This window comes from Streptomyces broussonetiae (genome assembly GCF_009796285.1).
In the GTDB taxonomy this organism is placed as follows: Bacteria; Actinomycetota; Actinomycetes; order Streptomycetales; family Streptomycetaceae; genus Streptomyces; species Streptomyces broussonetiae.
This window is the reverse complement of record NZ_CP047020.1, coordinates 56,902-171,564: the sequence shown is the minus strand read 5'-3', so window position 1 is coordinate 171,564 and position 114,663 is coordinate 56,902. Positions and strand designations below refer to the sequence as shown.

Below are 114,663 nucleotides of genomic sequence, written 5' to 3'. Positions count from 1 at the left end.
AGTATGGGTACTCATCCTGCACGCCAACTGAGACGACAGGTGTTTTTGACCCTGAGCCCAGAAGAGAGCCTGACGAGGGACGCCGCCGAGTTTTGGTTCAGCGATCTTGTGCAGCCTGAGGGGCTGCCAGCAGGACGGGCGTGGCAGAACTCAGCGGAAGGCAGGCAGTGGTGGCTGTTCATTGGGTGAAACTCGAACTTGACGTTGCCGGGTTCGATCAGGACCGCTTCGAGCAGTATGTGACGAAGTGCCAGTCCCAGGGCTTGCGATTCACGACTCTCGCTGATCTGGGAGACACGCCGGAGCATCGTAGGGCGCTGTATGAGCTCAACAAGGAGTGTGCTGCCGACATACCGGAAAGGGGAGAGTTCTACTCCTTTGATGAGTATGTGGAGCGGCGCTTTGAGGTGGCGTCTTACGACCCGCGTGGGGTCGTGATCGCCTTGGATGGCGAGGCCTGGGTGGGTATGGCGGCGACATCGGAGCATGAGGATTTCATGTTCAACGAGATGACTGGCGTGAGAGCTGGGTATCGAGGCCAGGGCATCTCGATCGCCATGAAGACGTTCGGGATGACGTTTGCCGAGGAGTGTGGAGCGAGCAGGGTCCGCACCTTTCATCATCCGGCCAACGCGAGCGCGATTGCCATGAACCGGAAGATGGGCTTCGTCGACGCGGTCGACTGAGCGATGCCCCTTGAGCTTCGGTCACCCAGACTTCGTCCACCTTGAGCGCGGGCAGGCCCGTCTCGGCGAACCGGCCGCGCCAGCGGCACACGGTGTCCAGGTGCAGCCCCGTCTCCCGGGCGATGCGCGCGTTGAAGCATGCGCGCGCGGCGTGCAGCACCACCTGCGCACGCACCCTCCCCGTGACCAGGGAATCCGGCAAGAGCCGTCGCGTCAGCCACCGCCGAATCAATGCAGTGGGAAGGGGCCCCGACCGCTTACGCCAGTCCCCACGCCCGTTCGACCCGTGCGACGGTGCAGCGTGGTACTTCATCGGCACGAGCTCCACAGAGCCGTCACCGGAGAGGGTGGCGCCCGTCCTTGCGTTCGGGGCGGGGCGATCACGCCTCCTCAACTGCTGGTACTCCGCCACCGACAGGCCGTGCACACGCAGCGGAGCGAGGCCGTCACGTCTGCGCACTTCCCTGTACAGCTCCGTTGCGACACCGACCGCTGCAGAGCCCACACAAGGGCTTGGCGAACGGCGCCGATCGGGGGCTCCGGCACTGGAACCGCCCCCGGCTGCAGGGGCAGCGTGCTGGCCTCGGCGAACCACTCCAGCACCGCCAGACGCCGATCACGCCCCTGCCGAAGATGCCGCGCCAGCGCTGCCGCGCTCTCCACTACCACCGGGTCGGCCGTGTCCACCGCCGACCCCCGGCCACGCCCGAGACCCCGCCGCCGATGCCGCGGCAACAACCCCGGCCGCCGCCAGCTCTCCAACTGGCTGGCCGTCACTACCGCGTCGCGAGCAGCGAGTTCACGGATCGTCTGCAGATCAGCCGGACTTGGGGATCCTCGTGCCATGCCCACCATTACAACCCCGAGAAGTGTTATTTCCAGCGGAATTCTGCATCTGGCTCACTGATCTCCAGCACCACCCAGCAGCCGCCAACTCCAAGGAACGAGCCCGGCCGTGATCCCAGGCCACCGAACCCGAACCCGGATGGCCACCGCCCTCACCACCGTGCCCCTCACCGTCACCATCGCAGGCGCCCTCCACCACCCCGGCCACCTGGAGGGGATCCTGATCGCCGTCACCGCCGCGCTCGGCGCCATCACCGTGACCCTCGCCCTCGCCTCAGCCTTCGCCCCCACCACCGCCACCCGCACAGCAGCCCGCCACACCCTCGACCTCCTCCTGCGCCTGGTGCCCTGGTACACACCATGGGACTGACGGACTCTGAGTTCCCTCTTCTGGTCCGCTCGATGATCCGAATCGAAGTCACTGGCCGCTCCGCCGCCCCTGAGGACGATTGCGGCGGGATCACGGTTCAGTCCATTGGGACGACCGCGCCTTCACCGCGGGTCCCGCCGTGTGATCGGATCGGCCCGTACCAGCAGGCAGCGGCTCGGGGAGGGGCCGCGGAGGAGGGGGAACCGTGATGCCCGATATCGCCAGAGAGACGACACAGCCGTGCCCGGAATGCGGCACGCAGATCCGCAGCGACAGCCGGTTCACCCTCTGGTGCGCCGCCTGCGACTGGAACGTGGACCCTGAGGAGCCGCGGCCGGACACAGGACGGCTGGACCGCGCCGAGCGCGCCCTGGCCCGACGACATGGCGAGCAGCTGCTCGCCGAGATGCTTAGCGGGCGGGAACCGCGCCCGCGGCGCGACGCCTCGGCGGTGACCGCCACCGCGCTCGCCCTAACCGTGCACGGCGTCACCCTCGCGCTCGCCGTCGGCGGTGTCTGGTGCATGGTGGCGGGCTGGGGTGGCGTCGGCATGGTGGCGGGTCTGGTGCTTGTGGTGCTGGCCTGGGCGCTCGCTCCAAGGGTTCGCCGCCTGCCCGACGATCGGCCCGTGCTGTTCCGGGCCGACGCGCCCGAACTCTTCGCCCTGGTGGACGAGGTGGCGCAGGCGGTCGGCACCCGCAGCGTGCACGCGATCGCCGTGGACGGGAGCATCAACGCCGGCGTCATGACGTACGGTGTGCGCGGCCGGCGGCTGCTGGTGCTGGGCATGCCGCTGTGGGAGGTCCTGACGCCCGAGGAGCGGATTGCGCTGCTCGGCCACGAGCTGGCCCACTACGCTAACGGCGACACGCGCAATGGCCTGGTGGTGGGCACGGCGGTGCGGACCCTGTCCCTGTGGCACCACACCCTGCGGCCGCTTGCGCACCCGTCCGCGATCGAGATGGTCGTCAATGCCCTCTACGTGGTGCCACGCCTGCTGGTCCGGGGAACGCTGGTGCTGCTCGTCCGGCTGACGTCGCGGGCCGGGATGCGGGCCGAGTACCTCGCCGACCGGCTGGCCGCCCGCACCGCTTCCACGCAGGCGGCGGTGGGCCTCATGGACCGGTTGCTCATCACCGGTTCGCTCGGCGTCCTGCTGCGCAGCGAGGCCAACCGTGCCGCCCTCGGCGGGTCGAGGTCCGCCCGGCAGGCCACGGCCCGGGCCGACGAGCTGTGGGGGCTTCTCACCGCGTACGCGGCGTCCGTTCCGGAGCACGAGTACGAACGGCAGCGGCGCGCCGGAGCCCTGCGCGGGCACCAGGTCGACGCCACCCACCCGCCGACCCATCTGCGCCGCGCCTGCCTGCTCGGCGGAAAACCCGTGGCGGCAGCGGTGGTGCCGCAGGCCCGCCGGACCGAGCGGATCGCCACGGAACTCGCCGCGGCCCGCGCCGAGGTGGCCCGGCGCCTGCTGCGCGACGGCCTCGGGAACTGAGCCCTCGCGGGCCGGCCACTGGGCCGGGTGCGGTGGCGGGGCGGGGTACGGGGCCGGTAGTGCTCCTCGGCGAGGTGGTCCAGCGCGATGCTGTCCGAGCCGCTCTGCTGGCACTGGCCGTGGAGTGCCCTTCGTGCTGGAGACGAGCTCGACGTGGCAGGGCTGGTGACAGATTGTTGCAGTTAGAAGCTGTGTCACAACCTCTTTCCCCAGGTCACCAGGGGTGACGTGGGGGTGATGCCGGGGGGCCCGTTCGGTTTGGCGTCGATGGACGGTGAAGCAAACGGCGGCTGTTGACGGCTTCCTCAAAGAGCTGGTGCTTGGCTAGGCCTCGCGTCGGAACAGGGCCGTCCAGAGGAAGGGTCCGCCGAAGTAGACGGACTCGATCGGTTCGTCGCGCATGAGCCGAAGTTCGACCTCTGTGAGGTTGGAGAAGATCCGGCGCAGGGACTGTGGGGTGTAGGCGAGTCCGCCGTGGAGGCGGGCGTCACGGTAGAAGGCCGCGTCGGGGAGGTCGGATCCTCCGCTTTCTCCGTCGGTGAAGCAGGTGAGTGCGAAGTGGCCGCCGGGTGCGAGAAGTTGGTCGAGCAGGGCGAGGTAGCTGATGCGGCGGTGGGGCGGCAGGTGGTGGAAGCAGCCCGAGTCGTAGATCAGGTCATAGCGTCCGCTCAGCTCGGTGCCGGCGAGGGCGAAGGCGTCTCCTCTGTGGAACCGGATGTGGGCTCCGGTCTCACGGGCGCGCTCCTCGGCCCAGCCGACGGCTGCCGGGGAGAGGTCGACGGCGTCCACCTGGAAACCGAGGGAGTCCAGATAAAGGGCGTTGCGTCCGGGGCCGCAGCCCAGGTCCAGCGCCCGGCCCGGGGTGATGAGCCGGCGGTCGACGTATGAGGCGAGATTCTCGTCCGGCTTGGCCTCGAAGAACGGCACAGGTTTGGAGCGGTCGGCATAGAAGGTGTCCCACCAGGCGGCTGCGTCGCTCGTCCAGCGGTCGGCGTCCGGCGTGAACAGGTCGTCAAGGAGTTTCAGCACGTCCTCGACGGTGCGGATGTTCCGGTCCATACGGCCCCCTTTCGCGGTGGGGAGACAGTACGGCTAGAGAGCACAAAAACCCAGCTCAGCGTGTATGCCGCGACGGCGTGCAAGGCCGGTAGTGAGGATCGGAGCGGGGACCGCGAGCTGCGCTCAAGGCCCGGCAGGCGCGGCCGCCCCTTCCCCTGCTGAAAGGCGTCACGGCGGCTTCCAGGGCGACGCTCAAGCCAGTTTCTAAAGTCGCTCTTCAGACGGCTGCCGCGAGGGTAGATGTGACCTCTCGGGGCGGTGGTGGTGTCGGGACAGGCGGCGGGACATGAGGGTGATGAACGCCCACTGGATATGGGCTTCGGCGTGGGCCATGAGGCGTTCGTAGTCCCTCGCGTTGCGCCGGGCCCTCATCGTCCACGAGTTGCTTCGTTCCACCACCCACCTCTTGGGCAGCAGAACGAAGCCCTTGGCATCTTTTGGGCGGGGAACGACTTTGATCGTGATGCCCAGGGTGTCCTGGGCCCAGGTGCTGAACTCCTCGCCGCCGTAGCCGTTGTCCGCCCAGACCAGGACGATTTCGGGGTGTTCGGCGTGAAGACGAGTCAGCAGGATGCGGGCGGCGTCGCGGTCCTGGACATCGGCGGAGGTGACGAGCAGGTCGACGAGCAAGCCGTCCTGGTCAACGATGAGATGCCGCTTCCGCCCATTTATATGTTTGTTCGCGTCGTACCCTCGCGTCGCGTTCGACACGGTCTCCGCACCTTTGACGGACTGGGAGTCCACGATCACCCGGACCGGCCAGGGACAGCGCCGACGGCGCAGCCGCAGCCGTCGGCGGAGCTGGTCAAGGATCCGCCCCAGCACGCCGGCCTTCGCCCAGCGGGCGAAGTACCCGAACACGGTGCGCCAGGGGATACCGAAGTCGGCGGGCAGCGCCCTCCACTTCGCCCCATTGTCGGTGATGTAGCGGATAGCGTCGACCACGCAGCGGCGGGGCCACTTCTCCGGGGCGCCGCCCTTGGAGGTCTGGCATGCAGGAACGGGGAGAAGGGGCTCCAGCAGCAACCATTCCACGTCACTGGTGTCGGAGGGGTAGCGGTAGCGCGGCAGCATCACGAGACCCGGGCCGCGATCTGGGGGTCAGGAGCCAACTGCGGTGTGATCGCGGCCCGTTGCCTGCCTTCCTGCTCTGCTTCACTCCAAGTTGGCCAGCAGCTGAAGGGTGGACTCGATTGCGCCCATCTGGGCCATGACGGTGCGGATATAGGGGTCGTTGGGGGTCTTCTTCTGGTGCGGGAAGAGGATCCCGGCGACGAAGTTGGCGACTCGGTGGTGCACGGTGTCGAAGAAGGCCCGCTCGTAGCCGATCCACACCTCCGGCGCGTCGTCCAGCAGCCGGTATCCCCACTTTCTGTCCCAGGTCACGGGCGGAAGGCCGCGCGCGGCTGCGACCTGGCGCAGGTGCCACTCCTTCAACTGGGAACGGGGTTCCACGAACGGCGGCTGCAAGTGGATCGTCTCCAATCATGGGACCGCCAAGCTCCCGGCGCTCTCGCCCTACATCGCCCACTCGTGAGTTGAGGACGATCTGATGAAGCCTTCCCTGCTGGCCGTCGGCCTGTCCGCCTTGGTGCTCGTGTCCGCCTGTTCCGGTGGCGCGACCGCCACCCACGCGACGACGCCTCCGGCGAAAGCGATGACGGGGACCGGCACGATCCCCTCTCCGGTGCAGACCCCGACGAAACCGGACCGCCTACCCAATCCGGTCCAGTCTCCGCTTCCTGTCGGGTCGAAGACGCTATACACGGGATCGGGTCACGGTGCGCGCGGTTTTACGCTTCCCGCATCAGCGGGGAAGGCCTCATCCATCACGGTGATGTGGACATGTGCCGGCCCTTCCAAGTTCAACATCACCGCCGCCGGACATACCCTTGCCGGATCTCAGTGCGGTGACGGGACCGGTGTATTTGGCGCCAAGATCCCGCACGCCAATATCCACGAACTCGTGTGGAAGTTCTCAGCTGACAATTCGGTGGTTTGGCGGATCGTCGTGACCCAACCACCTGAGAACTGACCTCGGTGTTGCGATGGTCCGTCAGCTGCTGACGGACCCGTGACCTGCTGGGGTCTCCGGCGACCACGCTTGGCAGCGGCGTGGTTCACCGCGTACCTGTCGGACTGCGTGCGGCGCATAGGGGGCTGTTCGTCCTCTTCCTGCGGGACGGATCGATGTGGCAGGGCTACCCCCGCTGCTCGTCCCTACGCGGTTATGTCCATCGCATGCCGATGGTGGACAGTTGCTCGATCCGCTCCGGGGACAGGTTCGCGGCTCTGCTGCGTTGGTTGCTGATCCATGCTCCGAGCCGGATCTGCCGCTCTTCCTGGTCCTCGCCGTCGACGCCGGCCACGATCGTCTCGATGTGTTTGCGCGGCACCTGGAGGTGGCCTTCGCGTTCGTAGTACTGCTTGGTGGCGGCGTAGCTGAGGGCCCATTTGTCGGCCTGGCTACGGCGCGGCTTCGGTTTCTCGTCCTCGGCCGCGGGCTCGATCCCGAGGACGTGCTCCAGCATCCACTGCTGCACGCTGGTGAGCTTGTCCCAGCCCAGGCGCTGGGTGCGTACCCACCGGCCGAGGTCCTCGCCCTGGTGCATGACGGTGCCCGGCTCCATCGGGAGCTTGCCGCCGGCTTCGAGGTGGAGCCGGGTGAGGCGGAAGGCGCGTTGCCATTCCACTGGCCAGGCCGGGCACCATGAGGGGTCGATGTCCTCCCGCTGCTCGCGCCGTTCCTCCGTCAGCGCGCCGGTCGCCGATCCCACCGGCAGGCCTTCGGCGCGCCGCTGCTCGATCTCCTGCGCTTTGCGGGCGGCGGCCCGCTGGATTCTTCAGCCAGATGCCCACCTTGTATCCCTGGTAGGTGGCGTCCAGGGTCGCCAGGAGGTGTCCGTTCTCTTTGGCCCAACCGCGGGCGGCGGCCAGGCCTTCTTCCCATGCGACGTCGTAGTGCGACCAGATCATGCCCAGCTTCTCCAGCTGCTGGACGCGGTCCTCGTCCATGTCGCCGCGGGCGTAGAAGCGGCGAGCGTCGGCGATCCACTGCCCCAGCGGGAACGCGGCCAGCGAGGCCGGCCATCCCTCGGCCTCCACCGCCTGGTCGTCGCCGCCTGGCACGCGGTACGTGAACGGCACCGTGAGATCGCCCTGTTCGCGGGCGTAGATGACGGCGGCCTCTGTGAGTGTTCGGACGGACGGAACGGGTTGTTCATCATCGGCTCGTTGGGCACAGTGTTCACGAGCGTGTGCGGCATAGCGATCCGGTGTGGGACGGACAACCCGTCCCAGGCGTGGTCCGGCGCAGGAACTCCTGCTGACGTCAGCGTCGCGGTGTCAGCGCCGGCGGGTAGGGGGGCGTGGTGACGGGGATCGAGATCGTGGTCGGGTACCTCTGTGCATGGGGTGTCCGCAAGGCCCGGCGAGTGGGCGATCGCGCGGATGAGGAGGTCGACCGGGCGCTGGACGCGGGAATGGACCGTCTACACGACCTGGTCAGCCAGAAGCTCGGGGAAGACACCGCGTTGCAGCGGCTCACGGAGGAAGCTGCCAGCGGGCAAAGCGCCCCTAGCGACCGCACGCGGCAGCGGGTCCAGCTCGCTTTGGAGGACGCCGCCGAACACGATCCCGCGTTCGCAGCCGACCTGGAGTACGCGGTCCAGCACTTGCGGGCCATGGACCGGACGGCCGCAGACCATATTGAGTTCCAGCACAACACCTTCCACGGCCCGGTCCAGGTCAAGGGCGTACAGCACAACCACCCGGGCGCCACGCGGTGAATGGAGGCGACGAGCCGCAAGGACCCGGTGACCGGATCGACTTCCGGAAGAACACCTTCCACGGGCCATTTCAAACGGAAGGTGTCCAGCACATTCACTACCACGCGGTGTCCGAGGACGCAGAGCCTATGCAGCGGTGGCGCGGACGGAAGTTGGTGATAGCCACGGCCTTGATGCTGCTATTCGCTGCGGGCGGGGCTTACGCGGTGTATGGGGCGGGGCTGGCCGATTCAGCCCACGCCGGTACTTCACCTCCCGTCACAGGGGAAGTTTCTGGGCCCTCGCCGGGAGGGACGCCCAGCGGGCTGCCCGTGACGCGGCCGCTGCATCCCGGCTCTGCCGCGCTTCCGCCGAACGTGCAGATCCAAGCGGATTACAGCAGCGACGGCTGCACCGGCGTGACCTACTATGCAGAGACAGCGGACGAGTACCGGCACGGGCAGCGGAAGACGGCGAAACGGCTGGGTCCTGGAGTCATCGACATCACCACGCAGACGTCTTCCAGCGAAGCGGTGCTGCTGATGGGGATGCGGGTGCTGGTCCTGCAACGAAAGGCGCCCCCGAGCACTGGCATCGTCGTCCAGGATGGACAGTGCGGAGGAGCGGAAAGTGTCAGGCCCTTCTGGACCGACCTGGACAAGCCCAATTCACCGATCATCGCTGAGGCGGATCCAGGAGGGCCTGGGGACCCAGGACACCCTCCAGTGACCTTCCCGTTCAAGGTCTTGCGGAATGATCCCGAGGTGTTCGAGCTCACCTCAAAGGACACCACCTGCTTCTGCACCTACGCGGTAGAGATCGACTGGGTCGTGGCAGGCAAGGCAGGTAAGACGATCCTGAACAACGGCGGGTCAGGGTTCTGGGTCGGAGCCGCCCCGCAGCTCCCGGCCTACAAGAACCCACTACAGTCTGCAAATCCGAATGCACTGATACGTGCGAAGTACCAGCAGCTGTTCCCGTAGAAGGCCTTCGACCGGGATCGGTGACAAACCCAGGTCATCAGGACCCCCGCTGTGGGCGGATCCGCCCGAACCGAGAACTGAGCGCCGGGCGGGGGTCGTCCCGCCCAGCGCCCGGAGCGTACGGTCGGCCCCGGCGGCGCCCCACCGGGGAAGGGCGTCGCCGCTGGGGCTGGGGCCGGGTATCGGAACGCGGCGATCGGCGCATTCGCGGCGTCGGACGGATGGACGTCGAGTCTGAGGGCGATCGTGCCGCCACGCTCTCCGAAGGGCACCGGGACCGCGCTCCCGCCTCCCCCCCCCCCCCCCGAGCGGCTGCTGATGCAGTACGCCGGCCAGGACCACCTGGGGTTGGATGAGACACGGGGACTTGGTTCGTCGGGGTTCTCCCACACGCGACGGTAACGGTCGACGATCTCCTCACGCGTCTCGGCGGGTGCAGTGGGCACGGCCGGACCGATGCAGGCCGTCCAGCACGGTTACGAGAAGAACCCCTGGACGTTTCGTCCGGCCGGGCAGCGGCTGTGAGACGCGGATCTGGTGCCCTGGATCTCGGATGCGGTACAACGAGGCGCGTTGACAGACGTGTTCACGCGGGAGGGCAAATGCCAGGAGTCTTACGTCGTCGCGTGGCGAAAATCGTCGGTGCGGGCCTGATCGCGTCGGTTGGGATGACCGTACCGAGTCCGGCGGCGGACGCGGCACCGCCTCGGGCCGCTGAGGCGACCACCATGGTCAAGGTCGATCCCAAACGCGCCTACCAGAACATCGAGGGCTGGGGATCGTCGCTGGCGTGGTGGGCGGAGAGCACCGGCGGGTGGTCCAACAGCAAGGACAAGAACAAGCTCGCCGACAAGCTGTTCTCGCTCAAGGACGGCCTAGGCCTCAACGTCGTCCGCTACGACATCGGCGGGTCCTCGGTCTCCGACCTGTGTCGTCGTGCTCAGCGCACAGGTGCGGCCGTACCCACCTTCGAGCCGCTGCCTGGTGTGTACAACTGGGATGCCGACCCGAACCAGGTCGGGATGCTCAAGGCGGCCAAGGCGCGAGGCGCCAACCGCTTCGAGGCGGTCGCCTACTCGGCGCCCGCCTGGATGACCTTGGACCAGTGCACGTCGGGTGGAGTTCTGGCGGGGGACAATCTGAATCCGCTGTTCTACGGGGCCTACACGCATTACCTGGCCACGGTGGTCAAGCACTTCCACGACACACAGGGCATCACTTTCCACACCCTTGACCCGTTCAACGAGCCCGTGGTCACCCCGTGGAAGTTCATGGGCAACCAGGAGGGCATGAACGTCAGCTGGCCTGCGCAGAATGCCGTACTGGCCAGACTGAAGCGGAGTCTTCAGCAGACAGGCGCGTCCGCGTACACGGCGATCAGCGCCTCCGACGAGCAGTCGGTCAACGGCGCGGTCAAGGACTACCAGCACTACAACGCGGCGAGCCGCGCGACCGTGGCCCAGCTCAACACCCATGACTACCAGGACGGTCAAAACGGAGCCGCTCTCTACGACATCGGGCAGCGGACCGGCAAACCAGTGTGGATGTCGGAGTGGGGCAGCAACGGCTCGCTAGACGGCGACGCCATGAACAACGCCCTGGTGCTCTCCTCGCGGATCAACACCAACGAGCAGCAGATGCACCCGACCGCGTGGTCGATCTGGCAAGCGGTGGACGGCGGCCCGAAGCAGCCGGACGACGGCACATGCAACGACTTGTGGGGCCTGGTGTGCACGAACATCGAACCCTCGGGCCCGGGAACGGCAGGCATCACGCTCCCCAAGCGGTACTACGTCATGGGCAACTACTCCAAGTTCGTCCGGCCCGGCTACCGCATGATCGCCAGAAGTGATCCGGACACGTTCAGCGCGTATGACGCCAAAAGCCACACGCTGGTGATCGTCGCAGCCAACCACGGACGCAGCGGGAAACCGGTCTCCTACGACCTCTCCGGCTTCGCCGCGGACGGCGGCGTGGCCATCGGGCACCGCACCGACGTGAACGAAAACCTCGCGGTCCAGCCCACGATCCCGGTCGCATCGGGACGGTTCGCCGACTCGCTGCCGCCTCGCTCGGTCACCACCTACGTGGTGAAGGCCACCGGTTCCAGGCCGCCGTCGTCAATCGGCAAGCTTGCCCCGCTGCAGATGGGTCAGGACATGTATGTGTTCGGTCGCGCCGCGAACGGCCACGCGCATGCCGACCACTGGGCGCAGGGGGTTGGTTGGTCGGGCTGGCAGGACCTGGGGGGCAACCTTTCCAGCGATGTGTCAGCGGTGCAGTTCGGCCAGCAGGCCCAGGTGTTCGGAGTGGGCGTGAACGGCCACGCGTACGGCGATGTGTGGGACCCCGGCAGAGGCTGGTCGGGTTGGCGGGACCTCGGCGGTGATCTGGTCGGAAACCTCTCGGCAGCCCGCTTTGGGCAGCAGTTGCAGGTGTTCGGCGTGGGGATCGATGGCCACGCCTACGGCGATGTCTGGGATCCAGGCAGCGGCTGGTCCGGCTGGCGAAGCCTGGGCGGCCAGCTTTCCAGCGACGTCGCGGCAGTCCAATTCGGCGCACAGATGCAGGTGTTCGGGGTCGGCGCGAACGGCCATGCCTATGGCGATGTGTGGGATCCGGGCAGCGGCTGGTCCGGCTGGCGGGACATGGGCGGCTGGCTGAGCGGCGACCTGTCGGCGGTGCAGTTCGGGCAGCAGATGCAGCTCTTCGGCCGTGCTGCCAACGGCCACGCGTACGGCGATGTGTGGGACCCTGGCAGCGGCTGGTCGGGTTGGCGGGACCTCGGCGGTGATCTGGTCGGAAACCTCTCGGCAGCCCGCTTTGGGCAGCAGTTGCAGGTGTTCGGCGTGGGGATCGATGGCCACGCCTACGGCGATGTCTGGGATCCAGGCAGCGGCTGGTCCGGCTGGCGAAGCCTGGGCGGCCAGCTTTCCAGCGACGTCGCGGCAGTCCAATTCGGCGCACAGATGCAGGTGTTCGGGGTCGGCGCGAACGGCCATGCCTACGGCGATGTGTGGGATCCGGACAGCGGCTGGTCCGGCTGGCGGGACATGGGCGGCCAGTTCGGCTGACCGTAAGCCGGCGTAGCGGCGGTTTCTTGTCTACTGCGTCGGCGCCGCCGGGCCCGGCTCAACGCAGCGGCGCACGACTCGGTTCGTTGAGAAAGCGACTCGATTCGGTGAGACGGGACACCTGGACTGCCGCCATGTGCCTGGTACTGGCCGCTATCGGGGCGACCCCTCACATGTGGCGCCCGATAGGGGGTCGAGGCCCGTCGGCGGATGCGGTGCAGCGGTGCCGGGCATTCCCCCGGCACCACGCGAAGGGCGCTTGTGCCCCGGCCGCAGCTCAGCCGGATGATCCAGCCACTCCATCGGGCCGCCAGGCAGACATGTTCGTGTAGTGCTGGACCAGCGTTGCTCGGGTCCACGCGCCGTTGGCGTAACGCATGGTGTGGAAGAGCGTGCCGCGGTCATCGCCGGAGGCGAAAACGAGCTGGAGGTTTCCTGCCACGTTGACGGCGGTGACCCCATTCAGCACGGTGCCGTTGAAACCAGCGTGGTTGAAGTCCACCCGCGCGTTGATGTCGTCCCAGGTGCTCCAGTGCCCGTTCGGGCTGCGGACGGTGTGGTACTGCGCGATTTGGCCGTTGGTCAGCACGACCATCTGCAGGCTGCTGCCGAATCCGGCCATGGCCACCTGGATCGGCATGCCCCAGTGGCGGGGAGTGCCGGTCCAGGACAGCACGTTGCTCCACTGCGTCCACCTGCCGTTCGCGCCGAGCGCGGTGTGCAGTACGGTGCGGTGGATCTGGTCCACCGCGGCCACCTGCAGCCCTCCGCCGACCGAGGCGGCCGACAGGCTTTGGAACCAGTCGTTGCGGTAGGCGCCGCCCGGCGCCACCTGGTCGGGAGCGGTCCAGGTGCCGTTGGACTGCTCCATGGTGTGCATTAGGCGGCCGTTGGTGTCGATGTACACCAGGTGCACGTGGGTTCCTACGACGGCTGCCGCGAGGTAGTTCCGCGTCGGCTTGGAGGTCACCGGCACCGGTGCCAGGCCGTGCATCGGGGTGGGGGCGGGCCAGCTGCCGTCCGGTTTCTGGGTGGTCTCCTCCAAGGTGACGTCCCGGCCGCTGGGCTGCTCGATGAACAGACGCAGCCGGCCGTTTTGCACCACGTCGGTGAAGTCGTAGAAGGACCAGCTCTTGAACAGCTGCTTGGTCGGGGCCCACTTGCCGTTGGCGTATCGGGCTGTCTGCAGGACCTCCCAGCTGGCGCCCTGCACAAGCAGATCGAGCCCGCCCTTGCCGGCCATGGCCGCCGGGCGGGCCGGGGCGGCGGCCGCCGTCTGTGAAGCAGCAGGTGCTGCCTGGGGAGTGAGGCTGATCGCGGCGGCGAGGCACAGCTGCGCTATCCGCCGAAGGCATGGCTTCAAGGAACCCTCTGATGCGTAGGAGACAGACGAGGATCCTAGGGGATGCTGTGAAGATCCGAACAGCCGTGCGCCCGGCGGATGATGGACGCCGAACCGAACGGCAGCTGATGGGATCGTCAGGCGCCTGCGGCAAAGGGGGCGAGGATTATCTAGGGGTGCAGACTCATTCCCGCAGTTCAGGGCAGTGGTCCACTTGCCGGCAAGTGAGGCACGTTATCGGAAGTGGTTCGGCCGAACCGCTTCCAGGACTCTCGTTCGGCTGTGACAGCCGTTGGAAGTATCGGCGCGGGTGCGTAGTGGTTGGGGGTTGTTCAGGGTGCTGACCGGCGGCGGGTCAGTCATCGTTTGATGCGTCCGCGAATGGCGAGGGCGCCGAGGGCGAGGAGCGTGGGTTCGAGGAGGCGGGAAGTCATCTCGATGTAGGTGCCGGCGGTGGTGAGGTTCTGGCCGGAGGAGCGGAAGACCACCGAGTTGATGGCGACGCGGGTGGCTTTCTCCGCGCGGGCCGCAGTGAAGCGTTCGCTCCAGCCTCCCCTCAGGGTGGGGTCGGGGTGCTGGTGTGGAGACTGACCTTGCTGCCGTGGAGGGTTCCGGTGGTGGCGGGGTCAGGGTCGTGAGTGGGCAGGCCGAGACCCATGAGCAGCAGTACGGTCAGGGACATGGCGGCGATCAGCCAGCCGAACGCGCGAGACGCGCGCAGGCCGTAGCCGGACAGCAGCCAGTACCCCCACAGGAGGCGGCGTTCCCCTGGCGGGGTGCCGGTCAGGTCGTGGCGGCGCATTTCACACTCGCCGTAGTAGAAGTCCGCGGCGCCGGGTTCGTTCTTGCCGTCCTCGAACGCCTTGCGGAGCTGCCGATAGAGCGCGGCGACGTCCTCGGGGTCGGGAGTGCGGGCTGGCCGGCGCTCTGGGCGCGCCAGTGGTGTTCCTCGGCGAGGGTGCGTCGGCGGGTCCAGCGCGCCGGCCACAGGTGGTGGCGATTCCATCCGGTGGGCGTGGGGGCGAAAGTGGTGCGGCCTTCCAGGCGAATCTGGTCGAGGTGGAAGGCCCCGGAGAACAGGCAGTCGGATAGTAGGACTCCGTTAGGTCTGCCTAGCGGTCCTGTTTGGGGGCACGTTAGGGGTGTGGATGCACATGAAGTGAATCGTGCTCGGGCCGAGTTGGCGTTATTCGTGGCGGATGTGTTCGCGTCGGTGCCGCGCAAGGATCAGCGGGCGAAGGGCGACTGCTATCTGCGCGGACTGATGCTGGACGGGCGGCGTAAGTCGATCCAGCCGATGGCGGAGCGGCTGCCGGACGGCAATGAGCAGAACCTGCAGCAGTTCGTGAACCAGTCGACCTGGGATCCGGTCCCGGTGCGGCGGCGGATCGCCCAGCGGATGGTGCCGCTGATCGAGCCGGATGCCTGGGCGGTCGATGATGTGTCGTTCCCGAAGGACGGGAAGATGTCGGTGGCTGTCGCGCGCCAGTACTGCGGGGCGCTGGGCAAGCGGGCCAACTGCCAGGTCGCGGTGAGCGTGCACGCGGTCTCCGATACCGCGTCCTGTCCGCTGCAGTGGCGCATGTTCGTGCCCCAGGAGTGGGCGGACGATCCGGAACGGCGGCACAAGACCGGGATACCGCAGGAGGTCGGGCACCGGGAGAAGTGGCGCCTGGCCCTGGACAGTATCGATGAGCTGGCCGGGTGGGGGCTGGTGCCGCCGGTGGTAGTGGCCGACGCGGGCTACGGGCAGAACGCCGACTTCCGCGACGGCCTGGACGGCCGGGGCATCGGCTATGTCGTCGCGGTCCGCTCGGATGTGACCGTCCACCCGCACGACGCCGAGCCGGTCGCTCCGCCCTGGTCCGGCAACGGTCCCAAGCCGCAGCCGCGCTACCGGGACAAGCCGTTCCCGGTGGCCGCGCTGGCGGCCGGCCACGGACGGCAGGCGTTCACCGAGGTCACCTGGCGGGAAGGCTCCGGCGGACCGATGCGCTCGCACTTCCTGGCGCTGCGGGTGCGGCCGGCCGGCGTCCGGGCCTGTCGTCTGGCCCGGGCCGCCGCCACCGCCGAGCACGGCCGCTGGGACGGTGTCCTGCCCGAAGTGACGCTGCTGGTCGAATGGCCCGAAGGCGCCGAAGCGCCCACCGACTACTGGCTGTCCAACCTGCCCGCCGATATCACGCCGGCCGAACTGGTCCGCCTGGCCAAGATCCGCTGGCGCATCGAGCACGACTACCGCGAACTCAAGCACGGCCTCGGCCTGGACCACTTCGAGGGCCGCTCCTGGAACGGGTGGCATCACCACGTCACCCTCGTCACCGCCGCCCACGCGTTCCTCACCGAACAGCGGCTGGCCCCAAAAGCCGATACAGCGGACTCACCCTCTACCAGATCCTCGACACCCTCCAGGACCTGCTGAACTGCTGGTCCGGCACCTGCACCACCTGCCACCGCCCCCCTGCCCAGAACAGCCACCACCAGCCCCAACCCAAGAGCCAGAGCAACCTAACGGAGTCCTACTAGGGCCTGTCTGGAGGACCATGGGTCTGTGGCGCTGCCGTAGTCTCCAGGGCCATGTTCGAGTGGTGCCAGTAGATATGCACAACCAGGTTGTTCTGACCTGGAATGTTTCCAAAGAGTAGCGACATGGGTGCGTAGGGCGAGCGGCTGGGCGGGGACGTGGACGCCTGGTTTGGGGTCGGTTGGCCGCCTCGCATCACCAACGGGCTTCCCCTGAGGGCAAGGTCCACCCGAGCGCCGCGGGAGGCGCCAATCGCCGTGTGCTCGGGCGGTGTTCAACGACGTTGGTGGCGGTTGCGCACCAGGCGGACGACGTAGATGGGGGCGCCGATGATGGCGGCGATGACGAGGGCCCAGAACACGAAGTAGGCGGGGCCGGGGTGGAAGCCGGTGATGTTGGCGACGGCCAGGACGGCGGCGAGCGGGTGGTGGTGCATCTTCTGCTCCTGGGGTGTCGGTGGGGCGAGAGTCAGACGACGCGCAGGTCGGGGCCGGGCTGCTGGGTCCGCTCCGGGGCGGTGTCGTGCATCAGGGCGATGTAGCCGTCCTCGACGGTGGCACTGACGCTCTCCGCGTCCGGGGCCGGGGCGCCGGAGCTGATGACCCGGTAGGTGGTGCCGGTGATGCTCGGGGCGACGTTGACCGTGGGCAGCGTCGGCGCCGGGGCGGTGGCCGGCTGGGTGAGGTGCCACACCATGTCCTCGGCGCGGGTGGCGAGGTCGCCGATGGCGCCCTGGAAGGCGACGTGCCCGCGCTCGATCACCACGACGTTCGGGCAGGTCTGCACGATGTCGTCGACGATGTGGGTGGAGAGCAGCACCGTCCGGTCGCCGGCCAGCCTGGCGAGCAGGCTGCGGAACCGCAGCCGCTCCTCGGGGTCCAGTCCCACGGTGGGTTCGTCGACGATCAGCAGCCGGGGGTCGTTCAGGATGGCCTGGGCGATGCCCACGCGGCGCTTCATGCCGCCCGAGTAGCCCTTCACCTTCCGGTTGGCGACATCGCTGAGCGAGACCAGTTCGAGGACCTCCTTGACACGGGCGCGGCGGGCGCGCCGGTCGGTGATGCCCTTGAGCAGCGCCATGTAGTCGAGGAACTGGCTGGCCGTCAGGTCCGCGTACAGGCCGAGCTCCTGGGGGAGGTAGCCGGTGGTGGCTTTGACCTCTCGGCGCTGGCTGCGCGACGTGAGCTCGGTGCCGTCCACCGCGACCGTGCCCGAGGTCGGCAGCAGCACCCCGGTCAGGACCCGCATGAAGGTGGTCTTGCCGGCTCCGTTGGGGCCGAGCAGACCGACCATGCCAACGGGCAGGCGGAGATTGATGCCGTCGAGGGCGCGGACCTCGCCGCGCCGGAAGGTGACGGTCAGATCGGTGATGGTCACGTTGGGCGCGGTCATGACGGGCTCCTCTTGGTGAGCACGAGCTGGGTAATCACGAGGGCGGCGAGCGCCATGAGCAGCAGGAAGGCGATGCTGAGGACGGCCTCGCCGCCGGTCGGGGTGATTCCACGCTGCCTGGCGTCGAGCAGGAAGCCGTGGAACCAGGCACCGGACGGGTATTCGCCGATGGCTTCGAAGGGTGTGCCGGCGGGGGTGGGGATCCCGTAGCGCGGGCCGACCATGTTTCCCCAGATCCAGTAGCCGAACAGACCGATCCGGTACAGCACGGGCCCGGTCAGGTACGGGATGGTGACCGAGCAGGCCGAGATGAAGACCAGCCCGGGAAGGATGATGGCGGCGAACGCCGCGAGGCCGACCGGGATCACCCCGGCCCCGCGCTGGGCGGTCAGGTAGCCGAGCAGGCCCACCCAGGCGACGGCGACCGGTGTGATGGTCGCCGCGCCGGCGCCGATGGCCTTGCCCCACAGGCGCGGGCCGATGCCGGTGGGCGTCGAGGTCAGGAGGTCGTCCAGCTCCAGCCGGGACTCCCGCCGGACGCGGTCGGCGAGGACGGCGCCGACGCCGATCGGGCACAGCTGGCTGAAGTTGTTCGCCCAGTCCGCGACCAGCGTGGCGTGGTCCGTCGTGCTGGTGAAGCCGGGCGGGAAGAGCGTTGCGCAGCGCAGCCCGATCAGCCCGATCACGACCACCCAGACCGCCGGGCGGCGCACCTGCATCAGGTACTCGTAGCGGGCGGCCGCGACGGTCTTCGCCCACCAGCCGCGAGCTGCCGTCGGCGGGGCGGTTCGCTGAAGGACGGTGGTCATGCGGTGTCGCTCCCCACAAATCGTTCGGGATGCCCCAGTAGCAGGCCGGCCGCGATCACGGCGACGACGCCGACGGCGGGCAGGGCGATTCGGTTGACGGTCCATTCGTGCGCCGGGACCTTGGCGGCGACGCCCATGAACATGTACTGCGTCCGCAGCACCGTGTTGTCCCGGATGGCGGGCCCCATCAGCTCCTGGGCTAGCCAGAGGCCCCCGATCAGGCCGCTTGCGGCGCCCGAGCTGCGCAGGCCGATCGCGGTGAGCATCGCCAGTGTGACCAGCCAGAGCATCGGCGGGGCCCACACCAGGACGTAACCGTCCGTGCCCTGCCCCTCGGGCCAGGCGTTCAAGGCGCGGAACACGACGGCGTCCACCAGCGTGACCAGGGCCGCTGGGACCACCACCAGGCCGACACGCAGGAACAACACCCGGCGGTAGACTGTGGTGGTCATGACCAGCTCGGCGCCGGAATCACGCCCCACGATCGAGGAGGCCGCGACGGCGGTGCCGAGCGGGGCGAAGCCCGCCAGGACCGCGCCGGCGGCGATGTTGAGGTGCTCCGCGCTGGCCCCGGTGGCGTGCATGACGATCACCAGGATCGCGCCGCCCAGCGTTGCCGCCAGTGCCGTCACCGGCGGGGCGATGCCGATGACCCGCAGCTCCAATCGGAGGCGGGCCCAGGTGGTCCGGTTCACGTCCACCTGCCGGCTCGTTCGGGCCCGGCGTCGCCGCGAGGTGTGTCGAGGTCTCGTTGCATGCCGTCAAGCCTGCTCACGCCGACCGTGTCCCGTACCGGCCAAAAGTACTGATCGGGCGGATCGGAGCGGTCCTTTTGGCCGGTACAGCGGCCGTGACCGGTTCCGTAGTCTGAGCGCCGTGAGTGTGACGGAACGGCTGGCCGCACTGGGTGCACTGGCCGCCAGACGAACCAACGTCCTGCTGGGGCTCGCCTTCGCGGCGGTGTTGGCCGCGACGGCATACCAGCGTGCCGACGCGGGCCGTCGGGACTGGTTGCTCGACTGCGGTACCGGTGCGGTGGTGTGCGCCGTTGCGCTGCTGCGGGAGCGCGACCGGTTGGTCGCCGTGGCCGTTGGCCTGGTTGTCGCGGCTGCCGACGTCCTCGCCTCCAGCAGGGGGTACCTGACCGGCCAGCCCGGCGTTGCCGCGTCCTTGGCGTTGGCCGTCCTCGCCGGCTCGGCCGTCCGGGTGCTGCCGCTCGGGCGAGCCGTGGTGGTTGCCGCCGCCGGACTCGCGGTCACGACACTCGGCCGGCTCGCGACCACCTCAACTGCCGTCGGCTCGTTCCACATTGGCGTCCAGGGCTGGTTGGTCGGCCTCGGTACGGGGCTCGTCCTGCGCTTCCTGGAGCATCGCCGCCAGGCCACCGTCGAGGCGGTGCGGCGAGACGAACGCCTGGCCCTGGCACGGGAGTTGCACGATGTCGTCGCCCACCACGTCTCCGGCATCGTGATGCACACCCACGCCGCCCAGATCATGCTCCGCAAGCAGCCCGACCACCTCGGCGCCGCCCTGGCGGACATCGAGCGCTCGGGCACCGACGCCATGGACGCCATGCGACGGGTAGTCGCCCTGCTCCGCGACGCGGAGGACGGCGCCGCCGTCACCGCGGGACCGGAGCAACTCATCGACCTGGTCCGCCGTTTCGAAGAGCACGGACCGGCCGTCGATCTCCGACTGCCTCCTGGGGCGCCGACCTGGCCGCCCGTGGTCACCACCACCGTGTACCGGGTCGTCCAGGAATCCCTGACCAACATCGCCCGCCATGCCCGCGGCGCCCGCGCGGCCACCGTCACCATCTCCCAGGACAGCACGGACATCACCGTCGAGATCGGCAACGATGCTCCGCCGCACCCCCCGATCCGCGCTTCCCCGCGTGGCGGCTACGGCCTGGTCGGCATGCGCGAGCGCATCGAGGCACTGGGCGGTACGCTCAACGCCGGTCCGCGGCCCGGCACCGGCTGGTCGGTACGGGCCACCCTGCCCCTGCGCGCCGGAGACCGCCGATGAGCATCAGCGTGCTGGTCGCCGACGACCAGGCCATGATCCGCACCAGCCTGCGCCTCATCCTGGAGGACGAACCCGACATCACCGTCGTCGCGGAAGCACGCGACGGTGCCGAGGCCGTCGCCCTGGCCCGCCGACTGCGGCCCGACGTCTGCCTCATCGACATCCGGATGCCCCGCCTGGACGGCATCGACGTCACCCGCGGACTCGCCGGCCCGGGCATCGCCGACCCACTCCGGGTCGTCATCGTCACCACCTTCGGACTCGACGAATACGTCTACGGCGCCCTCCAGGCCGGAGCCCTCGGATTCGTCCTCAAGGACGGCGACCCCACCCTGTTCGCCGCCGCCGTGCGGGCTGCCAACGCCGGGGACGCCCTGATCTCCCCGTCGATCACCCTGCGCCTGCTTCGCAACCTCACCCCCATCAAGACCCCCCCCGCCCTCCAGCCCGAACCCCCGCTCACCGACCGGGAAACCGACGTCATCCGCGCCGTCGCCCGGGGCCGCACCAACCAGGAGATCGCCGCCGCCCTCTTCATCTCCGTCAGCACCGTGAAGGGCCACCTCGCCGCGATCCAGAACAAACTCGGAGCCCGCAACCGCAGCGAGATCACCGCCTGGGCCTGGGAATCCCACCTCATGCCGGGCGACGCAGAACAATGGAACGACACCTGATAGCACCAGCGCAGGGTTCGGCATGGGTCCCGACGAGACATCGCAGGCACTGAGTGGTGTCACCAGGGAAGCCCAACGGCACAGACTTCGTTGCGCGCTAGCGGCGAATACGGCAAAACGGGTCGAAATGCCCATCGCGAACCAGTGTTAAACGCCCACTTACGACGGGGCCCGCTCTGGTGGAATCCGTGGGCGTGGTGGCCCCGGAACCTGGAGAAACGCCTCTCGGCGACCGAGCCTGGAGCTGCGCCCCGGACGACCCTGCCCCTGGGTGACTCGGACGACGACATGCGGATCACGGAGACGGTCGCCGCCCTCACCCTGCGCACCGCCGCCGAACAGGTGTCCTGCGTCCGTGCACCCCGCCCCGCTCTCCACCTCGCATCTACCGCGCCGGGACTCGCGCTGCCATCCGCCGACTGAATCCGGCAGCGGGGGATATCCGTAGAAGCAGGTCATCCCACGCGGGAGGAAGCATGACATTGGTGAAGGCGGGCGTCGTGGTCCTTGACTGCGCTGAGCCTGAGCGACTCTCCGTGTTCTACAAGGAGTTCCTGGAGGGCGAGCAGACGGATGCCTCGGCCAACCTTGTGGAGATCCGTGGCGCTGGCGGTATCCGGCTGGCCTTCCGCCGCGATGTGAACGCTACCTTGCCCAGCTGGCCCCGCCCGGAGAACTCCCTCCAGGCCCACTTGGTCTTCCTCGTCGAGCACATGGACGAGGCCGAGCGGCGGGTGGTGGGTCTCGGAGGCCGACCAATCGAGACCAAAGACCCAGCGGGGCCGTACGAGGAACGCAGATACGCCGACCCAGCAGGCCACCCTTTCACCTTGCGTTTGGTGCCCATCACTGCGCCCAAGCAGGGCTGAATTACCGCGCATCCGCGACCTCGGCCGATCGACTCCAGCACCCGAAGACCGGCACGGCCTGATGCAGCCGCACCGGCTACCGTTGCGGGGCAGGGCGTCGGGGAGGACTTGGGTTGGAGGGCATGTCCTGCGCACCCGGATTGCCGATGAGGCCACGCAAGCACGCGAACTGACGAGTAATGGACCGCTGCCGGCCGCCCACAAGGCGGCTGGACGGCCAGGAAAAGGTGTGTGGAGATGGCCGAGAGATCGACCGCGGCGGGAAAGCAACGGCTCTGCGAGGTAGACCCCAGCGACGTGCGGACTCCACCGTTGCTGCCCGGCGGCTACGATCCGGCCGACTACGCCGCCTTCGTAGCCCGCAGCGCCGGGGAGGCGAGCGTGTCGCCTCTGCTGGTCATGACCGTGCTCCACAACGAGGCGTACAAGCCGCACCATCCGTTCCTCGAGCGGCTGTGGCAGTGGTGGAAGCCCGGGGCGTCTTTCGGCGTGGCCAACATGCACCGGGCGGCGTTCGAGCGGGTGCGACGGATGCACGGCTTGTCCGGGAGGTGGCAGGACCTTCGCGACGATCCCGCCTTCGCCATCCGCGCCGCCGTCTTGTACCTGAAGGATCTCGACCGGAGCCTTCCGCAGCGGCATGCGCCCCGCTACACCCGCGACGAACTTCTCGCCTTGGGCTACAACACTGGCGAGCGCAACATGCGGGCCTTTGCCCGGGGCGTCCCCCCGGGCCCTATGGCACGGTCATACCTGCGCCGGTTCCGCGCCCACAGGAGCCAGGCGGCCAAGGCCCTGGCGGACAGCGCAACGCCAAGCGAGCCCCCGGCCGAGTGAACCGCCCCGGTTCGAATAGGGACTCGATTTCATGAAAGGATCGAGTCATGGCACGACCCTCCCGTTACCCGCTTGAGCTGCGCCGTCGTGCGGTGCGTATGGTCGCCGAGGTCCGCGACGACTACCCGAACGAGACGGTCGCCCTGCAAATGGTGGCCGACAAGCTAGTACTCCAGCAGCACTTTGACGTTTTCCCTGTTCAGGGGCGGTTTGGGTGAGTGTAGTGGGCTGGTTGGCGGCCTGTGTTCTCTTTCCCGGGCCGCCCCTCGATCGTGTGCAGGCGCCGCTGATAGTGGCAGCGGCGCGGGCAGCCTCCCGGCGTGATCGACGAGCGTGCAGTTGAGATCTGGAACGACGAGCTCGAGGAACTCTTCCTGCGTACCGGCCACCGCTTCAGGCGTGTCGAGCCGCGTCGCAGGATGCGTGACTACATCCGTGGACTGCTGGGCCCGGTCGGCCGCAAGAACGGCTGGCAGCTGGCCGAATACGCCGGACACCGCACACCCGACCGCCTCCAGCGGCTCCTCAACGGCGCCCGCTGGGACGCCGATGAACTCCGCGACGACCTGCAGCACTACGTGGCCGAACGGCTCGGAGAGCCCGACGGGACTCTCATCCTCGACGACACCGGCTTCCTCAAGAAAGGCACTACCTCGGCCGGCGTGCAGCGCCAGTACTCCGGCACCGCCGGCCGCACCGAGAACTGCCAGATCGGCGTGTTCGCCGCCTACGCCACCACGCGCGGACGCGCCCTGGTGGACCGGGAGTTGTATCTGCCCAAGTCCTGGACTGACGACCGCGACCGCTGCCGCGCCGCCCACATTCCTGACGAGCGGGCCTTCGCCACCAAGCCTGACCTGGCCAAGGCCATGGTGCTGCGGGCGATCGCCTCGCCGCTGCCGATCGCCTGGGTGACCGCGGACTCGGCCTACGGCCAGGAGTGTCGGCTGCGCCGCATGCTGGAGGAGACCGGCCTGGGATATGTGCTCGCGGTCCCCAAGTCCCAGCAGGTGCCGCGCTTCGGACGCATCGATCACCTCTTCTCCCAGGCACCCAACGAGGCGTGGGAGCGACGTTCGTGCGGTGACGGCGCGAAGGGCCCGCGCGTCTACCACTGGGCCGCCCTGCAGATCGCGTCCATCGAAGACTTCGACACCGAGATGCCCACCCACCAGCGGTGGGCACTGGCACGCCGCAGCATCAACAAACCCGAGGAGATCGCCTACTACCTCGCCTACGCCCCGCTGGGCACCACGGTCGAGCACCTGGTCCGCGTCGCCGGGGTGCGCTGGGCCATCGAGGAAGCCTTCCAGGCCGCGAAGAACGAATGCGGCCTCGACCAGTACGAAGTCCGCCGCTACACAGGCTGGATGCGACACATCACCCTGGCCATGCTGGCGCATGCTTTCCTCGCCGTGATGGCCGCCGACGCCGCGGCAAAAGGGGCAGCAGAAACGGTTCCTGCCTCGCGCCCCTCACCGTGGCAGAAGTTCGGCGGCTCCTGGCAACTGGCCACTCACCCATCACCGCTCACCAGCCCCTCATCAGCGCACGCGCACTGAGATGGTCACATTGGCGCAGACGACGCCAAGCCGTCGCTCGCCGCTGCCACTATCAGCGGCGCCTGCACACGATCGAGGGGCGGCCCGGGAAAGAGAACACAGGCCGCCAACCAGCCCACTACACTCACCCAAACCGCCCCTGAAAAGGGAAAACGTCAAAGTGCTGCTGGAGTACTAGTAGTGCTTGGTCAGGTTCACTCGCCGGTGGCGTGTCCGTTTGATCGGGTGCGTCGTTGACGGGGTGTGATGGGTGGGGAGTTGGCCGCGGTCCGGTGTGATCTGGAGGACTTCGCGGCGGAGATGTTCGAGCCGTTCGCGCGGGCGGATCAGCGCCGGTGGGGAACGGTCTATCTGTGGGGCCTGCTGCTGGACGGGCGGCGCAAGTCGGTGGAACCGATGGCCGCCCGCCTGGGCGAGGACGGCAACCGGCAGGCCCTGGCGAACTTCATCACCACCAGCCCATGGGAGGCAGCGCATGTCCGCGCCCGCCTCGCCTGGCGGATGCAGCAGGTGATCAAACCGACCGCGTTCATCGTGGATGACACCGGCTTCCTCAAGGACGGTGATGCCTCGGCGTGCGTGGCCCGGCAGTACACCGGCACCGCGGGCAAAGTCACCAACTGCCAGGCCGGGGTATCACTGTACCTGGCCTCCGACGACGCGTCGGCTGCTGTCGACTGGCGTCTGTTCCTGCCCGAGAGCTGGGATCCCGCCTCACCCAAAGCCGATCCGGGCAGGGTGGCCCGCCGCACCAGGTGCGGCATCCCCGAAGACGTCGGACACGTGGAGAAGTGGCAGCTGGCCCTGGACATGATCGACGAGACACGGTCGTGGGGCATCGACGTCCCGCTCGTCGTCGCCGACGGCGGCTACGGCGATACCGCAGCCTTCCGCCTCGGCCTGGAAGAACGCGGCCTCGGTTACGCAGTGGGCATCTCCACCACGACCACCGCCCAGCCGGAAACAGCACGGCCGCACACCCCGCCCTACTGCGGTCGCGGCCCAAGGCCCCAGCCTGCCTACCCCGAGCCGGCCCAGACGGTGAAGAAGCTGGTCATTGAGGCTGGGAAACAGGCGGCCCGGCCGGTGCAGTGGCGGGAAGGCTCCCGCGCGGGCAGCGGCCGCAGCGGTCTGAAGCGGATGTACTCACGGTTCGTGGCCCTGCGGATCCGGCCCGCCGGACGCGAGATCCGCAAGAGCACCGCCGGACCCGAACTGCCCGTGCGCTGGCTGCTGGCCGAATGGCCCGCCAACCAGCCCGAACCCGTGCAGTTCTGGCTCTCCAACCTGCCCGCCGACACGGCGCTGGCCACCCTCGTGCGCACCGCGAAGCTGCGCTGGAGGATCGAGCACGACTACCGCGAGATGAAACAGACCCTGGGCCTGGCCCACTTCGAAGGGCGCACCTGGAGAGGCTGGCACCACCACGTCACCCTCGTCTCCGTCGCACACGCCTTCTGCACCCTCCAGCGACTGACCCGGTCCCCAAAAGAGACGGCGCCGGCCTGAGCCTCTACCAGGTCGCCCGCGAACTGCAGCTACTCCTCGCGGTCTGGACCGGCGCCTGCCCTACCTGTCACCGCGACACGCCAGAACCGATACCAACCTGACCAAGCACTACTAGATGTTGCGGGATATGACGTTGGTGACACAGGCCAACATCGATGAAACCAAGGTGCCTCGACGGACAGTGGTCGGGTAGCGTGCAGGTCATGTCGAGTCCTGAGTCAGACAGGGTGGGGGCTTTCGGTCACATGCCGTCAGCCCCCTGAACCACTGAGCTCCTAGACGTGCCGTCGCGCCGCGTTCTGCGGTGTAACGAGGGCGCCCTTGAGGGCTGGCCGCGGTGACGAGATGACCTTGTCGTGCTTCTCCTCGCCCCGGAGCCACTCGATGTCTCTTCCGCTGTATCTGCTTGCCGTGGCCGTCTTCGCCATGGGCACCTCGGAGTTCATGCTCGCCGGCCTTTTGCCGGACATCGCCTCCGATCTCAACGTCACTGTCGGGACAGCAGGCGTGCTCACCTCGGCCTTCGCAATCGGCATGATCGTCGGTGCCCCTCTTGTGGCCGCACTTGCCCGTAGGTGGTCCAGGCGCTCCAGCCTGCTCGGGTTCATCCTCGCTTTCGCGGCAGCCCACGCCGTGGGCGCCATCACCACCAGCTTCCCGGTCCTGTTTGCCACTCGGTTCGTCGCCGCGCTCGCAAACGCGGGGTTCCTCGCCGTCGCTTTGGCGGCTGCCACCACCCTGGTCTCGCCTGACAAGAAGGGGCGTGCGCTGGCCGTGCTGCTGTCAGGCACGACGACCGCCACGATTGCCGGTGTCCCGGGTGGGTCGGTGCTCGGCACGCTGCTCGGCTGGCGTGCCACATTCTGGGCTGTCGCCGCTCTCTGCCTGCCTGCAGCTCTCGGCATCCTGAAGGGAATCCCAGCGGGACGGGCGAAGGAACGGATGCCTGGCGGACCAGCCCTGCGAGCGGAACTCGCCCAGCTGGCACGGCGTAGGTTGCTCCTGGTGATGCTGCTCGGTGCGCTGGTGAACGCGGCCACCTTCGCCGGCTTCACTTTCCTCGCCCCCGTCGTGACCGGCACCGCCGGGCTCAGTGAACTGTGGATCTCTGTCGCCCTGGTGCTCTTCGGTATCGGTTCCTTCGCCGGAGTCACGGTCGCCGGTCGGCTGTCCGACCAGCACCCCGGCCCGGTCATCGCGGTCGGCGGCCCGCTGCTGCTCGTCGGCTGGCCGGCCCTGGCCGTGCTGGCCGACAAGCCGCTCGCCCTGCTCGCCCTCGTGTTCATCCAGGGAGCCCTGTCCTTCGCGCTGGGCAGTACCCTGATCACGCGGGTCCTTTACGAAGCCGCGGGAGCCCCGACCATGGCCGGCTCGTGCGCGACCGCGGCGCTCAACGTGGGCGCCGCCGTCGGCCCTCTCATCGCCGCGACCACCCTCAGCACCGCGGCCGGGAACCTCGGGCCTCTGTGGTCGAGCGGATTCCTGGTCGCCGTTGCGCTGCTCCTTGCGTTCCTCTTCCGCACCGTGATCGCGGCTGGCCGAAGCACCGAGGTGCTCCAGTGACGCATGCGAACGCCCCTTTGAACGTCGAGGGACGCCGAAGGCTCATCGAACGCTGCCGCACCCGTCCGATCGCCCACGTCGCCGCCGAGGCCGGCTCTCCCGCGCCTGCCTGTCCAAATGGAAGAACCGCTACGACAAGTATGGCGAAGCCGGGCTGCAGGACCGTTTGAGCGTCCCGCACTCTTCACCGTGTCCGCGTACATGTTGATGTGCAGAGGTAGGTACGAGCTCACGTACACACTCGATCGGGTTGATCTTGGGCGTGTCGTACGCGTGTCGTGAGTAGGGCCTTCGGGTGCGGGACAGCCATCGCGCGAGGTGAGAGGAGGCGAAGGGTGTCCCGTCTCGATGATCCTGCACTCGGAGCGTTGGATGGATCTGCGCCGGTTTCGCGCCCTGCATGAAGCAGGGATGAGCATCTCCGCCATCGCCCGGGAGACCGGGCTGAACTGGCGGACTGTCAAGAAGTATGTCGAGGCGCCACCGCCGGTGGTGCCGCCGAAAGGGCCGCCCCGCAAGGGCTGCAATCCGCAGGTGATCGAGCCGTTCAAACCGGTCATCGACGCCTGGCTGCGGGCCGACATCACGCTGAAGGGCACGGTGATCCACGAACGGCTCGTCGCCCAGTATGGGTTCACCGGCAACTACCAGCGAGTGAAGATCTATCTGCAGCAGGCTCGGCCGCAGGTGATGGCCGAGCTGGGCATCGGCCCGGACGAACTCGATGGCCTGCACCGCCGGTTCGAGGTGATCCCCGGCGCCCAGGCCCAGGTCGACTGGGGCGACGAGGGCGGCGTCCTCACGCACGTCGGGATCAAGAAGGTGTACTCCTTCCACATGGTCCTGTCCTACTCACGGGACCCGTTTTGCTGCTTCACCACGTCGATGGACCTGGCGACGTTCTGGGACTGCCACCGTCGGGCATTTGCCCACTTCGGAGGGGTCCCCAAGGTGATCGTCTACGACCGGACCAAGACCGTCGTGCGCCGACACGTCGCCCCAGGCGAAGCGGTCCCGCTGCATCCGGAAGCCGTCGCGTTCGCCGGGCACTACAACTTCGACATCGATGTGCTGGCCGCCTATCGGCCCACCGGAAAGGGCCGGGTCGAGCGGCAGGTGACCATCGTCCGTGATCACGTGCTGGCGGGCCGGTCGTTCGACTCGGTGGTGCAGATGGATGCCGCCTTCGTCGACTGGGTGCCGCTGCGGCGGGCCCGAACCCATCGCACGCACCATGAAGTGATCGGTCTGCGGGCCGAACGCGACCATGCCGCCCTGCGACCGCTTCCGTCCCGGCCTTACCTGGTCACCGACCGACACCTGCGGCACGTCGGCAAGGACTGCCTGGTCGCGTTCGAGGCCAGCCTCTACTCGGTGCCCGCCCGTCGCGTCCGCCCCCGACAGCTGGTCGAGGTCCGTGCCGGCGGCGACAGCATCTCCCTGCACCTGCTGGCCCCGGACCTGACAGGGGCGACCCTGCTGGCCGTTCATCCCCGGTCGCACACCCGCGGCGCCTGGGTCGTCGACGACGCCCACTGGAACGGCCTGCCCGACGGATCCGGCCGCCGCACCACCACACACGTCACCGAACCGGCTCGCCGGTCCGGGACGGCGACCGCGTCGGACAGCCCACTCCAAGAACTGATCAAACAGTCACCAGCTGCCCAAGTTCCTGTCGGCAAACGTCCGTTGTCGTTCTACGACGACATCGCCGGCACCGGTCCCAAGCCCCGTCCCCGCATCGTTTCGGACTCGAAGGACACCGCGTGAGCGAACTGGTCACCGCCCGACTGCGATCCACCGCCGCCAAGCTCGGCCTGCCCCACACGGCGGCCAGTCTCGACCACCTGATCCAGCGCGCGGACGCCGGCAAGATGGGCTACCTCGACTTCCTCGACCTGGCCCTGTCCGAAGAACTGGCCGTCCGGGACGACCGCCGCTTCCACACCGGCCTGCGGCTGTCCCGGCTGCCGCACCACAAGACGCTTGAGGACTACGACTTCTCGTTCCAGCCGGAACTCGACCCCCGCAAGATCCGCGACCTGGCCACCTTGGCCTTCGTCGAAACCAGGACCAACGTCGCCCTGCTGGGACCGCCCGGGGTCGGAAAGACCCACATCGCGGTGGGGCTGGCCGTCGCGGCTTGCCGGGCCGGGTTCACCATCTACTTCACCAGCCTCGACGACATGGTCCGGCAGCTCAAAGAGGCCGACCGGATCGGCCGGCTGCCCGCCAGGATGCGGCAGTATCAGCGGCCCGACGTTCTCGTGGTCGACGAGGTGGGCTATCTCCCACTCGACCGGGACGAGGCCAACCTCGTCTTCCAGCTGATCTCGAAGCGATACGAGAAGGGCTCGATCATCCTCACCTCGAACAAGACCTTCGGAGAGTGGGGACAGGTGTTCGGAGACGAGGTCCTCGCCACCGCCATCCTCGACCGTCTCCTGCACCACTGCGAGGTCGTCTCCATCAACGGCAACAGCTACCGGCTGAAGAACAAGCTGTTCGCCATCGACGGCGGCGACGCAGCGACCGCCTGAACCTGCCGCTTCACCCCACACGGCCGGGGCGAGGGCTGACGCCCTCGCCCCGGCCACAACTTCGTACGTCACTCTGCACGTGAGGGTGTACTTCGCTCTGCACATGAGCTCGTACACCGACACACCGACCCAGACGCCGCCCGACGTCGTCGAACGGATCGAGCAGCTACGACGGGACAACAAGTGGTCCGCGCGCAGGATCGCACTCGAACTCGCGGGCCAGGGCGTGCGGATCAGCGAACGCACCGTGGGCCGGTGGCTGACGCGTCTGGGCATCAACCACCGCCGGTTCCTCGATCCCGACGGCTCGGTCAACCGGCGCCCGCCGAAACGGATCGTGGCCCGCTACCCAGGCCACCTGGTCCACCTCGACGTCAAGAAGGTCGGACGCATCCCCGATGGCGGCGGGTGGCGGGTTCACGGACGCGGCTCCGAACAGGCCAAGGCAGTCCAGCGTGCGAAGACCGCTGGCGGCAAGGGCGGGTACGTCTACCTGCACTCCGCCGTCGACGGGTTCTCCCGCCTGGCCTACACCGAGCCCCTTCCCGACGAAAAGGCCGCCACCACCGTGGCGTTCTTGAGCCGCGCCCGCGCGTTCTTCGCCGCGCACGGCATCCACAGGGTCGTTCGCGTGGTCACGGACAACGGCGCCAACTGCCGCGCAGCGGTCTTCACGCGCATCTTGGCCTCGTGGGCCTCCCGACACCAGCGAACCAGGCCCTACACACCTCGGCACAACGGCAAGGTCGAGCGTTATCAGCGCATCCTCGCCGAAGAGCTGCTCTACGCCCGCAACTGGGCCTCTGAAGCAGAGCGCGCCCGGGCGATCATGGTGTGGAACGTCCACTACAACTACCACCGACCTCACACCGCCGCCGGAAACCATCCTCCAGCCTCACGCCTCCACGCAAGCGTCACCAACGTCATGGCCAGCAACAGCTAGATGTCGAAGAGGACTTCCTCTTGTGGCGGGATCGGAGGGTCGAGGATGTCGCGTAGGCGAGTGATCGCCTGGCTCCATTTGCGGCCGTTCGAGGATTCATCCCACCGCTCGGCAAGTTCGGACGACTCCGCGACGACCTGGCCCAAGGCGTCGACGGCCAGTTTCTTGAAGTCGGCGGGGAACTTTGGCATTGGCTGCGAAGGGCCGTAGTTCGCGCAGGTTGGTTCACCGCCCGGGTGTTGAGCGACGACCAGGGCAGCGGCAGCCACTGCCAGCACGGCATCGGTGTCGCTGAGGTAATCCATGGCGTTGGCGGCGCGTTCGAGCGCGCTGCGGACCAGACTTTCGCGGTTGTCCAAGGTGGCCTCGTCCAAGGCGAGGGCGAAGTCCGCAGCGTCGTCGTTGTCGAAGGGGCCGACGTCCCAGGTCCCCATGGTGATCTCCTCCCGAGTGCTGCCCCGGGGATCTTTGCATGCGCTGCCGACGATGAGGTCAAAAGGCGAGCAGGACGCGCTTGCGGAGGAGCGCGAATCCTGCCCGGCCGAACATCTGCCGCTTGAGCATCTTGATCCGATTGACTGCTCCTTCGACCGGGCCGGAGTTCCAGTCGGTGGTCAGTCCGGCGGTCACCGCGTCGAAGTCGCCTTCCAACCCTGCCGCGAAGGAACTGATGCCGGGCAGTCCCGACGTCATGGCAGCGGTGATCCACTCGGTGAGACGGAGCCCGTCGAGGGTGGTGAGCATCTCCGCGAATGTTCCGATCAGGTGCGCGGCGGCATCCAGCTGCGGGCACCGGTCGAGGACCGCCTTCCTGCGCAGCTTCTCCTCTTCGGTGAGGGCGGCGGGATGACGGGTCAGCCATCCGGTGACCTGCCGGATAGAGGGTGTGGCCGGCCGGTGGCCGGCGAGGCTGACGCCTACCCGCGGCTCGCCTCGGCGCTGACCCGCCCGATCCGCTGGGAACTCATTGCCCAGCAATACGACCAGATGATCAAGTACGCGACCGCGATCCGGACTCGGACCGCGTCGACCGAGGCGATCCTGCGCCGCTTCACCCGTAACGCCTCCCACCCCACCTACGCGGCCATGCTGGAGGTCGGACGGGCGCAGAAGACCATCTTCGTGGCCCGCTACCTGCGGCTGCGCGACCTTCAGCGGGAGATCGAGGAGGGCTTGAACGTCATGGAGTCCTCCAACGGCGCAAACTCCGTGATCGCGTACGGCAAGGGTGGGGAGATCGCCTCGAACCGGCGCGACGAGCAGGAGATGTTCGTCCTGTGCCTGCGGATCCTGCAATCGGCCCTGGTCTACGTGAACACCCTGATGCTCCAGGACATCCTTAGCGAGCCGGAGTGGGCCGACCTCCTCACGCCTGCTGACCGGCGTGGCCTGACCCCGCTGTTCTGGTCCCACGTGCGTTCGTACGGGGAGGTCAACCTAGATATGGACGCGCGTCTCAACCTCGCCGCCGCCGTGCCCGGCCCGCGAACCCCGCTGGACGACCAGCAGATGACGTCTTCTAGGAGCCGGGAGAGTGCGGAACCTTCGACCGCGCCAGCAAAGCGGTAGTGCCGCAGACGAGGGCCAGCACGGGAGGCATCAGGTACCGTTTGATTCCTTGTCAGTGGCGGTCTGGGGGATGCGAATGACGGGCATTGAGATCGCGGTCGGGTACGTGTTCGCGTGGGCGGTGCGCAAGGCGAAGCGGGTGGCAGGCCGAGCGGACGAAGAGGTCGACCGCACTCTCGACGCCTCGATGGACCGGCTCCACGACCTGGTCAGCCGCAAGCTGGGCGAGGATCCCGCATTGCAGAAGCTGGCCGAGGAGGCCGCGGCGGGGCAGGACAGGCCGACCGACCGCACCCAGCAGAGGGTGCACCTCGCGCTGGAAGACGCCACGGAGAACGATCCCGCCTTCGCAGAGGCTCTGGACCGCGCGGTGAAAGATGTGCAGGCCCTGTCCCGCGCGGTCGGCGGAATATCGGCAGGCGACGGTGGGCAAGCCGTCGGCGGGAATGTGGGCATCCGTGCCGACCACGGGTCCGCTGCCGCCTGGAGCATGCGGGATGTGACCCTGGGAAACCCTCGGGAGCCGGGTCCGCGCCAGGGGTGAGCGGATCCGGAGCCAGCACGGCCCCGCGCGGCACTGACTTCACCAGCATCTTCGCAGACCACGGCGGCGTGGCCATCGGCTACGCTGAGCAGGTCCACCATCACGCTCCGCCTCGTAAGCCAGCCGCTTGGCCGCACCAGGTCGGGGTGATTCCGCCGCGTGCCTTGTCCTTCCAGCACCGGGCCGAGGTCGATCAGCTGCGGACAGCGGCCGACGGCGGAGGCACCGCAGTGCTGACCGGCACGGGTGGGGTGGGCAAGACCCAGTTGGCCGCGGACCATGCCCGTAACGCATGGGACAACGGTAGCGTGGATGTGCTGGTGTGGATCACCGCCAGCAGCCGGTCGGAAATCACAGACGGGTACGCGCAGGCCGGCGTGGAGGTGCTGGGCGCAGATCCCACGGACCCCGAACGGGCCGCGCGCGAGTTCCTGGCCTGGCTGGAGCCGAAGGCCACGCTGAAGCCGTGCCGGTGGCTGGTGGTCCTCGACGACCTCGCCGCCCCGGCTGACCTGCGTGACCTGTGGCCACCGAGCAGTCCGCGCGGCCGCACCCTGGTCACCAGTCGACGCCGCGACGCCGCCCTGACCGGAGCGGGCCGCTGCCTGGTGCGTGTGGGCCTGTTCAGGCCCTGGGAGTCCGCCGCCTACCTCACGGAGATGCTCGCAGCCCACGGGCGTGCCGAGCCCGCCGATCAGATCAACGGCCTCGCCACCGACCTGGGACACCTGCCTCTTGCTCTCGCCCAGGCCGCCGCCTACGTCATCGACGCCACCCTGGCCTGCGCCGACTACCGGCAGCTGCTCGCAGACCGGATGAGAAAGCTGGCTGACTTGCTGCCCGAGCCCGGCACCTTACCCGACGACCAAGCCACCACGGTGGCCGCCACCTGGTCTCTGTCCATCGAGCGCGCCGACCAACTCCGCCCGGCGGGTCTGGCCCGTCCCATGCTGCAGCTTGCCGCGATGCTCGACCCCAACGGCATCCCGTCCACGGTTTTGGCTAGCCCGCCCGTTCTCACGTACCTCGCCGAGTTCCGCATCGGTGCCTCACTTGGACAAACACACACGCAACAGGTCACTGGGCAAGACGCGGTCGGAGCGCTAAGTGCACTCCAACGCCTGAACTTGATCGAGCACAGCCCAAACGTCCCCCATAGAGCCGTGCAGGTCCACCAACTCATACAACGCGCCGCCCGCGACGCTATGCCTGCCGCGGACCGCGACGTCGCCGGTATAGCCGCGGCCACGGCCCTAATAGCTGCCTGGCCCGAGACAGAGCGTGACACCGCCCTGGCCCAGGCCCTGCGCGCCAACACTGAAGCGCTCACCCGCCACGCCGAAGACTCCCTCTACCAGCTTGGTGATTTCGACGACGAACTCGATGGCGTTCATCCGGTGCTCTTCCGTACTGGCGAAAGCCTTGGCGAAGCTGGCCAGATCGACGCTGCCATAAAGCACATGCAACACGTCCTTGACACGGCAGGCGCTCACCTTGGTCGAGATCACGCGGACACTCTCCACGCCGCGCACGACCTTGCCCACTGGCTGGGCGAGTCAGGAGATTTTGCTGGCGCAGCCTCTGCCTACAAACGGCTACTGAAACAGGAAACACGAGCACTAGGCTGCAAACACACTACAACTCTCGATACTGGCGTATCGCTCGCATACTGGCTTATGAAGTCTGGGGATGCTGTCGGCGCAGCTTCTACTTACAAGCGACTCCTGAAACCGATGACACAGGCACGAGGGCCGGATCATCCTCACGTCCTCAATCTCCGGCACAACCTGGCATGGTGCCAGGGCGAAGCTGGCGATGCTGTCGGAGCCGCGGCTGCCTTGGAAAGGCTACTGGAACAGGAGCTGCAGGTGCTGGGATCCGAAGACCCTCTAACCCTCAATACTCTGGGCGCCCTCGCTCGCTGGCGTGGGGAAGTCGGGGATCATGCTGGTGCTGTGGCCGCCTTAGAGTCCGTGGTGGACCAGAAGCTTCGGGTTATCGGCCCTGACCACCCTGACACCCTTTCCGCACGGCATAGTCTCGGGAGATGGCGTGCGATCGCCGGAGATATTGCTGGCGCCACAGCCGACCTTGAAAACCTGCTTGTCGATCGACTACGTGTACTGGGTCCCGATCACCCCCATACCTTTGCTACCCGGAGCAACCTAGCCAACTTGCGAGGCCGGGCCGGGGATCCAGTAGGCGCCGCCGAGGCAACCGCTGAGTTGCTGGGACAGATGCTCCGGGTATTGGGCGCCGACCACCCCCACACCGTCCGCACCCGCGACGCTCTCGCGTACTGGCGGACGAAGGCCGTAAAGGATCCAGCCGCTCAGCAATCGACCGATTGATGAGCAAGATCGGTAAGTGAGGGTTTGCGACCGGATCGACGCCGGATCATGCCCATAAAACGGTGTCAGAAAGTCGACGTGCTCAAGAACTTGAGCAGCACCCTTTTCTGTACGATCTGGCGGGTGCAGCCACCCCAGGACGACGACACCGCCGATCCCCTCGCCCCGTTCCGGCCGTACGGACCGGCGACCTTGTGGGATACGCACGTGTGTCCACCAAGGGACAACTGCTCGACCGACAGATCCACGCACTCACCGAAGCAGGGTGCATCCGGATCTTCTCCGACAAGAAGTCCGGCAAGAACGCCGAACGCGAAGAGCTGTGGAAGGCCCTCGACTACCTGCGCGAGGGCGACACCCTCGTCGTCCCGTCGCTGGACCGGCTCGGACGCTCCATCCAGGACCTCATCGCCATCGTGTCCGGTCTGCGCAAGCGCGGTATCGGCTTCACCTCACTGCACGAGGCGCTCGACACCACCACGCCCGGCGGGCGCCTGGTCTTCCACGTCTTCGCGGCCCTGGCGGAGTTCATCCGAGAACTCATCGTCCAGGGCACCAACGAGGGCCTGGACGCCGCCCGCGCCCGCGGTGCCCGACTCGGCCGCCCGCCGGCGATGACCGAGGAACAGGTACGTCACGCCCGCGACCTACTCGCCCGCCCGGAGAACACCGTCACCTCGATCGCGAAGCTCCTCGGCGTCTCCAGGAACACGATCTACAACTACGTGCCCGAGTTGAAGGGCGGTCGCCTCGCACTTGCCGAGGCGACCAATGCGCCGGAACTGCCCAGACCTGCCAGGTCCAACGACTGGTCACCGTCGTTTGCGGTTAGGTTGGGTCGGGCCGGGGCGCGGTACTGGCCTTGCGACCAGCCCGTTTCCCCGACCCGCCCGCCGCACCCGCCGTGCGTGTCTCCACGCAACGGGCGCTCCACGTGCCTTGGCCGGTGGTCAGTCGCTGGTACTGGCGACTGCCGGTCGTGGTGTCCACGGGGTCGGGATGTTGCTGCCGCGGTAGCGGTAGCGGATCACTTTGACGCTGGATGCGCCGGTGAACTCGACTCCGTCGCAGATGAGCTTCCAACTGCCCGGTCGGCAGAACCGACGGCGCAGTTCCCTCCAGCTGAGCCGGGAGTGCTTGTGGAAGATCCAGCGGACGATGCGATGCCACGCGTGGTCATCGATCGTGCTGAACACCGCCTTCGACACCCCGTGCCGGAAGTAGTTCGCCCACCCGCGCAGGGTGCGGTTGAGGCTGGCTAGCAGCTCGTCCACGTCCCTGTGCAGGTCTGATCTGCGTGTTCTGTCTTTCACCTTGTCCTTGATCGACTGGATCGCCTTCTTGGACGGCTTGGTGTAGACGTAGTGCTTCTGCGTTCCTCGTTTCCGCTGCCTGCGGATATGGAAGCCGAGAAAGTCGAAGCCCTCATCGATGTGGACCACCTGGGTCTTCTCCGGTGCCAGACGCAGCCCCAACGGGGCGAGCACGCCGGCCACCTCCTCACGCAGCTGCTCGGCATGGCGGCGTTCCCCGGAGACCATCAGAACGAAGTCGTCCGCGAAACGGATCAGCCGCCAGTTGCCCAGTCCGTGCTTCCTGCGCGTGACCCGCCGCTTATAGCTGCCCATCTCCTGCTGCCACTGCCGGGCGAAGTACTCGTCCAGCGCGGACAGCGCGATGTTGGCCAGCAGCGGGGAGAGAATCCCGCCTTGCGGGGTCCCGGTCAGCGTCTCCTCCCGGTCCCCGGAGGTCGTCATGACCCCGGATTTCAGGAACGCCTTCACCAGCGTGCAGACGCGCTTGTCCTTGATCCTCGCCCGAAGGCGATCCATCAGGGCCGTGTGATCGATCTCGTCGAAGCACGCCTTGATGTCTGCCTCCAGGACCCAGTGGAACTTGTTGGCCCCGGAAGACAGGTGATGGATCTCCGCAATCACGTCGTGCGCCCGCCGGTTGGGGCGGAACCCGTACGAGCACGGCATGAAATCCGCCTCGAAAATGGGTTCGAGCACTGCTTTGAGGCTGGCCTGGACCACCCGGTCGGCGACCGTGGGGATCCCCAACGCGCGGAGCTTGCCGCTCGCCTTCGGGATCATCACCTGTCGCACTTCGACCGGCTCGAACGCGCCCGACTTCAGCGCGTCCCTGATGTGCTCCAGGAACGCCTCGACCCCGATCCAGGTCTCGATCAGGGCCACCGTGGCCCCGTCGGTTCCTGGGGTCCTCGCCCCGGTGTTGGTGGCCACGCGTTCCCACGCGTGCACTAGAAACGCCGGGTCGTAGACTGTCGGTGGACTTCGAAAAGGGGTTCTGGATCACTTTCCGTGCCAGGGCCACGGAGGGTCACCGGGTCCGCGATCATGAACGGTCGTGAACCACGACCTGCTCCAGGACCTCTGGCTCCACCAGACCACCGACGTCGCGGTCAGCGCCGTCACCATCCACGCCGACCACGTCACCGTCCACGCCACCACCAGGCTCATGCCGCGTAGAGGATGCGTTTGCGCAGGAGGTCGAAGTTGGCGCGGCCGAACATCTGACGCTTGAGCATCTTGATCTTGTTGTTGTGGCCCTCGACCGCTCCTGAGCTGTAGCGCAGGGTGAGCCCGGCGACAACGGCGTCGAGGTCCTGCAGGAGGCCGGTGGCGAAGCTCTGCAGGGCGGGGACCTGGTCTTGTCGGACGCGGGCGATCCAGTCTTTGAGCTGGTGGCCGCGGCGGTCGTTCATCAGCTCGGCGAAGTCTCTGACGTGATCGGCGGTGCGGGCGAGCGCCGGGACGCGCGCGAGGATCTCCTTGAGCTGCTGCGCGTCGGCGTCGTCGAGCCGGTCGGGGTGGCGTGTGATCCACCCGGTCACGTCCCTCACGGAGGGCTTGCGGCGGGGCGGGTCCTGGTGAGGGAACGCCTCCCGCAGCTGCCGTATGTAGACGCGGACGATCTGCTCCTGGCCCGGGAAGCCGCGCTGCCGGATTTCTTCGAACAGGCGGCGGGCGACGGTGAAGCCTTCGGCGTACCGCTGGTTGAGGTAGGGCTTGTAGGGGTCGAGGATGCTGGTGCGTCCGGTCCAGCGGCCGACCAGCAGTTCGTCGGGGTCCGCGGCGTGGGCCAGGCGGCGGATGGTGCCGCGGGCCAGGCCCAGTCGCCGGCCGATGGCGCGCAGGCTGACGTCCTCGCGTATCAGGGCGTGGACGGCGGCGTGCTGTTCGCGGACGCGGTCCGACAGGCGTCCGGTCCGCCGGGGCTCGGCAGCGGTGACCGGCAGGGTCAGGGGCTCGGTGGGCCCTGCGGGTGGCGGTGGTTCGGGCAGCAGGGCGCGGTGCTGGAGCACGGTCTTCTCGACGGCGTCGGCGAGGTTCTGCCACAGGTGGAAGCGGTCGGCGACGTGGATGGCGTCCGGGGCGCCGAGCCGTGCGGCCTCGGCATACAGAGCGGAGCGGTCGCGGCAGATGACCTTCACTCCCGGGTGGGCGGCCAGCCAGGCACGGACGGTCTCGACGGTGCGGTCGGGCAGCAGGTCGACCGGTCGGCGGGTCTCGATGTCCACCAGGATGGTTGCGTAGACATGCCCCTTGCGCAGGGCGAACTCGTCGATTCCCAGCACGCGCGGCACCGGTGGGGCTTCTTCGGGCAGAGCGCGGATCAGGCGAAGGAGCGTGGAGCGGCTGACCGGGACGGCGAACGCCTCGGCAAGGCGGGACCCAGCCCGGCCGGCGAGCATCAGCCCGAGCTTCTGCAACGCGGCTTGGAGTTGTTGGCTTCGTCGCCCGTGTCGGAAGGTGACGCCCTCGACTTGTTCCACGAACGTCGTCCGCTCGCAGGCTTGTTGGCGGCAGCGGAACCGGCGGACCCGTAACTCGACGACGACCCGGCGCTGGCCTGCGGCGCTGTCGTCAAGCCTGCGTACGTAGCTGCTGTGGACGCGACCCGAAGACGTCCCGCACGTCGGACACTGCGCGCCCGCCCTGGTGGTGGCGGCGTGGACGGTGACGTGGTCGGCGTGGATGGTGACGGCGCTGACCGCGACGTCGGTGGTCTGGTGGAGCCAGAGGTCCTGGAGCAGGTCGTGGTTCACGACCGTTCATGATCGCGGACCCGGTGACCCTCCGTGGCCCTGGCACGGAAAGTGATCCAGAACCCAGCTTCTACTGGCCATGCAGCAACCCCCGCGGGTGCGGGGACGACGGCGCGTACCGCAGCCCGTTCTTCTCCATGCGAGAGCAACCCCCGCGGGTGCGGGGACGACGGGCAAGCCTGTGTCGTCATCGTGGACTGGATCGAGCAACCCCCGCGGGTGCGGGGACGACGCGCAGCTCGCTGATGCGGGCCTGAACCGTGGGGAGCAACCCCCGCGGGTGCGGGGACGACAGAAGTTCGCGCCACTCCTCGGGCGTGCGTTCGGAGCAACCCCCGCGGGTGCGGGGACGACTGCGCGCGCCGCGTCCCGAGTCGGGGCTGGGAAGAGCAACCCCCGCGGGTGCGGGGACGACCATCACGGACGAGGTGGTGGCCACGGCCCCCTCGGAGCAACCCCCGCGGGTGCGAGGACGACCATCTCCGTTGCCTCCTACCGGTAGTTCGTTAAATCCGGTGGTGGTGTGGGTTGACGTCAGGTCGGGTTGGTCGTAGGCCGGTGGGAGGAGTCAACTGCCTTGCTGGGGGGCTGAAGATGACTGCTCGCCGTCCGTGTCCGCCTGCGCCGGGGCCGTTGGAGGACTACGCGGCCCGGTTCGACGACCTCTTCTTCAGTCTCGCCCAGCGGCGGGGGTTTCGCGAGTACCTGACCGGGCTGCTGGTGCCGCGGGAGCGGAACAAGACGATCACCTGTCTGGCCGGGGCGGAGCCGGTGGCGGGTGCGGGGATGCCGGGGGTGCAGCGGCTGCAGTTCTTCCTGTCCGAGTCGCCCTGGGAGGTCGAGCAGGTCAACGACCGGCGGCTCGAGCTGCTGCGTGAGGAGCCGGCGACTGCTCCGCACGGTGGTGGGGTCATCGTGATCGACGATTCCGGGGACCGCAAGGACGGCATGGCCACCGCGCACGTGGGCAGGCAGTGGCTGGGCCGGTTGGGCAAGACGGACAACGGCATCGTCACGGTGACCACGGTGTGGACCGACGGCCGCGTGTATTACCCGCTGCACGCGACTCCCTACACCCCTGCCCACCACTTCGACCGCGGCCGCTCGGATCCGTCCTTCCGCACCAAGCCGCAGCTGGCTGCTGCCCTCGCGGCCCGCGGGAAGGAGGCGGGCTTCGGCTGCCGGGCGGTGGTCGCCGACTGCGCCTACTCCGTCAGTGACGACTGGTACCTCGCGCTGCGCGAGGCCGGCCTGCCCTACGTAGTAGCCCTCAAGCCGCGCAACGGTGTCTGGGCCCCGGCCCACGAGCCGCACACTCCCATCGAAGCCGCACACGCCCTGACCTGGAAGGATGCCAGGCGTCCCGGCGACTGGACAGTTGTGGAGCGTCACTTCCGCGACGGGCACACCGAGACCTGGTGGGCCGCCGACGCCCGCCTGGGCGGCTACGGACCCGACTCACCCTGCCGACTGGTCGTGGCCACCACCGACCCGGCCAGCCTGCCGGAGAAAGCCACCTGGTACCTGGCCACCAACCTGCCCCACCCCGACGCACCCCACGCCACCACCAGCCCGCACCCGCCGGCCGACCTCGCCGAGATCATCCGCCTCTACGGACTGCGGCCCTGGATCGAGCAGAGCTACAAACAGATCAAGGACGAACTCGGCTGGGCCGACTTCCAAGTCCGCTCCGACCGCGCTATCCGCCGCCACCAGACCCTGGTCAACTGCGCCTTCTCCTTCTGCTGGGACCAATGGTTCGCCCCACCGGGACCCCTGGACGCCACCGCGCCCGACCCGTGCCCCGACGAGGGCCCAGAGAGGGGGCCCAGCCATACCCCTCCAGCCCCAACCGCCCTGCTGGCCAAGGGCCTTACGGGCCATCCGCTCCTGGCTCACCCCCGCCATCACCCTCACCCGATGGTGGCGAGCCTGGACGGACACCGACCCACCCTGCGAACTCCAGGCGCTGATCGACGCGGTCACCACAGGACACGGCATTGACCTCTACCTCCGGATTTAACGAACTACCGGTAACGCCGTTGTGGTCGGAGCAACCCCCGCGGGTGCGGGGACGACGGCCTCGAGCGAGGCGATCGCCATCTCTTGAAGGAGCAACCCCCGCGGGTGCGGGGACGACTGCTCAGCAACTGCGGCGACCACCTGGTCGGCCGAGCAATCCCCGCGGGTGCGGGGACGACCTCTGCCTCACGGTGGGGTATCGCGCCGTCGTGGAGCAACCCCCGCGGGTGCGGGGACGACTCAAGGAGTCATGCCATGAGCCAGCCCGCTCTCGAGCAACCCCCGCGGGTGCGGGGACGACCGGGCGGTGAGGGGGGTGCCGTTCGCCACGGCGGAGCAACCCCCGCGGGTGCGGGGACGACTTCGGTGTCCTCTGGTCCGGCTACACCCTGCTCGAGCAACCCCCGCGGGTGCGGGGACGACGGCGAGCGTCAGACCCACCCCGGCCGCAGCCGAGGAGCAACCCCCGCGGGTGCGGGGACGACATGCCGAACAGGGTCAACCCGTGCTCGTACGCCGAGCAACCCCGCGGGTGCGGGGACGACAACAGGTCGGTGACGTCGGCGTACAGGTCGGGGGAGCAACCCCCGCGGGTGCGGGGACGACCTCCTCCGTCACCGTCAAAGCCCACGCCCTCGGCGAGCAACCCCCGCGGGTGCGGGGACGACTTGACCTTGCCGTGCGCTACCGCCGTGATCATCGAGCAACCCCCGCGGGTGCGGGGACGACACGCAAATGGAGGTGATGAGCCTGGGCGCCCACGAGCAACCCCCGCGGGTGCGGGGACGACCCTTGCGGGTCATAGTCGACTACCAGGACACGCGAGCAACCCCCGCGGGTGCGGGGACGACGCCGGATGGCCGTACACGGCCTGACGCTCTCCAGAGCAACCCCCGCGGGTGCGGGGACGACTACCAGGACCCCCGCCGCTACTTCTCGGAAGGCGAGCAACCCCCGCGGGTGCGGGGACGACGGCGGCGCCGGTACCGGCAAGGCGGGCGCACCCGAGCAACCCCCGTGGGTGCGGGGACGACCCCGTGCCGACGGTTGTCACGCGGGCGCACCGAGAGCAACCCCCGCGGGTGCGGGGACGACCGGCGCGGCAAGGCGCGGGAGTTCACCGAGCAGGAGCAACCCCCGCGGGTGCGGGGACGACGTGATGTCCTTGACCAGGTCCGGCTGCTGGGACGAGCAACCCCCGCGGGTGCGGGGACGACTTTCGACAGGCTGCTGAAACCGGCCGTAGGGAGGAGCAACCCCCGCGGGTGCGGGGACGACGGGTCGTACAGGGTGAGGCCAGCCGCGTAGGCGGAGCAACCCCCGCGGGTGCGGGGACGACAGCCTACGGCCACCCGACAGCCACCCCGCAGACGAGCAACCCCCGCGGGTGCGGGGACGACATGCTCTTGACGGTCGGGGCGGAGAGGCCGAGCGAGCAACCCCCGCGGGTGCGGGGACGACCTGGCCAGCGGTCTCGACACGACCCGGCAGCAAGAGCAACCCCCGCGGGTGCGGGGACGACATCTGACCGAGGCCGATGTCATACCCCTTGATCGAGCAACCCCCGCGGGTGCGGGGACGACCGGGGAGGGGCGCCTGGGTGGGGTCCTGCGCCCGAGCAACCCCCGCGGGTGCGGGGACGACGCGCTGTGGGTCGCGATGGCCACCTGCGAGTGGGAGCAACCCCCGCGGGTGCGGGGACGACCAGGCGGAAGTGAAGAAGCTGCGTGCGCGCGTCGAGCAACCCCCGCGGGTGCGGGGACGACGATGTCAGCGGTGGGGGTCACGCGGCCACCTGCGAGCAACCCCCGCGGGTGCGGGGACGACCTGGCCAGCGGTCTCGACACGACCCGGCAGCAAGAGCAACCCCCGCGGGTGCGGGGACGACATCTGACCGAGGCCGATGTCATACCCCTTGATCGAGCAACCCCCGCGGGTGCGGGGACGACCGGGGAGGGGCGCCTGGGTGGGGTCCTGCGCCCGAGCAACCCCCGCGGGTGCGGGGACGACGCGCTGTGGGTCGCGATGGCCACCTGCGAGTGGGAGCAACCCCCGCGGGTGCGGGGACGACCAGGCGGAAGTGAAGAAGCTGCGTGCGCACGTCGAGCAACCCCCGCGGGTGCGGGGACGACGATGTCAGCGGTGGGGGTCACGCGGCCACCTGCGAGCAACCCCCGCGGGTGCGGGGACGACCCAGACACGACGGTGCCGCCGCGGATGACCACGGAGCAACCCCCGCGGGTGCGGGGACGACAGTCCGTGGTCGTGATCGACGTACTCACCGCTAGAGCAACCCCCGCGGGTGCGGGGACGACACTTCATGAGCTGGGACGATGCTAGCGAACGGGCCTGTTTTCCTTCACATGCATGAGGAGGCGGGGGGTTCAGAGAGTCACTGTCAGACCTGCCCTCTATCGTGCGTGTCGGCATCGCGGCAGGCTGTCTGAGGGAGCTCCACAGGTGGAAGATGAGCGGTCAGTCATTGAGTTGATGCAGTCGTGCCAGGTGTCGGAGGAGACGGTAGCGCGGGTGGCGCGGCTGTGGGGGAAGTCGGCTGCGCGCAATGCTGGGCGGACCCATGTGTTGCTCGGGCACCTCCTGGACACGGCGGCTGTGGCGGGGCTGATGTGGGACCGGTTTCTGTCACCGGCGGTTCGTCGGCGTCTGGACGAGATCAGTGGTGGGCAGGGGCGGGCGTGGTTTATGTGGGTGTGCGCGATCCACGACTGTGGGAAGGCGTGCCCGGCGTTTCAGGCGCTGGATGTGGCGGAGGCTGCTCCTGTGCGTGCGGCTGGGCTGACGTGGGGGCGGCTGCCAACCGGTAGGCGGATGAAGTGGCGCCATGATGTGGCGGGTGGGGCGATGCTCATTGCGCGGCTGCGTGAGGAGTGGGGGGATGCCGATGCTGTGGCGTGGGTGTGGCCGCTGGTTGCTGGCCACCATGGGGTATTTCCGTCGGTGAGTGCGTTGCGGCCGCCGTACCCGGATGCGCAGGGGAGGGGGCCGGCGTGGGCCGAGGCGCAGCGTGCAGTGGTGGATGTGGTGACTCGCGTCGTGGGCTTCGCGGATGTGGCGGCGGTGAGGCCGGTTTCGTCGTTGCGGAAGGCGGAGCAGCTGGCGCTGGCGGGGCTGATTGTGATGGCGGACTGGATCGCGAGTGACAGTGAGCATTTCAAGGGGTTGGCGGATGCCGGGGATGTGTCGCCGGCCGGTGCGTGCCGTCGGGCGGAGGCGGCGTGGGAGCGGCTGGGGTTCCGGGGCGGTTGGGAAAAGCTCGCTGTGCCGTCGTCGACGCTGGTGCCGTTGACGGGTCGTCTGGGTGTGGCACCACGTGCGTCGCAGCGTGAGTTGGTCGAGCGGGCGTGGTCGTCGCTTTCGCCAGGGTTGCTGGTGGTTGAGGCGCCGATGGGGGAGGGCAAGACGAAGGCTGCGCTGGCGGCGGCGGAGGTGCTTGCGGCCCGTTTCGGTTTGAACGGGGTGTTTGTGGCGATGCCGACGCAGGCGACGAGCGATCCGATGTACGAGCAGGTTCTGGAGTGGGTGGGTTCCTTTCACCCGGAGCTGGTGTCGCAGGTGGCGCTGCTGCATGGCAAGCGGCGTTTCAACCGGTTGTGGCGGCGGATCTGGGACGAGGGGCATTCGGCGGGTGTCGGGGCGAGTCCGTGGGAGGACTACGGAGCGATCGATGAGGACGATGAGTTCGGCTGGCCGGGCAGTTCTGGTGATACGGGTGGTGTGGCCGAGCGGGGTGGGCCGCCGGTCTGGTTCCTCGGTAGCAAGCGCGGGCTGTTGACGCCATTCGCCGTCGGCACGATCGATCATCTCCTTTATGCGGCGACGCGGACGCGGCACGTGATGCTGCGGGCCGCTGGCCTGGTTGGCAAGGTCGTGATTGTGGACGAGGTGCACGCTGCCGACATTTACATGCGGCAGTTCCTGTTGGAGGCGTTGCGGTGGCTTGGGCAGGCGGGGGTGCCGGTGGTGCTGCTGTCGGCGACGTTGCCGCCGGCCCAGCGGCAGGCCTTCGTGGACGCGTACCTGTCGGGGGTGCTGGCGGCAGCGGATGTGCAGGAGCCGGTTCCCGAGCCGGCCGGTTATCCGTGTATCACTGCGGCTTTCGCTGTGGGTGGGCAGCCGGTGGTGGAGAGTTCTCGGAGTTTGGTGCCGTCGTGGCGTGAGTCAGTGCCGACTCGGATCGAGTGGCTGCCGGACACGGAGGTGGACGGGGCGGTGGTTGCCGCGGTGGTGCGGGAGGCGGTGGCCGAGGGAGGTGTGGTCCTGGTCGTCGTCAACCAGGTGGATCGCGCCCAGGCCATCTACCGGGCGTTGCGCGGCAGTGAGGTGGGCGGGCATGTGCATCTGCTGCATGGGCGGTTGTGTACGGCGCATCGAGCGGAGCGGACGGAGGAGTGCCTGCGGTTGATGGGTCCTCGGGCCGGTGATTCGCGGCCGGAGGGGATGGTGGTGATTGCCACCCAGCTCGCCGAGCAGTCCTTTGACGTGGATGCGGATCTGTTGATCACGGATCTTGCGCCAGTGGATCTTTTGCTGCAGCGGATCGGCCGGCTGCACAGGCATGCCGGGACGCGCAGGCCGGCGGCGCACGCGGTGCCGCGTGTCCTGGTGACCGGGGTGGCTGCCGGAGTCCGTGGAAGACCTCGGTTCCTGCCTGCTTCGGTGAAGATCTACGAGGAGTGGCCTTTGCTGCGTGCAGCGGCGTTGGTGTCGGAGGCCGCCGGTCCGTTGCCAGGTAGCGGCGGAGCGGGTGTGCCGGGTGCGGGCGTGTGGAGCATTCCGGCGGATGTGCCCGGCCTGGTGGCGCGCGCGTATGGCGGGGCCGAGGTCTGCCCGGCGGAGTGGGACGAGCAGGCCGCGGGCGCCGCGTGGCGGGTGGGGGAGGAGAAGCGGCGTGCGCAGGCGGAGCAGTTCTTGTTGACGCGCCCGCGTGAGTGGGGGACGGCGACCTTGGAGGGGTTGCATTACGCGGGCAGCACCGCGGTCGGGGAGGAGGATCTCGACGCGGTGGTGCGGGACGGTGACCGCGGTGCTGAGGTCGTCCTCGTGCATCGTGTTGCGGGCGGTTACACGGCGCTGGACGGGACGCGGCTCGGTGTGTACGGAGAGGTCTTGGACGATGCGGTGGTCGAGCGGCTGCTGGGGGGTTCGGTGCGGCTGCCGGTCGGATTGTCGGGGGAGACGGGCGGGCTGAGGGCGCTGCCGGGGTGGGTTGATCATCCGTGGCTGCGGCATGCGCGGGCGCTGGTCTTTGAGGGTGGGTGGGCTGAGCTGGGTGGTTCCCGGGTGTCGTATGACGATGCCGAGGGCCTGGTGGTGAAGCGGGGTTGAGGCGGGGGAGCGGCGTTCCGCCCGTGGTTCCTGGCCCCCGCGGGTGCGGGGACGACGTAAAGCATTCAGCGGGAACACCCCCGCGCGCCGTGCGGGGAGTGGGCGGACGCCGCGGTCTTGCAGCGTACCGGTCGGCCTTTTGTTCGAGCGGGTTTGTTATGTCCTGCCTTCACGGTGAATTTCGGTAAACCGCTGAAGCATTCAGCCTTCTGTGCCACCGTTGAACCGGTGCAGGAGACCATCAACTCGCCTAATTGGGGCGGGTGTTGGCTTGCCCGGGGAGGGGGATCATGGGAGACGACGACGGTCTGGTCCGGGGAGCCTGGCTGCCTGTCACCGGCGTGGACGGCGAGGTGCGGGCCGTTGGCCTGCTGGAAGCGCTCACCGGTTCACACGGTCTCGCGCGGCTGGACCTTCCGGTGCCGACGATGTTGCCTGCGGTGTTGCGTCAGTTGCTGCTGCCCATCGTGTTTGACGCGCTGGGAGTCCCGCGGTCGCGCGGTGAATGGGGCAAGCGGTTCACGCAGGGCGGCTTCTCGGCCGAGGAGAAGGAGAAGCTCCTCGACTACCTCGGCCCCCGTTACGGCGACCGGTTCGAGCTGTTCTCCAGTCGGCCGTTCGCTCAAGTGGCGGGCCTGACAGCGCTGAACGGTGAAACCAAGCCGTCCACGTTGCTCGTCCCCTCTGTGGCGTCGGGAAACAACGTGCCGCTGTTCAGCGCACTCAGCGAGGCCGACCACTTGGACCTGACGCCCGCGCAGGCGGCGCTGTGGCTGATGCACGCCCACTGCTGGGACACCGCCGCCATCAAGACGGGAGCCGTCGGTGACGGGCAGGCGAAGAACGGCAAGACGACGGGCAATCCGACGGGCCCGCTCGGTCAGTTCGGTGTGATCGTGCCGACCGGTGGCACCTTGTACGAGACGCTGCTGTTGAACACTCCCGTGCTGCCCGACGGGCTGGCTGCGGGGGATCGGCCGCAGTGGGCGTGGGACGAACGCCCGGCCTCCTGCGCAGCGACGTCGCCGGCCGGGCCTGAGTGGTCGGTGCGTCCTGCCGGGGGTCTGCTGGATCTGCTCACCTTCCCCTCCCGCCGGATCCGGCTGATCCCTGCCGAGACCGAGCAGGGGCTGCGTGTACGGCAGGTGGTCGTCTGTGCGGGGGACCGGCTCGCTTTGACGCCGGGGGAGGAGCCGCACACGGCCTGGATGCACCTCGCCAAGCCGAAAGCGGGCCGGTCGGCGCGACGGCCACGCCGTCACGCTTCGGGTCGTGCCGCGTGGCAGGGACTCGGTGCGCTGCTGGCACTCGCACTTCCACAGGACGGTGACGGCCCGTATACCTCCGTGCTGCTGCGGCAGACGGGGCAGCTGTTCGCGGACCGGTATCTGCCCGCCGACTTCGCACTGGGTGTCGAGACCTGCGGGCTGGAGTACGGCAATCAGTCCGCCGTCGTCGAGAACGCCATCGCCGACAGCCTGCCGCTGCCCGTGGCGTCCCTCCTCGCCGCCGACGAGTGGCTGCGCCAGCCCATCCTGGACTGTGTGGATCAGGCCGACCGGGTTGCGCGTGTGCTGGACGGCCTCCACTCCGACCTGCGCCGTGCCTGTGGCGGCGAGCCGCTCCCGCGGGACAAGGGTGAGCGGCCCTCGGCGCGGTTCCTGCACGCCGTCGACGGCAGGATGCGGCGTCTGCTCGCGGGGCTGCGGACCATCGGTGACGACTACGACACGCTGGAGCGTGCGCAGCAGGCATGGGAGGTCACGCTGCGGCAGGCTGCTCTGCGGGAGGCGGACGGTCTGCTGGCCGCTGCGCCGCCCCGCGCTGTGGTGGGGCGCACCGAGAAGGTGAATGGCAAGGAGATCGTCTTCCGCAGCGGCAAGGCCGCCGGGGTGTTCCACAAGCGGCTCGGTGAGATCCTCACTCGCACCGTCGATGCCGCGACAGGTGAGGGGGAAGCGGCATGAGCAGCATGGCAGCACCGGCCGCACGGACCTACCGCGCCTACTTCTGGGAGGAGTTCACCGAGGAGTGGCAAGCACAGAATTTGTCCCGTCCGCCGGCGTGGGCCGAGCGGGGTCTGCGTGCCTTGCGCGATGGCCTCGGGCGTGAGCCGGGCACCGTCGCCGGTATGCGGTACCTGCACCGGGTGGAGCTGACCGACATCGCCCGGACCTCGGAGCGGCTGCCCCGCTCCTACCGGGCCGAGCATGCCGCGCTCACTCTCTTCGGCCTGCACCAGCATGGCGCGACGCAGCCGGTCCACTGCCCGGCTACAGGGCTGGGCACGGCCTGCCGCACCTTGCGGGCCGATCTGGTCGCCGAAGCGGCCGCCGGCCGCCAGTTGACCCTCGCCGACGAGCACCGTGTGGCCGCCGGCGTCCGCAGGCGGCTGGCTGCGGCCGCGACCGCAGTGGACTTGGACGAGCTGGTCCATCACCTGCGCGGTTTGGTGCCCCTGCTGCGCCGGGCGGGCATCGGTCTGGACTACACACGGTTGCACCGGGACCTGTGTGACTGGATGACGCCGCACCATGGCCGGGTGCTGCGGGCCTGGGGTCTTCAGTACACCGATCCCATCACCAGGAGTACGGAGGACCGCCCGTCCGGACAGGGACAGGGCGCGCAGAGCTGGTACTGGTCCGTTTTCGACCCGGAACGGCCCGAGGCGGGAGCCGAACTGGCGGCTCTGCGCTCCGGGGTTGGGGAAGAAGCCGGCACGGTGCCCGCCATGTGGAGCTTCTACCGCACGTGGATGGGCAGCGAGTTGCGTGCCAGGGGTGCTCTCACCAGGGATCTCAGCGCCGAGCACAGTGCGCTGACTCTTTTCGGCATGCACCAGCAGGGCAAGAAACAGCAGATGCACGTGGCCGGGATCAGTCCTGGCGCCGCTTGCCGCACACTCCTTGCCCGGAACAACAGCACGGACCGAGTGGCCCTGGAGCGCCGACTCGGCGCCCTGCTTACCTCCCTGGATTCCCAGGAGCTTGCCCACCATCTGCGCACTCTCGTGCCGCTGCTGCGCCAGGCGGACGTCGGCCTGGACTACACCCTCGTCCGCATGGCCCTGCGTGGCTGGGACGACCCGCAGCGGCCAGAGGCTCAGTCGCGTCTGCGCAGCACGTGGGATCGCGACTTCCGCCGCGAGGACGCGCAGCCCTGACCCTGTCGCTTTACGCACCGTGCCGCCAACGCCCAAGCACAGTGCACTCGCGCTGCTGCCTGCCCTCACCTGCCCGGCCACCGCTGCCGGGCGCTCCTCTGCCGTTCCACTTCCGGCACCGCCACTGCGCGGTGCTCACCTTCCCTAAGGAGTCATGTCATGTCCGAGCCGACGCTTTTCGTTGAGGTCCACATCCTGCAGAGCGTTCCGCCGTCCAACATCAACCGGGATGATTCCGGTACTCCGAAGCAGGCCCTCTACGGGGGTGCCCGTCGTGCACGGATCTCCTCGCAGGCCTGGAAGCGCGCCACCCGGATCGAGTTCGCCAAGACCGAGGCGCCCGCCGACCGAGCCACCCGCACCAAGCGGATCGCCACCCTGCTCGCCGAGCGCCTCGGCCGGCCCGAGAGCGAGGGCGGAGCGGCCCTGGAGGCTGCGCAGGCCGATCGCTTGGCGGCTGCGCTGATGGAACCGCTGGGCATCAAGAAGTCGGCGAAAAAGGAGGAGCAGTCCGCCTACCTGCTCTTCTTCGGTAAGCGCCAGCTCGACGACCTCGTGCGCCTGCTCGGCGGACGCGCCGCGGAACTGGCCGCGCTGCCCGACAAGGAGCTCCAGGAGGAGACCAGCAAGCTGCCCGTGGTCTCCGCGCTGTCCACAGGTCACCCGGCTGAGGTCGCGCTCTTCGGCCGGATGGTCGCCGACCTGAAGGACCTGAACGTCGACGCCGCGGTCCAGGTCGCCCACGCGTTGTCCACCCACGCGGTGCGCACCGAGTTCGACTACTACACCGCCGTCGACGACGAGAACACCGAGGACAGCGGAGCCGGCATGATCGGCACCGTGGAGTTCAACAGCGCCACCCTCTACCGCTACGCAGTACTCGGCACCCACCAACTGCGTAACAACCTCACCTCGGCCGAGGCCACCCGCGAAGCCACCGTCCGGTTCATCGACGCGTTCACCCGGTCCATGCCCACCGGCCACCAGAACTCTTTCGCCCACCGCACCCTGCCCCACCTGGTCCTGGTCACCGTCCGCACCGACCAGCCCGTCAACCTCGTCTCCGCCTTCGAAGAACCCGTCACCGGAAACCAGGGTCTGGCAGCCGAATCCGCTACCGCACTGGCCGACGAGTTGAAAACGGCCGGCGAGACCTGGGGCACCGTGCCGCAGCGGACCCTGGCCACCTACGCGTTGGAAAGCGACAAACTCGCGGAGGCCTTCGGCCCCTCGCTGCCCTTCCAAACGCTCCTGGAGGAGGTCGGCAACACCGTCGGCGCCTGGCTGACCCACGGCGAGATCCCCGCGCAGCGCACCGAGGCTGCGCAGGCAGGTCACCGATGAGCGGCCAGGCCGTACTCGTCCTGCGGCTGGCCGCCCCCCTGCAGTCGTGGGGCGGCCCCTCCCGCTACAACCGCCGCGACACTCAGCCCCAGCCGACCAAGTCCGGCATCCTGGGCCTCCTTGCCGCAGCCGAGGGCCGCCCCCGCGAAGCATCCCTGACCGACCTGCTCGGCCTGCGCCTGGGCGTACGGGTCGACCAGCCCGGCACGCTGCTGCGCGACTACCACACCGTCAGCGACCACCGCGGCCTTGCGCTGCCGGCCGCCAAGGTCGACGCCAAGGGCGCACAGAAGAAGACCGGCCCGGCCAAGTACACCGGCGTCACCCAGCGGTACTACCTGCAGGACGCGGTCTTCACCGCCGCCGTCGCCGGCCCCGCCGCGCTGCTGCAGCACCTGGAACACGCCGTACGCCACCCCGCCTTCCCGCTCTCGCTCGGCCGCCGCTCCTGCCCGCCGACCGGACCCGTGAGCCTCGGCCTGCACCCCGACACCGATCTGCCCAAGGTGCTCGAAGACGTCCCCTGGCAGGCATCCGCACCTCACCGTGCCCGCTTCAGGGGAGCGCAAGTGACAGTAGAGGCCACCGTCGAAGACCCGGCCGGCGACCTCACCGCCACCGACGTACCCGACACCTACGACCTGAAGACCGGCACCCTCTTCAGCCAACGCACCGTGCGACACCTGTGGATCAGCCTCCCCACCGGCCAGCAAACGACCGGCCAGGCCGCCGATATCCCCGCCGGCAGAACGGACCTTGGCCACGACCCCTTCGCTCTCCTGGGCTGGTGACCCATGCCTTACCTGTCGAAGATCGCCCTCAACCCCCGCCGCCGGGCCGCTGTCTCCCTGCTGGCCAACCCGCACCGGCTGCACGCCGCCGTCCTCGGCGGCCTCGCTACCCAACCCGTCACCGAACGCGTGCTGTGGCGGCTGGAGAGCAACACCCCACACCGCGCCGAGATTCTGGTCCTCACCGAGAACCGCCCATCCTGGCAGCACCTGGTAGAACAGGCCGGCTGGCCGGACGCCGACGGCGGGCAACCACTCATCGCCGACTACGCTCCCCTGCTGCAACGCCTCGCCGTGGGCCGGGAATTCGCCTTCCGACTGACAGCCAACCCGGTCCAGACCGTGCAGCGGCCCGTCAAACCCAGCGAAGAGCAGCTGCAGCGCATGAAGAACGCGGACACGCTGGAAAAGCGGCGCGGCTTCCGCGTCGCGCACCGCACCGCGGCACAACAGCTCACCTGGCTGCTCACCCGAACCGAACGGCACGGCTTCACCATCCCCGCCACCGACACCGGCACCACCATCGACCTCGACGCATCCACCGCCGCCGAGGCTCCCGCAGGCCCGGCGCCGGCGGTGTCCCTCATCGCCCGGGACACCCTGCGGTTCCGCAAGGGCAAGGACGGCCCCCGCGTCACGCTCTCCACCGCCACCTTCCAGGGACGGCTCCGCGTCACCGACCCCGTCGCCCTACAGGCGACCCTGCTGGGCGGCATCGGCCCCGCCAAAGGCTACGGCCAGGGCATGCTCACCCTCGCCCCACTCCTGCAGGAGGCACCACATGGCTGAACCCTGGTGGCGGACCGGCCCGCAGGACGTCCACAGGATCGAGGACCGCGTCTCCAGCCTGTACATCGAGCGATGCCACATCGACCGGGACGACAACGCCGTCGTCCTGATCAACAAAGCCCGCATCGTCCATGTCCCCGCCGCCTACCTCGCCGTACTCCTCATCGGCCCCGGCAGCCGCATCACCCACGCCGCCGTCACCCTGCTCGCAGACTCCGCCACCTCGGTGTGCTGGGTCGGCGAACAGGGCGTCCGCCTGTACGCTTCCGGACTCAGCACTGCCCGCGGCTCGCAACTCCAGTTACGACAAGCCTGGCTCGTCACCCGTCCCAAAGAGCGCGTCGCAGTCGCACGCCGCATGTACGACATGCGCTTTCCCGGCGAAGACACCTCCGCGCTGACCCTTCAGCAGCTTCGCGGACGAGAGGGCACTCGAATCCGCAGACTCTACGCCCAGCACTCCGAACGGACCGGCGTGCCCTGGAGCAAGCGCGACTACAAGCCGGGGGACGCCTTCGCCGCCGGAGACGACGTCAACCGCTCGCTGTCTGCCGCCAACTCGGCCCTCTACGGCATCTGCCACGCAGTCATCACCGGAATCGGTGCTAGCCCCGCACTCGGGTTCGTCCACACAGGATCCGCCCTGTCGTTCGTCCTGGACATAGCCGACCTCTACAAAGCCGAGTTCACCATCCCCCTAGCCTTCGAACTCTCAGCCAAGGGCCTTACCACCGAACGCGACGCCCGCACAGCCCTGCGCGACGCCGTCGTCCAGCACAAGCTTTTGCCTCGCATCGTCGACGACATCAAGCAACTCCTCGTACCCGACGACGTCCACCTGTCCGAGAAGGAACTCAGTGGCCTATGGGACGAAGGCGAAACCGTCGTCACTGCTGGCTGGAACTGGGGCAACTCCTTTGCCCCGGACCAACACGTTGACGTCATCCCACCGCCACGTGATCAGGAAGAAGGCAGAGACCAGAGGGAAAAGGGATGAGTCCGGGCACCACAGTCGTGATCTTGATCGCAGCACCCCCAGGCCTGCGCGGCCACCTCACCCGCTGGTTTGTCGAAGCAGCCCCTGGCGTCTACGTAGGTACTCCCAACTCACGCATCCGCGACCGTCTGTGGCCCGTACTGGCCCAGCGTATCCGCGACGGACAGGCAGTCATGATCGAACCTGTCCACACCGAGCAGGGCTGGTCTGTACGTACTGCTGGCCGTGATCGTTGGGCTCCCGTCGACTTCGACGGTCTTACCCTGATGGCGCGCCCCGCCAAGTGGGTAGCCACCCCTGGCGCCCCGATTCCGATGTAAACGAAAACCGCCCACCGGCCTGACAACACCGCAGGTCAGCAAGTGTCGTCCCCGCACCCGCGGGGGTAGCTCGCTCTTGCCCGGGGGATGACGGCATGCTCTTGCGTCGTCCCCGCACCCGCGGGGGTAGCTCCCGGATCGTGTCCCCAGCAGCCATGCCGGCGAGGTCGTCCCCGCACCCGCGGGGGTAGCTCGTAGTCCCGGCCGCCGTCGGCGCCGCGCTTGATGTCGTCCCCGCACCCGCGGGGGTAGCTCGGCCCGCGAGGCGCGCCGTGCCGGCCGCCGCGAGTCGTCCCCGCACCCGCGGGGGTAGCTCGATCAGGGGGGCGCTGTGGCCGACCCACGTGTCGTCCCCGCACCCGCGGGGGTAGCTCGGCTGCGAGGACGCCTCGGCGGCCATCCGGCGCGTCGTCCCCGCACCCGCGGGGGTAGCTCGGCTGCGAGGACGCCTCGGCGGCCATCCGGCGCGTCGTCCCCGCACCCGCGGGGGTAGCTCTCGTGGTCGCTCTAGTCGACTTGCATGCAACCGGTCGTCCCCGCACCCGCGGGGGTAGCTCCGCGTCCATCGGTCTGTACGGCGCGCCGCAGACGTCGTCCCCGCACCCGCGGGGGTAGCTCCGTCTGCGCCTTCGTCCCAGACGAGTCCGGCGTGTCGTCCCCGCACCCGCGGGGGTAGCTCCACCCAGCTGTACGACCCGGCGACCAACGCGCGGTCGTCCCCGCACCCGCGGGGGTAGCTCCACGGTGGCCGGCAGGCAGTTGAGCGAGGAAGAGTCGTCCCCGCACCCGCGGGGGTAGCTCGGTCTGGCTCAACGGAACGCACGACTACTGGGTGTCGTCCCCGCACCCGCGGGGGTAGCTCGTCCTCACCGCCGCGCAGGTCGCGCTCCTGATGGTCGTCCCCGCACCCGCGGGGGTAGCTCCCACATCGCAGCGGCCCCGGCCGCCCCGTACTTGTCATCCCCGCACCCGCGGGGGTAGCTCCTCACGGTGGGCCGCGGGTTCTGGGGGGGGAGTCGTCCCCGCACCCGCGGGGGTAGCTCCGCGTGCTCCTCGGCGTGGTAGCACGTGCTCCAGTCGTCCCCGCACCCGCGGGGGTAGCTCTCAGCTTCATCCGGAGATGGCATCCTTGCCGAGGTCGTCCCCGCACCCGCGGGGGTAGCTCTTCCTGGTCAGGCGTTGGCGCGCCAGGCCAGGGGTCGTCCCCGCACCCGCGGGGGTAGCTCGGCCACCGACGGCTGGCTGATCGACTGCATCGTGTCGTCCCCGCACCCGCGGGGGTAGCTCGTCGTCGTCGGCGAGCCCGGAGGAGAGCCCGAGGTCGTCCCCGCACCCGCGGGGGTAGCTCTCCAGCGCGGGCACCAGGGGCTGGAAGTCCTGCGTCGTCCCCGCACCCGCGGGGGTAGCTCCTCGTAGTCCAGCACGTACGCCGCGCTGTCGAGGTCGTCCCCGCACCCGCGGGGGTAGCTCTTCCCGGCTCCGGAATACATCCGCCGTTCCGCCGTCGTCCCCGCACCCGCGGGGGTAGCTCCTGCCGCCGTTGTAGTAGGTGCTGCGCTTGGCTGTCGTCCCCGCACCCGCGGGGGTAGCTCGGCGACTGGGCCACCGGGATCAACGCCTACGCCGTCGTCCCCGCACCCGCGGGGGTAGCTCCTGATTTCGGGCACGATCACGCCGAGTTCGAAAGTCGTCCCCGCACCCGCGGGGGTAGCTCACCCTGTTCCTGTTCTCCAAGAGCCAGCGTTACGTCGTCCCCGCACCCGCGGGGGTAGCTCGGGTGAACTCCCGGTGCGTATCGGACCTTTGATGTCGTCCCCGCACCCGCGGGGGTAGCTCGTCAGGGGAACCGCCGCCTCCGCGAGCGTGTCTGTCGTCCCCGCGCACGCGGGGGTAGCTCCAGCCGTGCCACCGTCGCCGCCGGGCGCCCCCGGTCGTCCCCGCGCACGCGGGGGTAGCTCGAGGCCTCGGATTCCTTCCTGGAGTCGATGGGGGTCGTCCCCGCGCACGCGGGGGTAGCTCCTCCGGCAGGCCCTGCAGCGCACGCGGGGTGTGGTCGTCCCCGCGCACGCGGGGGTAGCTCCCCCATGCGCTACCGCGACGCCGACTGCACCTGGTCGTCCCCGCACCCGCGGGGATAGCTCGTTCATCAAGCACGTTCCGTCCCCGCGCGTGCGGGGAACAGGGGTTCCGGCGCCTCTGCCCTGACGAGGAGATGGGGCCATCGCCCCACGCGCGAGGAGCGCAGTCTTGGGTAGCGCCGAGGCCCGCGCGTGGGCACAGGCCTCATATGGGCAGATCGTCCCGACCTTCAGACGTCACGCATTGACCGGAGGCGGGCGGCGATCTCGTACGAGTTCATCTGCATCGTGCGAATGTCGATGATCAGGTCGCGCCAGGCCTCGAACTTCGTGTTGATCTGCTCCCCGTGCATCCGCAGGTACGCCACCGCTAGGCCGTAGCCGTACAGTTCGTTCCTGGTTGGGAGAGGGCGCAGCAGGACGCACTCCTCCAACATCACCGCGGCCCGCCAGAAGGCGTCAGGGTGGTGCTGGTCGTGGCGGGGCGGGTCCACCTTGTGGCGGGCCGCCACGCCGACGAGGACAGAGAAGTCGTTGACTTCGACGTCGTCGGGAAGGATCTCTTCCTGGCGCTCCAGGAACCACCGGTAGTCGACGTAGTACTCGGCAGGCACAGGTCAGGCCGCCCGCGGGGTGCGCCGGACGGCTGGGCCACCGAACTCGGCATCGAAGGCGGACACTGTCGCCGGGTCACCGGTCACCTGCCGGAAGACCTCAGCACCCTCGGCGAGAGCACGCTCGTGCTTCTTCTCCTCGGCCAACGTTGCCAGGTAGTCCTCCAGGAGCATCCCCGCGTCGTCGGCCAGAGCCTGGAAGGTGTCCCTGGTGCTGTCGTCGATCTCGATACCGGCCATGCTCTGAGTATGCCGCGCAGCGCCCAGCCCCGACCAGCGACTGACAAAAGTTGCTCTGAACTGTGCTTTTACTCTTCACTCTGGTCGTCCTGCGCGTGCAGGGAGCAGTGATCGGTCGTGCCCGCGGTCACGGGGAGGGTGGGACCATCCCCGCGCGTGCGGGGAGCAGTTCCGACCCCGTTACGGGCCCACGAGAGAATCGGGGCCATGCCCGCACGTGCGGGCATGGCCCCGCGATGGGCTTGCCGAGACTGCGCGCGTACTCGTGCTCCCCGCGCGTGCGGGGATGGTGCCGGACGCTGGGCAACGGCGCAGTGCTGGGCGTCGTACTCCGTGCGGGTATGGAGATGCTTTCGCCTTGTTGTCGTCCGTGCCGCCAAGGCTTCAGTGGTCTGGCTTGTCGTTTCCCTGGGGCTGTGTGCTGGGCGTGGCGCCTGGGGGTGGGGGTCCGGGTCGGTACGCGGCGTGGACGCTGGCTACTGCTTTGTGCCAGGCGGCTTCGGCGTCTGGTTCATTGCTTTGTTGTTGGACCGGCAGGTCGTGACGTCCGGCCTATAGCCACGGCGCCTGATTCAGGCTGCGGCTCGCCTGCATTGAGCGAGTGAAGTCACCTGTAGCAAGGCCGGACCGGCAGGCCGGCTACGGCTGCCAGGCGTCGGCGCTCTGGTCGAAGTCCTCCTTGTAGGAGCGGCGCTGGGTGAGGTCGGTTTCGGTCAGTTCGGGGTGCACTGGCGGCTGCTGGGGGGCGGCCCACAGCTGGATGAGGTGGTGTTCGCCGCGGTCGCCGACGCCGGGCTCGGGGTCGGCGGTGTGGCAGTACAGGCGCATCCGGATCCATGCCGGTACCTGGTCGGTGGGCAGTTGGAGCGGGCCGTTGTCGGGTTCGGCTTCTTCGAAGTCGCCGCTGCCGAGGATGTAGATGACGGGAGTGTCCTCGGTGGCGTGCAGGCTCATCTCTTCCGCAGGTCCCCAGGTGGGGTCGGTCTCGGGTGGGGGCGGTTCGTCGTGCATCTGGACGGTGATGGTGATGGTGCCGGTATCGGTGTCGGTGAGGATGTGCGCCGTGTCGGCGCCGATGGGCCCGCACCGCCAGCCGTATGGCCACTGGGGCGGCCATTCGTAGTCCTCGCCGAAGGCGAGGAGGTAGCCGTACTCGCCGGTCGCCGGCGTCAGGGTGGTCTCAGCGGTGATCACGGTGGTTTCCTCGCGCAAGGGGGGCACCCCGGCTCGCGGGGCTGCCCCATGGTGCCGTTCGGCCCAGCGTGCCAGGCCGTCAGGCGACGACGTAGAACGGGTCGTTGTCCATGACGTGCATCGGCCGGCGCCAGTTCGTGATGCGGGCGCCCTGGGTGTTGTTCTCGTTCGGGCTCACCCACGTCGTCTCGCGCTGCGAAGCGGGCAGCTTCGTGCCGCCCTCGTAGGTGGAGGCGAACGGGTACTCGTCGCAGTACGTGCGCCCCACCCGCTTCATGTCCGGTGGCGCGGTGCGGCCCCCGCAGACCGCCCTGCGGTTGTCGTTCTTCTTCTTGGTGTTGATCATCCAGTGCAGCGGCTTGCCGCCGTTCGGGTCGCCGTAGTGGCCGCCGTGGGCACGGAGCGTGCGGATCCCGTCGTCGATCCACGGGATACTCACCATCGACACCGCGGTCGGCTGGTCGGTCATGGCGCAGCCGGAGGTGCCGTAGTAGTTGTCGCACCGCCAGGTCGCCGACTTGTAGCCGGTCGAGCCGGGAACGTACCCCGGTTTGGTGAAGCCGAAGGTGTACCTGGTCTGGGTCTTGCCGTTGATGCGACCCTTGCGTATGGCCCCGGTGGTGTAGGTGACGCTGCCACTGGAGGCCGCATCGAGCAGGTGCGGGCTGTAGTGCGTCTTCGCGCTGGTCCCGTTCCCGGCCGTGGCGGTGACGGTGACGGTGATGCCCTTGCCTTCGCGGGTGGTGCTGGCCTTGGAGAGCTGGAACTTCTCCCCCCAGTCCGCCGACTTCGAGTTCAGCGTCATCGAGTGCCGGGCAGTGAACGTGGCCGTGCCGACCTGCCGGGGGACGCCGTTGATGACACGGATGACGTTGACGCGGAGGGTGACCCATTCACATTCGCTGAACCGGTTGATCGAGATCGTGTTGATCTTGCAGGTGGCGTTCGCCTTCGGCGTCACGGCCACCGCCCCGCGGTGGTGGCCAGTGAGGCGGCCTGCACGGCCACCGGCACGATGCCGGCCTGGAGCACCGCCGAGGCCGCCGGCTGCTCCACGGCCGCCTGCGAGGACGCGACGGCCGGGACAAGCAGTCCGGCCGCCAGGGCGGAGATGGTGAGACTTCTGGCGATCTGTCTTCTCAAGACGCCTCCCTGAGTCAGTGGCGCGCGGGATCACTGGCAACTGGCATGCCCACACGCCGCGTTGGCCGAATCCAAGCGCGGGCCTGTGGAAGACGGCATCCGTGTTATGACGGTCCAGGATTTGCTGTCCGAAGTTTCGGCCACACTGCCTCCGTGATCACTGACTGCATCAATGAAGTTGCTGCAGGTGAACGTCAGGCAGGTCACCGTGAGCGGCATGCACGTCTGTGCTCCTCGCGTCATGCGCCCGCGTGCACGCCCTCAACACACCCCTCGAACCGTCGCCAAGTCAGCCCGGCGCGCCCTGCTGGAAGGATGGCCGGGTTTCACCCAGCGGAGACCGGGATCGTGCCGGACGTCGGGCGACCGAGGCGATAGGCCTCCAGGCGTGCATCGGTGCGCCGGGGGCCGGGCGGTAGAAGTTCGCCTGGTGTGGGGAGCATGTGCCCAGCCATCGCTTGCTCGTGAGGGGACGTCATGCATGGTCGCGTCCCCCGAAGTGGTGTAGCGATGTGGAGTTCGCGACTCCGCAGGTCACGCGAGTCAACCGCGCCGCCGCTGACAGTGCACCGCTACCACGGCCGGGAACAGCACCGACACCGCGCAGGAACCGTGACGGTGCTCGACGCGGAGGGCGCACACCGGAGCAAGGCGGTCCGGATTCCTACACCACTTCGCGGGACGCAACCGCGGATCCGCAGATCGGCAGGAAGACCAGGCGGAGGGGGCTGGCTACTCCGGCTGTGCACGGCCCTCAGGTGTGGGACGGTGGCGTGGCACAGGGGGTGGCCGCTGTAGTTGGAGCTGCGCATCCGCGAACTGGGCGGCCTGGCAAGCACGTCGGCGCTCCAGGGGACATGTACGTCACGTGCACGTTGACTGCTTCAGAGTGGCGTCGGCCGGCGGTGACTCGTCCACGTCGGGTGCGCTCGTATGTTGGCCAACGCGCGAGCGGCGAGCTCACGGTAGGCGCGGATCTGCGGTGCCCGCTCACGGGCGAGCTGGTCGCCGTAACCCTTGTCGAGCGCGCGGAATGCGCGTGCCCTGCCGACCTGTCTGTCGCACTCGGCGTCGGCGGTGGACTGGGCGAGTTCGGCACGGGACGGCTCGCGCGTGTCGGCGGGGGAAGAGTGCGCGTACGCCTCGATGGCGTGGTTCCGGGCGGCGTCAGGGTTCGGGTAGTGGTAGCCGCGACTCTTCATGCAGGCGCTCCACGCCCCGGACGTCCTGGCCATCGCGGGCGCGGAGCCGATGCGGTTGTCCCTCTCGATGTCGAGGTTGATGACTGTGGTGTCCGTGATCAGCCACTCCTTGAGGTCCCCGTACAGTTGCTGCTCGGACTGTGCGGTGCATCCGTCGACGTAGATGAAGGTCACTTCGCCGTTGGGCAGTGGGGCGTCCAGGCGGCGCTGAGGGGAGCCGTAGAGAGCGCGCGAGTACCGTGAACGGTCCTTGACGCTGAGAGAGTTGACGTAGGAGTCGTTGGGAGAGGGCGTCTGGCGGTTCCACGCGGCTGCGAGGCCGTAGCCCGCGGTGCGGTGCAGCCGAACGTCATCGCCGTGACGGGGGTCCTGTGCGGGATCGTCTTCCTTTGGATGCCAGGGAATCGGACGGTACGTCCATCCACGTGCGGACATGCAGTGGGCGATCAGCACCTGCTCCGCCTCGAAGAGCCTCTTCCGCTCGGCGTCGCCGATCTGGCCTTGCGCGGGCGTCTGCGGTTGAGGGGCGTTGCCGAGCTGGTGGTTTCGGGGGTTCCCGGCCGGGACGCCGGTCGAGCACGACGCCAGGCACGGCGAGAAAACCGTCAGGACCAAGGCGGCGACGGCCGCCGTGGCGTATTGCTGTGACGAGAGGCGGGAGAGCATGGGCCGGCTCCAAGCGGGCTGGTGGGGGCCCGGCAGACCGACGAGCCTGCCGGGTCCTCTACGGTGGGTGAGCAGGAGGGACACTCAGGACCTCACGTCCCCGTCAGCGGCCCTTCGGGCCGACGGCCCGTCCGGTCAGCAGGCCCACGTCCACTGGTTGCCCTCACCGCGATTGGCGGGGTTGTGGTGCCACCAGCCGTGCCCGTCCGGCAGGCAGCCGAGGATGCGTCCTCCGTCGCCGATGAGGTAGACGCCCATTCCGCTGGTGCCGGAGTTCCACGAGGACTGGTCGTTGTGGTACGCCCCGGCTTGCGAGGTCTGACTCCAGTCCGGGTTGCTGTACTGGAACTTGTACCGGGTGCCCGTGTAGCTGTCGAACGTCCACACGCAGTAGTACCCGGAGACGCAGGACTGGTATTGCGGGGCCGCAGGGGTGGCCGGTGCTGCCGAGGCCCCTCCGGACGTTCCTACGGCGAAGCCTGCGACCAGCGCCGTGGCGGCGATGCCCGTGGCCAACTTCCTCACAGCAAACATGTTCTCCCCTTCGTCGATCCCTTGCCGATCGGACATGAGGCGGAAGATCTGTTGCGAGCGACGGTGCTGCGATGTGCTGCGCGCGGCGTAGCGCAATGGCTCGCTTCCCCCTCGCGTTCGGGTGTTGTGTTCGCGACATCAGGTGCGGATTCGCCCGGCCTGGCCGCGGCCTACTGGATCCAGGTAATCGGATGGCATGTCCGCGCCTCGAATGATTCGATCAGGTTCGAAGGTCGGCCGTTTTTCGGATGACAGCTCACTTCGGAGGTGCTCGGTGATCCACCTCGAAATGAACCAGGCCGCGCTCGTGAACACGCGGTTTGCGATCTCACCGCTCAGCACCACCGTCGGCGCGCTCTACCTCCTGCGCAGCGACGCGCCGCCGGTCGGAGGAGGCTGGCGGCACCTGATCCGGGAGACCGTGCACGACCGTCAACTCTGGCTGCTGAAAGCGCTGTTCAGCGGTTCGTGGGACTACGTGCCGGACTTCCTCACACCGCAGCCCGACGCTCCCGAGGCAGCGTGGGCTGAGGAGGCGCACACGGTTGCCACCACCTGCTCCGAGCGCCTGTGCTGGGAGCTGCAGATTATGGCCCAGGGGATTACCGACGAGGGGCTGGCGGGCCGCCCTACTCCCACGATCCTGCGTCGTGCCCTGGAGCGGGGCGAGCGGGACTTCGCCGGTGACATTGCCACGGAGCTGCACCAGCTGTGGGAGTCGGCCCTCGCCCCGCGCTGGCCGGCGCTGCGCGCGCGGATGGAGGCAGACATCGCCCTCCGGGCGCGGACCGCCGCCCACCACGGCTTATCGGGCATGTTGGCCGGTCTGCATCCCAGGGTCGCCTGGAACGACGACCGGCTGAGCCTTGTCACTCGCTTCCAGGCCCAGATCCCCGGCAGCACAAGCCTGGTCCTGACACCTTCGGTGTTCGCCGCTGACCTGCACATGGTCATCGACCCCACAGGCGGGCCCACTCCGCGGCAGCCGATGCTGACCTATCCCGTCCTGCACGGGCCGGACACGCCCGCCAGTCCTGCGGCCCACGCGCTGCTCGGAGTGACCCGGGCGCGCCTGCTGTCCGACCTGCACGCCGCCCGCACGACGGCGGAGTTGAGCGAGCGGCATTTCCTCGCCCCGAGTACGGTCTCCTACCATCTCGGCATCCTGCACCGCACCGGCCTGCTCACCCGGACCCGCACGGGACACCGCATCCTCTACCAGCAGACCCCTCGCGCCGCCGATCTGCTGGCCGACTCCCCCCAGGCCCGCTGACCACGGTTGCCGGGGCACAGCTGCCTTCGCGGACGAGTTCGCATCCCGGGGTGACGAAGGCTTCGTGGATGTCGTCGCGGATCTCTGAACGGACCCGCAGGCGGCGCAACCAGTGCAAATGAATGGACACGCGCTCCGTCAACCGGCGTTGCGTGCGCAGGCCGGATCACGTTGAACTACCCCCGCGGACGCGGGGACGACCTCCGCGACACACCGCGGGGCCGCCCGAACCGTGAACTACCCCCGCGGGCGCGGGGGTAGCTCGCCGACCAGATCCACCGTGGCCCCGAAGCTGGCGTCGTCCCCGCACTCGCGGGGGTAGCTCGATAGCGCGCGCCTTCCCGAGGATGAAACCGCGGTCGTCCCCGCACCCGCGGGGCAGCTCTCGGCCGGACCCGCCGGCCCTCCTCACGTCCCGGTCGTCCCCGCACCCGCGGGCCGGCGCCCGCCGCCAGGCCGAGCCCGTCGTCAAGCAGGCGATCGAGGCCGCCTACCGGGTGTGCATGCCGGCCTGGAACGCCCTGGACGTGCGCGAGTGGGACCGCAAGGACAATCCGATCCTGCCGACGATGCACCCGGCGGACCTCGCCCGGTACCTGGGCAGCTATGCGCAGCAGGTGATGACGCCGCGCGGCACCACCGCCGTCACCGGCCTGGAACTGATGGTCGCGCTGCGCCCGCCGACCCGCGCGGAGAAGGACCCGGCGACCGGAACGTTCAAGCAGGCCTTCAACAACGACGCCCTCACCGCCGTCTACGACGTGGTGGAGTGCGAGGTCCCGGACGAGCACCCGCTACTGAAGGGGAAGTTCACCCGGCACCACCTGCGCACCCCGGCCGAGAGGCTGATGGAGGAGCCCTACGACTGGTGCCGGCCGCTGACCGACGAGGAGTGCGCGAACCCGTACCTGGTCGCCAGAGACCTTCCAGGCCGAGAAAGGGCCGGCGGGACTCGATGAGCACCAGGTCCGCCGCTACCGCTCCTGGACCCGCTGGGTATTTCATCGTCGCCAAGCATCGCCACGGGCCCGCCGCGACTATCACGGTCGCCTTCCAGGGCCACTACTCCCGCTTCGTCGACATGGCTCAGACATAGCCCTGACCTCCGCTGCCCGATCGTGAGGCCCGACTTCTCAGTACTGGACGGAGCCATGGCTCGTACCGCTGGCTGTCGGCTGATTCACGCCGTGTCGCCGCCGTCGCGGTCGGGTACGGCTTCGGCAAATGGCCGTCGTGGGGGAGGCTGCGGGTGGGAAAGGCAAGCCGGGGCAAGCGGGAGCGCAGCCGGGACAAGGCCGGGCAGTGGACGGCGGTTGGCGCGGCACGGGCGGCGCATCGGCTGCGGGAGCAGACCCAGCGGCATCTGGCCGGTAACCCGTGGGTGCAGATGACGCTCGCCTCCAACATGGACAACGTCGTCACCGAGCTGTACACCGTGCTGCTCAACAGCGATCTCGCGGACCTGGCGGACAAGCCCGAAGGCATCGAGTGGGACGCGGCGTTATCGATGACGCTGGGCAAGCAGGGGTACCGGCCTCCGTGGCCCCGGGCGGCCGCGGAGGCTGCATCGTGGCAGACACAACAGATCGGGAAGTTGCTGCGGCAGGCGGAGGTCCTCGTCATTTCCCCGGCCGCGCACGCCGCGGTCATGGCCGCGGCCGCCACTCTCGAGCCGGCCGACGTCAGCACCCTGGACCGCGACCAGGACATCCTCGTGCCCACCGGGCTGCTGGTGCTGCCCGAGCCCGTCGTGGTCGTCAACCGCACCGGCTCCCTGTCGGACACCAGGGCCTTCGGCTGGCAGTTCGTCACCCAGCACCAGATCCTGCCCACCGCCCAGTACCCCGGCGTGCGGGTGACGACGTTCATCGACCGCGATGGGCCGGTCCAGCCGCCCGGGTGGCAACAGGCGGTCGCCCAGGCGTGCGCGTCCGGAAACCCGCTGCCACCGCTGATGCCGGACGGCATGTACGGGATGCGGGGTGATGCGTGCCTGGCAGAGGAGAGCAGTGAGATGCTCGCGGATCTGTCCGAGCGCCACCGCCAGATGCAGAGGGCCCTTACTCAGGCATCACAGTGGCGTTCCGAGCCGGTCGCTGAGATCGGGGAGTGGGGCGGCGGCCATGTGGAGGACCCGTACGACGACTTCGTGGGCCGCTACATGTTCGCCTTCTGGCGCCTGATCGCTCAGGGCGTGACAGCCGTCGGCCCGTCTCAGGCCGGTTCTGCGCGCGCGGCCGCGACCGGTGGCGACGGCTCTGGGCCGCAGGACCCGGATGTGCGGGTTGTCCGGCTTGCTGCGCCCTCGCCCCGGCCGTCGGATGCGGCGGGGGAGGCCAAGCGGGTGTATCACCACCGGTGGCCGGTGCGGATGCACAAGGTGAGGCAGTGGTATCCCAGCCGTCAGGAGCATCGGGTGATCTGGCGCGGCCCGTACATCAAGGGACCGGCAGATGCCCCGCTGATGGTGGGGGAGAAGGCCTACTTGGTGGGCTCGTAGACGTCCTTACGGCACGCAGAAGGCCGGTGGGAATCCGCCGGATCTCCGTTGCCGCGTTGCCAGGCGGGCTCGGGCGGGAAAGCCAGGGGCCGACGATCTGACCAGCGTTTCCGGGCCGACTGTGGCGGGCTGGTTGTGGCTGGGGTTGTTCGGTGGCCACGGTTGTCTGCTGGTCACATCGTCTTCTGCCCTGTCGTTCACGGCTCATCTTTGTCTGATACCGGTCAAAACGGCATGCGCTCTGTGGGGCCGGCGTGCTTGTATGCCGCCAACGCGACAGGGGTAGCGCAGAGTTGACCGCTGGGCCCCTGTCGGATGCTTCAACACAGGGGGTACACGTTGAAAATCAGAGCTGCGCTCGCCACGGGGGCCGTGGCGCTGGGTCTGCTGGGAACAGCCGCTCCGTCGGCCCTGGCAGACCAGTCCGGTACCGGGCAGCTGCGGGGCACCATCGGATCAGCCCGGTCTCAGGTGAACGGACTCGCTGCCGGTCCGGCGTCCAACGCCACCTGCACAATCAACAAGATCACCATCAACCGGTACAGCGAGTGCGAGTGGGTTTCCATCCACGTCGACGTCATCAAGGTCATCGACGGGAAGCCCGAAATCGAAGGCACCGTTGACTTCGACGTCAAGCACCAAATGACCCTCAAGGTGAACTCCGCGAACTGGTCGGAGCAGTTCACCGTCTCAAAGGCGCGGACCACCCGCGCGGGCTCGGGAGTGGCTGTCGACATCGGTGCTGCGTCCGGTGGCGGGACGAAGGCCGCGGTGCATTTCCCGCAGGGTCACATCCTCAGCAGCGGTGCGGCGAGCGGCAGCGTCGACTACAAGACCGGGGCGATCCCCAAGGGCCATGTCAACGCCAAGGCGAAAACGCACTACACGTACACCTTCACCAAGCCCGGCTACACCCCTGGCAGCGTCTCCTACGACTCGGTCGTCTACCGGTGCGACAACTACTACGGCAGCAAGCGGGCCAGCCGGTCCGGGTGCGCCATTCCGGAAGTGCCCACCGCGGTCAGCATGGTCGGCATCCCCTACATCGACGACGGGATCCGCAGGCTGCGTTCCAGCGGCGGCCACTACGGTGACCCCTACGGTGGCAAGCCGCTGCACTGGATGATCAACCCGACGCAGGAGGACAACAACCGCAAGGCGGTATGCCCGACCAAGGCTCCGCCGGACATGCAGCGCGCCGGCCGCACCTCGTGCGACGAGTACCCGTTCGCCTCGACCAAGGAAGGCGGCACCCACCTGCCCGCCAACCAGCGGGAAATCACCTGGGTGCACATCCAGGAGAACCGGAGCCAGGGCGGCCGTATCACCGCCTGGCGCGGCAAGATGCACGTCATGGACGGCGACCCGTTCTACGTGATCGTCTGAGCGCCGCTAGACTCCCCGCCAGTCAGGGTGCCCCCTTGTCCCGCTTCTACCGGGGCAAGAGAGCACCCTTCTCCGCTGAAGGAGGCTTGTCTCATGCTGGTCCGTGAAGCGACGTTCACCATCGATGTGGGAGAGAACGGCTACCTCATCGGATTCGACGACGACTACGACTGGCCGAAGGAGATGCCGTTCGGCTGGCGGTGCGGCCTGGCCACCGACAGCAACGCCATCGTGATGCCCACCACCGACACCGGTCCCGTGCAGATGATCATCCAGGTCCACGACGGCCCGCCGGCACTCGAGCGCGGCAACGACTGGGAGCCGTCGGAAGAGATCAGCCTGCGCGCCGACTACCCCGAACTGTGCCTCGCCGTCATCAGGAGCGAGTTCTGGGATGCCTGGCCAGAAGACGAACCCCCGCTCGAGATGCCGCCCTCCGATGAGGGCGAGGAGTGGGTACGGATGCGCCTGTACTGCCACGCCGACGACCCCGAACCGGGCATCGGCGACCACGGCGAACGCCACCTCGTCCAGCTCTGGCGCGCTCCCCAGGCGCCCAGCGTGCACCCGGAGATCACGGATACTGACCGGCAGGCCCAGGCCGAGTACGCCGCGCAAATGAACGTGCCGGTGGAGGAGTACACCACCACCTACCCCCTCACCTACACCTCCGACAACCAACCCGACTGACCTCCTTGGCCGTGCCGTAGTCGCCTGGTCGGACGCCGTGATCGGAACTGCCGCGGCACAAGGCGCGAGACCCGATGCCACGAAGGTGCTCACGGCCCAGGCCCTGGACTGCGTTGCCCTTCAGGGACCGGCAGGCCAACTGTCGTGCGCGGCGCCGGGCGGTGGCGGTCATCGTCGACGCCAAGACGAACGGGCACGGGCGATGGCCCGCTCGCCGGCGACTGCTTCCTGTTCGGCCTGGGTGCGGGCGGCTTCGTAGGCGGCGGCCGCGCGGTGAAGGTCGCCCTGGGGCCACCAGATGTCGCCGAGGACGCGGTGCTGGCGCCCTTCGGCGCCGAGGGTGCGGGCGGCTTCGAGCGTGGCGGGGAAGTCGCTGCTCATGCGGGCGAGGTGGGTCAGGCCGCGGCGGGCGTCGGGGGCGAGGCGGCCGCCGCCGTCGGCGACGCGCTGCATCCCATCGCGGGAGGCGTCGGTGCGCCCGAGTTCGCGGTCGGTCTGGCCCGGGAGAGGGACCCCGTCGATCAGTGGTTCGTGGTGACGGACCGTCCGGGCGGCGCCGGAGCTGCCTCGAGGCGAAGGCGGGGCGTGCGCTGGCGTGCGGCTCAGGGTGGCCTGGTGCTGGCGCTGGTGCGGGGTGGCTAGGGGTGGCGAGCCCTGGCGAACAATTGAGCGACAAACGTGATGTCGCTCACAGCACGCTAGGTACGTGCAGGTCGCACGCTGGGTCACAAGTGGACGGTTGCGCTCCGTCAAGAACACGTGCCGCAGAGTTAACTCGCGGAGGGTCCCGCAACGGTGAAGGGGGTGAGGGCCGCACGGCCCTCCCCGCGCAGCAACAACTCGCTGCTCGGGCTGAGTTGAAGAAGAAGGAGGGTCCGTGGGGCTTCACTGGGCCTGGCACGCGCTGGCAGTGGCCGGCGCCTGCCGGATGACCGCAGTCGCCTTCGACGCCATCGTCCGACGCGTCGTCCGCACCGCCTCGCAGGCTCGCGATGAGCAGCACATGTGCGCACACGTTTTCGCACCACCCCCCGCCCTGCCCGCCGGACCGCGTCCTGACGCCGGGATTGCTGTTCCGCCGCCCGCCGTGGAGGAGCAGTGACCAGTCCTGACGCGCAGGATTTCGGCGTGATCGAACCCGCCGAACTCCCAACCGACTTCGAGGCGTTCTTCACTCGCCACATGAGCGAATTCCTTCGGGTCGCCGGGTCCCGCACCCGCAACCCCTACGATGCGGAGGAGGTCGTCATGGAGGCCGCCGTTGTGATGATCCGCAAGTGGCCCCGGATCCTGGCGCATCCCAAGCCGATCGCGCTCGCCCATAAGATCCTCGACGACCAGATCGCCGACTTCTACCGGCGCCGTGCCCGCACCGCCGACCGAGAGGTCAGCTACGGCCAACTGACCGAGGCGGACGTGCCCACCGCGGACGACCTGCTGGCACTGCGCGGCCACGACGGCCTGGACCGGGCGCTTGCCGAGCTGGAAAAGCGCGCGCCGCTCCAGGCCAAGTGCGTCGTCCTGCGCTACTTCGCCGAACTCGACTTCGCGGCGATCGCCACCCGCCTGGAGATCACCGTCAGCGCCGCCAAGACCAACGTCCACCTGGGAAGAAAGAAACTCGCCCACCTCATCGGTCTCCCGGAATCGGGGAAGGGAAGTCCTGATGCTGGATGAACTGCTGCGCGCCGAAGCGCAAGCCCTGCACCGCCAGTACGACGACCACGACACCGACGACTTCATGCACCGCCTGGCGGTCCGCGTCTCCCAGGATGCCGCGCGGCCGCCCCGGGTCACCCGCGCCACCATCGCGCCCGCCGCCCCGTGCCATCCCGCACCGCCGGCTTCAGCCCCGGCCGTACCCACCCGGCCCACCACACCCAAGCCGCGCACCCGCAGAGGCCTGCGCCGCCGCCCGACACCGATCCTCGTCCAAGACCCGGCCACCACTCCCACCGCGGTAGTCGAACACGTCCGCCGACTGTGCGAGACGGTACTGCGCTCCAACGACATCGACTCCCTCGCCGACTTCGCCGCCGACTACGACCCTCGCGGAGCCCGCACCTTCGCCTGCCTGCTCTACACCCTGGACCGCTGGGAGAGCGCCCTGTACTGGTGGCGGTTCGCGGCCGGCGCCGACGACCCCCTCGCCGCCCACCTCCTCGCCGCCCACCACGCCGCCGTCGGCATCAGCCCCGACGCCCGGCTGTGGCGAGCCATCGCCCGCATGCTCGGCTTCACCCGCGACCGCCACCTACCCCAGCCCGTACGGCCCAGCACCGAACTCGCCGAAGGCTTCGCCCGCGCCATGCCCTGGGGGCCAGCCCTTAATACCTTCGTCAAAACCGACCATCTGCCCAGGGACCTCGCCACACGCTGACTCCCGAACGCCCAGGTGCCGACCAAGCGGGTCTGTCCAGCCAACGGTGTAACTCGGGTGATGTGAGTTATCGGCGGCCGACGGAGAGTCGGCCGTCGAAGGCGATGTCGAATGCCTGCAGGGCGGGCTTCCAACGCATGGTCCAGCGTTTGCGTCCCTGGCCGGTGGGGTCGAGGCTCATGATGGCCATGTAGACGCATTTGAGGGCTGCGGCCTCGTTCGGGAAGTGCCCGCGGGCCCGGACGGCTTTTCGTATGCGAGCGTTGACCGACTCGATAGCGTTGGTGGTGCAGACGACACGGCGGATCTCGGTGTCGAACTGCAGGAAGGGCACGAACTCTGCCCAGGCGTTCTCCCAAAGGCGCACGATCGCCGGGTACTTGGCGCCCCACTCCTCCTGGAACTCCAGGAACCGGTCCTCCGCCGCGCTCGCAGTGGGAGCCGTGTAGACCGGCTTGAGCGCGCGGGAGATCTTGTCCCAGTCCTGGCGGCCCGCGTAGCGGAACGACGCCCGGATCAGGTGGACGACACAGGTCTGGGTCACCGCCTGGGGCCAGACCGCCGAGATCGAGTCGGGCAGGCCCTTGAGCCCGTCACAGACGACCATGCACACATCCTCGACACCGCGGTTCTTGATCTCGGTCAGGACCTGGAGCCAGTATTTGGCGCCTTCGCCGCCGTCGCCGGCCCACAGGCCGAGAATGTCGCGCGTGCCGTCCACCGTGACGGCGAGTGCGACGTAGATGGGCCGGTTCGCCACCTGCCCATCTCGCACCTTGACGTGCACGCAGTCGATGAAGATCACTGGATAGACCGGGTCCAGCGGCCGGTTCTGCCATTCGGCCATCCCGTCCATGACCTTGTCGGTGATGGTCGAGATGGTCTGCTTGGACACGCTCGCGCCATAGACCTCGGCCAGGTGGGCGGAGATGTCACCGTGCGTCAGACCACGCGCGGACAGCGACAGGACCATCTCGTCGACGCCGGTCAGCCGCCTCTGCCGCTTCTTGACGATCTGCGGCTCGAAGCTGCCGTCGCGGTCACGCGGCACCGTGATCTCCACCGGCCCCACGTCGGTCAGAACGGTCTTGGACCGGGCCCCGTTGCGGCTGTTGCCGCTGCCGGCACCGGCCGGGTCGTGCTTCTCGTAGCCGAGGTGGTCGGTGATCTCGCCTTCCAGGGCGGACTCCAGCACGCGCTTGGTCAATTGCTGCAGCAGCCCGCCGTCGCCGGTCAGCTGCAGGCCGCTCGCGCGGGCCCGGTCGACCAGCTGCCCGATCAACTGGTCATCCAGCAGGTCCGCCGGCGACTCGGCCGGCCGGACCTCTTCAACCGCCTCAACAGAGACAGTCACGTCGCTCATCAGGTGCTACTTCCATGATCGGGAGTTACACCGAAGACCGTACAGACCCGACCAAGCCAGGGTGTGTGCCCAGCTCCTTCCGAGCCGGGCACACACGCCTGGCCGTGGGCGGTGTCAGGGCAGGGGAACTGGTCGCTGCCATGGCGTGTGAGTGGGGGGTGGGGGCGTCTACAGAATGGTGCGGTGGCGCGGGCAGGTTCAGGGGAGGAACTGGGCGAGTGCTCCGGTGACGGCGGCTGCGAGGGTGAGGACGGCGGCGAAGGTGGTGGCGGCGCGCGTGAGGGCGGCGGGGTACGTGGCGCCGTCGAGGCGGGCGAGTGTGCCTGCCGCTGCGGCGGCCAGGAGCGCGAGCACGACGACTAGGGCGGCGGCGAGCAGGATGACGGCGATGCGGTTCACGGCGATCTCCCAAGAGAGAGTGGGATGTTGACGTGACCGAAGGTCCCGGAAACGGTGTTCATCGTGGTCCGGCCGGACGAAGATGAACAGCGTTGAACACATGGGACGGGGGTCCAGGTGGCTGGGAAACACGATGAGCGCGAGGCGGCGCTCACCGAGCTGCGCAAGCGCCTGGAAGACTCTCTGGCCCACGAGGGGCTGACCAAGACCGTGCTCGCCCGCCGAACGGGACTGGGCCGCACCACTGTTCAAGCGGCTTTCCATCCCGGTGGGCCTGTTCCGTCTGCCGCGACGGTCGCGACGCTGGCCCGCAAACTGGGCCTGCCCGATGAGGAGTTGCTCCAGCTTCGGCGGACTGCGGCCGATGAGGCTGATCGTGCGCCCGCGAGGGAAGAGGGGCCGGGCAAGCCGATCGGGCAGTGGGATCCTCACGACTTGGAAGTCCATCCCGCCGGAACTGCCGCCGTCGCTGCTGGCTCCGGTGGCCGGTCCCAGCAGGCACTGCCCGGCTATGTGCGGCGCGCCCACGACCAAGTCCTGGCTGGGGCAGTTTGCGAGGCTGCGCGAGGTTGCAGCCGGATGCTGGTCCTTGTCGGGGCGTCCTCGACCGGCAAGACGCGGGCGTGCTGGGAGGCCGTCCACCCGCTTGCCGCCGAGGGGTGGCGGCTGTGGCATCCGCACGATCCGACCCGGGCCGAGGCCGCGCTCGCCGACCTCGACCGCGTGGCGCCCCGCACGGTGGTGTGGCTGAACGAGGCCCAGCACTACCTCGGTCACCCCCAGGCCGGCGAGCGCATCGCGGCTGCCCTCCACACCCTCCTCACCCACCCAGACCGCGGTCCGGTCCTGGTCCTGGGCACCCTGTGGCCCGAGTACGCCGACACGTACACCGCCCTGCCCCTGCCCGGCGACCCCGACCCGCACAGCAGGGTTCGCGAAATTCTGACCGGACGCACCCTCACCGTCCCCGACACCTTCGACCGCGAAGCGCTGCACGCCGCCACCGCGCTCGCCCAAGGCGGCGACCGGTTCATGGCGGACGCCCTCACCCGCGCCCACGCACACGGACGCCTTGCCCAGGACCTCGCCGGCGCCCCCGAACTCCTGCGCCGCTACGAACACGGCACCCCGCCCACCAAAGCCCTGCTGGAAGCTGCGATGGACGCCCGCCGCCTCGGCGTCGGACTCCACCTCCCACAATCCTTCCTCACCGACGCCGCCGCCGACTACCTCAGCGACCATGACTACGACCAGCTCACCGAAGACTGGGCCGAAGCCGCCTTCGCCGACCTCGCCCACCCCGTCCACGGCAAACAAGCGCCCCTGCGCCGCACCAACACGCGCTCCTCGCGCCGCCCCCCCCGGGCACTCCGGCACCGGCAGCGACATACGTCCCGGTGACAGGACCGGTCTTCCGCCTCGCCGACTACCTCGAACAGCACGGCCGCACCACGCGCCGCAGACTCTGTCCGCCCGCCTCCTTCTGGCACGCCGCCCATACCCATCTCACTCAACCCGACGACCTCGGCAATCTCGCCACCGCAGCCGGCGACAGGCACCGCCTGCAATGGGCCTATCACCTCTGGCGTAAAGCCGCCGATGCCAGCCACCCAGAAGCCCTGTTCAACCTGGCGTGGATGCGGGACCAGGCCGGGGACAGGGAGGGCGCCGAAACCCTCTACCGGGAGGCTGCCGACGGCGGCCATCCGGATTCGCTGTTGAACCTGGCGTGGATGCGGGACCAGGCTGGGGACGGGGAGGGCGCCGAAACCCTCTACCGGCAGGCCGCCGACATCGGCCTTCCCAGCGGCCTGGCCTATCTGGTGCGGATGCGGGAGCGGGCTGGGGACCGGGAGAGTGCCGAAATCCTGGCCCGTCAGGCCGCCGACGCTGGCGACGCCGGTGCCTTGGCCGACTTGGCGCTGACGCGGGAGAGGGCCGGGGATCTGGCGAGCGCCGAAACCCTCTACCGGCAGGCCGCCGACGGCGGTGACGTCACTGCCCTGGCCAGCCTGGCGCTGATGCGGGAGAGGGTCGGGGACCTGGCGGGCGCCGAGACCCTCTACCGAGAGGCAGCCGACGCTGGCCTCTGGGTCTACCTGGCTCACCATGCGCGGATCCAGGCCATGGCCGGGGACCGGGAGGGCGCCGACGCCAGCCAACTTGCCCTCGACATAGAGAAGAGGTGGCTGTACGGACTGGATCCGGACGGTTCGCCCACTCCCCCCTGGCTTTGACTCCCCCGCACCGGGCAAATCGACGACTGCCCCAGGACGCCGGCGGCGACGGCACCTGCCGATGTTTCGCTTGGCGCTAGTAACTGTGTGGTCGTCAGTTGCGCGGAGGGCTGGGCGACGCGCTGATCTGCTTGGCGTAGGTCTGGGTGTACTTCGGGATCAGCGCCTCGATCCGGTTGACGTAGTTCTGCGTCTCGGGGATCTGTGGGATGCCCTGGGCCTTGAGGACCGGGCGGGAACCCGCGTTGTAGGCGGCGAGCGCGAGCTGGGTGGGGTCGCCGGGGATGCCCTTGACCTCCTTGAGCAGATGGCACATGTAGGCGGCCTGGGCCGGGATGGCGTCGGCTGGGTTCCACACGTCGGCCTTGCCGTCGCCGGTGTAGTCCTTGCCCCACTCCGCCCAGGTCGACGGGGAGAACTGCGCGATGCCCTGGGCTTTGCCAGAGTCCGCCTGAGGGTTCCAGTGGCTCTCCGCGTCGAGTTGCGCGGCCAGCATCGGAACGCTCAGCTCCGGGCAGGTCTTGGTGGCCGACTGAACGGTCGCCAGATACTGAGTGGGGATAGTGGGCAGTGCGGGCGGCCGGGTCAGCCACCAGACGGCGCCGAGGAAGGCGGCGACGAGTACGGCTCCGAGGGCCAGGCCCACCAGACACCCTCGGCGGCCGGAGCGCCTGGGTGCTATCTCCGTCTGAGAAGCGCGGTACTCCGTGGCGGGCGACGACACCCCCCAGGAGGGGCGTGCGGGCTGACCTTGCCGCCATCCCTGGCCGCTGTCCGTCACGCCGGCTTGGTGGTCTTGCATGTGCCCAGTCCGTCCAGTCGTCCATCCGGTGCCGATGACGGGTGGGACGCATTGGGCTCCACGTCAGTTGCAAGATCACGCAATCGAGCGAGCGTCTGTGGGCTTTGCCACATGGAGGAACCGGCCTCCGCCGCCCACGAGCAGGGCGTGGCGCAGAACGAGCTGGGCCTTGGTGATCACGATGCGGTAGAACGGAATCCTTGAGTGACCGTGGACGTCACATTCCGCAGGGGAGATGCGTGTGGGGATGCCGCCGGACCTGAAGGTCATCGCCGAGGGGATGATCAAGGCCTCGATGGGCATGGTGACGACCGTCATGCCCGGCGCCCGAGACACCACCATCGCGCATGTAGTGCCGCGTGCCGACATCAACCCGGGACAAGTGCATTACCGGTAGTTCGTTAAATCCGGAGGTAGAGGTCAATGCCGTGTCCTGTGGTGACCGCGTCGATCAGCGCCTGGAGTTCGCAGGGTGGGTCGGTGTCCGTCCAGGCTCGCCACCATCGGGTGAGGGTGATGGCGGGGGTGAGCCAGGAGCGGATGGCCCGTAAGGCCCTTGGCCAGCAGGGCGGTTGGGGCTGGAGGGGTATGGCTGGGCCCCCTCTCTGGGCCCTCGTCGGGGCACGGGTCGGGCGCGGTGGCGTCCAGGGGTCCCGGTGGGGCGAACCATTGGTCCCAGCAGAAGGAGAAGGCGCAGTTGACCAGGGTCTGGTGGCGGCGGATAGCGCGGTCGGAGCGGACTTGGAAGTCGGCCCAGCCGAGTTCGTCCTTGATCTGTTTGTAGCTCTGCTCGATCCAGGGCCGCAGTCCGTAGAGGCGGATGATCTCGGCGAGGTCGGCCGGCGGGTGCGGGCTGGTGGTGGCGTGGGGTGCGTCGGGGTGGGGCAGGTTGGTGGCCAGGTACCAGGTGGCTTTCTCCGGCAGGCTGGCCGGGTCGGTGGTGGCCACGACCAGTCGGCAGGGTGAGTCGGGTCCGTAGCCGCCCAGGCGGGCGTCGGCGGCCCACCAGGTCTCGGTGTGCCCGTCGCGGAAGTGACGCTCCACAACTGTCCAGTCGCCGGGACGCCTGGCATCCTTCCAGGTCAGGGCGTGTGCGGCTTCGATGGGAGTGTGCGGCTCGTGGGCCGGGGCCCAGACACCGTTGCGCGGCTTGAGGGCTACTACGTAGGGCAGGCCGGCCTCGCGCAGCGCGAGGTACCAGTCGTCACTGACGGAGTAGGCGCAGTCGGCGACCACCGCCCGGCAGCCGAAGCCCGCCTCCTTCCCGCGGGCCGCGAGGGCAGCAGCCAGCTGCGGCTTGGTGCGGAAGGACGGATCCGAGCGGCCGCGGTCGAAGTGGTGGGCAGGGGTGTAGGGAGTCGCGTGCAGCGGGTAATACACGCGGCCGTCGGTCCACACCGTGGTCACCGTGACGATGCCGTTGTCCGTCTTGCCCAACCGGCCCAGCCACTGCCTGCCCACGTGCGCGGTGGCCATGCCGTCCTTGCGGTCCCCGGAATCGTCGATCACGATGACCCCACCACCGTGCGGAGCAGTCGCCGGCTCCTCACGCAGCAGCTCGAGCCGCCGGTCGTTGACCTGCTCGACCTCCCAGGGCGACTCGGACAGGAAGAACTGCAGCCGCTGCACCCCCGGCATCCCCGCACCCGCCACCGGCTCCGCCCCGGCCAGACAGGTGATCGTCTTGTTCCGCTCCCGCGGCACCAGCAGCCCGGTCAGGTACTCGCGAAACCCCCGCCGCTGGGCGAGACTGAAGAAGAGGTCGTCGAACCGGGCCGCGTAGTCCTCCAACGGCCCCGGCGCAGGCGGACACGGACGGCGAGCAGTCATCTTCAGCCCCCCAGCAAGGCAGTTGACTCCTCCCACCGGCCTACGACCAACCCGACCTGACGTCAATCCACACCACCGCCGGATTTAACGAACTACCGTTACAGGTAGTTCGTTAAACTCGGCGGTAGTTGTGCTTGACGGGCGTATGCGGCGGGCGTGCGGGGAGGAACGGGATTCCGTCGAGTGCTGGAGGTCGGCGATGACTGCGCGCCGCCCGTGTCCGTTGCAGGACTACATGTTGAACCACCCCGGTTGCGTAGCATCGCATCCTGCGTGCGCCACGAATCCTGGTGCCCACCCCATGGAGACTTGGCGACATGGAAAGATCATAGGGCTAGAGTTGACAGATATGCCAAGAACGTTCGCCGGTTGGAACGAGTCAGCGTTCGACGTGTTGTTGCGTCTTGAAGGTGAGCCGTCACAAGAGGTGATGCGCGAGGTCCGCAAGGATCGCGAACGTCTCGTGCGGCAACCGATGGTCTCGCTGCTCCATGACTTGGCATGGGCGGATCCCGCTTTCGAGGACCATTCTGTCTGGCGGTACGGGAAGACACCATGGTGGTGGCAGAACCAGTCTGCTATGGCACGCATCGCCCGGAACGTCGAGATCGGGCTGCGCTTCAATCTGGACGGCCTGCAAGTGCAGGGTGCATGGTGGTACGCCGACTCAGATCAGATCAGCAGGTTCAGGGCGGCTGTCGCCGCTGAGGCAAGCGGTTCCGTATTGGGCAATGTGGTGGCGGACCTACGTGGCAAGGGGTTCGAGATCACCGGGGACCTTCTGAAGCGTGCGCCCCGGGAGTACCCCACCGACCATCCTCGAGCAGCGTTGCTGCGTCACCGATCGCTGCTCGCCGTGCGATACCTCGGCTGTGACGAATGGCTGCAGACGCCGGAGGTCGTCGACCGCGTGCTGGCCATATACGAGGAACTCAGACCACTGCTCAGCTGGCTGACCGACCACGTCGCCGCTTGAGGCCCATCGCCGGTCTCGGGTCAGGGCTGATGCGTTCTCAAGTTTCAAGGATGGCGTCCCACTTTGTGGTGTAGCCGATCAAGGCTAGGGCGTACGCCCCGGGGCGTGTGGTGATGGGGATTCCGCTCCCTGCCCAGCAGGCGGGCCACCTGCAACTCTCCTTGGTGAACGGCCAGTTCAACCCGGGAGGTGCACGGTGGCCCTGTCTCAGTCTGACCTACTCCGCCTGCTGGAGTCACTACGTTCGGCGGACGGGCTCGAACTCGTCCGTTCGGTGGCCGAGCGGATGCTCCAGGAATTGATCGAGGCCGAGGCGAGCGCGAGGATCGGCGCGGAGTGGAACGAACACACCGACACCCGCACCGCGCTGCGCAACGGGCACCGGGACAAGACACTGACCACGCAGGCCGGCGACCTGGACCTGGGCATACCCAAGCTGCGCTCGGGCAGCTTCTTCCCCAGCCTGCTGGAGCGCCGCCGGCGCATCGACCAGGCCCTGTTCGCCGTCGTGATGGAGGCGTACGTCCACGGGGTGTCCACCCGCTCGGTCGACGAGCTGGTCAAGGCCCTCGGTGCGGACAGCGGGATCTCCAAGAGCGAGGTCTCGCGGATCTGTGCCGACCTGGACACCCAGCTGACCGCGTTCCGCACCCGGTCGCTGGACCATGTCCGCTTCCCCTACATGTATCTGGATGCGACGTACTGCAAGGCCAGGGTCGCCCACCAGATCGTCTCCCGGGCCGTGGTGATCGCCACCGGTATCACCGAGGACGGCGGCCGCGAGGTGCTGGGAGTGATGGTCGGCGACAGCGAGACCGAGGTGTTCTGGACCCAGTTCCTTCGCTCCTTGCGCGAACGCGGCCTGAACGGGGTCCGGCTCGTGCTCGGCGACCACCACTCGGGCCTGGTCAAGGCGATCCGCAAGGTGATCATCGGTGCGGCCTACCAGCGGTGCAGGGTGCACTTCCTGCGCAACGTCTTCGGCGTGATCCCCAAGGACGCCGCCGAGATGGTCGCCGCCACCATCCGCACCATCTTCGCCCAGCCCGACCAGGCCGCCGTTCGCCGCCAGCTCGACACGGTCGCCGACATGCTCGGCGCGCAGTTCCCGCAGGTCAAACAGATGCTCCTGGAAGCCAAGGACGACCTGACGGCATTCGCAGCCTTCCCCGAACGACATTGGAAGAAGATCCAGTCCACGAACCCGCTGGAGCGGGTCAACCGAGAGATCAAGCGTCGCATCGATGTCGTCCAGGTCTTCCCCAACGACGACGCGCTGCTGCGGCTGGTCACCGCCGTGCTCTTCGAGATGCACGACGAGTGGATCGCCTTCCCCCGCCGCTATCTCCCCGAGGGCAGCATGGACCAGATCTACCCCGCCGAGCTCCCCGAAAGCGCCCCCGAGCTACCCAACACCACCAACACAACCGCCGATTGATCGGCTACACCACGACAAGGGACACAACCGTTTCAAGATCGAGGAGTTGGAGTGCGTGGTCGCCTCATGACCGGTAGTGGTCGGTGGCAGCGGTGATGTTCGTCCAGCCGGCCTGGCGGATGAGGCCGATCGAGGTTGCGGAGGGTCTCAGTCACTCGGGGTAGCGGTGCCGGTGGATGGCGTCCGCCAGGTGGTGTAGCCGATCGATGCACCGGAACTCGCAGGTCACGCCCGCTACTTCGACCGGCTGTGGCACTCCCGGTGCCTCACGGGGCCATTTCGCGGGCTGCGGAAACGAAGAGATCATCGCGAGCCGGGCACCGGAGGTTCACCACCTCGCGGGACGCGACCTGCTGGTGGACGGATGGGCTGTCGCTGGCTGCGCGAGCCGCGTGCGGCCTTGCCTTCCATGGCAAGCGAGTCCACTCCAGGGTTACCGGTAGTTCGTTGAATCCGGTGCTGGTGTGGGTTGACGTCAGGTCGGGTTGGTCGTAGGCCGGTGGGAGGAGTCAACTGCCTTGCTGGGGGCTGAAGATGACTGCTCGCCGTCCGTGTCCGCCTGCGCCGGGGCCGTTGGAGGAGTACGCGGCCCGGTTCGACGACCTCTTCTTCAGGCTGGCCCAGCGGCGGGGGTTTCGCGAGTACCTGACCGGGCTGTTGGCGCCGCGGGAGCGGAACAAGACGCTCACCTGCCTGGCGGGGGCGGAGCCGGTGGCGGGTGCGGGGATGCCGGGGGTGCAGGGGCTGCAGTTCTTCCTGTCCGAGTCGCCTTGGGAGGTCGAGCAGGTCAACGACCGGCGGCTTGAACTGCTGCGCGAGGAGCCGGCGACGGCTCCGCATGACGGTGGGGTCATCGTGATCGACGATTCCGGGGACCGCAAGGACGGTACGGCGACCGCGCATGTGGGCAGGCAGTGGCTGGGCCGGTTGGGCAAGACGGACAACGGCATCGTCACGGTGACCACGGTGTGGACCGACGGCCGCGTGTATTACCCGCTGCACGCGACTCCCTACACCCCTGCCCACCACTTCGACCGCGGCCGCTCGGATCCGGCTTTCCGTACGAAACCGCAGCTGGCTGCTGCCCTCGCGGTTCGGGGGAAGGAGGCGGGCTTCGGCTGCCGGGCGGTGGTCGCCGACTGTGCCTACTCCGTCAGTGACGACTGGTATCTCGCGCTGCGCGAGGCCGGCCTGGCCTACGTGGTGGCCCTCAAGCCACACCGCGGCACCTGGGCCCGGGCCGACCAGCCGCACACCCCCATCGAAGCCGCACATGCCCTGACCTGGACGAATGCCAAGCGCCCAGGCGACTGGACACCCGTTGAGCGTCACTTCGGCGACGGGCACACCGAGACCTGGTGGGCCGCCGACGCCCGCCTGGGCGGCTACGGACCCGACTCACCCTGCCGACTGGTCGTGGCCACCACCGACCCGGCCAGCCTGCCGGAGAAAGCCACCTGGTACCTGGCCACCAACCTGCCCCACCCCGACGCACCCCACGCCACCACCAGCCCGCACCCGCCCGCCGACCTCGCCGAGATCGTCCGCCTCTACGGACTGCGGCCGTGGATCGAGCAGAGCTACAAACAGATCAAGGACGACCTCGGCTGGGCCGACTTCCAAGTCCGCTCCGACCGCGCCATCCGCCGCCACCAGACCCTGGTCAACTGCGCCTTCTCCTTCTGCTGGGACCAATGGTTCGCCCCACCCGGACCCCTGGATGCCACCGCGCCGGACCCGTGCCCCGACGAGGGGCCAGAGAGGGGGCCCAGCCGAACCCCACCGGTCCCAACCGCCCTGCTGGCCCAAGGCCTTACGAGCCATCCGTTCCTGGCTCACCCCCGCCATCACCCTCAACCGATGGTGGCGAGCCTGGACGGACGCCGACCCACCCTCCGAGCTCCAGGCGCTGATCGACGCGGTCACCACCGGACACGGCATTGACTCTGTCGGGGATCCTCGGGTATTTCCGCCGACCGATGCAGCTGTCGAGGTGCCCGTTGCGGTAGCTGTCAAGTCAAATGAAACGAATGTGCGGCTATGAACTGTGTTGCTGTGGTTCGCGTCGTCGGGCGGGGTCGTTGATCCACGCCTGTTGGGGAATCTTCGGCGGCACCGGCCGGCTGTTGAAGCGTTCGGGGTGCTGCTCGTAGGCGGTGATGAGGGTGGCCGCCCGTTGCTCGCGGACGAGTTCGGCGGTGCCGAAGTGGACACTGGCGGGGGTGTGGTAGCCGATCCCGGAATGCCGGTGGACGTGGTTGTAGTGCGAGATGAACGCCTCCATCCACTCCCGTGCGTGGGTGAGGGAATCGAAGCGTTCTGGGTAGTCGGGCTGGTATTTCGTGGTGCGGAACTGGCTCTCGCTGAACGGGTTGTCGTTGCTGACTCTGGGCCTGGAGTGGCTGCGGGTCACGCCGAGATCGAGGAGCATCTGGGAGACTTGCTTGCTGGTCATCGAGGTGCCGCGGTCGGCGTGCACGGTGTGCGGCACGATGCCGTTGCGGTCGATCGCCTCACGGATCAACTCCTCGGCACGGGCGGCGGATTCGGCCGCCTCGACGGTGTGGCCGACAACGTAGCGGGAGTAGATGTCCAGGATCACGTACCCGTGAAACCAGACGCCCTTCGCCGGACCCGCCAGATGCGTGATGTCCCAACTCCACACCTCGGATGGGCCGTCGGCCACGAGCTCGGGGACCGTGCGGGGCGGGTGGGTGGCCTGACGGCGGCGTTCACCGTCTTGCCCGGCCTCCTTCAGGATCCGGTACATGGTGCGCTCGGAACAGTGGTAGCGGCCCTCGTCCAGCTCACGTGCGTAGATCTGCGCGGGCGGCAGGTCCACGTATTCGGGCCGGTTCATCAACGCCAGCACGGCCTGCCGCTCGGCCGGTGTCAGGGCGTTGACCGGCGCGGGACGTGGGGCTCTGGGCCTGGCCGGGAGGGGGTTCAGCCGCCGGTGGTGGGTGGCTCGGGAACGGCCGGTCAGGCGGCACGCGGCCACGATGCCCACGTGCGGGGCCAGGCGATCGACGGCCTCGTGGAGAAGCGGCTCCAGGGCGTCCTTCAGTCCGCGCTCTTGGAGAGTGCTTCCAAGAGCGCGTGTGTTTTTCCCAGCACCTCCAGTGCGGCGTCCCGCTTCGCGACCTCCTTCTCCAGCCGCTCCACCTGCCGCCGAAGCTTGTCGTTCTCCGCCTCGGCAGGGTGCTTCTTCGGCCGTGCGGGGCTGGTGCGGTGGTCGGTCAGCCTCTCCAGCGCGCCGGCGTCCCTGGCCTGGCGCCACTCGATGATGTGGGAGTGGTACAGCCGCTCCCGGCGCAGGACCGCGCCTTTGTCCCCGGTGGGGGCCGCGTCGTATTCGGCGACGATGCGCAGCTTGTACTCGGGGGTGAAACGGCGGCGCTTCGGCTTTGGCGCGGGATCTTGCCCGGAGGGCTTGGTGCTGGTCATGCGGGAGGTGCTCCTGTCGTACCCGCCCACAATATCTGATCATTTCGGGGCGTCTCACCCGACGATGTCAGAGACGGTTGTCCCTGCGCCCCCGTTCCGGTGAGCGAGTCCCGCCTCTGACCGCGCAGGTGGCGCGGGCGAGCAACCCGGGCGGCACGACGGCGATATGGGTGAGGGACCGCCTCGACGGGCTGTGGTGCGACGAGGACTTCACGGACTGGTACCCCAGGGACGGACGTCCCGGGCTTTCGCCTGCTCAACTGGCCACCGTCTGTGTGCTGCAGTTCCTGCTCGGCCTGTCGGACCGGCAGGCCGTCGAGGCGGTCCGCTGCCGCATCGACTTCAAGTACGCCCTGGCCATGGAGCTGGACGATCCCGGCTTTCACCACAGTGTGCTGGCAGACTTCCGCGACCGTCTCGCTGAGGACGGCCGTGCTGACCGCCTCCTGGACCTCGCGCTGGCCCGGCTGAAAGAGGCCGGGCTGGTGCGCGAGCGCACCACACAGCGCACCGACTCCACCCACGTCCTGGCCGCGGTGCGTGATCTAACTCGCCTGGAGCTGATCACCGAAGCGGTCCGCGCCGCACTCGAAGAAGTCGCCGGCACGTCCCCGCACCTGCTCGACGAGCTGGTCGATGAGGACTGGGGGCACCGCTACGGTCGGCCGGTCCGCCTGGGCAAGAACCCCACCAAGCCCAAGGCCAGAATCCTTGCCACCGGAAACGACGCCGCCCGGCTCCTGGAACACCTCCACCGTCGCGGAGCGGACCGCATGCCCGGTCCCCGTGTCCAGGCCCTGCGCCAGATCATGGTGCAGAACTACCACCGGGATGCCGCAGGACACCTGCGCTGGCGCACCGCGGAGAAGGAAGGCGGACCCGGGCTGCCGCCCTCGTCGAGGGCAATCGTCTCGCCCTACGACTCCTCCGCCCGCTACGCACGGCACGGACACATCATCAGCTGGAAGGGGTTCGCCGCCCATCTGACCGAAACCTGCGCTCCTGACGGCCCCAACGTGATCACGGATGTCGCCACCACCGCGGCCACCACCCACGACAGCCAGGTCCTGCCCGGCATCCACACCCGCCTCGCCCGACGCGGGCTGCTTCCCGCCGAGCACCTGGTCGACGCCGGCTACACCTCCCTGCCCCACCTGGAACAAGCCGCCCGTGAACACCAGGTCACCGTCTCCGGGCCACTGAAGAGCAACCCCACCCGTCAGCACCGCCGAGACGAGGGCTTCGCCCGGGACGACTTCCATATCGACTTCGATCGTCAGCAGGTCACCTGCCCGCAGGGGCAGGTCAGCGCGGGCTGGCACGGCCCCTACCCGACCTCCTCGCCCACCGCGGCCCCTTTGATCGTGGCACGGTTCACCAAGAGCCAGTGCCGCCCCTGCCCGACTCGCGCCCAGTGCACCAGCACCGCCGACAGCGCCCGCACCGTGGGCTTTCCCCCGCGCGAACTCCGCGACCTGCAACTCCGCGTCCGCGCCGAACAGCAGACGCCTGAGTGGAAGGCCCGCTACGCGGTCCGCTCCGGAGTGGAGGGCACGGTCAACAAGTTCGCCCACGGACACGGCATGCGACGCTGCCGCTACCGAGGACAGGCAAAGGCCCACATCCAGCACGTCCTGACGGCCATCGCCGTCAACATCGAGCGCCTCAGCGGACTGGCACCGGCCGAGGAAGCCCCCACGCCCCGCCAGCCGACTGCCTTCCAGAACTACCTCGACCAACGCGAGATCCCTCGTCTGAAGTCCTGGCGCACCCTGGGTAGTTGACCTCGGCGGCTACTAGATCCCCGACAGAGTCAAGTTAGTTCCTCATGCTCTGCGTAATTCGCAGGAACTCGGCGTCAGTCATGGACGGGTCGTCGGTCCAGACGGTGATGGTGTATCCGTTCTGGGTCCACACTGCCGTCCACGACGGGTCTGACGTCTTCTGAAGTCGGCCGGCATGACCGCTGAAGGACATCGGAGTCCCCTGTGTGGGTGTGGTCTCGCCAGCGTCCGCCGTGATACTCAGGGCGCCGACCTGCCCTCCCTTGCCCGGGTTGCGCTGGTAAGTGTAGGTCCATGTGGCTTTGCTACTCACCGGGTTCGGCAGCCCTAGGGAGTTATTGGGGCCGATGGCCTTATCCGCAGGCGCGAAGCCGGACGGCAGATATCGGGGGTAGGGGAAGTGCGTGTCGTCGAAGGTAGTGATGCCCTCGCCAGTGACACCATCGGTGATTTTCCTGTCTCCCACGGGCTTGTCGAGGGAGGTGCTGATCAGGCCGCCATGCGGGTTGTGGCACGAATCACTGGACCGACGCTGACCATGCCATTTGCGCTTTTCTGTCAGCGCGATGCCGTGGGCGGACTCGTGAGCTTGGAGATCGGGTTTGTCCTCGCAGTCCATCCAGGATGTGACGGTGGTGAGGGTGCGCCCGTGGTTGCTTACGAATACGTCGCTGTCTATAGGCCCGTCGTCAGTGTGGACGTTGTCCCGAGCCATCCAGACGGTCACGGCTGCCGCTAGACAGACCAACCCGGCACCGGCCCAGATCATCCAGCGGAAACGGCGGAGGTTCTTCAAGGGCACGGTCGCATACTCCGTAGTCTTCCGGCGGATGGCTGACGCCAAGCCTGCCATGGCGGAACCGAAGAGAAGAAGGAGGCGGGGGCGTGCTCCGCCTCCGCCGTGATGTCAACTGGTGACGAGGGTCCAGTTCATGTCCTGGAGCGTCTGGTAGATCGGCACGTAGTAGAGACCTTTAAAGCACCACGGCGTGCGCTGCCAGCCGTCAGTGACGGTGCTTACCGATTCATCTGCCGGGCAGTTGACCGTGCTATCGAAGGAAGTGAGTGTTCCGCGTGCCTCGTCGGTCGTGAAGTTGTTCGCGCCGGCGAAGACGGCCGTCTCTGACATCGTCGGGTGAGACGCCCCGAAATGATCAGATATTGTGGGCGGGTACGACAGGAGCACCTCCCGCATGACCAGCACCAAGCCCTCCGGGCAAGATCCCGCGCCAAAGCCGAAGCGCCGCCGTTTCACCCCCGAGTACAAGCTGCGCATCGTCGCCGAATACGACGCGGCCCCCACCGGGGACAAAGGCGCGGTCCTGCGCCGGGAGCGGCTGTACCACTCCCACATCATCGAGTGGCGCCAGGCCAGGGACGCCGGCGCGCTGGAGAGGCTGACCGACCACCGCACCAGCCCCGCACGGCCGAAGAAGCACCCCGCCGAGGCGGAGAACGACAAGCTTCGGCGGCAGGTGGAGCGGCTGGAGAAGGAGGTCGCGAAGCGGGACGCCGCACTGGAGGTGCTGGGAAAAACACACGCGCTCTTGGAAGCACTCTCCAAGAGCGCGGACTGAAGGACGCCCTGGAGCCGCTTCTCCACGAGGCCGTCGATCGCCTGGCCCCGCACGTGGGCATCGTGGCCGCGTGCCGCCTGACCGGCCGTTCCCGAGCCACCCACCACCGGCGGCTGAACCCCCTCCCGGCCAGGCCCAGAGCCCCACGTCCCGCGCCGGTCAACGCCCTGACACCGGCCGAGCGGCAGGCCGTGCTGGCGTTGATGAACCGGCCCGAATACGTGGACCTGCCGCCCGCGCAGATCTACGCACGTGAGCTGGACGAGGGCCGCTACCACTGTTCCGAGCGCACCATGTACCGGATCCTGAAGGAGGCCGGGCAAGACGGTGAACGCCGCCGTCAGGCCACCCACCCGCCCCGCACGGTCCCCGAGCTCGTGGCCGACGGCCCATCCGAGGTGTGGAGTTGGGACATCACGCATCTGGCGGGTCCGGCGAAGGGCGTCTGGTTTCACGGGTACGTGATCCTGGACATCTACTCCCGCTACGTTGTCGGCCACACCGTCGAGGCGGCCGAATCCGCCGCCCGTGCCGAGGAGTTGATCCGTGAGGCGATCGACCGCAACGGCATCGTGCCGCACACCGTGCACGCCGACCGCGGCACCTCGATGACCAGCAAGCAAGTCTCCCAGATGCTCCTCGATCTCGGCGTGACCCGCAGCCACTCCAGGCCCAGAGTCAGCAACGACAACCCGTTCAGCGAGAGCCAGTTCCGCACCACGAAATACCAGCCCGACTACCCAGAACGCTTCGATTCCCTCACCCACGCACGGGAGTGGATGGAGGCGTTCATCTCGCACTACAACCACGTCCACCGGCATTCCGGGATCGGCTACCACACCCCCGCCAGTGTCCACTTCGGCACCGCCGAACTCGTCCGCGAGCAACGGGCGGCCACCCTCATCACCGCCTACGAGCAGCACCCCGAACGCTTCAACAGCCGGCCGGTGCCGCCGAAGATTCCCCAACAGGCGTGGATCAACGACCCCGCCCGACGACGCGAACCACAGCAACACAGTTCATAGCCGCACATTCGTTTCATTTGACTTGACAGCTACCGCGGGGGCGCCGCTGTCGCCGTTGACTCCTGCGATGCCGTCCGATGTCAGTGAGGTGGCGTAGGCGAGATCAGTGATCGGCCGGTACACGCCGTTCTCGCCCGTGACTCCGACGTCGGTCTTGGAGATCTGTACGTTGCAGTGGACACCGCCGTTGGCGCCGTCCTCGCACACGTAGTCACCGACGTTGTTGTGGCCCCAGCCGTTGACCGGTTTCGCGTAGTAGTCGGACCGCATCGCTGTCCCGTCGTACAGGGCGCCGCTGAGCTGTGGCTTCGGCAGGTCGATTCCCTGGACGTCATCGGTCATGGAGATCGCGAGGCCGTCACTTGAGCCGACGGCGTCACCACCCAGGTAAGTTCGCCAAAGGCCGTCGTTCCCGTTGCAGTGGGCGGCGGTGGTCAGCATGTTCACCCCCTTGTAGTTCTTGACGCCGAAGCCACTGGAGCAGATACCGCCGGTGGGATTCTTCAGCCCGGAACCTCCGGTCCAGGGTGCGGCGTCGTGCTGCCTGTTGGTCACCCCCACGTTGGGGCTTGCTGGGGCAGGACGCCTGGCCGGGGCAGTGGGAGTTGTGACCTCTGCGGGCGGGGCCTTGTAGCTCGCAGTGGTGTTGATGCCTGTCAGCCGGTCGGTGAGGGCTTTGACTTCGCGCGAACGGTCCTTGCGGGCAGCCGGTGCGAGGGGATCCCTCGCGGCGGCCAAGTTGGGGCCGGGGGCATCGGCATACGTAATGTCGAGGCCGCTTCCGCCCACGGCCCCGCCGATGCTGTTGATGCGGATGGGGGTCGATACGCCAGCCACGCGCAGATTCACGGGCTTCCCGCCGAGCAGGAGCTTGTTGCGGGCCGCGTGCAGATCGGCCTTGGAGTAGCGCGCCGGAAGGACCGAAGCAGTCACGCCCTTGGGCAGGTGAGCAAGGACGCGCTGCACACGCTGCGGCAGGGAGCCCTTCCAGTGCAGGCGCAGGCTGTTGTGGTCGGGGTCGACTTCGATCTCGGTGAAGCCGGGAATCCTGGCCCGGTCCGATTCGGAGAGCCCTTCAGTGATCTGCCCGGCGACCTTGTCGAGCACTTCCTGCTTCTTCTCGAGCGCGATGATGCGCGGATCCGTGACAGGGCGGCCCTTCCCGGCGGCGGGTGCTGCCTTTGCCACTGCGCTGCCGGGCTGTTGGGGCGACGCGCCCGCGGCGGGGGAAGCGATGAAGGGGAGGGAGAGGGCCAGTGCCGCGACGGGGATGGCTGTCGCCGCCCGGCTGCGGCTTCTGTCGGCGTCCTTCACAAGACCTCATTTCCTCAGTTACGCAATTGACGTGATCATGGTGGTTCGGTTGTGATCTTGGGAGCAAGGTGAAATTGAGACAGGGCAGTAGATCGTCTGACCGAGCCTGACGGTTCGCTGGTTCCTGCTCGTTGGTGCCGCACGGCCATCTACGATCTGGTGCATGGATCCCGAGCTGCTGGAACGGATCACCGCGCGGTGCGCGGAACTGGATGAAATCGAAGAACAGTTGGCCAAGCAGCTGGCGGAGGTGCGGGCCGAGCGGGACGAGCTCGCTGTCGCCGAGCGGGTCCTTGAGCGGGTGAGCGAGCAACTCGCTGACGAGCGCGCCAAGGCCGCGCCGACACCGGGGCAGGTGGGTGGCCGGGCGGTGATGCTGATCCCGCACCGCACGCCGGGCATGGAGGAGACCATGCTCCCGCCGGACTACCAGCACATTTTCGCCGCCGTGCGGCAGGCCGCCGGACCGGTCATGGCCCGGCAGGTCGGCGAGATGCTGGGAGTCGACGTCACCGTGCGGGCCAAGCTGGAACCGCTGCGCGGGAGACTGGTCAGACTCGTTGATCGCGGATGGCTGCGGAAACTGCCCGACGGCCGCTTCACCACCCGCCTGGAACAGGCTGCCGCGCAGAAGGCCGGCGGCTGGCTCTCCCGCTTCCGCACCTGACCCGGGCAAGCCGCGGCGACCGACCACGCGGGCAAGCCCAGGCGATGCTGGGCAAGCCCGCGTTGTCGGTGGCGGCTGCAAAGCTTGGTCGGATGAACGGCGATGAGCAGCTGCTGAACGGCCGGGTCTACGGCGCGGAGCACGACGACCCCAACCCGGGCCCGCGTCCGCACCGGACGTACGCCGCACTGGTCGGCGGTCCGCTGGACGGGCTGCTGCTGGACATCACCGGGTGGCGGCCGGAGGAAGTCGACGACGGCGTGGCCCTGTCCACCGAGCTGTCACGGTGGCCCGGGCGGCCGCGCCCTGTACGACCCGCGTCCCGGCGAGCCCCGCACCCCGGGCCCGGGTATCAGCTGCCGCTTCTACTACTTCGGCGACACACCCTGACTACGGCGCTTCACCACGGCACCGGGCTTCTCCCACCGGAACTCCGCGTCTGGCCTGAACGTCCTTGCCATCTCGTGAACTTGCCCTCCATTACCCCGGCGGCGCCCACACGTCAGGCCCGGAGCCCCGCCACTCCACCCAGTCCGCGCTCGCCACGTCCTCCGGATCGACGTCTTGTGAGCCGGTCCGGTTCAGGAACTCGACGATGTCGTACAGCGTGTAGGCCATGCCCACGAACCGGCTGCCGACGCGGACGCGTCTGCCGCCGTCGTCGGCCGGCGGGTAGACGACGACCTGCGGGATCTCGGTCATGCTGCCAGGGTGCGACGCGCGCCGGGAGCGCGCATGCGGGACACCAGCACCGTCCGTAGTCTGATGGTGCTCGGGGCTATCACGGAGGTTTACCGATGCCCCGAACCATATGGTCAGGAGCCATCAGCTTTGGCCTGGTGACCGTGCCGATCAATGTGGTGAGCGCGACCGAGGACCACTCGATCCGTTTCCACCAGTACCACCTCGAGGACATGGGCCGGGTCCGCTACCGGAAGGTGTGCGAGCTGGAGGACCGCGAGGTCGACCAGTCCGAGATCGGCAAGGGGTACGAACTGACCCGGGACCGGCTCATCCCGATCACGGACGAGGAACTGAGCAACCTGCCGCTGCCGACGGCGAAGGCCATCGAGATCGACGCCTTCGTGCCGTTGGAGGACATCGACCCGATCCGCATGGGCGCCGGGTACTACCTGGCCGCCGGCGGGCAGGTGGCTGCGAAGCCGTACAAGCTCCTGGTCGAAGCGTTGCGCCGCTCTCGCCGGGTGGCCATCGCGAAGTATGCATGGAGCGGCCGGGAGAGGCTGGGCGTGCTCCGCGTACGCGGCGACGCCATGGTTCTTCAGGAATTGCTGTGGCCAGATGAAATTCGCGATCCCACCGAGCTGCTCCCCGCGCCGACGGAAGTGTCGGAGGAGGAGATCGAGGGCGCGCTCGCCCTGATGGACACCATGACGGTCGACGCCCTTGAGGGCGAGGAGTTCACCGACCGGTACACCGAGGCGCTCGGCCAGATCATCGAGGCTAAGCGGGAGGAGCAGCCGCTCCCCAAGGTGCCCGAACCGGAGCAGCCGGCCCAGGTCCTCGACCTCATGGCCGCGCTGAACGCCTCCGTGCAGCAGGCCAAGGCGTCCCGGGGTGAGAAGACCGGTCCGGCCGAAGTGCACGAGCTGCCGGAGCCGAAGAAGAAGGCGCCCGCGAAAAAGCAGCTGGCCAAGAAGACCGCGGCGAAGAAGACGACCGCCAAGAAGTCGACAGGTCGCCGCCCGCGCAGCGCCTGACTGCTCCGACGCTAGTCCAGGATGCCGAGTGCGGTGTCCGGCCGGCAGTGGGGGCATGCCGGCACCTCGCGCCGTAGCGCGTCGAGTGCCTGCTGCCGGGTCGCCGGCCGGCACCGCCCGCTCGTGGCCGCCGTCCAGCAGCTGCCGGTGTGCACGGCGTCGACGTTGCTGCGGTTGAGCCCGTACTGGATCAGCCAATCCGGCTCCGGCGGCCGGCTCTGCTCGCCTTGCCGGCGCTCGCGCTCCCGCCGTTCCTCGTCGGCGATCCACCGGTCGATCAGGGCCAGCTGCCGCGCGGTCTGCTGCTCGACGACGCGGCGGGCGAACCGCAGCATGTCGAGGCGGGTCGGCGGGTGATCGTCGTGCACTTGGGTTTTCCTCTGCGCTGCGCTGGCGTGTCTCGCCTTGCCCAGAAAATCGAACATGCGCTCTAATCTCAGTATGCACCGCGTAGACCACCTCACCGACACCCAGGAGCGCATCCTCCGCCACATCCGGCAAGCCATCGCCGACCGCGGGGAAGCACCGACCATGGCGGAGATCGGCGAGGCGGTCGGCATGCGTTCCCGGGCATCCGTGCACTACCGGCTGGCCGAGCTGGCAGCGAAGGGCGCCATCGTCCGCAACCCTCACCGCTGGCGCGGGATCCGGCTCAGGTGACGCGCGCCGGCCGCTACCGCCTCCTGCTCGCCACCGGCGGCCGGCCGGTACAGCACGGCTGGTGGCATGAGGAGAAAACCGGGCGTCGGAACTTCGACACGTGGGCCCGGGAGTACAGCAGCATGCCGGACCCGCAGGTCACCCTCACCGACGAGGAGACCAGCGAGACGTTGGCAGAGTGGCCAGAGGCGGACTGACCCTGCCGCTCAGGGCGAGGCGGCCCGTCATCCTTACTCGGGGTTCATTCGCACGTACAGGCCCTCACACTCACAGAACCACCCGTGGCCGTCCGCGAGGGTACGGGCTCCCTCGGTACGCATACGGGCACCCATGGGGAGCACGCACGACCGGACCACTTCTCGCTGCCGGTCCGTCCCGAAGTGGCTGGCCGCCAGTTCCACGCTCTCGGCCATGGCCGTGGCGGCATCGTCGACGGTCGCGAAATCGGCGCCCGCCATCCCGTCCACCTCCCACGCCCACGACATCCGCACGCCCACACCCCCAGCGTAGGCATGCCCCTTTCAGGCGGCGCGTTGACGACCTGGCCCGAGGAACCGTGAACGTCTGCCATCCTGACGAAGATCAAGGAGGCGACGCCATGGCCCACCGCCCGTACCCGAGCCGCGACCGCGCACGCAAGCAGCTCGACCGGCACTGCTACGAGCTGGGCCCCGCCCCACGCCGGGTCTTGAGGCACTTCCAGCCGCAGCTGCTGAACGGCACGGCCGCGGTCGTGCACCGCGACGTTGAACCCATGGCCGCCACCCTTGAGCCGGGGGCGCCGCCCGTCGACGAGTACCGCCTGACGACACGCTGACCGCGCGGCCGCCGACTACTCGGCCGGATCCTCCTCGGCGTGCCGGACCGCACGCTTCACGGCCTGCTCCACCTCATGCCGGCTCTCCCCGGACTCCTTGGCGTATGCGGTGACGGCTGCCTGCACGGCCACGGTCGCCTCGCGCCAGCGGCGCCACTGCGCGTCGTACTCGTCACCGTCGAGGCCTGCGAGTTTCGCGCGCTCTTCCTCGGCAGAAGTTCCAGCGTGATGTGTGTCCTGAACATGGAAGGAAGTTGGATGTAGGAGCAGTTTCCGGAAATGGTGCTGTGTGAGAGATGAAGGATTTGTGGCCCTTCGAAGCCGCCCTGCGGGGGGAGGCTTCAAACTGCCTCATGCTGCGTTAGCTGAAGACTGTCGTGGTGAGCGATGAGGAAAAGGCGCCGTAGGAGGCGTCAGGTGGGGACCGGAAAGACGAACGCAAGTGAATCGCTGCTGACGTGTCGAAATGGAACCAGACGACATCAAAACCGGGGCGGATCATGAGTTCCGGGATGAGCCTGGCGGGTGCCCGTCTATTGGCCAGGTGGTGTCCGGCATGGAGGCGACGTGAGTCCGGTCTGCGGCTCTCGCATGGAACAGGAGAAGGCAGGCGCTGATACGCCCTGACGCAGGTCGGGGGAGAGGGAGTGCCCCAAGCGGCGGACACCGTAAGGGGTCGAGTACCGATGCGGCGCCTGCTGGCAGACCGGTCCGTAGTAGTGATGAAGCCCCTGTAATGGGGGTGGAGCGAAGGGGCCGGGTCGTTCGTGGCTGAGTTGATCACATCAACCGGGCGAGAGCCCGGGAGGAGTGCGATGGACCAGTTGAAGTCTCAGGTCAAGCCGTTTGATATTTCGAAGTGGGAAGTCAAGGAGGCATGGGAGGAAGTCAAGGCAAATAGGGGCGCATCCGGCGTGGATGGGCAGAGCATCGACGAATTCGAGAAGGACCTGAGGAGCAACCTCTACAAGGTCTGGAATCGCATGTCGTCGGGCTCATACTTTCCGCCACCGGTGCGCGCGGTGGAGATCCCCAAGCCGCATGGAGGTGGCACGAGAATGCTCGGCATTCCCACTGTCGCCGATCGTGTGGCTCAGACCGTGGTTTCCCGGCATCTAGTGAGAAGGGTGGAGACTGTTTTCCACCCGGACAGCTACGGATACCGGCCTGGACGGTCTGCCTTGGATGCGGTGGAAAGGTGCCGGGAGCGTTGCTGGAAGCGGGACTGGGTGGTGGAGTTCGACATCGCCAAGTTCTTCGACAGCGTGCCCTGGGACCTGCTGGTCAAGGCGGTGGAGGCTCACACTGATGCCGTATGGGTGAAGTTGTACGTGCGCCGGTGGCTCACCGCCCCGCTCGTCATGCCCGACGGCTCCCTGCTGGAACGGGACCGCGGGACCCCGCAAGGGGCCCCGGTGTCTCCCGTCCTGGCGAACCTGTTCCTGCACTACGCGTTCGACGCCTGGATGGCACGGGAGTTCCCGGGCATCTGGTTCGAGCGCTATGCGGACGACGCGGTACTGCACTGCGTCACCGAGCGCCAGGCCCGGCAGGTGCTGGCCTCGCTCAGGGACAGGTTGGTCGAGGTCGGGTTGCAGCTGCACCCGGACAAGACCCGGATCGTCTACTGCAAGGACTCGTACCGGCGCGGCTCCTATGAGCACACGTCGTTCACGTTCCTCGGGTACACGTTCCGGCCCAGGAAGAACCGGAATCGGCACGGCAAGCAGTTCCTGTCGTTCGAGCCGGCCATCAGCAGGCAGGCCCTGACCCGGATCGGTCGGGAAGTGCGTTCGTGGCAACTGCACATCCACACCGGAAGTTCCTTCACAGACCTCGCCCGCAGGATCAACCCTGTGGTCGGGGGCTGGATCAACTACTACGGACGATTCCGCCCGTGGGAGCTGATCGCCTTCCTGATGCGCATCAACGCCTACCTGGTGCGTTGGATCCGCCGGAAGTACAAACGGCTCGCAGGCTACCGCAAAGCGCTCGCGAAGCTCGGGGAGATCGCGCAGCGGTACCCACGCATGTTCGCGCATTGGCGCCTGACCGCTGTCGCCTGCTTGATCTGATGGTCAGAACGACAAGAGCCGTGTAACGGGAGACTTTTACGCACGGTTCCGTGAGAGCCGAGGGGTGAGATCCCCCTCGGCTACTCGATCAACTCATCGGGGACCTCGGCCACGGCCGGATCCTAGACGGCCCTCACGGCAGCCCGGCTCTCGGGGCCACCGGCCGATCGGGTACACCCGGCCTGGCCTGGAGAATGCTGCCCCTCCCGGGCTCCGTCGGCCCACTTTCAGGGTGACCGTGTCTGAGCTGTGTGGGGTGCGGTCGCGCCCTGACGAGCCCGCGCCTGCCACGTACGACGTGGGAGTGCTGCCTGTCGGCCGCCGGAGAGCTGGTCGGGTGGCACCTGCCGCAGGGCGACGGGGAGCCGCAGTCGGCCGCCCGGGAGACGGCGGTGCTCCTGGCGGCCGCGGTGCACGCACTCGCGGCCGACGCTGGGGTGACTGGCCCGTAGGTTGCAGCCCTGCCCCTCACGTCGCCCGCCGGACAGACCAGCCTGCTCACCACGCTCCACGACCATGCACTGTCCGCGCTCCAGTCCTGCCCCGCCGACGAACTGGGCAGCGGTGAGCGCGCGCAACTGCTTGCCGCGTACGGTGCACCGCAGTGGTCGGCCGTACAGACGGCTGCGCGGACGGTTGTTGAGCATCATGTCCGGGACGCCGCTGATCGCGGCTGCCCGCACCCGGCCATCAGGGACCGCGTGTCCGTGATGGCGGCCGCCCGCCGCGACCAGCTACTCGGCAACCTTGACGCGGCCGTGACGGACTCGTGGTGACGTCGGCTCAGGACATCGCGGAGCGGGTCGCCGCGCTCCTGGGCTGGGCCGGCCACGTCCGTATCCTGCCGGGCGGGGACGGGACTGACGGGACCGAGCCTCGCATCGTGCACGACGCGGAGGCCTGGTGGCTCGCGATCTCCGTGGACATGGCCTCGGGAGCCGCCCTGGCACGCGCCGGCGATATCGACCTGGGCGGTACCCACCTCGCTCCCTACACCACCAGCATGCCCGCACCGGCCGAGGACACCGGCGCCGTGGTCCTGGCCCTCACCGCCGCCCGCGAGGACCTGGACGGCATGGGAAGGTACGGTCGCCAGGGCCTGTCCTTTGCCGGCACGGTCTGGCTCGTCTTCGACGGCGGCCTCACTCGTATCTCCCTGGAGTGCCGCCGCTGCCGGGCCCGCACCGGCCACTATTTGAGTACCGACCTCGACGTCGGCCTCGCGACCCTCAGGTGTGCGGGCGGCCACCTCACCCGGGATCACCGCGTGTCTGTCGACGGCGTTGTCGAGGCCATCGCCCGCCACGAAAGTCGCGTTCCCGGAGATCTCGACATGGTCGGCTTCAGCACGAGGTAGTCCTGACGCCGGTCGCGTCGTGAGGGCCCCAGCGGCCTTGCCGGTTCGGACCCGGTGTCCGATGACGGGCTGCACAGTGGCCATGCAGCCCGTCCGCGCTCAAGCACGCGAGGGCCGGTCACCTCACCAGCTGGTTGTACGGAGTCATGTGCAGGGCAGAAGCGTGAATGTCACACACCGCGCCAAAGTTTTTCGTCGGCAGCTTTTGACCGCTGCAGATTGCTGAGCGCACCCAACTGGCCTCGGCCAACACGCCGTTCCGCAAAGCCGGACTGTGCTGCACGGATCGAGGGCTGCAGCCCGCGGGACGGGCTGGTCGGGGAGCCGAAGGTGGAGCCAGTCGCTCCTGACGACGTGTGTACGGTCACGGGAATCTGTCCACAGGTAGATCGTTTTAGCGTCGTCGCTGAGCGCGGAGGTGCCCGCATCCGACGGCACCGTCGCGCCTCCGCACACCCAGCACGAAGGGCGTTGGACGGCCATGGCGCAGACGAAGTTCGACAAGCAGGTGGAGGAAACCGCCGAATCCCTGATGTTCGGCATCGGCCGCATGCTGGCCAGCCGGGACCTGGACGGGGTGAAACGCACCGACGCCACGTTCTGGCGCCCGGACACCCGCGTGTTGCCGAAGGTCGAGGGCCGTGTCCCGCGCCGCTCCTACAAGCCCGGGTGGCGGCGTATCGCAGCCCGCCTGTCGTGGCTCGGGGCGGCTACCGAGGGCGCCTACCTGATCGGCCGTCACCCCGACACCACCGTGTACAAGGCGCAGGGGCTGTGGGAGAACTGGGAGGCGACGCTCGCCGTGCTGGAGACGGGCGGGATCGGCACGGCCTCTGCCCTGGCCGTCGGTGGCCAGGCGTACGGACTGCTGACCCGCGAGCGCCGGGAGCTGATGCGCGAGTGGGGCGTCCCGCTGCACCAGGCGCTGCTGCAGGGTGCCGGAGTCGAGTGCGGCGACGAGGTGGATGTGGCCGACTGTGATGTCATCGAGTGGCATGGCGGCGGTCCGGAAATCTGGGTGAGCCGGTGAGGCCTGGCCGTGTTTCGAAGCTCGTCGCCCCAACAGGCCGCCGTGGAGCTCGGTCCAGGACCCGTTCATTCCTGGGGCGTCCCGGGGATTTCTGTCGGGCCGTGGCGGTCGAGGGCGTCTTCCAGTTCGGCCCGGATGTCTGCGGGCATCTGCCCCATGCGGCCCCAGATGAGGATCAGGTCCGCGACGTTGCGCAGTTTTATGTTCGTGTGCTGGGAGACCTCCTTCAGCACCTCCCACACCTGGTCCGGCGAGACCCGGCCCAGGACGACGACCATGCCGATCGCCTGGTCCGCGACCTGGTGCGAGGTGACCGCTTCCTTGAGCTGGTCGACCTCTTCCTCCAGCTCGAAGATGCGGTCTGCCTCCTCGCCGGACGGATCGGAATCCTGTGCCACCGGGCCATTCTCACCCTCAGCACAGCCGTGCACCATGGGACAGGCTGTTACCTACCGGACTGCCGTCATGCGTTCCCGGCCCCTGTATGGACGGGGTGCCCGGGTTTCGTGCGAGTCCGGGGTGCGGCGGTGACGGAGGCCTGCGACCGTGGGAGCAAGGAGGCAGATCCGGTGCGGGCCGGGACGGAGGCGGTCACCGTGGTGATGGCGGATCCGTCGCTCCTGCGGGAGCTGGTCGAGCGGTACGAAAGCCTCAGGCGGAGCCTGGCACAGGGCGGCGGTAGCGCGGAGACCGCCCGCAAGCTCGGGGATGCGACGTACACGCTGTGCGTCGTCACCGGCACTCGTCAACTGGACGCAGCGCTGTTCGTGGCCCGACGGCAGCTGGCCGACTCCCTGGCACGGCGGCAGCCTCTTCACCCGTCAGGATGAAGAGGCCGCGTTTGCCTGCCGGATCGAAGGGCAGGCGGGCTTTCGTGCTTCGGACCGGAGGCGCATGCCAGCGGAGGAAGGTCGAGGGCCGGCACTGACCGGCAGCCTCGGTGGCTCCTCTGCGGCAGACCCTGACAGCCACTGTTCGGGTCGGCCCCTGAAACGAACGCCGTCTTCGGGACCGCCCTGAAAACCCGTTCAGGAGCGAATCCGTATGCTGACCGACACGTCGACGCCCCGCCCCGCTACGCCCGGAAGCGGGCCTGCCGCCACCGCCTCACCCACCAGCCGACGCAGCCACGACGACGCCCCTGACACCGCCGATCTGTTCACCCTGCTCGTGGAAGTGGACGACGGCCCGGAGCGGGACGCGGTGCGCGGCGAACTCGTCGCCGCCTGGCTGCCCATGGCCCACCGGATCGCCGGACGCTTCCGTGACCGAGGGGAGTCCGTGGAGGACCTGCGTCAGGTGGCCGCCCTCGGGCTGGTGAAGGCCGTGGACCGGTTCGACCCGTCCCGAGGGGCTTTCGAGAGCTACGCCGTGCCGACCATCACCGGTGAGATAAGGCGGCACTTCCGCGACCGGATGTGGGCCCTGCGGGTCCCCCGCAGGGTGCAGGAACTACGCAACCGGGTGCGCATCTCTCGCCGGGAACTCGCCCAGCAGCCGGGCGTCACCGAGCCCACCGTCGCTGCCATCGCCGCGCACGCCGGCCTCACCGAGGAGGAGGTGAATGCGGGCCTGGAAGCGATGGAGAGCTTCAGCACCCTGTCGCTGGATGCCGAACTGTCCGCCGGTGACGAGGCCTACAGCCTCGCCGACACCCTCGGCGCCCCCGACGCCTCGTACGACCTCGTGGTGGACCGAGAGGCAGCCAAGGCCGGACTGCGCCGACTGCCCGAACGGGAGCGGGCCATCCTCTACATGCGCTTCTTCGAGGACGCGACGCAGAGCCGGATCGCCGACCGGTTCGGCATCTCCCAGATGCACGTCTCCCGCCTCATCAGCCGCAGCTGCGCCCGCATCCGCGCCGAAGCCCTGACGGAGAGGTCCGTCAGTCGCCTCGCGGCATGACACCAACTGCCCGCGCACCGGGGAGTGGTCCGGATGCTGATGTCGCCTCGCGGCTTCACATAAGGCCGAGGGCCGGGGCGTGTACCTTCCGTTCGAGTGATCGTTGCAACACCCCAGTTCCGGGGATGCGATGGACTTCGAGATTCGGACGGTGCGGAGCCCCTTGAAGAGCCCCGTGAAGCTCTCTGCTGCGCGAGCCGCATACCCAGCTCATGAAGCACGGCTTGAGCAACGACGAAGCGTGCCGGATCGTCGGGATGCACCCGAAGACTGGCAGGCGCTGGGGCAACGCATGCTGGGCATCCGGCCAGAACGAGGCGGGGCCACCGGCACGTCCGGTGGCCCCGCGCTCGGCGTCGTCGCGGTACGGTGCGAGGCCGAGCATGGCCGAGCAGGCCTCGAGTCATGCCGGCCGGCGGCAGGAGCCGGGAGTGGCGGCCTGAGCGCATGGGTGACTTTCGGTGCTGCCCCAGGACATCGTCATCCTGCGGGGCAGCGGGCTCGGTGGTTCCGGCAGCAGCCCGCACACGGCGGGTCAGGAGGCGTCCGCTCGCGCGAAGACGTATTCCTCCAGCACGATTCCGATGGCCACTGCCACGGGGATTGCCACGAGGGCGCCGATGATGCCCAGGAGGGCGCCGCCGACGAGCACGCCAACGACGGTGACGATCGGGTGGACGTCCACCGCGTACTTCATCGCTCTCGGCATGATCAAGTAGTCCTCGGCCAGACGGAAGGCGACGTAGAATCCGGCCGTCGCGCCCGCCACGGGGAGCGAGACGACCAGGGCGACCAAGCTGACGACGACGCCCCCGATGGTCGAGCCGACGATGGGGATGAGATCCATGAACGCGACGAAGATGCCCAGCGCCGCCGGGTAGGGCACGCCCAGGCCCCAGCACCAGGCCCAGGTGGCGAGTCCGGCGATCGCAGATGTGGCCACGTTGCCGAGCAGAAACCTGCCGGTGCGGATGAGGATTTCGTCAGTGATCGTGCGCACGCCCTCGCGCCTGCTCGCCGCGATGAAGCGGAAGCAGAACTGTTTGATCACCGGAAAGCCGACCATCAGGTAAAGGGTGACGACCACGACGACGACCAGCGAGGTCACGGCGCTCAGCACGATCCTGCCCGCGCCCAGCACTCCGCCGAGCACGCTCGTGGCACTGCCTGAAGTGAGCTTCTGCTTGACGGTGGCGACGATGTGGTAGTGGTCCTCCAGCTTGCCGAGCGTGGAGTTGTGGTCGTGCAGTTGTTGCAGCCAGCTGGGTACCGCTTTGACCAGTGCGTCCACTTCCTGGGTGACGGGAGGGACGATGAGCGCGACAAATCCCGCCAGGAACACGAGGAGGCCGAAGACGACGGCTGCCACCGCGACGCCGCGGCGCAGACGGTGCCGGGTCAGCCACGCCACGACCGGCTCCAGGCCGATCGCGACGAACAGGGCGAGCAGCATCAGCGTCAGCAACTGGCTGATCTGCAGAACGGTCTGTGCCGCCAGCCAGGCGACGGTCGCGCCCAGTCCCAGCCAGAAGCCGATCCGGAACCATGCTCCGCCACGCCGGGACATGCCCAGGTGACCGAACCGCGCGTCATCCGGGGTTACGGACTCGCTCGGTGACCGAGGGGCGCTGGACCTGGCGGACTCGCCGCCGGGTCCGTGTTCCTTCGAGCTCATGCGCAGCTCCCACGGCTTCATGGCTGTGACAATCTGAACACCACCGCGCGGCGTGGCGTCGTGACGGGCTCGTCAGTGGCGTTCCATGACGCGCAGAGTCTGCAGCGACGGGTCCGCCGCGTCTGTGATCAAAAAGCCGTGGGCCACGCCGCTGTGCAGAAAGTCGAGCACATCCTCCGTGATCACCTCGCCAGGCGCGACCACGGGCACGCCGGGCGGATAGGGGCTGATCATCTCGGCGGCGATCCTGCCGACCGCGCTGTCGGCGGACACCTGTTCGGTAGGGGCGAAGAAGGCCTCGCGGGGCAGAACGGCCTGCTCCAGTTCCAGTACGCCGGGCCCGGGCAGGTGCACCTGGGGCTGCCGCTCGATCGAATCGGCGCTCTCCACGAGAGTGCGCAAGGCCTCCACCAGGACCTTCTCGGTCTCCTCGTTGTCCGCGTGGGTGATGGAGGCGCTGATCCTGCAGGTGTCGGAGCCGCCCATGTCGACGTGGCAGTGGGTCCGCAGCCATTCGGTCGCCTGCATGCCGCTGACGCCGAGGTCCCGTACGTCGATGACGATCTTCATCGGGTCGAACTCGGCGGTCAGTCCCTCGTTGATCACCTCCCCGTCCATGACTCGCAAGCCGGGCAGCTCCTGCAGCACGCCTCGGATCCGTTTGGCGCGGTGCAGGGCGGTGTCCAGCAGGTCACGGCCATGCTCAACCATCTGACGCCGCCAACCGTCAAGGGCGCCGTAGACCAGGGAGGAGGCACTGGTGGTCCCGAGCAGGTCCTCTCGCTGCTTGAGCGCCTCGGGGGCCACACGGTCGTGCTGGAGGTGGAAGACCGAGCTCTGCTCGATGGCGCCGCCCATCTTGTGCACACTGGTGACGACCAGGTCCGCGTCGGCGTCCATGCCCCAGGTGGGCAGGTCTGGATGGAAGGGCAGGTGGGCGCCCCAGGCCTCGTCCACGATGAGCGGGACGTCGACGGCGTGGCAGGCGTCGGCCACTCCTCGGATGTCGGCGCAGGTACCCCAGTCGGTGGGGGTGATCAGCAGCATGCCCTTGGCGTCCGGGTGCTCGTGCAGCTGCTGCCGTACGTCGTCGGGCTCAGGCGGGTGTGCCAGGTGACGTGCGGTGTCGAACTTAGGATGCACCCAGATCGGCTCCACACCGTTGATGATCACGGCGGCAATGACCGCCTTGTGCGCGTTGCGGGACAGCAGCAGCTTCTCGCCGGGGCCGGCGACCGAGAGCATGGCGGTCTTCACGGACAGGGAGCTGCCGCAAGTCGAGAAGAAGGCATGCTCGGCACCGACGGCGTCCGCCATCAGGGCCTGTGCCTGCTCCAACAGCCCTTGTGATTGGCGGCGGTCGTCCAGCCCGTTGAGGGTCAGCACGTCGGAACGGAAGACGTCCAGGCCGAGCACCTCGGCGACCCGTGGATCGGTGCCGCGCCCCTGCTTGTGTCCCGGCGGCCCGAACACCACGTCACCGCGGCGTCGGAACTCCTGCAAGGCCTCCAGTACGGGTGCGCGAGAGTGATCCATGGCCTTCCTCCTGTGCTGGGCGGGGCCGTACTGACCGTGTTGCACTCGCTCCGCCTGTCAAACCCGGAAACGCGGGTGTGGGGTCCCGTGCGAGTGGAATACGCGGCGAGGTGGGAAGAGGGGCGGAGCTGAGGGGCATCGTGGTGCGGTACGAAGGGATCCGGCCGGCAGGAGGTGGCACGGCGCGCCGACGGAGGGAGCCCAGGAGCAGTACCCGGGTCGGGTTCCGGGGCCGGGGGATCAAGGCGCGCAGACGCGCCGCGGTCGGGCGGAGCACCGTTACGTTGTTGCCGGGTCCGGTCTCGTAGGCAGGGCTACGCAGGTGGCTCGGCAGTGCAGTGCTGTGGCAGCCGTCATCGTGTTGGATCTTGCCTGTCAGTCGATGGTCGGCCTTGTCGGATGGTCGGCCTTGTCAGGTGTCGGCGGCTCTGACGGGGGCAGTCGGGTACAGAGCCGCGACGGCTCCCGGATACGGGACGGTCCTGAGCGGCACGGACAGGAGGGTGGCACCGGGTGCGCACCGTCGGAGTGGAGGAGGAGCTGCTGCTGGTTGATCCGGACACCGGACAGCCGAAGGCATTGTCGGCCGCCGTCCTCGCCCATGCCGACCGGGACGATCCTGGACAGGATGTCTTCGAAAAAGAGCTGTACAGGCAGATGCTGGAGTTCGCCACGCATCCGCAGTCGAACATGGCGGACCTCGGGGCCGAGATCATGCGCTGCCGCAAGGAGGCGGCACGGCACGCCAGTGAGACCGGGTGCACGGTCGCGGCCCTCGCCACCTCCCCGCTACCGGTCAGCCCCTCGATCAGCGCGAACGAGCGCTATCAACGGATGGCCGAACAGTACGGGATCGCCACTCAGGAGCAACTGGTGTGCGGTTGCCATGTGCATGTGTCGGTGGAGTCCGACGAGGAGGGCGTCGCCGTGCTCGACCGGCTGCGTCCATGGCTCGCAGTGCTCAGTGCGCTGAGCACCAACTCACCGTTCTGGCAGGGCCGGGACACCGGCTACGCCAGCTACCGCAACCGCGTATGGGCACGCTGGCCGTCGGCTGGGCCGACGGAGCTGTTCCGCTCGGCCGAGCAATACCACCGGCGGGTGGCCGACATGGTGGCCACCGGGGTCATCCTGGACGAGGCAATGGTGTACTTCGATGCCCGTCTGTCCGCGCGCTACCCGACGGTGGAGATCCGCGTGGCCGACGTGTGCCTGCGCGCGGACACCGCCGTACTCCTTGCCTCGCTGGCCCGTGCTCTGGTCGAGACGGCCGCACGAGACTGGCGGGCGGGGCGCCCCCCGCTCGACCACAGTGTCAGCCTGTTCAAGCTCGCCGCCTGGCAGGCCGCCCGGTCCGGCCTGGACCACGACCTGCTCGACCCGACGACGATGCGGCCCAGGACCCCCGCCGACGTGCTGAGCAAACTGCTGGAGCACATCGGGGACGCGTTGACCGACAGCGGGGACGCGACCTGCGTCGAAGAGGCCGTGGGCAAGCTGCTGCGCCGCGGCAACGGAGCCCGCGAGCAGCGGCGACTACTGGAGCGTACCGGCAGCCTCCGCGACGTCGTCATCGAGTGCGTACAGCACACCCAGGGGTGAGCGACTCGGGCCAACAGGCGGCCACGGCAAGGGAGGATGATCGGGTGCTGCCTCGGGCGGTGATCCGGCCCGAGGTACGACTGGCTCTGATGCTCCGGGCTTGATCTGCGGGCCACTGCTCGAGGCGGCGCGTGCCACGGCCTTACCGCTCAGAGTCTGGCCCGCGCCTGCGCGGATGCGGTGTCGCGTTCGGTCGGGCCGGGCCCGGGCGGTCGGCTCCGGGGCGGATGCGGTCGTACTCGTGACGGTCGGCCAGGGCTGCGGCTGCCCGGCGCGCTCGGCCGGCCAGTCCCGCCTGCAGGAGCTGATTCGGTGCGGCCGTGCCGAATGGGAAGGCCGCATGTCACACAGCTGCCTTCGACACACAACAATCACAGCGTCTCAGGGCGAGGATTCCCCCTGCCGGCAACGACGGCGCCGTACGGCCGGAGTTTCTCTGGCCTGCCGCATGCGGTGACCGGCCCCTCGAGGGAACCCGGGGCCCCGAACGGACCTCCAGCCGTGGCTGTGTGCTCGCTTCACCCCGAGAGTGGGAGCGATCACTCTAGGAAAGGACAGTAGATGCCTGCGGGATCGAGCCCCAAGCGGGAGCGGCAGTACGAGCACATCAAGAAGAGCGCCCAAGACCGTGGCGAGTCGCCCAAGCGGGCCAAGGAGATCGCTGCCCGGTCGGTCAACAAGGAGCGCGCCAGGTCGGGCGAGTCGCAGTCCGCCGGCAAGGCCTCCACCCGGGATCCCAAGTCCGCGTCGCAGCGCGGTGGGCAGCGCTCGCACAGCGGCGCCAAAGGGCCCACCAGGGACCAGCTGTACGAAGAAGCGAAGAAACGCCATATCCAGGGCCGCTCCTCGATGACCAAGCGGCAGCTGGAGAACGCCCTCGGCCGCTGAGGGACGGTTCCCGGGCAGGCGGCGCCGATATGCGTCGGCCGCGGTGGAGTGCGCGCACGGCCGCGCACCGTCCATCGAGGGGAATCCATGTGGGCTGGGCGATGGCCCAGCCTGGAAACAACACCGAGCGAAAGGTGGACCGCGAACTTGGTCGCGTCCGCGTAGTCGGGCGAGACCACCACGACCTTCTGCCCTCGGTAGCGGGCCTCGGTCATCCAGTGCGCGTCCGGGGTGCGGGTCACCGGGACGTTGGAGCCCCACAGCATCAGATACGCGGCGTCCCACCAGTCCCCGGACTCGGGCACGTCCGTCTGGTCGCCGAAGATCTGCGGCGAGGCGACGGGAAGGTCGGCGTACCAGTCGTAGAACGACAGCATCGGCGCCCCGATCAGGACATGAACCGGGCGCCGACCGCGTGCGAGGCCATCGACATCGCCGGGATCGGGGAGAACCCGGCGACCCGGTCGGGCCCGTGGACGGCGATGGTGTGGACGTGCGCGGCGGCCGCGATCTCCAGCGCCTCCTGCCAACCCACCCGCACCAGGCCGCCCTTGCCGCGCGCCGACTGGTAGCGCCGCCGCTTCACCGGATCGGAGGTGACCTCCGCCCACGCGGCCACGGGATCGCCGAGCCGGGCGCGGGCCTCGCGGTACAACTCCAGCAGCACGCCGCGCACATGGGGGTACCGCACGCGGGTGGGGGAGTAGGTGTACCAGGAGAACGAGGCGCCGCGCGGGCAGCCCCGCGGCTCGTACTCGGGCCGGTCGGGTCCCGTCGAGGGATAGTCCGTCTCCTGGGTCTCCCAGGTGATCAGGCCGTCCTTGACGTAGACCTTCCACGAGCACGAGCCGGTGCAGTTCACCCCGTGCGTCGAGCGCACGATTTTGTCGTGCGCCCAACGCTCCCGGGAGGGCGCGTCGTTGACGCCCTGATCGGTGCGGAAGACGGCTCTGCCGTCCGGGGTGGCCGCAGTATCCCGCCGGCCCGCAGAAGCTGCTCGGCGGCGAGAGCCGCCACCCGTTCCGCTTCCCGCCGGGCACTGCGCCGTCCCACCGTGCTCACTCCTTCCGAAGCCGGATGTTCCGCTTCCTTCAGCGCGAGTCAGTGTTGCGCTGCGGAATCGTTTGACTATGCAGGGTTGATGCGGATTGGATGGGACCTTTTCTTGCCCTTTGCAATAGTTGCCTCGCCCATCTTCATTCGTGGCCGAGTTTCGGCTGGTGGCGGGCTTCCAGCCGATGGTCCGACGTCAGCTGGTGGCCGCTGCAGGGGCCGGGTCGCGGCGCCGGGTGCGCAGGGTCAGGACCCGCTCGGCGTGGTGCTCCTCGTGCAGGTCGATGCGGCGCGCGGCCAGCAGATGGCGCAGGCTGACGATGCCCTCCAGGCGGGGCTCCGGCTCGCGGGTGACCACCAGCAGCCGGGTGACCTCGCGTTCGGCCATGCGGTTGGCGAGCGTGCGCAGGGTCTCGTCGGGGTGCGCGGTGACCGCGGGCCGGGCCAGCTCGCCGAGCGGGGTGGCGTCGGCCGGGTCGGCGTGGACGAGCGTGCCGCGCGTGACGACTCCGGCGAGAGCGCCGTCCGCGTCCAGGACCGGGTACAGCCGCTGCGCGAGCAGCCCCTCGGGGTCGCCCGCCTCGTGCGCGGCGCGCAGTTCGGCGGTGACCTCGCCGGCGGCGCGGCCGGCGGCGAACGTGACGCCGACGGGCGTCTCCAACTGCCGTACGAGATGTACCTCCAGCGGGTCCACGGAGTACTCGCGGGTGAGGTGCATGCCGCGCCGGGCGAGCTTCTCGGTGAGCACCGAGCGCTTCAGCAGCACCACCGACAGCAGATAGGCGGCCGACGCGGTGATCACCATCGGGATCAGGGCGTTGACCTCGTGGGTGAGCTCCAGGCAGAAGACGATGCCGGTGAGCGGGGAGCGCATGACACCGCCGAGCACACCCGCCAGCGACACCAGGGCCCAGAAGCCGGGGCTGACGTGCGGGAAGACCAGGGCCTCGGCCGCGCCGAGCGCGCCGCCCACCATGAACATGGGCGCGAGAACACCGCCGGAGGTGCCCGAGCCCAGCGACAGTCCCCAGATCAGGGTCTTCACGACCAGGATGCCGACGATCAGCCCGGTCGTGGCGTGCCCGGTCAGCAGCGCGCCGATGACGTCGTACCCCACACCCAGCGCACGCGGCTCGACGAGCCCGCCGAGGCCGATGATCACACCACCGATCGCGGGCCACCACATCCAGTGGACGCGCAGCCTGGCGAACAGGTCCTCGGAGAGGTACACGAGGGCGGTGGCGCCCAGCGCGAGCAGTCCGGCCGCGGCGCCCGCGACGACACACAGCCCGTACGCGGACAGGTCGATGTGGTCCGGCACGTGCGCGCCGGCGAAGAGGGGCTTGGTGCCGAGCAGCGGACCGCGAACCAGGGTGGCGGTCACGGCGGCGACGGCGACGGGCAGGTAGGAGCGCGGCCGCCATTCGAAGAGCAGCAGCTCGACCGCGAGCAGGATGGAGGCGAGCGGCGCGTTGAAGGTCGCGGCCATGCCGGCGGCGGAACCGGCCACCAGCAGGGCCTTGCGCTCGTCCGTGGTGACCTTGAGGAACTGGGCCAGCAGCGAGCCGACGGCACCGCCGCTGGACGGCGCCGATCTTTCTCCAGGCATCAAGGCCCGGCCAGGTACAGGCGTTCGCCTAGCACCGACGAGCACCAACATCCGTGCTGTGGAGGTGGCCACGAGGACGCCGAACCGTGCTCGATCTATCAGAGAGCATCAAGGCTTGGTCGGGCACAGGCATCAGCTCGGCGTCCACGGAGCCACCACTACTAATCCCGGATTAGGCCAGGTTGGTGATGAGCGCGATCAGCTTCAGCAGCCCCGTCGCCACGAGCGCGGCGACGACGCCTATGGGTATGGCGAGCGCCGAGATGAACACGACGCGCGGGGGTACGTGGAAGTCGCCCAGGTGCGGGATCTTCAGGGCGGGTCGGTGGCGGGCGGGGGCGGGGCAGAGGTGGGCATGGTGGCTCCGGGTCGCGTATGGCTGTGGCTACGGCGGCAGGGGCGGCGCGCGGGCGACGCTGCCCGCGCGAAAGAACGTGGTGAGTGAGGGTGGTTGGTGAGCGCTGAGTGGTGAGCGGTGTGAGGTGTCGTCGGCTCGTCACCGGGGTCGGGGCGCGGCTGCCCCGGTGCGGGCGGGTGAGGGACGGATCGTGGACAGCATCAGAGGAACGAGGAGCCATGGCCCAGCAGGACGCCGGCCCACGGCGGACCCCGGAACCGGGGCCGCGCGGGCGGGCTGCGGAGCGGGGAAACCCGGAGCGGACGCCGGAGCACGGGAGTCCGGGGCGGGACCCGGTGCCGGGGGCCGCGGGGCAGGCCCGGGGGCGGGGCCGGGGCCCGCTGGGTCTGTCGGAGGAGGCACTGGACCGGGAGGCGGAGGAGGTCACCGTCGCCGTGATGGCGGCCTCGCGGCTGATCGTCGCCCTCTCCGCCCGCGCCCTCGCCTCCGTCGACGTTGCGCTGACCCTTCCTCAACTGCGCTCCCTGGTCGCCCTGCACACCTGCGGCCCGATCAAGCTGGCCGCCATGGCCGCGACCCTGGGCGTCACCCCGTCCACCGCACTGCGCATGGCCGAACGCCTGGAGGGCCTCGGTCTGACCGACCGGCGGGTCAACCCGGACAACCGCCGCGAGGTCGTGCTCCGGCTGACCGGTGCCGGTGAGGATCTGGTGGAGCGCGTTCTCCGCCACCGCCGCGCGGAGATCCGGGCCCTGGTCGAGCGCCTGCCCGCACCCCAGCGCGCCGGCCTGGTCCCGGCCCTCACCGCGCTGGCGACGGCGGCCGGCGGCCTCGACCCGGCCTCGCCCCGACCGACGAGGCGGGCCGCCTGGCAGGCGTGCTCGACGATCCCCTGAACCCGGCGCCGTAGCCACATCCCGCGGCCGGCGGCTGGGGCGGCCCCGGATCGGCGACTGCGGTGGGCCTGGGCCGGCGCCTTGGGCGGGCGGGGACACGGGCCGCCGTACCCGTCGGCCCCAGCACCCGGCAGGGGTGCGCGCCGCGCCGCAGCCCGCACTTCGAGGCCGCAGACGCCGACCCCGGCGGCGAGGTTCACCACCGAGGCCGGGATGAACTACACGCTGACCTTCAAGGACGCGGCGCCCACCGACAACGACCTGCTGCCCGAGCCGGTGTCACCGAGGCCATCGCCGCGGTGATCCTCAACCACCCCGGCTTCGTCACCGCGGACGCGGACTCGCCGCGCGAGGACACCATCACCATCCAGACCCGCAACCAGGTGCGCCACCTCCTGGTCCTGGACATCGACCGCGACAACGCCATCGCCCCGCAAGACCTGTCCACCCCGGCCTTCGACGTCGCCCTCGCCGCCGACAGGCTGCTCGCCAGCGACCCGAGCGACTCTGAGCGCGCCACAACCGAACTCCTCAACTACGTGGCCGCCAACTGGGACAAGCAGGACCTGCCACTGCGCGAGCACGCCCAGGCCGTCGCCCGCACCCTGCGCACCCGGTAGGAGGGGATCCGTCCATGCCTGCATCCACGGCCACCCGGCGCGCGTACCGTGAGGGGATGACCCGCCGGGAGGACCAGATGAGCGCGCAGCCCGACCACGCCCCCGTCACGCCGTACGCCCCCGCGCCCGGGGCGCCGGCCGAACTCCTCGCCCAGCTGCGCGCCGACCGGCGCGCCGACACCTGGGTGCCGGCCTTCGAGCGGGAGTGGGTGGCCGCGCTCGACGAATCACGGCGCACGTTCTCCCTCGGCGGGCTGTACGAGGTCGTCCAGGACTGGCAGGGCCGCCTCGCCTCCGCCCCGGCGGTCGACGCGTTCGTCGCCTCCGGCTACGACGACAGCGAGTTCATCGACATGGCGCAGCTCCGCGGGCGGCGCCGGTGACCGAACAGCAGCCGTACGCGGTCCGCTTCTCCGCCCCGGCCGCGAAGTCCCTCGACACCCTGCCCGAGCACGTCGAAGACATGGTGTGGGACGTCCTGGACGCCGCCGCCGCCGACCCGTGGGGCTTTCGGCAGTGGAACGCGGAGGACCCCGAGGGCGAGGACGTCCGCCACGCCTCCGTCGGCCAGCTCTCCCTCACCTACTGGGTGAACCGGCCACTTCGCCGCCTCTCCGTTCTCACCATCACCTGGCTCGGACAGTCACCGGTACAGGCGCCCTGACCCCGGCATCGCAACTGCCGGGGTCACGGCGTTTCCGATCGTAGCCACGGCCGTATCCACCGGTTGCCACCCGGGCGGCAACCGGTAGTCACCAGCTGCCGCGGGGCCGTTCGGCACCGAGCTGGACCTCACGCCGGCACTCCGGGCACTTGATCGCTGACATGGTGGAGGGTCTGCCGGCAACGCGTCCGCCGTCTCGCATACCCGGCGGATCGCCTGCCGGGCTGATGCCGCCCCCGGTGAGGGTCGATCGGTCGCTCATGGCCGCACGCGGCTGGCCCGCGACGAACGACCAGACCGACCCGCAGTCTCTCTTACGGACCGTCATGGACGAAGGGAACCCAGAGTGTCGGGTCCGTAGGGTGCCGGGCACGGAGTTCGCCGACGGCGTGGTGCAGGGCCCTGGCGACATCGGCGGAGGTCGGGCCGTCCGAACCGTCGAGACGGCGGTAGAAGGCGGCGGCCACTTGGGGCGCGGCCTGGTCACTGATGGACCACAGGGTCGCCACGACGTGCCGGAATCCCGCGATGCGCAGTGCGGCGGCGGTGTGCACGGCTTCGTCCGGGAGCTGCCCTGCGCCCAGACGGGTCTGGCAGGCGGACAGGAACGCGAGGTCGGCCGTGTCGAGTCGCAAGTCCGCGATGTCGAGGAGGTTGAGGTCACCGTCCCGCAGGCACAGGCCCGAGCCGGCCGGCGACGTCATGTCGAGCCAGCCGTGGCAGGCGAAGTGTGCCCAGGCATGCGCGGGCAGTTGCCTCCGCACTGCCGCCGACGTCGCCTCGTCCTCGGCGAGAATCGTCAGCCTGTGGCGGCCGAGGATCTCGTCCAGTGCCCGGAGTTCCTTCGCCACCCCGGGCAGCACGGCGTGCCCTCGCTCGGTGTCGGTCAGCGCGACGGCCAGCAGCGTGGGATCGACGGGAGCGGCCCGCCGTCGGGCGTCGACGAGGGCGGACAGTGTGGTGGTGTACGAGGACACGGCGGCGTACGGCAGGCCGACCGGTTCGGTGGGGTCGGCGGCGGCGCGCGGGTAGCGGCCGGCGGCGTGCAGCGGCAGAACGGTGAGGGACGCCGTGGGGCACCACCACAACCGGGGCGGGTCCGTCGACTCGGTCGGCCAGGCCAGCCGGTCGAGGACCGGCCGGGCGATGCGGTCCCACAGCCACTCCAGGGTGTCGTGCACGGTGTGCCGGGCGTCTTCACGTACCAGGAAGGTCGCGCCCGGCTCCGCCGCAGCCGCCAGGGCGCGCAGGTAGGTGTTGGCGACCGCGTCGATGCCCGGTACGTCCACGCCGGGCAGTTTCACGACGTCGGTCTTTCCGTCCGGCAGCACGAGGATCGCGGCGCAGCGAATGGTGCTGATGTTGACGATGGCGACGGGTCCCTCCGCCGCGGCCGGAGCGAGTTCGTCGAACGCAGGCGGACCGAGGAATCCAGCGAACTCTTCCGACCCCCTTACCTCACGCACGAGTTGCTGCCACCGTCGAGCCAGCCGCAGACGTTCTTCCCCGTCCAGCCGGTCGTCCTCGTTGAGCGTTGCGCGGACCTGTTCCAGTTCGGCGGCGCGAGCGGGGTCGTGAGCGGCGAGAGCGGCAAGGTCCCCGCGCAGGTGCAGGGTCGACGTCCACAGCACCGACCGTCCCTGTTCGAGCAGTTCCACCGCCAGCTCGGGCTGCCCGTTGTCGATCGCCAGGGCCGCTGCCTCGCGGGGCATCGCCTTGCCGTCCTGGATGCTCCGTACCTGGTCGTCCCGGTCCAGGCCCGCCCAGCCGAACTCGCGTAGCAGCGTGACCGCCGCACGGGCCGCCACCAGCGCGTCGGCACGGTCCCCGGCCTCCATCGCGACCCCGGCCCAGCAGCGCGCGGCGAACAGCCGGTCCTGGACGGAGGAGCCGTCCGCTTCCGCCGCCGCCCGGAGAGCGGCCACCGCCTCCCGACGGTCCGATGCGTCCTCGCCACGATGGAAACGGTCGAGCAGCGCCACGGCCTGGCCGGTCTTCACCTCGGCGTAGACGTAGTCCGTCTCGGCGCACGCTTCGGCGGCCGTCGTGAAGGCGGCCAGCATCTCGCCCTCGTGGACGACGACGCCGTGCTCGTCGGCCCCCATCAGCAGCTTGCCCAGCACCCGGTTCGCGTCGACGGCCGCTCTGCCGCCGGTCACCAGGGCAGCCGCCTGCCGTGCCACCTCAACAGCCTCGCTCCGCCGCCCGGCGTCCGCGAGCGCCTGGGCCAGCCGTGCCGCGACGAACGGCCGCTCCACATGGGCCAGCGGCAGGGCGTCCAGAGCGCGACGGGCCGCTGCCACGCCGGCCTGGCCGTGCGTGACGGCGGCCTCCTGCACTCGCCTGTGCGGGTGACCCGCCGACGCGCGCCGCAACGCCTCCTTCAGGTACTCCTCGGCTGCCTCGGCGTCCCGTTCGTCGGCGGCCCGTCCGGTCAGGTCGGCCCGCGCGCGCAACGCCGCCATGAGCGTGGTCGCCGCCTCGGAGGAGTGCTGGGCGTCGCCCGCCGCTGTCGCCGCGCGCAGCACCTCGATCGCGGAGTTCAGGTCGTCCAGCGAGCCGAGCCGCGTGCCGCGGGCGATCAGTGCGGCTGCCAGGTTGTTCCGTGACACCACGTCGGAATCGGCGGCGGCACGTCCGACCGCGTCCCAGCCCAGGTCGACGGCCTCGTCCAAGAGCGGGGCCTCGTCCGTGTGCCGGGCGAGGGACGTCAGCGCCCCGCAGAGGCTGGACTCCAGCGCCGCCCGGTCCCCCAGAGCACCGCCGGACTGTGTCAGGGCCGGTCGGCCGGTCCCTTCCACGGCGGTGCGGAGCGAGTCCGCGTCCCCGGTGGCCTCGTACCGCGCGCGTTCCAGGGCGATCAGGAGCTGCGTGGCCTTGAGGCGTGCGCAGTGACCGCCCGGCAGGACGTCCAGTGCTTCGTGGGCGACGCCGAGCGCCTCGGTGAGGTCCGCGGGCCGCCCTCGCTGGTCGTACCGGTCTCGCAGCACGTCACGCAGGGAGGCCAGCATGAGGGTACGGGCGGGGAGGCCGGGCGGCGCCGACCGCACGCTCTCCCGGTTGAGGGCGACTGACCGGTCCAGCAGGTCGAGGTCTCCGGTGGCCGTGAACTCCCGGTACGCGCGGGCCGCCGCCGCGTAGAGCGCCACCGGCTCGGTGCTCGGCTGCCAGACGACGAAGGGATCGCCCGGCTCGCCTGCGGTGTGGAGAAGCCGGTAGATCAGGTCGGCCGCCTCCGGATGCCCGGAAGCATGCGCACGGGAGAACCAGTAGAACGCCTCCGCGTACTGCTCCCTCCCCACCGCGCGCACGCCCCTCCGGTAGAAGTCGTCGTACGCGTCCTCGTCGACCGGCATGGCCCCCCTTGCCAGGATAAATAGTTCGATACGACCCCAGCGTAGGACGCCGCTGACTACAGTGACGCCATGTCCGAAGAACCCGCACTCGACTACCTGTTGACCACCGATTTCAAGTGGACCCGACGTGCTTTCGAGCTTCTCCAGGCGAGCCAGCTCACCGTCGACCCGTACGAAGCGGGCGGCGCGCCCTGCTTCGTGGTCTCCGGCCCATGCCCCCGTTGCGAACACCACATGACGGACCGTCAAGTGACCACCGCTCTCGCCGGCCTGGCCGGGCCCGATCGCGGCGTGGAAGGCAGGCCGTCGACCGAAGTGCTCCTGGACGTGACCTGCGGCTGCGTCGGCGAGCACGGCAACGCCCCGGAGGGGGCGGTCGGTTGCGGGGCCAGCTTCCGGATCGCAGTGGTCACCGAATGAGCCTGAGCTTCCGCCTGCCCAACGAGCCTCCCACCGCGGCCGACCTAGCGGAGCGCGACCGGTTCCAGGCGATGGTGCGTGAGTCCCTGCCGAGTGTGCGGGCCAGCGCGGAGGCATGGCGCAACGGCCTGGCGGCCTTTGTCACCCTGATCGGCTCCGCCGTCGTGATCAAGGGCCGGACCACCACGGCTGACCTCTCCGTACCGTGGCGGCTGGCCGTCACCGTGCTGATCGGCGGTGGTCTCGCCCTCGCCGTGACGGGCCTGTGGCACGCCCTGGCCGCTCAGTCCGGCACCAGACCACTGGCGGTCACGCTCGCCGACATCCAGCGCGAGTACGGCTCGATGGACGCCTTCGAACTCGCCCTCGCGATCCGGGCCGCGCGCCGGCTGACGCTCGCCCGCCGTGCCGTCGCGTTGGCGCTGGCCTGCCTGTTCATCGGGACGGCCCTCACCTGGTGGGCACCCGGAGCGTAGCCGGTGAACCCTCGGGTGACGTACGGCCCAAACACTCCTGCGGCAGCCTGCCGAGGATCTCCGTGGATGGACAGGACAAGCCGCTGGAGATCCCGCTCGCCCCGTCACCGGCATGACGATCACCGCCGACCGCAATTCACCCGGCCACCAGGTCGCGGCCGACGAGGTTCGGGCGCGCAGGCTGCTGGACGGCGAGGTCCATGCCATGCGTGAACCGGCGATCTCCGGCAGGGTGCGCTCGCCGAAGCCGAACTTCACACCGCCCGGGCTGCCCCGTCGTGCGCCCGTGCCCCCAGGCGCTGTGGGCCAGCCGCTGGTCGATCTCGACGTCGGCGAACGGCATCTCCTCGTCCACCGGATCTAGCCCGGCGGCGTCCGGGATGCGATGGACGGCGCACGGTCCTTCACCGAGTTCCAGCGACGGACCGGCATCGCCCGCAACATCCTCACGGACCGCCTGCGCAAGCTCACCGCCCACGGAGTCCTGGCCCAGCAGACCGCGCCCACGGGCCGCCGCCTGCAGTACGTCCTCACCGACGTCGGCCGCGACCTCTTCCCCGTCCTGCTCACCCTCCGCCAGTGGGGCGAGCGCCACGCCTTCGAGCCCGGCGAGGCGCACTCCACCCTGGTCGACCGGCACGGCGCCCGGGTGCCGGACGTCAGGCCGACCGGCGCCGACGGTGCCCTCCTGGATGCCGACACCACTCACGTGCAGAAGACCGGCGGCGAAGGCCTATGTGATCGCTGCCGCGCTGGACGCGGGCGGGCCGGCCGCGCTGGTGCCGGGCAAGCCCGGCCCGAAGGGGCCGCGCAAGCTCACCGAGGAGGTCATGGAGTTCGTCGAACAGCTGCGACACGACAACGCCGGTCTGCGGTCGGCCCAGCTGGCGGAGGCGGTCCAGGCCCAGTTCGGGATCACGGTTCATCCGCGGTCGGTGGAGAAGGCCTTGGCCAGGCGCCGCGAGCCGCGCACTGCGGAGGAAGCCCATCACGGCTGATGAGGCAA

At 68.8% G+C, this 114,663-nt stretch carries 103 protein-coding genes, 10 pseudogenes and 4 CRISPR repeat arrays; of the genes and pseudogenes, 70 read left to right on the top strand and 43 right to left on the bottom strand.

What is annotated here, in order from left to right:
• The first annotated feature begins 140 nt into the window (after window positions 1-140).
• The gene (locus GQF42_RS00855) at window positions 141-686 is read left to right on the top strand and encodes a GNAT family N-acetyltransferase (RefSeq protein WP_233273154.1); all 546 of its coding nucleotides are present in this window, start codon (window positions 141-143) and stop codon (window positions 684-686) included.
• Window positions 687-738: 52 nt separating this feature from the next.
• Here GQF42_RS00855 and GQF42_RS45355 read toward each other — a convergent pair.
• Window positions 739-999, bottom strand: a pseudogene (locus GQF42_RS45355) (helix-turn-helix domain-containing protein); the annotation flags it as partial.
• A gap of 672 nt (window positions 1,000-1,671) precedes the next feature.
• Between GQF42_RS45355 and GQF42_RS00845 the strand changes: the two are divergent.
• Both GQF42_RS00845 and GQF42_RS00840 read left to right on the top strand, forming a co-directional pair.
• Window positions 1,672-1,902 carry a hypothetical protein gene (locus GQF42_RS00845; protein ID WP_158916793.1) on the top strand — a complete coding sequence of 77 codons (231 nt, stop codon included), beginning with the start codon at window positions 1,672-1,674 and terminating at the stop codon, window positions 1,900-1,902.
• A gap of 208 nt (window positions 1,903-2,110) precedes the next feature.
• Window positions 2,111-3,397 carry a M48 family metallopeptidase gene (locus GQF42_RS00840; RefSeq protein ID WP_158916791.1) on the top strand — a complete coding sequence of 429 codons (1,287 nt, stop codon included), beginning with the start codon at window positions 2,111-2,113 and terminating at the stop codon, window positions 3,395-3,397.
• A 324-nt stretch (window positions 3,398-3,721) separates the two neighbouring features.
• On the opposite strand, the gene GQF42_RS00835 is transcribed toward GQF42_RS00840, so the two are convergent.
• The 3 genes and pseudogenes from GQF42_RS00835 to GQF42_RS00825 form a co-directional block, all read right to left on the bottom strand.
• Window positions 3,722-4,456, bottom strand: a complete 735-nt coding sequence (locus GQF42_RS00835) for a class I SAM-dependent methyltransferase (RefSeq protein ID WP_158916789.1) — start codon at window positions 4,454-4,456, stop codon at window positions 3,722-3,724.
• A 267-nt stretch (window positions 4,457-4,723) separates the two neighbouring features.
• A pseudogene (locus GQF42_RS00830) lies at window positions 4,724-5,530 on the bottom strand (IS5 family transposase); the annotation flags it as partial.
• Between the two features lie 81 nt (window positions 5,531-5,611).
• Complete coding sequence (locus GQF42_RS00825; RefSeq protein WP_158916787.1) at window positions 5,612-5,911, bottom strand: hypothetical protein; 300 nt, start codon at window positions 5,909-5,911, stop codon at window positions 5,612-5,614.
• Between the two features lie 97 nt (window positions 5,912-6,008).
• Between GQF42_RS00825 and GQF42_RS00820 the strand changes: the two genes are divergently transcribed.
• Window positions 6,009-6,491 carry a hypothetical protein gene (locus GQF42_RS00820; RefSeq protein ID WP_158916785.1) on the top strand — a complete coding sequence of 161 codons (483 nt, stop codon included), beginning with the start codon at window positions 6,009-6,011 and terminating at the stop codon, window positions 6,489-6,491.
• 193 nt (window positions 6,492-6,684) lie between these two features.
• On the opposite strand, the gene GQF42_RS47485 is transcribed toward GQF42_RS00820, so the two are convergent.
• Entirely contained in the window at window positions 6,685-7,233 is a 549-nt protein-coding gene (locus GQF42_RS47485) for a helicase associated domain-containing protein (RefSeq protein WP_407699473.1), read from the bottom strand.
• 256 nt (window positions 7,234-7,489) lie between these two features.
• Window positions 7,490-7,585, bottom strand: a pseudogene (locus GQF42_RS47480) (hypothetical protein); the annotation flags it as partial.
• A 242-nt stretch (window positions 7,586-7,827) separates the two neighbouring features.
• Here GQF42_RS47480 and GQF42_RS00810 point away from each other — a divergent pair.
• The 3 genes from GQF42_RS00810 (at window position 7,828) to GQF42_RS00800 (ending at window position 12,280) form a co-directional block, all read left to right on the top strand.
• The gene (locus GQF42_RS00810) at window positions 7,828-8,244 is read left to right on the top strand and encodes a chromosome partitioning protein (protein ID WP_158916783.1); all 417 of its coding nucleotides are present in this window, start codon (window positions 7,828-7,830) and stop codon (window positions 8,242-8,244) included.
• A gap of 311 nt (window positions 8,245-8,555) precedes the next feature.
• Entirely contained in the window at window positions 8,556-9,206 is a 651-nt protein-coding gene (locus GQF42_RS00805) for a hypothetical protein (protein WP_158916781.1), read from the top strand.
• A gap of 626 nt (window positions 9,207-9,832) precedes the next feature.
• On the top strand, window positions 9,833-12,280 hold the full coding sequence (locus tag GQF42_RS00800; protein ID WP_158916779.1) for a glycoside hydrolase: 2,448 nt from the start codon (window positions 9,833-9,835) through the stop codon (window positions 12,278-12,280).
• 277 nt (window positions 12,281-12,557) lie between these two features.
• Here the strand turns inward: GQF42_RS00800 and GQF42_RS00795 are convergent, their stop codons facing one another.
• A complete protein-coding gene (locus GQF42_RS00795; RefSeq protein WP_158916777.1) occupies window positions 12,558-13,643 on the bottom strand; it encodes a hypothetical protein in 1,086 nt (361 codons plus the stop codon).
• Window positions 13,644-13,981: 338 nt separating this feature from the next.
• Window positions 13,982-14,714 (bottom strand): annotated as a pseudogene (locus GQF42_RS47475) (pentapeptide repeat-containing protein); the annotation flags it as partial.
• Between the two features lie 52 nt (window positions 14,715-14,766).
• Here GQF42_RS47475 and GQF42_RS00785 point away from each other — a divergent pair.
• Complete coding sequence (locus GQF42_RS00785; protein WP_158916775.1) at window positions 14,767-16,044, top strand: IS701 family transposase; 1,278 nt, start codon at window positions 14,767-14,769, stop codon at window positions 16,042-16,044.
• A 376-nt stretch (window positions 16,045-16,420) separates the two neighbouring features.
• Here the strand turns inward: GQF42_RS00785 and GQF42_RS00780 are convergent, their stop codons facing one another.
• The 4 genes from GQF42_RS00780 to GQF42_RS00765 are packed head-to-tail and all read right to left on the bottom strand — an operon-like array spanning window position 16,421 to window position 19,048.
• Entirely contained in the window at window positions 16,421-16,582 is a 162-nt protein-coding gene (locus GQF42_RS00780) for a hypothetical protein (protein ID WP_158916773.1), read from the bottom strand.
• Window positions 16,583-16,614: 32 nt separating this feature from the next.
• A complete protein-coding gene (locus GQF42_RS00775; protein WP_158916771.1) occupies window positions 16,615-17,538 on the bottom strand; it encodes an ABC transporter ATP-binding protein in 924 nt (307 codons plus the stop codon).
• Complete coding sequence (locus GQF42_RS00770) at window positions 17,535-18,347, bottom strand: hypothetical protein (protein ID WP_158916769.1); 813 nt, start codon at window positions 18,345-18,347, stop codon at window positions 17,535-17,537. Before GQF42_RS00770 ends, GQF42_RS00775 begins: the two co-directional genes overlap by 4 nt.
• On the bottom strand, window positions 18,344-19,048 hold the full coding sequence (locus tag GQF42_RS00765; protein WP_199272531.1) for a hypothetical protein: 705 nt from the start codon (window positions 19,046-19,048) through the stop codon (window positions 18,344-18,346). Before GQF42_RS00765 ends, GQF42_RS00770 begins: the two co-directional genes overlap by 4 nt.
• A 175-nt stretch (window positions 19,049-19,223) precedes the next feature.
• On the opposite strand from GQF42_RS00765, the gene GQF42_RS00760 reads away from it, so the two are divergent.
• From GQF42_RS00760 to GQF42_RS00700, 13 genes and pseudogenes are all read left to right on the top strand, one after another.
• The gene (locus GQF42_RS00760) at window positions 19,224-20,375 is read left to right on the top strand and encodes a sensor histidine kinase (RefSeq protein ID WP_199272530.1); all 1,152 of its coding nucleotides are present in this window, start codon (window positions 19,224-19,226) and stop codon (window positions 20,373-20,375) included.
• Complete coding sequence (locus GQF42_RS00755; protein WP_158916763.1) at window positions 20,372-21,049, top strand: response regulator transcription factor; 678 nt, start codon at window positions 20,372-20,374, stop codon at window positions 21,047-21,049. The genes GQF42_RS00760 and GQF42_RS00755 overlap by 4 nt, the downstream gene beginning before the upstream one ends.
• Before the next feature lie 288 nt (window positions 21,050-21,337).
• A complete protein-coding gene (locus GQF42_RS46805; protein WP_267906111.1) occupies window positions 21,338-21,472 on the top strand; it encodes a hypothetical protein in 135 nt (44 codons plus the stop codon).
• A 53-nt stretch (window positions 21,473-21,525) separates the two neighbouring features.
• Window positions 21,526-21,918, top strand: a complete 393-nt coding sequence (locus GQF42_RS00745) for a VOC family protein (protein WP_158916761.1) — start codon at window positions 21,526-21,528, stop codon at window positions 21,916-21,918.
• Window positions 21,919-22,155: 237 nt separating this feature from the next.
• Window positions 22,156-22,755 (top strand): lysozyme family protein, encoded by a 600-nt coding sequence (locus GQF42_RS00740; protein ID WP_158916759.1) that lies wholly within the window; start codon window positions 22,156-22,158, stop codon window positions 22,753-22,755.
• A gap of 47 nt (window positions 22,756-22,802) precedes the next feature.
• Window positions 22,803-22,973, top strand: coding sequence for a hypothetical protein (locus GQF42_RS00735; protein WP_158916757.1), 171 nt, complete (start codon window positions 22,803-22,805; stop codon window positions 22,971-22,973).
• A 102-nt stretch (window positions 22,974-23,075) separates the two neighbouring features.
• A complete protein-coding gene (locus GQF42_RS00730) occupies window positions 23,076-24,317 on the top strand; it encodes an IS701 family transposase (RefSeq protein ID WP_456115193.1) in 1,242 nt (413 codons plus the stop codon).
• 246 nt (window positions 24,318-24,563) lie between these two features.
• The gene (locus GQF42_RS00725) at window positions 24,564-25,826 is read left to right on the top strand and encodes an IS701 family transposase (protein WP_199272529.1); all 1,263 of its coding nucleotides are present in this window, start codon (window positions 24,564-24,566) and stop codon (window positions 25,824-25,826) included.
• A gap of 384 nt (window positions 25,827-26,210) precedes the next feature.
• Window positions 26,211-27,389: a Cmx/CmrA family chloramphenicol efflux MFS transporter gene (locus GQF42_RS00720; RefSeq protein WP_158916753.1), complete on the top strand. Its 1,179-nt coding sequence runs from the start codon at window positions 26,211-26,213 to the stop codon at window positions 27,387-27,389.
• Window positions 27,386-27,579: pseudogene (locus tag GQF42_RS00715) on the top strand (helix-turn-helix domain-containing protein); the annotation flags it as partial. The gene GQF42_RS00720 and the pseudogene GQF42_RS00715, both read left to right, overlap by 4 nt.
• A gap of 158 nt (window positions 27,580-27,737) precedes the next feature.
• Complete coding sequence (gene istA / locus GQF42_RS00710) at window positions 27,738-29,159, top strand: IS21 family transposase (protein ID WP_158916751.1); 1,422 nt, start codon at window positions 27,738-27,740, stop codon at window positions 29,157-29,159.
• A complete protein-coding gene (gene istB, locus GQF42_RS00705) occupies window positions 29,156-29,929 on the top strand; it encodes an IS21-like element helper ATPase IstB (protein WP_158916748.1) in 774 nt (257 codons plus the stop codon). The genes istA and istB overlap by 4 nt, the downstream gene beginning before the upstream one ends.
• 124 nt (window positions 29,930-30,053) lie before the next feature.
• Window positions 30,054-30,872, top strand: a pseudogene (locus tag GQF42_RS00700) (IS481 family transposase); the annotation flags it as partial.
• Here GQF42_RS00700 and GQF42_RS00695 read toward each other — a convergent pair.
• Both GQF42_RS00695 and GQF42_RS00690 read right to left on the bottom strand, forming a co-directional pair.
• On the bottom strand, window positions 30,869-31,306 hold the full coding sequence (locus GQF42_RS00695; protein WP_158916746.1) for a DUF4259 domain-containing protein: 438 nt from the start codon (window positions 31,304-31,306) through the stop codon (window positions 30,869-30,871). The pseudogene GQF42_RS00700 and the gene GQF42_RS00695 overlap by 4 nt on opposite strands.
• A 58-nt stretch (window positions 31,307-31,364) precedes the next feature.
• Window positions 31,365-31,691: a transposase gene (locus GQF42_RS00690; protein ID WP_233273730.1), complete on the bottom strand. Its 327-nt coding sequence runs from the start codon at window positions 31,689-31,691 to the stop codon at window positions 31,365-31,367.
• Here GQF42_RS00690 and GQF42_RS00685 point away from each other — a divergent pair.
• From GQF42_RS00685 to GQF42_RS00670, 4 genes and pseudogenes are all read left to right on the top strand, one after another.
• Window positions 31,638-32,441, top strand: coding sequence for a transposase (locus tag GQF42_RS00685; protein ID WP_233273729.1), 804 nt, complete (start codon window positions 31,638-31,640; stop codon window positions 32,439-32,441). The genes GQF42_RS00690 and GQF42_RS00685 overlap by 54 nt on opposite strands.
• A gap of 49 nt (window positions 32,442-32,490) precedes the next feature.
• On the top strand, window positions 32,491-32,985 hold the full coding sequence (locus tag GQF42_RS00680) for a chromosome partitioning protein (protein WP_158916742.1): 495 nt from the start codon (window positions 32,491-32,493) through the stop codon (window positions 32,983-32,985).
• A gap of 68 nt (window positions 32,986-33,053) precedes the next feature.
• Complete coding sequence (gene fxsT, locus GQF42_RS00675) at window positions 33,054-35,336, top strand: FxSxx-COOH system tetratricopeptide repeat protein (RefSeq protein ID WP_233273153.1); 2,283 nt, start codon at window positions 33,054-33,056, stop codon at window positions 35,334-35,336.
• A gap of 62 nt (window positions 35,337-35,398) precedes the next feature.
• Window positions 35,399-36,010: pseudogene (locus GQF42_RS00670) on the top strand (recombinase family protein); the annotation flags it as partial.
• Window positions 36,011-36,286: 276 nt separating this feature from the next.
• Here the strand turns inward: GQF42_RS00670 and ltrA (GQF42_RS00665) are convergent.
• Window positions 36,287-37,600 carry a group II intron reverse transcriptase/maturase gene (gene ltrA / locus GQF42_RS00665; protein WP_158916740.1) on the bottom strand — a complete coding sequence of 438 codons (1,314 nt, stop codon included), beginning with the start codon at window positions 37,598-37,600 and terminating at the stop codon, window positions 36,287-36,289.
• Between the two features lie 215 nt (window positions 37,601-37,815).
• Window positions 37,816-39,408 (bottom strand): ISL3 family transposase, encoded by a 1,593-nt coding sequence (locus tag GQF42_RS00660; RefSeq protein ID WP_158916738.1) that lies wholly within the window; start codon window positions 39,406-39,408, stop codon window positions 37,816-37,818.
• A gap of 82 nt (window positions 39,409-39,490) precedes the next feature.
• Window positions 39,491-39,885: a CRISPR direct-repeat array (repeat unit 28 nt; unit sequence GAGCAACCCCCGCGGGTGCGGGGACGAC).
• A gap of 117 nt (window positions 39,886-40,002) precedes the next feature.
• Here GQF42_RS00660 and GQF42_RS00655 point away from each other — a divergent pair.
• The 9 genes from GQF42_RS00655 (at window position 40,003) to cas2e (ending at window position 54,180) form a co-directional block, all read left to right on the top strand.
• The gene (locus tag GQF42_RS00655; protein WP_158916698.1) at window positions 40,003-41,412 is read left to right on the top strand and encodes an IS701 family transposase; all 1,410 of its coding nucleotides are present in this window, start codon (window positions 40,003-40,005) and stop codon (window positions 41,410-41,412) included.
• Between the two features lie 47 nt (window positions 41,413-41,459).
• Window positions 41,460-41,915: direct repeats of the CRISPR family, unit length 28 nt; unit sequence GAGCAACCCCCGCGGGTGCGGGGACGAC.
• 92 nt (window positions 41,916-42,007) lie between these two features.
• Window positions 42,008-43,745: direct repeats of the CRISPR family, unit length 28 nt; unit sequence GAGCAACCCCCGCGGGTGCGGGGACGAC.
• A 145-nt stretch (window positions 43,746-43,890) separates the two neighbouring features.
• Window positions 43,891-46,776: a CRISPR-associated helicase Cas3' gene (gene cas3 / locus GQF42_RS00650; protein WP_158916736.1), complete on the top strand. Its 2,886-nt coding sequence runs from the start codon at window positions 43,891-43,893 to the stop codon at window positions 46,774-46,776.
• A 290-nt stretch (window positions 46,777-47,066) separates the two neighbouring features.
• Window positions 47,067-48,743, top strand: coding sequence for a type I-E CRISPR-associated protein Cse1/CasA (gene casA / locus GQF42_RS00645; RefSeq protein WP_158916734.1), 1,677 nt, complete (start codon window positions 47,067-47,069; stop codon window positions 48,741-48,743).
• Entirely contained in the window at window positions 48,740-49,939 is a 1,200-nt protein-coding gene (casB, locus tag GQF42_RS00640) for a type I-E CRISPR-associated protein Cse2/CasB (protein WP_158916732.1), read from the top strand. Before casA ends, casB begins: the two co-directional genes overlap by 4 nt.
• Before the next feature lie 159 nt (window positions 49,940-50,098).
• Window positions 50,099-51,283: a type I-E CRISPR-associated protein Cas7/Cse4/CasC gene (gene cas7e, locus GQF42_RS00635; protein WP_158916730.1), complete on the top strand. Its 1,185-nt coding sequence runs from the start codon at window positions 50,099-50,101 to the stop codon at window positions 51,281-51,283.
• Complete coding sequence (gene cas5e, locus GQF42_RS00630) at window positions 51,280-52,074, top strand: type I-E CRISPR-associated protein Cas5/CasD (protein WP_158916728.1); 795 nt, start codon at window positions 51,280-51,282, stop codon at window positions 52,072-52,074. Before cas7e ends, cas5e begins: the two co-directional genes overlap by 4 nt.
• A 3-nt stretch (window positions 52,075-52,077) precedes the next feature.
• Window positions 52,078-52,863, top strand: coding sequence for a type I-E CRISPR-associated protein Cas6/Cse3/CasE (cas6e, locus tag GQF42_RS00625; protein WP_158916726.1), 786 nt, complete (start codon window positions 52,078-52,080; stop codon window positions 52,861-52,863).
• Window positions 52,856-53,860: a type I-E CRISPR-associated endonuclease Cas1e gene (cas1e, locus tag GQF42_RS00620; RefSeq protein ID WP_158916724.1), complete on the top strand. Its 1,005-nt coding sequence runs from the start codon at window positions 52,856-52,858 to the stop codon at window positions 53,858-53,860. Before cas6e ends, cas1e begins: the two co-directional genes overlap by 8 nt.
• A complete protein-coding gene (gene cas2e, locus GQF42_RS00615) occupies window positions 53,857-54,180 on the top strand; it encodes a type I-E CRISPR-associated endoribonuclease Cas2e (protein WP_158916722.1) in 324 nt (107 codons plus the stop codon). The genes cas1e and cas2e overlap by 4 nt, the downstream gene beginning before the upstream one ends.
• A gap of 44 nt (window positions 54,181-54,224) precedes the next feature.
• Window positions 54,225-56,321: direct repeats of the CRISPR family, unit length 28 nt; unit sequence GTCGTCCCCGCACCCGCGGGGGTAGCTC.
• A gap of 167 nt (window positions 56,322-56,488) precedes the next feature.
• Here cas2e and GQF42_RS00610 read toward each other — a convergent pair.
• From GQF42_RS00610 to GQF42_RS00580, 7 genes are all read right to left on the bottom strand, one after another.
• Window positions 56,489-56,872, bottom strand: coding sequence for a toxin Doc (locus GQF42_RS00610; RefSeq protein WP_199272527.1), 384 nt, complete (start codon window positions 56,870-56,872; stop codon window positions 56,489-56,491).
• Window positions 56,873-56,875: 3 nt separating this feature from the next.
• A complete protein-coding gene (locus GQF42_RS00605; protein WP_158916721.1) occupies window positions 56,876-57,112 on the bottom strand; it encodes an antitoxin MazE7 in 237 nt (78 codons plus the stop codon).
• A gap of 639 nt (window positions 57,113-57,751) precedes the next feature.
• A complete protein-coding gene (locus GQF42_RS00600; protein ID WP_199272526.1) occupies window positions 57,752-58,306 on the bottom strand; it encodes a hypothetical protein in 555 nt (184 codons plus the stop codon).
• Between the two features lie 79 nt (window positions 58,307-58,385).
• Window positions 58,386-59,273, bottom strand: coding sequence for a NucA/NucB deoxyribonuclease domain-containing protein (locus tag GQF42_RS00595; RefSeq protein ID WP_158916720.1), 888 nt, complete (start codon window positions 59,271-59,273; stop codon window positions 58,386-58,388).
• The gene (locus tag GQF42_RS00590; protein ID WP_158916719.1) at window positions 59,264-59,449 is read right to left on the bottom strand and encodes a hypothetical protein; all 186 of its coding nucleotides are present in this window, start codon (window positions 59,447-59,449) and stop codon (window positions 59,264-59,266) included. The genes GQF42_RS00595 and GQF42_RS00590 overlap by 10 nt, the downstream gene beginning before the upstream one ends.
• A gap of 884 nt (window positions 59,450-60,333) precedes the next feature.
• On the bottom strand, window positions 60,334-61,317 hold the full coding sequence (locus GQF42_RS00585; RefSeq protein WP_158916718.1) for a hypothetical protein: 984 nt from the start codon (window positions 61,315-61,317) through the stop codon (window positions 60,334-60,336).
• A 135-nt stretch (window positions 61,318-61,452) separates the two neighbouring features.
• Entirely contained in the window at window positions 61,453-61,842 is a 390-nt protein-coding gene (locus tag GQF42_RS00580) for a peptidase inhibitor family I36 protein (protein ID WP_158916717.1), read from the bottom strand.
• A 283-nt stretch (window positions 61,843-62,125) separates the two neighbouring features.
• On the opposite strand from GQF42_RS00580, the gene GQF42_RS00575 reads away from it, so the two are divergent.
• The 5 genes from GQF42_RS00575 (at window position 62,126) to GQF42_RS00555 (ending at window position 67,700) form a co-directional block, all read left to right on the top strand.
• Complete coding sequence (locus tag GQF42_RS00575) at window positions 62,126-63,124, top strand: ArsR/SmtB family transcription factor (RefSeq protein ID WP_158916716.1); 999 nt, start codon at window positions 62,126-62,128, stop codon at window positions 63,122-63,124.
• Between the two features lie 347 nt (window positions 63,125-63,471).
• Complete coding sequence (locus GQF42_RS45345) at window positions 63,472-64,083, top strand: hypothetical protein (protein WP_233273150.1); 612 nt, start codon at window positions 63,472-63,474, stop codon at window positions 64,081-64,083.
• A gap of 290 nt (window positions 64,084-64,373) precedes the next feature.
• Window positions 64,374-65,624, top strand: a complete 1,251-nt coding sequence (locus GQF42_RS00565) for a hypothetical protein (protein WP_233273149.1) — start codon at window positions 64,374-64,376, stop codon at window positions 65,622-65,624.
• Window positions 65,625-65,963: 339 nt separating this feature from the next.
• Window positions 65,964-67,010, top strand: a complete 1,047-nt coding sequence (locus GQF42_RS00560; RefSeq protein ID WP_158916714.1) for a NucA/NucB deoxyribonuclease domain-containing protein — start codon at window positions 65,964-65,966, stop codon at window positions 67,008-67,010.
• A gap of 93 nt (window positions 67,011-67,103) precedes the next feature.
• Window positions 67,104-67,700 carry a hypothetical protein gene (locus GQF42_RS00555; RefSeq protein WP_158916712.1) on the top strand — a complete coding sequence of 199 codons (597 nt, stop codon included), beginning with the start codon at window positions 67,104-67,106 and terminating at the stop codon, window positions 67,698-67,700.
• Between the two features lie 168 nt (window positions 67,701-67,868).
• Here the strand turns inward: GQF42_RS00555 and GQF42_RS00550 are convergent, their stop codons facing one another.
• Window positions 67,869-68,153 (bottom strand): hypothetical protein, encoded by a 285-nt coding sequence (locus GQF42_RS00550; protein ID WP_158916710.1) that lies wholly within the window; start codon window positions 68,151-68,153, stop codon window positions 67,869-67,871.
• Between the two features lie 424 nt (window positions 68,154-68,577).
• Here GQF42_RS00550 and GQF42_RS00545 point away from each other — a divergent pair, with 424 nt between their 5' ends.
• From GQF42_RS00545 to GQF42_RS00535, 3 genes are read left to right on the top strand one after another with little or no spacing between them, the layout of a single operon-like run.
• On the top strand, window positions 68,578-68,802 hold the full coding sequence (locus tag GQF42_RS00545) for a hypothetical protein (protein ID WP_158916708.1): 225 nt from the start codon (window positions 68,578-68,580) through the stop codon (window positions 68,800-68,802).
• Window positions 68,799-69,377 (top strand): RNA polymerase sigma factor, encoded by a 579-nt coding sequence (locus GQF42_RS00540; protein ID WP_158916706.1) that lies wholly within the window; start codon window positions 68,799-68,801, stop codon window positions 69,375-69,377. The genes GQF42_RS00545 and GQF42_RS00540 overlap by 4 nt, the downstream gene beginning before the upstream one ends.
• The gene (locus GQF42_RS00535) at window positions 69,367-70,080 is read left to right on the top strand and encodes a hypothetical protein (RefSeq protein ID WP_233273148.1); all 714 of its coding nucleotides are present in this window, start codon (window positions 69,367-69,369) and stop codon (window positions 70,078-70,080) included. Before GQF42_RS00540 ends, GQF42_RS00535 begins: the two co-directional genes overlap by 11 nt.
• Before the next feature lie 67 nt (window positions 70,081-70,147).
• Here GQF42_RS00535 and GQF42_RS00530 read toward each other — a convergent pair whose 3' ends face one another.
• Window positions 70,148-71,434, bottom strand: coding sequence for an IS256 family transposase (locus tag GQF42_RS00530; protein WP_373300785.1), 1,287 nt, complete (start codon window positions 71,432-71,434; stop codon window positions 70,148-70,150).
• Window positions 71,435-71,641: 207 nt separating this feature from the next.
• Window positions 71,642-71,842 (bottom strand): hypothetical protein, encoded by a 201-nt coding sequence (locus tag GQF42_RS00525; RefSeq protein ID WP_375994109.1) that lies wholly within the window; start codon window positions 71,840-71,842, stop codon window positions 71,642-71,644.
• 579 nt (window positions 71,843-72,421) lie between these two features.
• On the opposite strand from GQF42_RS00525, the gene GQF42_RS45335 reads away from it, so the two are divergent.
• Both GQF42_RS45335 and GQF42_RS45330 read left to right on the top strand, forming a co-directional pair.
• Window positions 72,422-73,243 carry a hypothetical protein gene (locus GQF42_RS45335; protein ID WP_233273858.1) on the top strand — a complete coding sequence of 274 codons (822 nt, stop codon included), beginning with the start codon at window positions 72,422-72,424 and terminating at the stop codon, window positions 73,241-73,243.
• Window positions 73,240-74,079 (top strand): tetratricopeptide repeat protein, encoded by an 840-nt coding sequence (locus GQF42_RS45330; RefSeq protein WP_233273147.1) that lies wholly within the window; start codon window positions 73,240-73,242, stop codon window positions 74,077-74,079. The genes GQF42_RS45335 and GQF42_RS45330 overlap by 4 nt, the downstream gene beginning before the upstream one ends.
• A gap of 94 nt (window positions 74,080-74,173) precedes the next feature.
• On the opposite strand, the gene GQF42_RS00515 is transcribed toward GQF42_RS45330, so the two are convergent.
• From GQF42_RS00515 to GQF42_RS00505, 3 genes are all read right to left on the bottom strand, one after another.
• Entirely contained in the window at window positions 74,174-74,725 is a 552-nt protein-coding gene (locus GQF42_RS00515) for a lytic transglycosylase domain-containing protein (protein ID WP_233273137.1), read from the bottom strand.
• A gap of 231 nt (window positions 74,726-74,956) precedes the next feature.
• The gene (locus GQF42_RS00510) at window positions 74,957-75,199 is read right to left on the bottom strand and encodes a hypothetical protein (protein ID WP_158916700.1); all 243 of its coding nucleotides are present in this window, start codon (window positions 75,197-75,199) and stop codon (window positions 74,957-74,959) included.
• A gap of 102 nt (window positions 75,200-75,301) precedes the next feature.
• On the bottom strand, window positions 75,302-76,711 hold the full coding sequence (locus GQF42_RS00505; protein ID WP_158916698.1) for an IS701 family transposase: 1,410 nt from the start codon (window positions 76,709-76,711) through the stop codon (window positions 75,302-75,304).
• Between the two features lie 349 nt (window positions 76,712-77,060).
• Between GQF42_RS00505 and GQF42_RS00500 the strand changes: the two genes are divergently transcribed.
• From GQF42_RS00500 to GQF42_RS00490, 3 genes are all read left to right on the top strand, one after another.
• A complete protein-coding gene (locus GQF42_RS00500) occupies window positions 77,061-77,687 on the top strand; it encodes a DUF2461 family protein (protein WP_158916696.1) in 627 nt (208 codons plus the stop codon).
• Between the two features lie 196 nt (window positions 77,688-77,883).
• Window positions 77,884-79,125, top strand: coding sequence for an IS256 family transposase (locus tag GQF42_RS00495; RefSeq protein ID WP_067049883.1), 1,242 nt, complete (start codon window positions 77,884-77,886; stop codon window positions 79,123-79,125).
• A 534-nt stretch (window positions 79,126-79,659) separates the two neighbouring features.
• Entirely contained in the window at window positions 79,660-81,069 is a 1,410-nt protein-coding gene (locus tag GQF42_RS00490) for an IS701 family transposase (RefSeq protein ID WP_158916694.1), read from the top strand.
• Between the two features lie 94 nt (window positions 81,070-81,163).
• On the opposite strand, the gene GQF42_RS00485 is transcribed toward GQF42_RS00490, so the two are convergent.
• A protein-coding gene (locus GQF42_RS00485; RefSeq protein WP_407699472.1) for an IS3 family transposase occupies window positions 81,164-82,572 on the bottom strand; the annotation gives its coding sequence in 2 pieces (ribosomal slippage) (window positions 81,164-82,206 and window positions 82,206-82,572; 1,410 coding nt in all).
• Between the two features lie 170 nt (window positions 82,573-82,742).
• On the opposite strand from GQF42_RS00485, the gene GQF42_RS00480 reads away from it, so the two are divergent.
• On the top strand, window positions 82,743-84,356 hold the full coding sequence (locus GQF42_RS00480) for an IS1182 family transposase (protein WP_233273144.1): 1,614 nt from the start codon (window positions 82,743-82,745) through the stop codon (window positions 84,354-84,356).
• A 34-nt stretch (window positions 84,357-84,390) separates the two neighbouring features.
• Here GQF42_RS00480 and GQF42_RS00475 read toward each other — a convergent pair whose 3' ends face one another.
• Window positions 84,391-85,158 carry a hypothetical protein gene (locus GQF42_RS00475; protein WP_233273143.1) on the bottom strand — a complete coding sequence of 256 codons (768 nt, stop codon included), beginning with the start codon at window positions 85,156-85,158 and terminating at the stop codon, window positions 84,391-84,393.
• Between the two features lie 105 nt (window positions 85,159-85,263).
• On the bottom strand, window positions 85,264-85,485 hold the full coding sequence (locus GQF42_RS00470) for a hypothetical protein (protein ID WP_158916692.1): 222 nt from the start codon (window positions 85,483-85,485) through the stop codon (window positions 85,264-85,266).
• Window positions 85,486-85,549: 64 nt separating this feature from the next.
• Here GQF42_RS00470 and GQF42_RS00465 point away from each other — a divergent pair.
• Window positions 85,550-86,958 (top strand): IS3 family transposase gene (locus tag GQF42_RS00465; protein ID WP_407699472.1). Its coding sequence is split into 2 segments (ribosomal slippage): window positions 85,550-85,916 and window positions 85,916-86,958, totalling 1,410 coding nucleotides; the frame shifts between segments, so codons are not numbered across the junction.
• Here GQF42_RS00465 and GQF42_RS00460 read toward each other — a convergent pair.
• Complete coding sequence (locus GQF42_RS00460; protein WP_158916690.1) at window positions 86,953-88,272, bottom strand: hypothetical protein; 1,320 nt, start codon at window positions 88,270-88,272, stop codon at window positions 86,953-86,955. The two genes, GQF42_RS00465 and GQF42_RS00460, sit on opposite strands and share 6 nt — an antisense overlap.
• Window positions 88,273-88,435: 163 nt before the next feature.
• Here GQF42_RS00460 and GQF42_RS00455 point away from each other — a divergent pair, with 163 nt between their 5' ends.
• Together GQF42_RS00455 and GQF42_RS45325 are read left to right on the top strand one after the other, a co-directional pair.
• Window positions 88,436-88,939: a hypothetical protein gene (locus tag GQF42_RS00455; RefSeq protein WP_199272523.1), complete on the top strand. Its 504-nt coding sequence runs from the start codon at window positions 88,436-88,438 to the stop codon at window positions 88,937-88,939.
• 92 nt (window positions 88,940-89,031) lie between these two features.
• Window positions 89,032-89,329, top strand: a pseudogene (locus GQF42_RS45325) (hypothetical protein).
• A 90-nt stretch (window positions 89,330-89,419) separates the two neighbouring features.
• Here the strand turns inward: GQF42_RS45325 and GQF42_RS00445 are convergent.
• Window positions 89,420-89,641 carry a hypothetical protein gene (locus GQF42_RS00445; protein ID WP_158916688.1) on the bottom strand — a complete coding sequence of 74 codons (222 nt, stop codon included), beginning with the start codon at window positions 89,639-89,641 and terminating at the stop codon, window positions 89,420-89,422.
• A 95-nt stretch (window positions 89,642-89,736) separates the two neighbouring features.
• Between GQF42_RS00445 and ku the strand changes: the two genes are divergently transcribed.
• Window positions 89,737-90,660 carry a non-homologous end joining protein Ku gene (gene ku / locus GQF42_RS00440; protein ID WP_158916686.1) on the top strand — a complete coding sequence of 308 codons (924 nt, stop codon included), beginning with the start codon at window positions 89,737-89,739 and terminating at the stop codon, window positions 90,658-90,660.
• A gap of 11 nt (window positions 90,661-90,671) precedes the next feature.
• Here the strand turns inward: ku and GQF42_RS00435 are convergent, their stop codons facing one another.
• A complete protein-coding gene (locus GQF42_RS00435; protein ID WP_158929616.1) occupies window positions 90,672-90,995 on the bottom strand; it encodes a DUF6233 domain-containing protein in 324 nt (107 codons plus the stop codon).
• Window positions 90,996-91,101: 106 nt separating this feature from the next.
• On the opposite strand from GQF42_RS00435, the gene GQF42_RS00430 reads away from it, so the two are divergent.
• Window positions 91,102-91,320: a LexA family protein gene (locus GQF42_RS00430; protein WP_233273142.1), complete on the top strand. Its 219-nt coding sequence runs from the start codon at window positions 91,102-91,104 to the stop codon at window positions 91,318-91,320.
• Entirely contained in the window at window positions 91,317-91,517 is a 201-nt protein-coding gene (locus GQF42_RS00425; protein WP_158916683.1) for a hypothetical protein, read from the top strand. The genes GQF42_RS00430 and GQF42_RS00425 overlap by 4 nt, the downstream gene beginning before the upstream one ends.
• A 33-nt stretch (window positions 91,518-91,550) precedes the next feature.
• Here the strand turns inward: GQF42_RS00425 and GQF42_RS00420 are convergent, their stop codons facing one another.
• Window positions 91,551-91,817 carry a hypothetical protein gene (locus GQF42_RS00420; protein WP_158916681.1) on the bottom strand — a complete coding sequence of 89 codons (267 nt, stop codon included), beginning with the start codon at window positions 91,815-91,817 and terminating at the stop codon, window positions 91,551-91,553.
• A 101-nt stretch (window positions 91,818-91,918) separates the two neighbouring features.
• On the opposite strand from GQF42_RS00420, the gene GQF42_RS00415 reads away from it, so the two are divergent.
• Together GQF42_RS00415 and ltrA (GQF42_RS00405) are read left to right on the top strand one after the other, a co-directional pair.
• Window positions 91,919-92,137, top strand: coding sequence for a hypothetical protein (locus tag GQF42_RS00415; RefSeq protein ID WP_158916679.1), 219 nt, complete (start codon window positions 91,919-91,921; stop codon window positions 92,135-92,137).
• An 815-nt stretch (window positions 92,138-92,952) separates the two neighbouring features.
• A complete protein-coding gene (ltrA, locus tag GQF42_RS00405) occupies window positions 92,953-94,212 on the top strand; it encodes a group II intron reverse transcriptase/maturase (protein ID WP_158916677.1) in 1,260 nt (419 codons plus the stop codon).
• Between the two features lie 227 nt (window positions 94,213-94,439).
• Here ltrA (GQF42_RS00405) and GQF42_RS00400 read toward each other — a convergent pair whose 3' ends face one another.
• Window positions 94,440-94,895 carry a hypothetical protein gene (locus GQF42_RS00400; protein ID WP_158916675.1) on the bottom strand — a complete coding sequence of 152 codons (456 nt, stop codon included), beginning with the start codon at window positions 94,893-94,895 and terminating at the stop codon, window positions 94,440-94,442.
• 89 nt (window positions 94,896-94,984) lie between these two features.
• Between GQF42_RS00400 and GQF42_RS00395 the strand changes: the two genes are divergently transcribed.
• Window positions 94,985-95,569, top strand: coding sequence for a hypothetical protein (locus GQF42_RS00395; RefSeq protein ID WP_158916673.1), 585 nt, complete (start codon window positions 94,985-94,987; stop codon window positions 95,567-95,569).
• A gap of 481 nt (window positions 95,570-96,050) precedes the next feature.
• Window positions 96,051-96,599 (top strand): hypothetical protein, encoded by a 549-nt coding sequence (locus GQF42_RS00390; RefSeq protein ID WP_158916671.1) that lies wholly within the window; start codon window positions 96,051-96,053, stop codon window positions 96,597-96,599.
• Between the two features lie 65 nt (window positions 96,600-96,664).
• Here GQF42_RS00390 and GQF42_RS00385 read toward each other — a convergent pair whose 3' ends face one another.
• Window positions 96,665-96,997 (bottom strand): ANTAR domain-containing protein, encoded by a 333-nt coding sequence (locus GQF42_RS00385; protein WP_233273141.1) that lies wholly within the window; start codon window positions 96,995-96,997, stop codon window positions 96,665-96,667.
• Between the two features lie 171 nt (window positions 96,998-97,168).
• Between GQF42_RS00385 and GQF42_RS00380 the strand changes: the two genes are divergently transcribed.
• Both GQF42_RS00380 and GQF42_RS00375 read left to right on the top strand, forming a co-directional pair.
• On the top strand, window positions 97,169-97,429 hold the full coding sequence (locus tag GQF42_RS00380) for a DUF5133 domain-containing protein (RefSeq protein WP_233273140.1): 261 nt from the start codon (window positions 97,169-97,171) through the stop codon (window positions 97,427-97,429).
• A gap of 214 nt (window positions 97,430-97,643) precedes the next feature.
• Window positions 97,644-98,504: a SigB/SigF/SigG family RNA polymerase sigma factor gene (locus GQF42_RS00375; protein WP_158916667.1), complete on the top strand. Its 861-nt coding sequence runs from the start codon at window positions 97,644-97,646 to the stop codon at window positions 98,502-98,504.
• A gap of 535 nt (window positions 98,505-99,039) precedes the next feature.
• Here the strand turns inward: GQF42_RS00375 and GQF42_RS00370 are convergent.
• Entirely contained in the window at window positions 99,040-100,179 is a 1,140-nt protein-coding gene (locus GQF42_RS00370) for an AI-2E family transporter (protein ID WP_233273139.1), read from the bottom strand.
• Between the two features lie 72 nt (window positions 100,180-100,251).
• Complete coding sequence (locus tag GQF42_RS00365) at window positions 100,252-101,715, bottom strand: aminotransferase class I/II-fold pyridoxal phosphate-dependent enzyme (protein ID WP_158916665.1); 1,464 nt, start codon at window positions 101,713-101,715, stop codon at window positions 100,252-100,254.
• Between the two features lie 513 nt (window positions 101,716-102,228).
• On the opposite strand from GQF42_RS00365, the gene GQF42_RS00360 reads away from it, so the two are divergent.
• Both GQF42_RS00360 and GQF42_RS00355 read left to right on the top strand, forming a co-directional pair.
• On the top strand, window positions 102,229-103,317 hold the full coding sequence (locus GQF42_RS00360) for a glutamate--cysteine ligase 2 (RefSeq protein ID WP_158916664.1): 1,089 nt from the start codon (window positions 102,229-102,231) through the stop codon (window positions 103,315-103,317).
• A gap of 561 nt (window positions 103,318-103,878) precedes the next feature.
• Complete coding sequence (locus tag GQF42_RS00355; RefSeq protein ID WP_158929608.1) at window positions 103,879-104,205, top strand: plasmid stabilization protein; 327 nt, start codon at window positions 103,879-103,881, stop codon at window positions 104,203-104,205.
• A gap of 140 nt (window positions 104,206-104,345) precedes the next feature.
• On the opposite strand, the pseudogene GQF42_RS00350 reads toward GQF42_RS00355, so the two are convergent.
• Window positions 104,346-105,187 (bottom strand): annotated as a pseudogene (locus GQF42_RS00350) (molybdopterin-dependent oxidoreductase); the annotation flags it as partial.
• A gap of 267 nt (window positions 105,188-105,454) precedes the next feature.
• Window positions 105,455-106,867 carry a chloride channel protein gene (locus GQF42_RS00345; protein WP_233273138.1) on the bottom strand — a complete coding sequence of 471 codons (1,413 nt, stop codon included), beginning with the start codon at window positions 106,865-106,867 and terminating at the stop codon, window positions 105,455-105,457.
• A gap of 576 nt (window positions 106,868-107,443) precedes the next feature.
• Here GQF42_RS00345 and GQF42_RS00340 point away from each other — a divergent pair.
• The 4 genes from GQF42_RS00340 (at window position 107,444) to GQF42_RS00325 (ending at window position 109,405) form a co-directional block, all read left to right on the top strand.
• Window positions 107,444-108,121: a MarR family winged helix-turn-helix transcriptional regulator gene (locus GQF42_RS00340; protein WP_199272522.1), complete on the top strand. Its 678-nt coding sequence runs from the start codon at window positions 107,444-107,446 to the stop codon at window positions 108,119-108,121.
• A gap of 299 nt (window positions 108,122-108,420) precedes the next feature.
• Complete coding sequence (locus GQF42_RS00335) at window positions 108,421-108,741, top strand: hypothetical protein (protein WP_158916663.1); 321 nt, start codon at window positions 108,421-108,423, stop codon at window positions 108,739-108,741.
• 77 nt (window positions 108,742-108,818) lie between these two features.
• A complete protein-coding gene (locus GQF42_RS00330) occupies window positions 108,819-109,124 on the top strand; it encodes a DUF6247 family protein (protein ID WP_158929606.1) in 306 nt (101 codons plus the stop codon).
• Window positions 109,121-109,405 carry a hypothetical protein gene (locus GQF42_RS00325; protein WP_158916662.1) on the top strand — a complete coding sequence of 95 codons (285 nt, stop codon included), beginning with the start codon at window positions 109,121-109,123 and terminating at the stop codon, window positions 109,403-109,405. The genes GQF42_RS00330 and GQF42_RS00325 overlap by 4 nt, the downstream gene beginning before the upstream one ends.
• A 314-nt stretch (window positions 109,406-109,719) precedes the next feature.
• Here the strand turns inward: GQF42_RS00325 and GQF42_RS00320 are convergent, their stop codons facing one another.
• On the bottom strand, window positions 109,720-112,761 hold the full coding sequence (locus tag GQF42_RS00320; protein ID WP_158916661.1) for a CHAT domain-containing protein: 3,042 nt from the start codon (window positions 112,759-112,761) through the stop codon (window positions 109,720-109,722).
• Between the two features lie 69 nt (window positions 112,762-112,830).
• On the opposite strand from GQF42_RS00320, the gene GQF42_RS00315 reads away from it, so the two are divergent.
• The 4 genes and pseudogenes from GQF42_RS00315 to GQF42_RS00300 all read left to right on the top strand — a co-directional run bounded on the left by GQF42_RS00315 (window position 112,831) and on the right by GQF42_RS00300 (window position 114,655).
• Window positions 112,831-113,181 carry a hypothetical protein gene (locus tag GQF42_RS00315; RefSeq protein ID WP_158916660.1) on the top strand — a complete coding sequence of 117 codons (351 nt, stop codon included), beginning with the start codon at window positions 112,831-112,833 and terminating at the stop codon, window positions 113,179-113,181.
• Entirely contained in the window at window positions 113,178-113,657 is a 480-nt protein-coding gene (locus GQF42_RS00310) for a hypothetical protein (RefSeq protein WP_158916659.1), read from the top strand. Before GQF42_RS00315 ends, GQF42_RS00310 begins: the two co-directional genes overlap by 4 nt.
• A gap of 373 nt (window positions 113,658-114,030) precedes the next feature.
• Window positions 114,031-114,378, top strand: a pseudogene (locus GQF42_RS00305) (winged helix-turn-helix transcriptional regulator); the annotation flags it as partial.
• Between the two features lie 16 nt (window positions 114,379-114,394).
• The gene (locus tag GQF42_RS00300; RefSeq protein ID WP_199273165.1) at window positions 114,395-114,655 is read left to right on the top strand and encodes a helix-turn-helix domain-containing protein; all 261 of its coding nucleotides are present in this window, start codon (window positions 114,395-114,397) and stop codon (window positions 114,653-114,655) included.
• Window positions 114,656-114,663 lie beyond the last annotated feature (8 nt).

Bases quoted from the DNA above. Each gene is read 5' to 3' on its own strand.
- GQF42_RS00845 (WP_158916793.1), top strand. From the start codon at position 1,672: ATGGCCACCGCCCTCACCACCGTGCCCCTCACCGTCACCATCGCAGGC.
- GQF42_RS00840 (WP_158916791.1), top strand. From the start codon at position 2,111: ATGCCCGATATCGCCAGAGAGACGACACAGCCGTGCCCGGAATGCGGC.
- GQF42_RS00835 (WP_158916789.1), bottom strand. From the start codon at position 4,456: ATGGACCGGAACATCCGCACCGTCGAGGACGTGCTGAAACTCCTTGAC.
- GQF42_RS00820 (WP_158916785.1), top strand. From the start codon at position 6,009: ATGAAGCCTTCCCTGCTGGCCGTCGGCCTGTCCGCCTTGGTGCTCGTG.
- GQF42_RS00780 (WP_158916773.1), bottom strand. From the start codon at position 16,582: ATGCACCACCACCCGCTCGCCGCCGTCCTGGCCGTCGCCAACATCACC.
- GQF42_RS00775 (WP_158916771.1), bottom strand. From the start codon at position 17,538: ATGACCGCGCCCAACGTGACCATCACCGATCTGACCGTCACCTTCCGG.
- GQF42_RS00770 (WP_158916769.1), bottom strand. From the start codon at position 18,347: ATGACCACCGTCCTTCAGCGAACCGCCCCGCCGACGGCAGCTCGCGGC.
- GQF42_RS00755 (WP_158916763.1), top strand. From the start codon at position 20,372: ATGAGCATCAGCGTGCTGGTCGCCGACGACCAGGCCATGATCCGCACC.
- GQF42_RS46805 (WP_267906111.1), top strand. From the start codon at position 21,338: ATGCGGATCACGGAGACGGTCGCCGCCCTCACCCTGCGCACCGCCGCC.
- GQF42_RS00745 (WP_158916761.1), top strand. From the start codon at position 21,526: ATGACATTGGTGAAGGCGGGCGTCGTGGTCCTTGACTGCGCTGAGCCT.
- GQF42_RS00740 (WP_158916759.1), top strand. From the start codon at position 22,156: ATGGCCGAGAGATCGACCGCGGCGGGAAAGCAACGGCTCTGCGAGGTA.
- GQF42_RS00735 (WP_158916757.1), top strand. From the start codon at position 22,803: ATGGCACGACCCTCCCGTTACCCGCTTGAGCTGCGCCGTCGTGCGGTG.
- GQF42_RS00725 (WP_199272529.1), top strand. From the start codon at position 24,564: ATGGGTGGGGAGTTGGCCGCGGTCCGGTGTGATCTGGAGGACTTCGCG.
- GQF42_RS00720 (WP_158916753.1), top strand. From the start codon at position 26,211: ATGTCTCTTCCGCTGTATCTGCTTGCCGTGGCCGTCTTCGCCATGGGC.
- istA (WP_158916751.1), top strand. From the start codon at position 27,738: ATGATCCTGCACTCGGAGCGTTGGATGGATCTGCGCCGGTTTCGCGCC.
- GQF42_RS00695 (WP_158916746.1), bottom strand. From the start codon at position 31,306: ATGGGGACCTGGGACGTCGGCCCCTTCGACAACGACGACGCTGCGGAC.
- GQF42_RS00655 (WP_158916698.1), top strand. From the start codon at position 40,003: ATGACTGCTCGCCGTCCGTGTCCGCCTGCGCCGGGGCCGTTGGAGGAC.
- casA (WP_158916734.1), top strand. From the start codon at position 47,067: ATGGGAGACGACGACGGTCTGGTCCGGGGAGCCTGGCTGCCTGTCACC.
- casB (WP_158916732.1), top strand. From the start codon at position 48,740: ATGAGCAGCATGGCAGCACCGGCCGCACGGACCTACCGCGCCTACTTC.
- cas7e (WP_158916730.1), top strand. From the start codon at position 50,099: ATGTCCGAGCCGACGCTTTTCGTTGAGGTCCACATCCTGCAGAGCGTT.
- cas5e (WP_158916728.1), top strand. From the start codon at position 51,280: ATGAGCGGCCAGGCCGTACTCGTCCTGCGGCTGGCCGCCCCCCTGCAG.
- cas6e (WP_158916726.1), top strand. From the start codon at position 52,078: ATGCCTTACCTGTCGAAGATCGCCCTCAACCCCCGCCGCCGGGCCGCT.
- cas1e (WP_158916724.1), top strand. From the start codon at position 52,856: ATGGCTGAACCCTGGTGGCGGACCGGCCCGCAGGACGTCCACAGGATC.
- cas2e (WP_158916722.1), top strand. From the start codon at position 53,857: ATGAGTCCGGGCACCACAGTCGTGATCTTGATCGCAGCACCCCCAGGC.
- GQF42_RS00605 (WP_158916721.1), bottom strand. From the start codon at position 57,112: ATGGCCGGTATCGAGATCGACGACAGCACCAGGGACACCTTCCAGGCT.
- GQF42_RS00585 (WP_158916718.1), bottom strand. From the start codon at position 61,317: ATGCTCTCCCGCCTCTCGTCACAGCAATACGCCACGGCGGCCGTCGCC.
- GQF42_RS45345 (WP_233273150.1), top strand. From the start codon at position 63,472: ATGAAACCGCGGTCGTCCCCGCACCCGCGGGGCAGCTCTCGGCCGGAC.
- GQF42_RS00555 (WP_158916712.1), top strand. From the start codon at position 67,104: ATGCTGGTCCGTGAAGCGACGTTCACCATCGATGTGGGAGAGAACGGC.
- GQF42_RS00550 (WP_158916710.1), bottom strand. From the start codon at position 68,153: ATGCAGCGCGTCGCCGACGGCGGCGGCCGCCTCGCCCCCGACGCCCGC.
- GQF42_RS00535 (WP_233273148.1), top strand. From the start codon at position 69,367: ATGCTGGATGAACTGCTGCGCGCCGAAGCGCAAGCCCTGCACCGCCAG.
- GQF42_RS45335 (WP_233273858.1), top strand. From the start codon at position 72,422: ATGCTGGTCCTTGTCGGGGCGTCCTCGACCGGCAAGACGCGGGCGTGC.
- GQF42_RS00510 (WP_158916700.1), bottom strand. From the start codon at position 75,199: ATGACGGTCGTCACCATGCCCATCGAGGCCTTGATCATCCCCTCGGCG.
- GQF42_RS00505 (WP_158916698.1), bottom strand. From the start codon at position 76,711: ATGACTGCTCGCCGTCCGTGTCCGCCTGCGCCGGGGCCGTTGGAGGAC.
- GQF42_RS00500 (WP_158916696.1), top strand. From the start codon at position 77,061: ATGCCAAGAACGTTCGCCGGTTGGAACGAGTCAGCGTTCGACGTGTTG.
- GQF42_RS00490 (WP_158916694.1), top strand. From the start codon at position 79,660: ATGACTGCTCGCCGTCCGTGTCCGCCTGCGCCGGGGCCGTTGGAGGAG.
- GQF42_RS00470 (WP_158916692.1), bottom strand. From the start codon at position 85,485: ATGTCAGAGACGGCCGTCTTCGCCGGCGCGAACAACTTCACGACCGAC.
- GQF42_RS00455 (WP_199272523.1), top strand. From the start codon at position 88,436: ATGGATCCCGAGCTGCTGGAACGGATCACCGCGCGGTGCGCGGAACTG.
- GQF42_RS00445 (WP_158916688.1), bottom strand. From the start codon at position 89,641: ATGACCGAGATCCCGCAGGTCGTCGTCTACCCGCCGGCCGACGACGGC.
- ku (WP_158916686.1), top strand. From the start codon at position 89,737: ATGCCCCGAACCATATGGTCAGGAGCCATCAGCTTTGGCCTGGTGACC.
- GQF42_RS00435 (WP_158929616.1), bottom strand. From the start codon at position 90,995: ATGCTGCGGTTCGCCCGCCGCGTCGTCGAGCAGCAGACCGCGCGGCAG.
- GQF42_RS00430 (WP_233273142.1), top strand. From the start codon at position 91,102: ATGCACCGCGTAGACCACCTCACCGACACCCAGGAGCGCATCCTCCGC.
- GQF42_RS00415 (WP_158916679.1), top strand. From the start codon at position 91,919: ATGGCCCACCGCCCGTACCCGAGCCGCGACCGCGCACGCAAGCAGCTC.
- ltrA (WP_158916677.1), top strand. From the start codon at position 92,953: ATGGACCAGTTGAAGTCTCAGGTCAAGCCGTTTGATATTTCGAAGTGG.
- GQF42_RS00390 (WP_158916671.1), top strand. From the start codon at position 96,051: ATGGCGCAGACGAAGTTCGACAAGCAGGTGGAGGAAACCGCCGAATCC.
- GQF42_RS00375 (WP_158916667.1), top strand. From the start codon at position 97,644: ATGCTGACCGACACGTCGACGCCCCGCCCCGCTACGCCCGGAAGCGGG.
- GQF42_RS00370 (WP_233273139.1), bottom strand. From the start codon at position 100,179: ATGAGCTCGAAGGAACACGGACCCGGCGGCGAGTCCGCCAGGTCCAGC.
- GQF42_RS00365 (WP_158916665.1), bottom strand. From the start codon at position 101,715: ATGGATCACTCTCGCGCACCCGTACTGGAGGCCTTGCAGGAGTTCCGA.
- GQF42_RS00355 (WP_158929608.1), top strand. From the start codon at position 103,879: ATGCCTGCGGGATCGAGCCCCAAGCGGGAGCGGCAGTACGAGCACATC.
- GQF42_RS00345 (WP_233273138.1), bottom strand. From the start codon at position 106,867: ATGCCTGGAGAAAGATCGGCGCCGTCCAGCGGCGGTGCCGTCGGCTCG.
- GQF42_RS00340 (WP_199272522.1), top strand. From the start codon at position 107,444: ATGGCCCAGCAGGACGCCGGCCCACGGCGGACCCCGGAACCGGGGCCG.
- GQF42_RS00330 (WP_158929606.1), top strand. From the start codon at position 108,819: ATGAGCGCGCAGCCCGACCACGCCCCCGTCACGCCGTACGCCCCCGCG.
- GQF42_RS00320 (WP_158916661.1), bottom strand. From the start codon at position 112,761: ATGCCGGTCGACGAGGACGCGTACGACGACTTCTACCGGAGGGGCGTG.
- GQF42_RS00315 (WP_158916660.1), top strand. From the start codon at position 112,831: ATGTCCGAAGAACCCGCACTCGACTACCTGTTGACCACCGATTTCAAG.
- GQF42_RS00310 (WP_158916659.1), top strand. From the start codon at position 113,178: ATGAGCCTGAGCTTCCGCCTGCCCAACGAGCCTCCCACCGCGGCCGAC.